Below are 112,966 nucleotides of genomic sequence, written 5' to 3'. Positions count from 1 at the left end.
AAGTCGAGATTGTCGGCCGAGGTGTGATATTCGGAAAAGGTCCCGAAAGAGCTTCTCTGCAGCAGTCCGACCGGCAGATTGAAGCCCGGCGAACAGAATTGACGCTCGTCATAGCCATAGGGAATGAAGTCGGCGATTGCCAGAGGTTTGCGATCCTCGCCGCAGCGGGTGCAGGCGGCGATCCGGTCGATCACTGCGTCTCCCCGGCGGCTACGCTTGTAGTTCGGCCCGCCGCCGTCGCCAATGCAGGAAACCACAAGACCATGCGCAATGTTCGATATCCCGTCTTCGTTCCGTGCAAGCCATGACAGGGAGCCGATGGTTCCGGGCGCAAAGACGAACCTGTAGCTGTAATATGTGTTTCTGCCTTTTAGGCCGGCAGCAAGACATGTGAGCAGTGCGAGGCCGGAACAATTGTCGTTTGCGAGCGATGGATGACAGATATGCGCGAAGAGAAGCACTTCCTTGGTGCTTTGTCCGACATGCCGATATTCGCCGTAATACAGATTGCCTGACGTCTTTTCGGTGTCGATGACGACTTCATAGTCGCCTACCTCGAGCTTGAGGAAGTCATTATGCGACATGCAAAAGCCCCAGGCATCCGTGTAATATGCTGTTTTGTAGGGAATGAGGTCGGGCTTTTCCGGAAGGGTATAAATATGTGCTCGCAGTTCGGCGAGCGGCATCACGCGGCGTTGAGGGATACTGTAGTTCATGAGATGCAGGTTCGACATTTGGAAATCGATCACCTTGCGTCCCGTCGCGTTTTTCACATAGGCGTCCCGGACGACCCACTCCGGCGGCACCGTCCAGTCGAAAACCCGCGTCCCGCTCGGAACAGCGTGCTGCTCGATATCGATATAGTCTTTAAGGATATCGATCGTCTCGCAAACACCTTTGCCCGTGATGCTGCGACAGATCGGAAAGAGGCGGGAGGCGAGATCGTGAATAGTCTGGCCAATACTTGTTTCCCGGATTGCATCGGCTGTCAGTTCGGCACCAGGCTCCATCCTGCCCATCGCCTCCTCCCCTTCACACCGATGCTGCGATACCCACGCTTTGGCGCGGCGCGGCCATGGGGCGGCGCAGGTTGCTGTCGATATCCTTATCGCCGATCAGCTTCTGGAGTTGGCCGATCCGCTGATAGTGCGGGCCCTCGAATTCGACCATTGTCAGGCCGGAGCTCTTGTAGGCCCGGTAGAGTTGCTCGGCACCTGCAGCGGCCGTCCACGTCGGTTTGAACGCCGGAAGCGCACGGGCGATCTTGCCGAAATCGACACGGTAGGAGCGGGTATCAGGGCTCGCGTCGCTGGCATATTGCAGCCGGCATCCAGGGACCGTGAGGGCGACGATTTCGGCGATCTCTCTGATCTGATAGTTGTGCGCATCCTGTCCGACGTTGAACGCCTGATTGTGGATGACATCCGTTGGGGCTTCAAGCGCTGCCAGAAAGGCTAAGGAAATATCCTCGATGTGAACGATTGGACGCCATGGCGATCCGTCGGATTTCAGGAAGATCAGTCCTTCCGTCACCGCCCAGGCCGTCAGGTTGTTGAGTACGATATCGAAACGGAGCATGGGCGAAAGGCCATATGCCGTTGCCGGGCGCATATAGACGGGCGAGAAGCCGGGGCTCGCGAGGCTGGCAATTTCCCGCTCCGCCAAGACCTTGGAGGTGCCATAAGCCGTTACAGGTTTGAGCTCTGCCGATTCATTGACCAGCCCTTCGCCAGCGGCACCGTAGTTGCTGCACGACGAGGCGAAGATGAAACGCTTGACGCCTGCCTGCTTTGCGGCTCTCGCTGCCCGAACGCTACCGCGATAATTGATCTCATAGGTGATTTCCGGATTGAGATTGCTCAGCGGGTCGTTTGACAGGGCAGCAAGATGAATGACAGCGTCGAAACCTTCCATATCCGCAGGCGTAATATCGCGGATATCCTTGCACACGCCGGGCACCTGCGGCAAAGGTCCGCCTGGGGCATAAGCGCAGCGGTGGTAGAACTCGGTGTCATAGCCGTAAACTTTGTGGCCCGCCTTGCGCAGGATGGGTACCATGACGGAGCCGATATATCCGCGATGCCCGGTGACGAGAACGTGCATGAAACTTCCCCTCAAGATCCATTGTCGATTACAACGAGCGTATCTGGTCAGGCGAGATCGATGCACCGCGCAAAGCGGCTGTAGCGATAATGCGAACCGCTTAGGTGCCCCGACCGGTTAAGGCTTTCGGATGCTTTCCGATAACTCGGCCATGTCGGCCATCTTCAGCCCATGGCTGGCCTGATGCTGCGATCCGCCGTTGAAACGTCGAAATACAACATCCGACGGGCGTCCCGTCAGGAATTTGTCAACGCCATATTCCAGCGCTTTTCGGTAGACCCCTAGCGCCCCGTCTATGGCGTCAAGTGTTCTGGCTATATCCTCGTCCCCATGCGTATAGCTTACAACGAGAGACGGTGCGAGAATGCCGCGTCGGATGGTTTCCTGCAGAAAGAGCGAGCGGAACGCCTGAGACGGCTTGCCAGTCTGATCGAGCGTGAAGTAGCTGAGACAGGCGGAGTGGCCCTGAATACCGAAGTAGGAATCGAGCCCGTGCGCGATTGCGATCTGGCTGATGGCGGCACGCAACGCGTTTCCCTGTCGGACCAGATGTGGGACCACGGGTTCCCGGGTGTAAACCTGCATGGTTGCGATGGCCGCCGCCATCGCGTGCGTTTCCGCGCCATGCGTCGTGGAAAGCAAGAAGACACGGGGGGCATCGGTTTGATCGATACCGCCTCGTTCCATGAACTCACGCTTGCCAGCAAGCGCTGAAATCGAAAAGCCATTCCCCAGCGCTTTGCCGAAACAGGACAGGTCTGGGACGATATCGTATGTCTTTTGCGCTCCCCCCGCGTCCCAGCGGAACCCCGTGATCATTTCGTCGAGAATGAAAAGCGCGCCGTTTTCGTGACATAGCTCCTGGAGTTGGTGAAGAAACCGGTCCCGAGGCGGTTCACCGCGCGACGGCTCCAGAATGAAGGCGGCTATTCGGCCTGGAAAGCGGTCAAGCAGACTGCGCGCACTCGTAAGATCATTGTAAGTGAAGCCAAGGACCAGATTCTGGATCGCCTGAGGAATGCCTGCATTCATCTCCGTTGTTCCGATAAACCAGTCGTCGGTGGAGAAAAACGGGTGGTCGCTGCAACGCGCGATCAGGTCGCGGCCTGTAACAGCCCGTGCAAGTCGTATCGCGGCGGATGTCGCATCAGAACCGTTCTTGCAGAATTTAACCATTTCGGCTGTCTGGATCGTGTCGAGAAAGGTTGAAGCGCAGTCCACCTCGATCTTTGACGGGCGCGTAAAGTTGCAACCGCGGTATAGTTCCGCGCGCGCCGCCTCAACGACGTCGCCATAAGCATGGCCTAGGCCGACGGCCCGGTTGCCCATGCCGTATTCGATATATTCATTTCCATCGACATCCCAGACATGACAGCCATAGCCCCTTTCAATGAAGCCGGGAGACAGGACAGGGTACTGGTCGTCACCCTTGGCGTAGGTATGTGCACCGCCCGGTATGAGGTTGCGGGAGCGCTGGCGCAGTCGATCCGAGTTTTCGAAATTGTCGACGAAAGAGTGCATGGCGCAGTCCCGGGTCCAGATATCCGATGACTGGAGATTACCGCATCTGGCTCGGTGGCCGTTACGCCGTCTTTTAGTTGGGAACGCTAGCCGAAAGGCTTAGAAGAGACGGGCAAACTTCTCGTCGCAACCCATCCGATGCGTCTGCTTCGTGCAGGTTGCGATACCCGCAGGCAGTGACGGAGCGACAACATTGAGTTACACGACACCGGACATTAATTTTTGAAAAGATCAGAAACTTTAAAGATCACTTCGGTGCGGTTTTTAGCGCCCACTTTCTTCATGATATTGCGGATATGCACCTTGACGGTGCTTTCGCGAAGATTGAGCTCGTAGGCGATGATCTTGTTCGGCTTGCCTTGCGTCAAAGCGTTGATAACATCGACCTCGCGCTGGGTGAACATGGCCGTGCGTTGACGTTCCTTGCCTTCCGCAACGACAAGCAACTGCCTGAGATCGCTGAGATTTTCAGCCGATACGAAAGCGCCGCCCGCCAGTGCCAGCGAGATGGCGCCCACGCACACTGCCAATCCTATCGCGGAGGAAATGTATCCCCGCACTCCGACATCAAACGCCCTCATGACCTGGCGCAGATCACGGTTTTCCGCGAGAATGACGACCGGAAGGTAAGGGAAATCCGCGATGAATTCCCTCAACTCATGAAGGGATACCTCATCGCAAAGATCGCTGCGACCGACGTTGACCAGGATGCCGTTATGATGGCCGTTCGGAGCATGTCGCCACTCATCGAGTGATGAAAACAGCTCGACTTCCATATCAAGCCCATAGGCGATCAGGCTCTGGGCCAGACACTCACGGTCGAGCGCGCGGTCGTCGATGATCGCCAGCTTTTTGACCGTGGTTTCCACGGGTTTCGAATGCGCAACCATATGGAAATTTGATGAGAATTGGCTGCGCCCGTTGTTGGGAACTGAGGTCAGCATGTTAAGTCCTATCCGCTCTAAAAAGAACTTTGCGGGTCTGTCAGGCTCGACAGCGGCGCAACCGAGGGTTTATTTCCAGAACTTTGCACAACGGACGTCGCAGGGAATTCAACCCGGAAACGTCTTCATCAACCAGAACTTCGGAAGAGCCTTTATTGCGGTCTCGATTTTTCTTGGAATTCAAAACCCGCCAGAAATCAACAGACGCGGCACTATCCAAATTTCTACTCCAGGCATCCTACATTGGAGTATCGCAACTCGAAAAGATTCGGAAATTACTCACTTTTGATTGAGAGCTCGAAGTGACGTTCAATCTGTCATGATGTTCGCAGGCAATCAGACACGCGAGAACTGTGGAAATATAATTCTTTCAGGCCATCATCATGTTTCGCGTGGCGCTACTAACTATAATGGATGAATTATAATTGCTGAGGGATTGATCTATCATCCTTCGTTCAGGCACTGGTTGGGGATGGGACAACCTGTGCGTGCTGATCGAATTGGGAGAATGCACCTTTTTGACCATCGGACTCACTGCGTCCCTGCCGATGATGGGATTTGGTGGCTGTAGCCAGGACGAGGCGTTCCAAGGCCTCGATGACTGCTTTCAAGGCATCGTTGATGCCCCGAACCTGACGCTTGAAAAAGTCGATCTCTATTGGATGGGCATCAGTTTTAACGAGAACGACTATGGCGGGACGCAGCAAGGATGGTGACAAGGCTCATTCTACTGTCGCGGTGGAGACCGCTTCCTTGTCCGGATCAGAGACGTGGGCGGAACTCTCTACTTCGAGGAAGAGACTGGAATCCCTCAATGAACATCTGACAGTCCGCAATAATCAATTGCAAGAAGCCCTGGAGCGTCAGCGGGCGATTTCCAACGATCTGCTAAATCTCCTTCATAACACCGATGTACCAACGCTTTTTTTGGATTCCCGTCTTCGTATACGGTTCTTCACACCGGCTATCCTTTCCCTTTTCGACATCCTCTCGTCCGATGTCGGCCGCCCCCTGTCGGACCTTCGCGGGTTTGACGGCGACGTCACGCTTCACGCCGATGCGACGGCGACGCTCCTCGAAGGCACCCCAATCGAGAGCGAGGTGGAAGGACCCGATGGGCGCTGGTATGTCCGCCGCGTCAAACCCTGTCAGGGCGCGGGTGAAACGATTGATGGAGTGGTCATCACCTTCATCGATATAAGCGCGCAGAAACGGATTGCCGAGAGCAGGGAGGCTGCCAAGAAATCCGCTGAACGGGCGACCGAGGCAAAGTCGCGATTCCTGTCTGCAGCAAGCCACGATCTTCGGCAGCCGCTGCAGAACTTGAAGCTGTTGCATGGGCTTTTGGAAAGAAGCGTGGGCGAAGGACAATCACGCATTTTCGTGCAGAGGATGGGCGAAACGCTGTCTTCGATGCTGGGAATACTCAACACTGTTCTTGATATCAACCAGATCGAAGCAGGGATGGCGGAACCGAAGATGGTGAGCTTTCCGATAGGCGATCTCCTAGGAAAGCTTTTCAGGGAGTTCTATTATCCCGCTCAGGCGGCGGGGCTGCAACTCCGTGTCGTCCCGTCCAGTGTGGCCGTTCGCACCGATCCCCGTCTGTTCGAGCAGGTCGTTCGCAATCTTCTGTCCAACGCATTGAAGTACACGCCGAGTGGCACGATCCTGGTTGGCTGTCGCCGCCGCGGTGCAAAGGTTCGGTTCGACGTGTGGGACACCGGAATAGGCATTCCCGAAGATCGCATCGAGGACGTCTTTCAGGAATATCTGCAACTCAATGTACCTGATGTTGCGGAAGACGGTGGGTTGGGACTGGGATTGTCGATCGTCAAGCGGCTTGGCGACCTTCTTGGACTAAAGATTGCGGTGCGGTCGCAATTGCATAAAGGTTCCGCATTCATGATCGAGATGGAGCGGGCGCCGGCAGGGGAGCCGCTTGCGCAAATGCGCACGACCGTTAATGGCCGGTCGCGTCAAGCCAGCACCCTTTCGTCCGCATCGGTTTTGATCATCGAAGACGATAACGGGATGCGCGATCTGCTCAAGATGGGATTGGAGCAAGCTGGATACGTCGTCGCTGCGACCTCTGGGGCTGCCGAAGCAATCGCTATTGTTCGGGGGTTGAAGTTCATCCCCGACGCTATTCTAGCAGACTACAATCTTCCTTCCGGTGGCAATGGCATCGCTGTGATTGAAGAAATCCGGCAGGTACTCTTCCGCAATGTTCCGGCGCTCATTCTCACAGGCGATATTTCAGGCAAGACGCTGAGCGATTTTGCTCAGCACGAAATTCCCTATCTGCACAAGCCGGCGAAACTCAAGGACGTGGTGCAGGCGGTTGAGACTTTGGTCGTTCGCCAAACCGGCGAGAGAGCAGCGCAGGTAAGCGAAGCTGAATTCATGGAGCCGATGAGGGGCAGGCTCATCGAAGTCATCGACGACCAGCAAGACATCAGGGACAATTTGCGCGCTCTTTTCGAAGGTGAGGGCTGGGTGGTCGCAACGTATGTTTCGGCAGAAGAATATCTTGCCGACTATAAGCCGGACAGATCAGGTTGTCTGCTTGTCGACGCCTATTTGCCCGGCATGGTCGGCATGGAATTGCTGCGTTTGCTGAAAGAAAGACACCATCGGTTTCCGGTGATTGTTATCACGGGTCGCAGCGATGTCCGTATGGCAATAAATGCGATGCGTTATGGTGCGGCCGATTTCATCGAGAAGCCTTTTTCTTACCAGGACATATATCGCAGCGTACTCTTGGCCTTCGAGCGATCGCGCGATGCGAACGAGCGCGAAGAGCGGCGCGAAACGGCGCGCGCCACGCTGGCGATGCTTACCCGCAAACAACGGCAGATCCTCGACCGGATTGTTCAGGGACAGGCCAACAAGGTGATTGCTGCCGATTTGAAGCTCAGTCAGCGCACTGTCGAAAATCATCGCGCCTCCATCATGCGGCGAACGAAATCCGCTTCGCTGCCGGCCCTGCTGCGCCTTGTGCTGAATGCCGAAGAATAGGCTCAATAACACCAACTGGCGGGCGATTGCTATCGGCGGGCGATTGCCGCGCGAATGCGATGAAACGCGTCTGGTCGACGCATAAGATAGCCTACCGGTGGCAGAAATGCTGAAGCGGGTCTGAGGCGAACAGCCTGTGCGAGAAGGGCACGCGCGCCGGGCCGGCGCCGCAGCAGATTGGAAAGGGCACACCAATAGGCGCGGTCGCTCAGGCTCGCGCGACCGCGTTTTAGCAGCGTTTCTGCATTCTCAAGGAAAGCCCCTTCATTGCCAAAGAAGCTTTCGAGCGCCGCCTCCATTTCGGTGTTCCAGCCGAGCACGTTGTCAAGAGTGGCCGATTGGTTGGCACCGTGGATGCGCGTGAAATTCTGCACGGCATCCAGCTCGACGATATCACCCAGCACCGCGAGCCGCATCCACATCTCAACATCGTCGGTATGGCGCAGTGCTGGCCGGTAATGACCGGCTTGGTGCTGAATATGCGTTCTGGTGACGGCGAGTGGACCCGGCACCGGGCTGCGTCCCGTCGCGCAAATTCTGGCGATGAAGTCGATGCCGCAATGAAGCTGCATACCATCGGCATCGCTGCAAATGCTTGAGGTTATCTCGGCGTCGTCACGGAAGAAGGCGGTCCGGCCGTACGCCATATGCGCGCCGGGATTGTCGTCGAGCGCCTCTATTGCGCGCGCGAGTGCTTCAGGCGACAGCATATCGTCAGCGCAGACGATGGCGAAATAGTCCGCCCGAGCCCAATCGATTCCTTCGTTGAAAGACGCGTGACCGCCGAGGTTGATGGGGTGCAGGCTCGTCTCGATGAGGGGATTCGCGGTAGCGAGGGACCGGGCGATCGCAACACTGTCGTCCGTGGAGGCGTTGTCGATAATAAGGATACGCATTTCCGATATGTTCTGGCCAAGGACACTTTGTACGCATCCCTCGAGGAAGCGACCGTAATTGTAATTGGGAATGACGATATCGATGCTGCTCATGGTTCGGCCGCTGCGGAAACGACGGTGTCTGAAATGGAAGCTGGCGCAGGCGGTCTGCTGTTCCTGCGTGGACGTCCGGCGAAGGCATGGAGCGTCGAACGTATCTCGCTGACGAGTGGGTGACGCAGAAGAAGCAGGCAGGCCGCCCAACCGGCCACCGAAAGAAGGATGGCGCTGCCAGCCTGGCCGAGGGAATAATCGAAGCGGAATCTGATCGAAGCGGATATGGCGAGCGGTCCCGCAATCGCGGCAAGGGTCACGGCTGCACTCGGCCCGATGGCCGCAAAGAGTTCGGGCAATTTGAAGTGCGCATGGCGTCTTACCAGATAGAAGGCGACAAGCATCTGGAAGGGCAGGGTGACGAACTGGCTCAGCGCTACCGCGGTCAGGCCGAAAAAGCTGGCAGAACAGAGCACGATTGCCGAGACGCTGCGGCAGACGAAATTGCCGAGAAAAGCCTCCCGGTTGGCGTTGAGAGCGATCAGCAACGGCGTTGTCAAAACCATTGGAAACCAGAAGATCGACGCAAGTGCGAGAATGCGTGTGATCGCGACGGCGGCGAGCCACTGGTCTCCAAGTGCGAGGCGCACGATGGGATCGGCGAGAATGGCGACCATGATCAGCGATGGCCAATACAGCACGGTGATGTAGCTGAGGGCGCGCAGATAGGACCTGCGGACATCTCCACCTTCGCGAACTTCGGCGGCGAGCGCCGGAAACGCGAAGGAGAAGATTGCCGAGAGGAAGATGCGGTCGGGAATGGAGCAGACGGTGTTGGCGCGATTGTAGATGGCGACCGCTGTCGGGGTCATGGCAAACCCGAGGACGAGCTGCGGCAGGGATTCGTATAGCTTGTCAACGATGGTGGAGGCGCCCCTGAAGCGGCCGAATTCGGCCATGCGGCGCCACGATTTGAGTGAAAGGCGCGCTTTGCGCTGGGCCGGATCGGCATAGGCGGCAAGGGCGCTCGCAACGCTGTTGCCGACGAGCAGGCCGAGAGCGAAACTGACGAAGCCCCCTCCCTTGCTGGCAGTGAAGATTGTTACGACCGCCATAACGACGAGGCCGATGGTTCGGACGCGTGCGATGGTGCCGAAGGCCAGCCGCCGACGCAGCATCGAGAACGCCGGCATGCCCAGGCTTTCGGCCATGACGGCGGCAATTGCGACGATAAGATAGTGCTGGAGACCGGGCTGGTGGTAAAAATTCGCCAGATACGGTCCGCACAGATAAAGAATGATCCCGAGAAAGCCGCTGACCAGGAGTAGCAATGTGAGCGACGTGTTAATGTCGTCGCGTTCAACGACATCGAGCTGGATGAGGAAATCGGAAGAAACGAATTCGCGAAAGGCGAAGATCACCGAGGTCACCCCGTAACCGATGACGGCAAAGCCAACTTCCGCCGGCGAGAGCAATCTCGATACGATCGCTATCAAAGCGAAATTGATCGCGATTCCGAGGTGTTGTTCCAGCATTGCCATGAAAAAGGCGCGGCGGACTTTGTGCATCGATGGGCTCCGACAGCGTCGCCGATAATCGACGGTCGCGTCAAATTAGAGTGGAACCTGGACCTTGGACATCTGACCGTTGGGATGGCTGCCGGATCCCTGGGGGTAAACAGTTTGAAGACTGTATGCTGAGGGCCGTCCGAAAAAGTGCGGTCTACTCCCTTCGGATAATGAAGAGCTCGGCTGTGACGTCGACAGCATCATGTTGCGAGACGCTGCGTCTAAGTCGTAACGCGCTGCGGTGTTGCGACGGCGTCTATTGAGAGAAATTCCCGACCGAGGAGCGCTTCTTGCTCGGAGAGCTGGCGCTTGAAGCGATCATTGGCGCGGGCAATCCGCTGCCGCACAGCTCCTGCTCCAGCGAGTATCTCCTTCACCAGCTCGATGACCTCTTCGACTTCGAACGTGTCGATATGCCGGGAGAATCTCTCCTGGTCGAAATCAGTCATCAAATCATCGAACTTGCGGGCATAACCTATGGATATTGTCGGATTTCCGAGTTTCAGGGAGCAGACCGCTCCATGATATCTCGACACGACGGCAAGGTCGATTGCCGCCATCTGTTGCATGATATCGCGCAGCGTTGCGGCCGAGCTGATGTCGATCTGGGCCAGCTCGTCCTCGGAGAGCATATCCGTCAGCAGAAACATTAGATCCGCGCAGGCGACCCTGTCAGTAATGTCCCCCATCAAAAGGGTGATGCGGTGTCCTTCACCGATCAACCAGCTCACGAGCCGTGAGAGCTTGTGGATGTAGGTCGTGTAGATCCTGACGGAGTCGGGATCATTGTGGCGCCAGCCGCGATAGTCCATCACCCCGACGCCTATGTTCATAGCGCCGTTGGCCTGGTTTTGCCGGTGGGGCACGGGAACGGGAAGATCAAAGGCGATATCGGGGTAACGGTGGTCTCGCGACACATCGACACCGATCATTTTCATGTAGTTGAGCGAGAAATCGTCCCGATAGGATCGATAGGAGGCCATCTGTGCGGCCGAGCGCAGGAACCAGCGGCTGAGACGGCTTTTCATTGGACCGGCGCCGATGCTGACGAAGGCGATGCGCGTGTTACGAAGGCGGGCGACGAGACACCAGCAAAATACGACAAAGGGCCAGCCGAACCACCTTTCCTGAAAATCATCGAGGATGCCGGTCCCCGGAATGATCATCAGGTCAGCCTTGTCGAAACTCAAGAGGGCGCTGACCAAGAGCATGAGCCGTCGAGGCACCTTGCCGAGTAGTTTGTCCAATTGCCTCATCCAGGCATTGGTCAGAGGAGGCCCCCCCGCACCCATCGCGCGAATGTTGAACTTCGCGCTTACGACGGTCGGACTTGCGCAGATGCATAGGAGATCGGCATCGGGCCTCATCCTGCGCAGATAAAGGAGCATGGCTTCCAGCGACCCGTCATTGCCCGAATTGCCCGAGCCAAATTGTCCAAGGAGAGTGATCCTCATTTATTTTCCCATCGCAGCCCGGCGCCGACACGCTCGATATGGCATTGATATCCCTTGGATCAGCACGACCCCACACCGTCCTTCGGGTCGCCTCTTACGCCAAACGTATAGTTTCAGCCAAGCAAACCTCCCAAAAGAAGAAACAGCTAAGCCTAAGATGCAACTGACTGTCATTCCGTGGCTTCTTAGTATGTCGCACTAGCCGCCACTCGAACCATCCGCCTTTGATCGTAGCGGCATGGCTGTGGATGAATGAGCGAGGGTGCGCCATGAAGCTTGCCTATTTTGTCCTTCCCCATATCGGCGGCACCTATTCCGTCTTCAAACATCTTCGCAAAGGCCTCGCCGACTATGGCATGGACGTGCGATGGCTCGGCGTATGCAAGGAAACATACGGGCTGCCACTCGACCTGCAGGGTGAGAGGGCATTCGGGCAACTGCTGCGCATGCCCGTCAATCTCAGCGAACGCGAATGTGCATCGCGCATGGCGACCGCCATCGAAGAAGGCGGGTTCGACGGTGTGATCGTCAATGTTCTCGGCGATCAGTTGCAGACAAACATCGCGCGCTATCTGCCCGAGGGTATCCTGCGTATCCTCGTCGTCCATAATATCTCGCCTGGAACATATGCAGCCGCCCGCGCGGTGCGGGACTACGCCCATGTCACGATCGGCGTATCGGAGCGGTGCTGCGCCGATCTCATCGCGCGCAACGGATTTTCGAAGGATCGCACTTACGCAATCCCGAATGCAGTGGACAGCGATGCGTTTCGTCGCCAGGCGGTTCGGGGCGTCAACCGGGGGCCGGAACTCAAGGCTCTTTTCGTCGGCCGTATTGAAGATGCATCGAAAGGCGTGATGTGGTTGCGGGAAATATTGGACGGGTCGCCAGAGGCGGTGCGCCTGACGATCGTCGGAGATGGGCCGGATATGGGCAAGCTCAGACGGAGGCTGGACCGCCATGATGGTCGCGTCAGTTACGCAGGATCCGTGCAGCTTTCAGACATACCAGTCATCATGGCGAGCCATGATGTTCTCATCATGCCGTCCCGCTTCGAGGGGCTTGGCATGACGATGATCGAGGCAATGGCCGGCGGCTGCGTCCCGGTCGTGTCTCATATTCGCGGCGTGACCGATACGATTGTCGTGCCGGGCCAAAACGGCTTCCTGTTCCCGATCGGCAATTATACGGCAGCGGCCAATGCGATCGCGCGCTTGCACGCCGATCGCGACCTTCTCGAGCGGATGTCGATCGCGGGAAAGGAAATGGTCCTGAACCGCTTCAGCATCGAGCGGATAGCTGCTCGCTATCACGACGTCATTTCCATGACGCTGAACGATCGTCCCGGCCTGTCGAAAGTGCTCAAAATGGAGGACTGGTCCATTCCCGCGGGGTTGCGACCCGGCCTTAGAACCTATCTGCCGTTGCCTTTGAAAAACTGGCTGCGTGTCGTTCGTGAACGACTCTGAAGCGATGATCAGCTATCATGGCCGACTTGGACATTTGCGCGCCTTCCTCCTTCTTTGGCTATGCATGTCCTCGGCCTGTATCGCACAGGACAGCGTTTTTCCGCTGAGGAGGGCGCAGGACGAGCGTTATCTCGAAGACAGCAAGGGTTTGCCATTCCTGATCGTCGGGGACAGTGCGTGGTCGCTCATCGGCGATACGTCTATCTCCGATACGGAATTTTATCTGGAAACCCGAAAGAGGCAGGGGTTTAACACCGTCCTTGTTTCGTTGATCGAGCACCAGTTCTCCCGCAAGGCGCCAGCAAACTTCTACGGCGAAAGACCCTTCGAAGGCGATGCCTTCGGGCAACCGAACGAGGCCTATTTCGACAGGGCGGAAGAAGTCATAAAGGCAGCCGCTCGTCGCAACATGCTGGTGCTTCTCTGTCCGGCCTATAGCGGCGCACGCGGTGGCCCGGAAGGATGGTATCAGGAAATGGTCGCGGCCGGGCCTGAAAAGCTTCGGGAATATGGACGATATGTTGGACAACGTTTTGCGAAGTACCCGAACATCATCTGGGTCCAGGGCGGCGATTATGATCCGCCCGATCGTGCTCTGGTGACGGCTGTCGCCATGGGCATCAGAGAAACTGACCCCTCCGCATTACAGACCGTGCATGGCAATCCCGATACGGTGACGAATGATTTTTGGCGCGACGCTTCCTGGCTCGATATCGATTCGGTTTATACGTACGGCGATGTCGCGGAGGCGGTGCTCAATCGGTACCGACCTGGACCGAGACGCCCTTTTTTCCTCATCGAAAGCGCCTATGAGGGCGAGAACAATGTCAAGGAACGGCAGGTTCGTCTCATTGCCTATGGTGCGCTGCTTTCGGGAGCGGGCGGCCAGGTCTTCGGTAACAATCCGGTATGGCATTTCTCCGCCGCCGGGCTCTATGAAGCGAAGGACAGCTGGCAACGCTCGTTAAGCAGCCGTGGTGCGCAAAGCATCACGCATCTGTCAACGCTTTTCAGGCAACTCGCATGGTGGAAGCTCGTGCCCGATCAGGGCAGCCTGCTGAAAGGCGATGCGGGCGCATTTGCGGCGCGTGACAGGGATGGCTCTTTCGCCGTGATCTATCTCGACACGCCTTCCGTTGCGATTGATCTCGACAGTTTGGCGGCAGGCGAGAAGGTGCTTCAATGGTACGATCCGTCGAACGGAATTTATATCGAACCGATCGTTCGCCTTGGCCGCAGCGGTCTTCGCAACATAACGGTGCCGGCATCGGCCAATGCTTTTGGCTTCCAGGACTGGATCGCCGTTCTCTCAGCTCAGGAATGATCGCCCGCAACAGCTCCACTCGCCGCCGAGTCGGCCCTTTCTGGCCTCTTGTCGCCAAGGTCTCAAACCTAGCTCTTTCGATGGTCGATCCGGTTCGGGGGTAGGGAGGGTAGACATTGATGTCGACACCCCCTCCCTTTGATGGATTTCACACGCCTTTTGCCCGCATACCCCTCAGGGCCGGTGTTTTTTAGGATCGGCAGGAGGCGGGTCTTGCGGATGCTCCGCCGAGGTTCATCGGGGGGATCAGACATGTCGGGGATATTCTTCAACACCATCGCTACTTTCGTCCTGTGCGTGTCCCTCATCGTCGTTCTCAGGCGCCTGACCGTCGCCTATCAGCTCGTGGATCGCCCCGATCTAATTCGTAAACGCCACACCGGCGCCGTTCCGCTTTGCGGTGGCATAGCGATCTTTTCCGCTTTTGCTGTTTCCGCCTTCGTCGGCGGGTGGAGCGCCGCTCTCGGCATGAACTTCTGGCTCGGACTGGCCGTCATCCTGCTGATGGGTGTCGTCGATGATCGCCGGCCGTTGCCCGCAGCAGGACGCCTTGTCATGCAACTGGCAATGGCAATTGCTCTCGTAGGCGGCGCCAATATTGGCTCTCTCTCCGTCGGCGTTCTCTTCACGCAGCATTCGGATCTGTTCCTGCCTTTGTTTTTCGTCATTGGCGTTCTCTTCGTGACCGGGCTGGTGAATTCGTGGAACATGCTCGACGGCGTCGACGGGCTTGCTGGCGGCACGGCAGGTGTCTCGCTGATCTGGCTGATGATCGTGGCGATATTCGCCGGTGTCGGCGACATCATCGCGCCGCTTCAGGCACTCTGCGTATGCCTCTGTGCTTTTCTGGTTTTCAACATGCGCGGTCCATGGCGTGCACGGGCGAGCATCTTCCTCGGTGATGCGGGCAGTACTGCGCTGGGTGCGACGATTGCCTATGTGATCGTCCTGTTGGCGACCAAGAGCAGTGCCGTCTCGTTTCCGGCTTTGTTGTGGATCGTTATTCTGCCGATCACCGATACGCTCAGCCTGATTGTCCGTCGTATCATGCACGGGCGCAGTCCAATGTCAGCCGATCGCTGGCACTTTCATCATCTGCTCCTGGATTACGGTTTTACGCCGGCAGCGGCAACGAACACGCTGGTCGTTATTTCCTTCATCTGCGGCGGAATCGGTTTTGCCGGAATAAAAGCCGGTGTTCCGGCGGAAATGATGGCAGCTGGCCTTCTGATACCGATTGCTCTTCATACCGCGTTCGTCCTTGCCGCGACGGGTTATTTCTCAAAAACCTGGCTTCACAGGGGCAGCAACTTCGATCTCTACCGCGAGGCAGCACGTCTCCCGGTCGCTGCCACCGCCGCGACGGAGCCAAGGGCGATACAAACGCCGAGTGAAGAGTAATGGCATCATGAAATCGCCGTGGCCCGGAACGCGAAGTCCCTCAAAGCCCGTTTCGAAACAACGGACCTGGCATTGGCGCATGTCGCGCAACATCGAAAAAAACTGGCTGCCTAAACGCAACTGGTACTGCCTCGGCATCATCATCTTCAGTGCGGTCGGCCTGTACGGGCTGTCCCTGGTTTCCGCAGGATCTCTTCTCGTCGTGGAGGATCCGCCCGCCCAAGCCGATGTCATCGTGGTTCTCGGCGGTGACGGGCCTCCTCGAGCTACTCAGGCGGCGAAACTCTGGCATGACGGACTAGCGCCCCTCGTTCTGGTGACAGGCTATGGGGATTGCGACTTCATCCGTGACATGCTGGTGCGGTTGGGGGTCAATGTCGAAGCCATATCGAAAGAATGTCTTTCGCTCAGCACATGGGAAAACGCGACCTTCTCAGAGCCGATACTGATTGAAATGCGAGCAAGGCGCGCGATCCTCGTCACGAGCTGGTTTCATTCACGCCGCGCGGTGAAGCGCTTTCGGTTTGTGATGCCTCAAATCGAGTGGATTTCGCTTCCTGCGCACAGTGCCGTGCCGCTGTGGCGGCTTGCCTTCAGCGCCGACGGTGTGCAGGTTTTCAAAGAATACGCCAAAACAGTCTTTTACGACCTCAGGAGCAGTTTCGTGCGGGATTTGCCGCCGGTTCAAGCGGGACTCGCCTCATGAACACGCTTCTGGTTTTTTGCCTCTTCGGTGGTGTTGTCCTGCTCATCTGTTGGGGAATGATGCGCCGGGAACGAATTTACGAGTTCCCTTTCCTGACGGGCGTCATCACGTTCAGTTTCATCTTGCCCCAGGTTCCCGGCCTTGCGTCTGAAAGGTTCCTGCCGGAAGGCGCGTTTGCCAGAACCGCCATCTTCATGATGCTGTGCCTCTTCATGTGCTGGTGGGGATGGAGCAGAAAGGCAAGACCCTTTGCATTCTTCCGGATCGATTTCGATGAGACACGTTTGCTCCTCGTCGCAGCCGTTCTTTCAGTCGCCGGTGCCTATTTCTATTTCATGCTTAGCCGACTGCCGGGAGAGCTGACCATCGCAGTGCAGATGACCGGTGTCCCTGTCATGTACATCTTCTTTTCGCGGCTGTTGAGCTATGGTCTCGCCATTGCCGTGCTTTGCCTTGCGCGACGATTTTCCTGGCTGGCGGTGGCCGTCCTTGCGTTTGATCTGGTCTTTTATCTGGATCGCATCGTCATCACCGGAAAGCGCGCCGAGGCCGTGGAACTCATCATGATGTTCGCGCTGGCATGGTGGTTTTACAAGGGATGGGCCATCCCGCGGATCTTCGTCATCATTGCGCTTGTTCTCGGCACGCTCACGATGAACAGCATGGGCGATTACCGCGCCATCACCAAGGCCAACGACGCGCCCGTCTGGGATGACATCAAGAAAATAGATGTCATCGGCAATCTTCAAAAAGTCTTCCGGGATGGCGGGGACGAGATGCGCAATGCGATCATGCGGATCGACAATACCGCAAACACGCTGCAATTCGATTACGGCAAGTTCCACTGGAACAGGCTGGTGTTCAACTTCGTGCCCGCGCAACTCGTGGGCGTTGAGGTCAAGCAATCCTTCATGCTGCCGGTACCGGTACAATCGCGCGACTACAATCCGGTCCTCGGCACGACGGAGACCGGGATGGCGGACGCCTTCGGATCGTTCTGGTATCTGGGAGCGTTCAAGTTTTTCCTGCTCGCCTATCTGGTGCGCCGGATCTGGGTGACCGCCAACACGGGCGAGTTTGCCGCGCAATTCACCTATCTCCTGTCTATCATACCTTCCATGCACGCCATATCGCACCAGACCGACTGGGTTCTCATGGTCTGGGTGCATATGCTGATGTTCGCAGCGCCGGCGCTGGCATTTGCCGTCATACCCGCGCGCGTACAGCAGCGCCGGTACGAAATACCATCTTTGACGTCTCAGGCCGGAGGATAGGCGATGCGTTCACGATACGACGATCCCGGTTTTCAGCATGCGACGACGCCCCTGCCGCGCTTCGGGGGTCCGACCTTTGCATTGCATTTCCGATTGAAACGACTGGTCTGGATGATCGTCTGGCGGCTTCTTGCCTCCTGGACGCCGCCGCCTATGCGCCGCTGGCGCAATTTTCTCCTGCGCAGTTTTGGCGCGCGCCTGGACGCCACGGCAATGGTGTATTCCAGCGTGATTGTGTGGTGGCCGGGGCATCTCGTCATGGAACGCCATGCATCTCTCGGGCCTGGCGTGATCTGTTACAACGTCGACATGATCACCATCGGCCCCTATGCCTCGGTTTCACAACGTGCCCATCTGTGCACCGGATCGCATGATGTTCAGGATAGCGCGTTTCCCCTTGTGAAGCGGCCTGTGGTGATCGAGGAGGACGCCTGGGTGGCTGCGGAAGCCTTCGTCGGTCCCGGTGTCGTCGTCGGGAAGGGGGCAGTGCTCGGCGCACGCTCCGTCACGGCGAAGTCTCTGGAGCCGTGGACGATCTATGTCGGCAACCCGGCAAGACCCGTCGGCTCCCGCCGTCAAGACGCGGCGGCCTCCAACGCGCTCAGCCGATAGCCCTCCAGCGTCGCTTGGGCGATAGACGGCCAGGTGAATTTTTCCAGCACAAGCCGGCGACCGTTTTCACCCATCGTTCTCGCCTTGGCGGGGTTGCTGAGCACGGTTGCCAAGCCCTTGGCAACTTCGGCTGCGTCAACCGCGACGATGACCCCGGCATCGGCAGAACCCACCTCGGGAAAGTGGCACTGGTCGGTGATCACCACAGGTGTGGCACAGGCAAGCGCTTCGGTGATCGCCATGCTGAAACCCTCCTGCCGGCTTGGCAGACAGAAGCAGTCTGCATCGACCATGGCTTGGAGCTTTGCTTCACCGTAAATGGCCCCGACCATAAAGACGCGGTTGCGAATATTCAGCTTGTTGACCAGATGCATGAACTGGCCCTCGGCTCCACCCGGTGGGCCTGCCACGACGAGATCGACATCGACATAGGTTTCACAGATAGCCGCAAAGGCCGAGGCAAGAATATCGATACCCTTTTTGACGTGGAGGCGGGACAGAAACAGAATGTAACGCCTGCCATGCGCCAGGGCAATTTTCCGCTTGAAATGCCCCCGGGCGGGAAGAGGATCGAACTCCTCGGCAAAAACGCCGTTCGGTATGATCAGATTGCGTGCGTGGAATTTCAGCGGCGCAACAGCTGCCATTTCATCGATGTTCAGCAGATGCAGAAACGCCGCCTCGTTCAGCATCTTGCGATAGCAGAGCATCAAGGCAATCTTCTTCTTCCACGATCTCTGCCCGAGGCTCCAGTGATCCAGCATGCCGGCAGGGCAAATGCAGTAGGGTACGCCAGCGGCGCGGGCGAGCTTGGAAGCATAGAGCAGAAAGGGCTCCCAGACGCCGTGAATATGCATGAAAGAGGCATCTTTCAGCAGGGCTTTCAGTACACGTCGGCCACTGAAGCAGAACAGCGTCTCCATGCTCCCGGCCGGCGGCAGCAGGTGCCAGTGGACATGCTCGAAATGTGGTATGCTGCGGCCGATTTCCTTGACCTGTGCCTCAATCGCGGCGTCGCCATGGCTGACGATATGTACATCAAGGCCGAGGCCCGCCTGTGCGGCGGCAAGGCGCATGGCAACGGCTTGTAACCCGCCGTATTTGGGATCGATCGCAGCGATGACGTGGATGATCTTCATATGTCTTTGCTCCCCAACTATCGCGCTTCATCCGCCAGGCAAAGACCCGCAGGCTTCGACAGATGTGGCCCGGAAAGCGCAGCGAGAAGCCGTTCCCCATAAGACTCCACGGTATGTTCGGCCGCGCGCAGAAGGGCATTGGCGGACATGGTCCGCCTCAGCTCGGGATTGTCGGCGAGCGCACGCACGGCAGTTGCGATAGCTTCTGCATCGCAGACAGGAAGGATGAAACCTTCGATGCCATCGCGCACGACAGTGCCGGTGTTCTCCGTTGTTATCACTGGCAGGCCGGCTGCCAGCGCCTCATAGACGGCGGTCGCAGACCCTTCGCAAAGCGACGGCAGCAGGAAGACATCCGCCCACCGAAACTCCTCGATGATCTGCGCGCGCGGCACGATCCCTCTCAGTTCAACCCACTGCGATATCTGTTGCTTGACGTCATCGTGTGCGCGAACGCGGCCCGCCATCCGGAAGCGGGCACGATCCTCCATCAGTCGGGCGGCTTCCACGACATAGGGCGACCCCTTGCGCAATCCGACTTCGCCCACGGTCAGAACCCTGATCGGTCCTGGCATGCGTGCTTGTCTGTCGATCGCAGCGGCAGCATTGACTCCATAGGGAACGACCACACACCTGGCTTGCGGCCCACCGCACGCGACAACGTGCTTGCGAACAAATTCCGACGGGCAGACAATGACATCCGCAAGCTGCCACTCCGCTTTCTCCCGGTCGGCGAATAGGCGCGCGTGCGGATTATCCTGCGCCGGGCCGGTCCATTCGGGAAACCGCGCCATCTCCTGTGCCAAAAGCATTTCGACAACGTCACGGGGCGCGATCATCTGCTCGACTGCGGTCCAGAGGCCCTGTTGCTTTGCTGCCCTCATCTGTTCAAGTGCGTCGCCGCTGAAGGCATAGAGCCCAGCCGCGCCATGGAAGCCGCGCCGGGCCACCATCTCTGAAAAAACTGATCCGGCCCAGATCGCGTGAGAGGTCTCTTCCACAACGTCTCTGGCGCGCATGTGGCGCAGCACGGAACGGAGGCCAAAGCCGGAAAACACGGTCGTCAGCGCCGTCGGCACGCCTTTGGGCAGCCGACCCGCCAAACGTCTGACCGGTGGCGGGTAAAACGTCGCCGGAAACGAATTGACGATTCTCGGCCAGCCTTTGGTCGCGCATATGTCGGTATAAAAATGTGCCAACCTGCCAGCGGATGCAAATATTCTCGGTACGGCATAATGCATGCGGGCGCCGAGCTGACTGACGACGACTTTGTCTTTCATGGCGAGATACCTTGAGCGAGAGGGGCCCCGGAAGGCGCGACAGTCCGCAGCCTGGCGATCAGTCCTTCCCAGGCGTCTGCCGCCCTTTCTCGGGAGTAGTCGGTACAAAGCAGCCGCCTTGCCGCATCCCCCATTTCTGCCGCGGTGTTCGGGTTGTCGCAGAGCTTTTCGATGATGCTGCAGAGCTTATCGGTCTCGCCGATCTCGACGTTGCTGCCGCACCCTTTGGCTCTTAGAACGCGTGGTACCTCTCCATCATGATCGCCAACGAAGATTGTCGGCCTCCCGGCCGCCAGGATGCCATAGAATTTGCTTGGAATGATGCAATGTTCCAGTTCCGGCAGCAGTGAGACGAGATGTACATCAGCAACGCTGAGGCTTTCAGCCAGTTTCTCAACGGGCTGCAGCGGCTTGAAGATGACGTTCTGAAGACCGAGATCCCGAACGGCGGTTTTCACAGCCGCGTGCTGGTGTCCGCCGCCAATGAGAAGGAACCGAATATCTGCCCGGTGCTCCAGACGTTTTGCCGCTGCCAGCATAGTGCCGAACTCATGCGCCCGCCCGAAGTTTCCTGAATAACCCACGACAAACACATCCTGCAGTCCCCACGCTTTCCGCAGGCTGTTATCCTGGGGCGAGACGGGATAGATTTCCTCCCCATCCGACCAGTGATGCAGGACGCTGACGTGGTCTTTTGAGATGCCTTGCGTGAAAATGAATTCGGCCATCTTGTCGGTCGGGCAGACGACCATGCCGGGGGATCGCAGAGACCAGTTGCGCGCCTGCGTCAGCCATGGCCCAACCCACCGTGCGCGTTTCCTGAAAAATCCAAGCTCCGTTGCTGTCTCCGGAAAAAGGTCCATGATCCAGTTCACCATGAGCGCCCCCTTGAGGCGGATCGCAACGCTGCTCATGACGGAAAGGAGCGGAGGATCGGTGCAGACAACCACCGTATCCGTCGCCCGAACGTTGCGCAGGAGCCAAACGAATGCCAGCACCTGAAAGAGAAGATAATCAATGCTGCGGCGCATGAGGCTGTGCCGACCGAAACGGCCGCTCGCAAGCCGTACGATAGCAATCCCTCGAACTGTGTCTGTTGCGGGCAGGACGCTGCCCGGGTGATCATGGATTTCGCGACTTGCAACGACAATCACATCCAGTCCGCGCTGGGCCATTGAAAAGGCGAGCGATGATATCATGCGGCTCGTTGCCGACTGGTCGGGAAAGCCGTATCTGTTCAGGAAGATCATCCTCACGCTTTTTTCTCCCCAAATATTCCGTTTGAAGGAGCATTCTTGGCGACGCGAAAACGGGCGGCAAGCTGGTCGTAAGGACTAGTGAACTCACGATACGGAGAGGCCCATACTCCAAAGTTGGCGCCTTCCTATCCTTTTGGTAGCGGAATGCGGGATGACGCCCTTATGGGTTATCGAATCCAAAAAAATGCTAGCGATTTGAAAGGCAGAGGCTCGGTCTCCTTTGCACGCTGCTTTCGGGCCGTTGCCGGGTGCAGCCGCCATTAGCCGGCATGGCAGGCCCACGCTAGACCAGATTGACCGCGGGTTCAGCATTGCCATCGACGTCAGCTTTTTGTTTCTCGATGCAAGCAAACCCGCTGACATCACCAGCATCGCTTGGGTGGCGCGATCTGGCTCGCCTGCCAATCGAACCTCAACTTAAACTGCGGCTGAGGTTCGTACTCTCCCGCGCTCGGCGTCCTCCAGCCCAATCAGGCCGCAAGCCGTTGCTCGGCAAGTTTGACCCAATAGGAGATGCCGTAAGCGATCGCGTCGTCGTTGAAATCATAGCCGGGATTGTGGAGGCCTGCTGAGTCGCCGTTGCCGATGAAGATGAAGCAACCGGGGCGTTCTTTCAGCATGAAGGAAAAATCTTCGCCTGCCATGGACGGATCGACATCGGGATCGACGTTGCGCTCACCGGCTACGTCCCGCGCGACGGCGATGGCGTGATCTGTCTCTTCGGAATGGTTGAAGGTCACCGGGCAATAGCGCTCATAGAGGACGTCCGCTTCCGCGCCATTGGCAAGCGCAATGCCTTCCGCCATCTGCTTGATGCGCTCCTGCGCCAGATCGCGCACCGTTTCGTCAAGACTGCGGACCGTGCCGGCAATCACCGCCTCGTTGGGAATGATGTTATGGCTGGAGCCCGCGTGAAACCGGGTGACGGAGACGACAACCGAGCGGATGGGGTCGGCGTTGCGTGAGGCAATCATTTGCAGGTTGCCGACGATCTGTGCGCCGATGGTGATTGGATCGATGGTCCGGTGAGGCTGGGCAGCATGGCCGCCGCGGCCCTTGACGGTGATCGAAAACTTATCAGGTGCGGCCATGATGCCGCCCTTGCGGATGGCGAAGGCACCCAGCGGAATGCCCGGCATATTGTGCATGCCATACACTTCGTTGATGCCGAAACGGTCCATCAGGCCATCTTCGACCATGGCGAGCGCGCCGGCGCCGCCTTCTTCCGCCGGCTGAAAAATGACAGCGATCGAGCCGGCAAAATTGCGGGTCTCGGTGAGGTATTTCGCTGCGCCGAGAAGCATCGCGGTGTGGCCGTCGTGGCCGCAGGCGTGCATGGCGCCGGGCGTTTTCGATGCCCAGGCTTTGCCGGTTTCTTCGACGATGGGCAGCGCGTCCATATCTGCCCGAAAGCCGATCGTGCGGTTGCCTGGAAGATTGCCCCTGATGATTCCGACCACACCTGTGCGCCCGATCCCGGTCACGATTTCGTCAACGCCAAAGGACTTCAGCTTCTCCGCAACAAAGGCCGCGGTGTTGTCGACGTCATACAAAATCTCGGGATTTTCATGCAGGTGATGCCGCCATTCGCTGACTTCCTGCTGGAGTTCGGCGGCTCTGTTCAAAATCGGCATTCGTTCATTCCTGGGTTCATCGGTACGGCGTGTCGTAAAACTCCATCCTCCGTGGTGGATAGTGCGCCGCATAATTGACGTAATCAATGTACTTTGCCATTGCTAGGACATATATGGTGAATATTGCCATTCCCCGACTGAAGACGGGAATTCGAGGACTAGCCTTGCCACAGACTTTCAAATCGCCAACCGCCGCCCGCCGGCTTTCCGCAGCCATTGCCATCATCACCGCAGGCGTCGTCGCTGCTGCCCCTGTGGCCAATGCCAATCCGAAAATGGTGATCGATGTCAAAACCGGTAAGGTGATCTCGCATCAGGAAGCCTTCCGCAAATGGTATCCTGCGTCGCTGACCAAGTTGATGACCGCCTATATCGCATTCTCGCAGATGAAGGCCGGCAAGATCAGCCCGCAGACCGAAGTGGTGATGAGCAAGAAGGCCGCCGACCAGCCCGCCTCCAAGATGTATTTCAAGCCTGGCCAGAAGCTGACGATGGACAGCGCGCTCAAGCTGCTGCTGATCAAGTCTGCCAACGACATTGCGGTTGCGATTGCCGAGACCATCGGCGGCACCACGGATAATTTCGTAGCGCAGATGAATGCGCAGGCGCAGCGCCTCGGCATGAATTCCACGCATTACGTGAACCCCAACGGCCTGCCAGGCAAAGGCCAGTACACGACGGCCCGCGACCTGGCGCTGCTGGCCCTGATCATCAAACGCGAATTCCCCGAATATGCCCATTATTTCTCGCTTGAGGGCGTTACCACGGGCAAGAAGAATTACGCCAATTTCAACATGCTCGTCGGTCGCTTCGATGGTGCCGATGGCATGAAGACCGGCTTTATCTGCGCTTCCGGGTTCAACCAGGTGGCATCGGCCGTGCGCAACGGCCGCTCCATCATCACCGTGGTGCTGGGGGCCGATAGTCTGGCGGGTCGAACCGATCAGTCGGCCGATCTTTTGCAGATGGGCCTGACGTCTCCTTCCGGTCAGGGTGTTTCGCTTGCCTCGCTTGCCCCCTATGGTGATACCGCCGAGGTCAACGATATCAGCGCCGAAATCTGCAACCCGAAGGCGGCCAAAATCCGCAGTGAGGGACGCGACGAAGCAGGCCGCATGGTCATCCATTCGCCCTATGTGCAGGAAATGACCCGCCCGCCGGAATATTCCTTCGCCGGTCTTATACCGGGCAGCGAGACGGTCGCGGTTAATGCGCCCAAAGGCGCGGCCGCAAAGGGGCAGTTGGCGAACGTCCCGATCCCGATCCCACGGCCCACATTCTGACGGACGGGCGAAGGTGCCGGCACAGGTCTGTCGGCTGCCATGCCGTTTGGGTATTCGCAGGTCGATCATGTTATGATATTACAGTGTTGCTCGCGGTTGCCAGCCTCGGGCGATTTGTTTTAGCTTTACGCCGTTGCGGGTTTTGCTTCCTGAACTGACTTCCCCAAAGCGGCAATCAACATATAGGCCAGACATGTCTCGCGATCGTATCCCGGTCTCCATTATCACCGGATTTCTCGGCGCCGGAAAATCGACTCTGCTCAATCGGCTCCTCAAGGACCCTGACATGAGCGACGCGGCGATCATCATCAATGAATTCGGCGATGTCAGCATCGATCACATGCTGGTCGAGAGCGCGGGCGAGGGCATCATAGAACTGGCGGAAGGATGCCTTTGCTGCACCGTGCGCGGTGAGCTGGTGGACACGCTGGCGGAACTGATGGACGGTATCCAGACCGGCAAGCTGAAACCGGTGAAGCGTGTGGTCATCGAAACGACCGGCCTTGCCGATCCTGCTCCCGTCATGCAGTCGGTCATGGGTAACCCGGTCATTGCGCAAAATTTCGTGCTTGTCGGCATGGTCACTGTGGTGGATGCCGTGAATGGCCTCTCCACGCTCGACAATCATCAGGAAGCTGTAAAACAGGTGGCTGTGGCCGACCGTCTCGTGGTGACCAAACGAGCGCTGGCCGGTGACGCCGCGATTGCGGCATTGACGACCCGCCTACAGGCGCTCAATCCGCGCGCGATAATCGAGGACGGCGACAAAACCGACTGGAGCGCAGCTGGTCTGCTCGATAATGGCCTTTACGATGCCGGCAGCAAGACCGCCGATGTTAGCCGTTGGCTAGGCGAAGAGGCGCTGCACGATCACCACCACCATGATCATGCCCACGATCATCATCATCATCATCATGACCACGATGATCACCATCATGGCCACGACGTGAACCGCCACGATGCATCCATTCGTTCCTTTTCCATCATTCACGACGAGCCGATAAGCCCAATGGCCATCGACATGTTCGTGGATTTGCTGCGCTCGGCGCATGGTGAAAAGCTTCTGCGCATGAAGGCGATTGTGAAGCTCACGGACAATCCGGGCAGGCCATTGGTGCTCCATGGCGTGCAGACGATTTTTCACGCGCCGGAGCGTCTTTCCGCCTGGCCGGACCCCGCCGATCAGCGCACGCGCATGGTGCTGATTACGAAGGATTTGCCGGAGGCTTTCGTCAAGGACCTCTTCGCTGCCTTTGCCAGCGCTCCGGGTATCGATCGCCCCGACGGGCAGGCGCTGACGGATAATCCTTTGGCGATATCGGGCTTCCGGTTTTAGGTCGCGCGACCGCGTCAAAAGGCGTCCTGCCCGCCCTTCACAATCCGAAACCGATGGCCCTTATCCAGCGCCGTCGTCTCCACCAGACGATGCCCATCCTCATTGCACATATGCGCAATATCGATCACCGCCAAAGGATCGGTCGTCTCGACGGTGAGAACATCCCCCGTTTTCAGCGTTGCGAGCTTCTTGCGGCTTCTCAAAACCGGAAGGGGGCATTTAAGCCCCCTCAAATCATAGACGATATCGTTCGTCGCGGTCATTCCTTGGCCCAGAACTTCCAGAACGGCTTCTTTTCGGGTGCTTCCGGCGCCGGGGCACCGGAATAGGCAAGTGGGTTCATGGCTGGCACCGGAACGCTCTGGGCAGAAGCGCCAGTCTGGCCGGCTGCTGCAGGCGTAGCCGAGGCAACCATTGTCGGGGTAGCTGGGGCGGGATTCGATTGCGGCGCCGTGGCCGGTTGGGTAGCGGAAGGACGAGGGCCACGCAGCGCCGAGGCGGTTGCGGTGGTCGCTGGCGAAGACGACGTCACCTGCTGCGCCTTCTTCTCCATCAGCGCGGCATATTCCGTTTCCTTCATCAACTTGCCGGCCTTCAGCGCCGAGCCGGTCGGGGCATAGGCGGGTTCGCGGCCTTTGCGCTTTTCCGCCACCAGCGCCTTGCGCTCGGCTTCGCTCGGGTCGTACCAAGCCATGCCTTCATATTTCTTCATCGCCTTTTCATAGGCGAGATCGTAGGTCTTCTCATAGCTCGAAAGCGCGCTCACGAGCGCGGGCGGTGTGCTCATTGGCGGGCACTGGGCCGATGCGTTGAAGCTGCCGCCTTCGGTTTGCTGGTTGAAGACGTATTTCTTCTCGCAGACATTCACTTCGGGCGGACGTTTGGTGACTTCGAAATTGTCGTAGCCGACCTTCAGCATCTTCCAGAATTCGAGGTGCTCGCTCTTGCGATGACGGGCCATGTTTTCCGCCGTCATGCGGAAAGGAAATGCCTGCAGCTGAACCGTCTTCTGGCCGCCCTTGAAGGCATCGCGGGCAAAACCGTAGATTTCCAGAATCTGCGCATCCGTCATCGAATAGCAGCCTGACGATGAGCAGGCGCCGTGGATCATCAAATTGGTGCCGTTGCGGCCATTGGCAGCGTCGTAGCGGTTCGGGAAGCCGGTATTGATGGCGAGATAATATTTCGAATTCGGGTTCAGATGCGCGGGGGTGAGGTTGTAGAAACCTTCGGGCGCCTGCCGGTCGCCTTCTTTTACCTTGGGGCCGAGTTTTCCAGACCATGCACAGATTTGGTATTCGGCAATCTTGTCAAAACGGTTGTCGCGCTTGGCCTTCCAGATTTCGAGCGCACCTTCTTCCTTGAAGATGCGGATCATGATCGGCGATGTGCGGTCCATGCCCTTCTTGTCGATCTCGGCCAGAATGGACGGAGACAGTGGGTAATCGACCTTGTTCTTGATGTGCGACACATCCCGCTCGACGGTTTCGAGCGTGTCGTTGCATCCGGCAAGAACGAGCGCGGTACAGGCAAGAAGTGCAAAATGTGTCAAACGCATGATCTGATCCGAAAGACGATGGCACGAATTGACGGCAGTTCTATACCGTTCCGTGTGCAATTTAAATACGGTATTAACCGTTTACATCTTCTTAACTGAAATCGGATCCGCCCCCGCGGCGACCGATCCATCTTTTGATGTGACCGGACTATGGCCGAGTTGGGGCGATAGCGGCGGAAATTAAGGCCGGAGTCAAATTGTTCTGGCTTTCCTTCGAGCCGCCAAAACAATCTGACTCTTTCTTTAGACGCTTTTTCCGGACGTAAAACCGCTGTGCGCTTTTACTGGAAATGGTCTAGAGGTTACGGCCGATATCCAGGAATTTCTGGCGGCGTTCGGCCCGCAGCTGCGTGCCCGAGCGCTGGGAAAGGTCGGCCAGAGCCCTGGCGATAACGTCACCCGTCGCGTTGATGACGGTTTCGGGAGCCCGGTGCGCGCCACCGATCGGTTCCGGAATGATCCCGTCGATGACGCCCAGCGATTTCAGATCTTCCGAGGTGATCTTCATGTTGGTCGCGGCTTCCTTGGCGCGGGTCGAATCGCGCCAGAGGATGGAAGCGGCGCCTTCCGGCGAGATCACCGAATAGATCGCATGTTCAAGCATGTAGACGCGGTTGCCTGTAGCGATCGCGATCGCGCCGCCCGAGCCGCCTTCACCGATGACGACGGAGACGATCGGCACCTTCACGTTCAGGCACATTTCCGTCGAGCGGGCGATGGCTTCGGCCTGACCGCGCTCTTCAGCGCCGACGCCGGGATAAGCGCCGGCCGTATCGATGAGCGTGACGACCGGCAGCGAGAAGCGGTCGGCCAGTTCGAGAACGCGGATCGCCTTGCGGTAACCTTCCGGGCGCGGGCTGCCGAAATTGTGCTTCAGGCGGCTCTTGGTGTCATTGCCCTTTTCCTGGCCGATGATGGCGACGGGCTGTCCGTTGAAACGGGCAAGACCGGCCTGAATGGCGGCGTCTTCGGAAAATTTGCGGTCGCCGGCAAGTGGCGTGAAATCCGTGAACAGCGCCTTGGCGTAATCGACGAAATGCGGGCGCTGCGGATGGCGCGCGACCTGCGTTTTCTGCCAGGCGTTCAGCTTGGAATAGATGTCCTGCATCGCGTCGTTGACGCGCGATTCCAGGCGGTTGATCTCCTCCGAGGTGTCTATGCTCTCGTCTTCATCGGCAAGCTTCTTCAGCTCGATGATCTTGCCTTCAAGGTCCGAGATAGGTTTTTCGAAGTCGAGATAATTGTGCATGAGATCCGTTTCCGATCGTTTTGCGCAAGGTTTGACCGGGTTATCCGGCGGTTCCGGTCGCTCTAATCAAGGTTTTTGCCCTGTTTGGCAAGGGGGTGATGTGTTTGTACCAGCTCTTGCAGCCGTTCTTCCAATACATGTGTATAGATTTGTGTCGTGGAAATGTCGGAATGGCCGAGCAGTTCCTGCACCGCACGCAGATCCGCACCGTTCTGCAAGAGGTGGCTTGCAAAGGCATGACGCAACACGTGCGGCGACACTGCAGAAGGAGAAAGGCCGGCCCGCATGGCGATCTCCTTGAGGTCACGGGCGAAGACTTGGCGGGGCAAGTGGCCTTCTTTGCTGTTGGACGGGAAGAGCCACGGGCTGTCCGCAACGTCCGCCTTTTTCGGCGCCTTGCCGTTTTCGCGTAACAGCGCCTTTCGGGCAGCCTCGTATTTTTCCATCGCCTCGATCGCCGCTCGGGAAAGAAGAACCATCCTGTCCTTGTTGCCCTTGCCGCGGATCATCAGGAAACGCCCTTCCTGACGCAGCACCTTGACCGGCAGAGAAACCAGTTCGCTGACACGCATGCCGGTTGCATAAAGCAGTTCGAGAAGCAGATGCATGCGGATGCGGGCGAGCTGGCCGGGACCCTCCGTTGCTGCCTCTTGCGCCGCAAGGCCCAGAAGCCTGTTCACGTCTGCGACGCTCATCGTCTTCGGCAGGGCAAGGCCCCTCTTGGGCGCATCGATGATCCCGGTCGGGTCGTCGCTGCGCAGTCCTTCCGAATAGAGGAAGCGATAGAATTGCCGCATGGATGACAAGCGGCGCGCCTGGGAGGTCGCGGCAAAACCTTGGGCGGACAGGTGGGTCAGATAAGCGGAGAGATCAGGCGTCTGGGCCTCTGTCAGAGATTGGCCGCGACCACCAAGAAATTCCCGAAGATCCGTCAAGTCACGCTCGTAGGATGCGAGCGTGTTGGTGGCGGCACCCCGCTCGGCGCTCATCATTTCCAGAAAGCTTTCAAGCCGCGCGCCGTCGCGCCCTGCCAACTGGCGTTCGCTCATGGGGTGCGCCGCGCCGGTTCTGTCGCCGGCGGGTTCAGCCGCTCGGAGGGAATACGCACGGTCACTTCGCGGTCGCGGGGCTGAACGACCATGACAAGCAGCACCATGCCGCCATAGATCAGCCCCGCGATGGTCGCCAGTATCATCGTGAAGCGGAAGAGGGTGGGCATGGCGGCTCCGTGCAGGTGGCGATCAAACGTATATGCGGTGCGGCGAAAGCGGCGACAAGATCAAATTGCAAGCTCCGTCCACGCCGCATGCGGCGATCATTGTGATTCACCGCCATTCAGGCAGCAATTTGGCTTGACGCTTCGTAAACATTTGCAGATATCCATGCCAAACGGGCTTTCAAATTTATGAATGAAACGAATTTATCCGTCCCGGCCACACTCGGGGAGCAAGCGCGGGCAAGGCTCGGACGGCGAAACATCGTCTTCGTCGGGCTGATGGGGGCTGGAAAATCGGCAGTGGGCCGCATGGTCGCCCAGCAGCTCAGGGTTCCTTTCATTGATACGGATGTCGAGATCGAGCGCGTGTCGCGCATGACGATTTCGGAGCTTTTTGCCACCTATGGGGAAGAGGAATTCCGGGCGCTGGAAACGCGGGTCATCAAGCGCCTGCTGCGTGGCGGTCCCAAGGTCGTCTCGACGGGCGGCGGCGCCTTCATCAACGACAATACCCGCGCTCATATCAGGCGGGGCGGCATTTCGCTGTGGCTGAAAGCCGATCTTGAGGTTCTGTGGGAGAGGGTCAACAAGCGTGACCATCGCCCGTTACTGAAGACGGAAAACCCCAAGGCTACGCTCGCTGCCCTGATGGAGAAGCGCTATCCGATCTATGCGGAGGCCGACATCACCATTGAATCTCGTGATGTTCGCAAGGAAATCATCGCTACCGAAGTGCTGACGGCTATTGCCGGCTTTAAACAGAAAGACTGACCACCATGACGCCTTCCGAAATCCATGCCGATGAACGTCTCGTCCACGTGCCGCTTGGCGAGCGCGCGTATGACATTCTGATCGGGGCGGGATTGATCGGCAGGGCAGGCGGTGAAATCTCGGCACGGCTTAAGGGTAAACGCGCGGCGATCGTCACGGACGAGCATGTCGCGCCGCTTTATCTCGAAGGTCTCATGGACGGATTGCAGACGGATGGCATCGAGGCCGTCTCGCTGACCCTGCCGGCAGGTGAAAAGACCAAGAGCTTCGAGCATCTCATGACGGTCTGCGATGCAGTTCTCGCTGCACGCGTGGAGCGCAACGATGCGGTGATCGCGCTGGGCGGCGGCGTGATCGGCGATCTCGCTGGTTTTGCGGCAGGCATTGTGCGCCGCGGCGTCCGCTTCGTGCAGATACCGACCTCGCTTCTGTCGCAGGTCGATTCCTCCGTCGGTGGCAAGACCGGCATCAACAGCCGCCACGGCAAGAACCTTCTCGGTGTTTTTCACCAGCCTGATCTGGTCCTGGCCGATACGGCGGTGCTCGATACGCTCAGTCCGCGCGAGTTCCGCGCCGGCTACGCCGAAGTCGTCAAGTACGGTCTGATCGACAAGCCGGATTTCTTCTTCTGGCTGGAAAAGAACTGGGACGAAATCCGCACCGGCGGCCCCGCTCGCATTCAGGCGATTGCGACGAGTTGCCAGGCGAAGGCAGATGTTGTCGTGGCCGACGAGAAGGAAAATGGCGTGCGCGCCCTTCTGAATCTCGGCCATACCTTCGGTCACGCGCTGGAAGCGGCAACCAATTACGATAGCACGCGGCTGGTGCACGGCGAAGGCGTCGCCATCGGCATGGTGCTGGCCCACCAGTTCTCCGCTCGCCTCAACCTCGCCAGCCCTGACGATGCCGCGCGCGTCGAGGCGCATCTGAAGGCTGTCGGGTTGCCAACGACAATGAAGGATATTCCCGGCGAATTGCCGCCGGTCGAGACGCTGATGGCGGCGATCGCGCAGGATAAAAAGGTCAAGGGCGGCAAGCTCACCTTCATCCTCACCCACGGCATTGGCCAGTCCTTCGTGGCGGATGATGTGGCGGCGTCCGAGGTGCAGTCATTCCTGTCGGAGAAGCATCCGGGGTGAACTAACACGAAGGGGCTTGCTCCCGGCTCTGGTGACAACCTTAGCCTAGAACCTCACCGCTTCCCCGGGCGCAGCTGCCTCGATCGCGAGCGCATGCAGCCCAGCGTCGAGTTCCGGCTTCAAAAGCGCGTTGATTGCCCGGTGCCGTTCGATGCGGGACTTGCCGGAAAAGCTCTCCGACACTATCTGGACACGCATATGCGTTTCGCCGGTACCTGTGATATCGGGCTGGTGGCCCGCATGCATCTGGCTTTCATCGACGACCCTCAGGCGCTCCGGTGAAAAGCTTTCCCGAAGCTTGGTTTCTATGCGCTCTCGCAGAGACATTCGAAGGGCTCCAATTCTGTTTGCCGGTCTTTGAAGGGGGCTCCCTAAAAGCCTGTAACATTCCTTTTTGTCAATTCTTGTTGTGCGGCTTTTCGCACCCCATAATCAGGGCATCATGAAACTGGATTCGAAATATTTCGATCGCATCCGCACGCGCCGGAAAAGGGAGCGGGAACCTGAGGTTCAGGCCCCTGTCTGCCAGTGGGACGGATGCGACAAGCCGGGCGTTCACCGGGCACCCGTCGGCCGCAATGCCGAGGGGCAATTCTTCCTGTTCTGTTTTGAACACGTGAAGGAATATAATAAAGGCTATAACTATTTTTCGGGCCTTTCCGACAGCGAGATCGCTCGTTACCAGAAGGAAGCGATCACAGGCCATCGCCCCACCTGGACGGTGGGCGTCAACAAGACTGCGCGTGACAGCCCGCTGCATTCCACGCTGCGCTCCGGTTCGGCCAGCGGCAATGCGCGTATTCGCGATCCTTTCGGCTTTACCGGCGGTTTTGCCGGCGGCGGGCGGGCAGGCGGCACCCGCATGCAGCAGGACCGCAAGCTCAAGACGCTGGAGGCAAAAGCCTTCGATACCCTCGGCCTTGCGGCCAGCGCAAAGCAGGAAGACATAAAAAGGCGCTATAAGGAGCTTGTCAAAAAGCACCATCCTGATGCTAATGGTGGCGATCGTGGTTCGGAAGAGCGTTTTCGGGCTGTTGTTCAAGCATATCAATTGTTAAAGCAGTCAGGTTTCTGCTAAGCCAACTTACGTGTTTACCGCCTGATTGATGATGTGGCCGGGTGGCTGCCGCCCGCCTTGGAGACGTGATGAGCAAAATCGACCTTGATATTTCCAACCTGCCCGACACGACAGTGTCCGTGCGGGAGGTTTTCGGCATTGATACGGATCTGCGGGTTCCCGCCTATTCCCAGGGCGACGCCTATGTACCGGACCTCGATCCCGACTATCTTTTCGACCGCGACACGACGCTCGCGATCCTTGCCGGTTTTGCTCACAACCGACGTGTCATGGTCTCCGGCTTCCACGGCACGGGTAAATCCACCCATATCGAGCAGGTGGCTGCGCGCCTCAACTGGCCCTGCGTTCGCGTCAACCTCGACAGCCATGTCAGCCGTATCGATCTCGTCGGCAAGGACGCCATCGTGCTTAAAGACGGCAAGCAGGTCACCGAATTCAAGGACGGCATCCTGCCCTGGGCCTACCAGCACAATGTCGCGCTCGTCTTCGATGAATACGACGCTGGTCGCCCGGACGTGATGTTCGTTATCCAGCGCGTGCTGGAATCTTCCGGCCGCCTGACCCTGCTCGACCAGAGCCGCGTTATCCGTCCTCACCCCGCCTTCCGCATCTTCGCGACCGCCAACACGGTGGGCCTTGGTGATACGACCGGCCTTTACCACGGCACGCAGCAGATCAACCAGGCGCAGATGGACCGCTGGTCCATCGTCACCACGCTGAACTACCTGCCGCATGAGCAGGAAGTGAACATCATCGCCGCCAAGGTGAAGAGCTTCGACAATCCAAAGGGGCGCGAAACCGTATCCAAGATGGTGCGCGTCGCCGATCTAACCCGTTCTGCCTTCATCAATGGCGACCTTTCCACCGTCATGAGCCCGCGTACCGTCATCACCTGGGCTGAGAATGCGGAAATCTTCGGCGATCTCGCCTTTGCCTTCCGCGTGACCTTCCTCAACAAGTGTGACGAGCTGGAGCGCACGCTGGTGGCCGAACAGTATCAGCGCGCTTTCGGCGTCGAGCTTAAGGAAAGCGCCGCGAACATCGTTCTGAGCGCCTGATCGTCCCCGGCTTGTCCGGAGATGATTTCGATGACTTGAAGACGTCGCGTGGCCGCGTATCGATTGATGGGCGGTCACGGTGCGTCGACAATTGACAGGAAAGACAATGGCAGCGCGTGGCGACAATTCCAGACCGAAACCGGGTACGGCTGTTGATACCGAGCCGTTGCGTCAGGCAATTGCCGGATGCGTGCGATCAGTCGCCGGTGATGCTGAAGTCGAGGTCGTTTTCGCCAATGAACGGCCAGGTCTTGCCGGCGAGCGCATGCGCCTGCCGGAAATCTCCAAGAAGCCGACCGCGCAGGAAATCGCGATAACCCGTGGCCTCGGTGATTCCATGGCGCTGCGTTTGGCCTGCCACGATGCCGACACGCACGCGGTGATGTCGCCGCAGGGCGCTGAAGCGCGGCTGATTTTCGATGCTGTCGAGCAGGCGCGCGTCGAATCCATCGGCGCACTGCGCATGCCGGGCATGGCTTCCAACATTCACGCCATGAACACGGAAAAATATGCCAAGGCGAATTTCGCCGGCATTACGAAACAGGATGACGCCCCTCTTGCCGAAGCAGTTTCACTGCTGGTGCGCGAGAAGCTGACAGGCGAAAAGCCGCCGGAAAGTGCCGGCAAGGTCCTAGACCTCTGGCGGGATTTCATCGAAGACAAGGCTGCCGGCGACCTTAACGATCTTTCCAAGGTGATCGGCGACCAGAAGGCGTTTTCGCGTCTGGTGCGCAAGATGCTGACCTCGATGCAGATGGCGGAGGATTTCGGCGACGAGGATAACGAGCCGGAAAGCCAGGAAGCGGAGTCCAACGAGGACCAGCCGCGCACCAACGAGACCGAGGAAGAGCAGGTCGAGGAAGAGGCCGGCTCCGACGCGACGCCCGCCGATGAAAACGAGGCCTCGCAGGAGGAAATGGAAGAAGGCGAGATGGACGGCGCCGAGATGTCGGATGAGGAAATGTCCGACGATCTCGACGAGGATTCCGAAACGCCCGGCGAGACCCGCCGTCCCAACAGCCCCTTCGACGACTTCAACGAGAAGGTCGACTACCGTATCTTCAGCCAGGAATTCGACGAGGAAATCCATGCCGAGGAACTGTGCGACGACGCGGAGTTGGACCGCCTGCGCGCTTTCCTCGATAAGCAGCTTGCTCATCTCCAGGGTGCCGTCGGACGATTGGCGAACCGTCTCCAGCGCCGCCTGATGGCGCAGCAGAACCGTTCCTGGGATTTCGATCTGGAAGAGGGGTACCTCGATCCGGCCCGTCTCGTGCGGCTTATCATCGACCCGATGCAGCCGCTTTCCTTCAAGAAGGAACGCGACACCAAATTCCGCGACACCGTGGTTTCGCTGGTCATCGACAATTCCGGTTCGATGCGCGGCCGTCCGATCACGGTTGCCGCCACCTGCGCCGATATTCTGGCGCGTACGCTGGAGCGCTCGGGTGTGAAGGTGGAAATCCTCGGCTTTACCACCAAGGCGTGGAAGGGTGGACAATCGCGCGAGCAATGGCTTGCCAGTGGCAAGCCAGCTTCCCCTGGCCGCCTTAACGATCTGCGCCACATCATCTACAAGTCGGCGGATGCGCCGTGGCGGCGCGCACGGCGCAATCTCGGCCTGATGATGCGCGAAGGTCTGCTCAAGGAAAACATCGATGGCGAAGCGTTGATGTGGGCGCATAACCGTCTGATCGGCCGTCCCGAGCAGCGCAAGATCATGATGATGATCTCGGACGGTGCGCCGGTCGATGATTCGACCCTGTCGGTCAATCCGGGCAATTATCTGGAACGGCATCTGCGCGCTGTGATCGAGCAGATCGAGACACGGTCGCCGGTTGAGTTGCTGGCAATCGGTATCGGCCACGACGTGACACGTTATTATCGCCGCGCCGTCACCATTGTTGACGCAGATGAACTGGCTGGCGCGATGACCGAGCAGTTGGCAGCTCTCTTCGAGGATACGAGCAGCGCTTCCGGTTCGTCGCGCAGGCTCCGCCGTGCGGGATAAGCAAGGCCGGACTTCCACCCCTCGCGGGATTCTGTCGATGGCCGCTGTCATGGCGGTCACGCTGTTTCCGGTGTCGATCGGCGCTTCTACTATCGATGTGCCGGTCAGCGTTCGCCAGTTCTCCGGCTTCGAGGTCGGCACGAGCGCGAAACGCTTCGGCAAACTGGAATTCATCGGCGGCATGGTGATGAGCTCGCCGGAGAAATTGTTCGGTGCGATATCCTCCATTCGGTTCCGCCCCAACGGTGAGGACTTTGTTGCGGTGCTGGACACCGGTCATTGGTTGACGGGCCGGGTCACCCGCGATGCGGTGGGTGCGCTGTCTGGCGTTGCCGAGACCCGTATCGCGCCGATGCTGGACATGAGCGGTCGCGAACCGCCACGCAAGATGGACATGGATGCCGAGGGCCTCGCGTTGCGTGACGGCAAGGTTTTCGTGAGTTACGAGCAACGCCACAGGATCGATATTTATGCCGATCCGGGATTTCTCTCTGCAAAACCGGTTGGGCGATTGCCTCACCTCATCCCCAATGACGAGTTGCGCCACAATGGCGGCTTGGAAACGCTGGCGGTATCGCCGAGCGCGTCGCCACTCGGTGGCGCTCTCGTTGTCGTTGCGGAAAAAAGCATCGATGCGGATGGCAATCTTCTCGCGGCAATCCTGGAGGGACCGCTGAAAGGCGCCTTCGCCGTTACCCACCATCCCTCGTTCGATGTCACAGACGGCGCGTTCCTGCCCAATGGCGACCTCTTGCTGCTCGAACGCCGCTTCAATTTTGCCGAAGGTGTGGGCATGCGCATCCGCCGCCTGCGTGGCGCTGATATCCGGCCCGGCGCGGTCGTGGACGGCGAAATCCTGCTCGAGGCAGGCATGGCCTACCAGATCGATAACATGGAAGGCATGGACATCGTGAAGGATGCGGACGGCTCTACGCGCCTCATCATCGTGTCCGACGACAACCACTCATTCCTCCAGCGCAACCTGATGCTGGAGTTCAAGCTGGTTGAGTGAGTATCAAGCTTGCTCTTTAGCCGCTTTGTAAGCAGCCAGGAGATCCTCGACAGGAATGCCGTCGATCTTCATGCCTGTCATTCGGCAGGCCGATATGTGGGCGCCGGATAGATTTGAATTGGTGAGCTTAAGACCCGTCAAATTGACGTCATCAATCGACCAGCCGGACATGTTGCTGTCGGTGAACGAGGCACCCGAAAGGTTGATATTGTTGAAGCGTGTACCGGCCAAATTGACGTTATTGAATGCTGTTCCCGACAAATTGACATCGTCGAAGGTGGAACCGGAAAGGGTGGCGCTGGTTGCGTTCAAAACGTCGATCCGGTCCTTGATCTGCATGCTGAACGCCTCCAAACTTCACCACGAATGGGAGATTGCACAGCCATCCGTGGATTTGCAAGCGTGATTTGGTCCAGGGTTCTTGGTCGCAAATCCGCTGACGGAAAATGTCAGCTTTCTTTAACGGGTCCAGGCATCGGCTTCAGCGTGTTCATCAGCGCGCCGTAAGGCAGGAGCATGACGAGGCCGACGAGAACCTTAACCGAAAGGTCGCCCATTGCCCAGGAAATCCAGCGGGGGGCTTCCGTGGCGAAGACGCCGAGCACGGGCGCGTTTTCAATGGCGAAGGCGTCATTCGGGCCGACAAAGGAGAAGCTTGCCGCAAAGGCGATCGAGAAGAACAGCGCCGTGTCCAGCACCGAGCCCAGCATGGAGCCCGCAAGTGGCGCATGCCACCAGCGCTGACGGCGCAGGCGATTGAACACGGAAATATCCAGCAATTGGCCGATCAGATAGGCGGTTCCGGAAGCGACAGCGATTCGCGGAATGGAGGTCCAGAAGGAGAGCGTGACGCCGACGATGAAGCCGGCAAATACGACGCGGCGTGCGATGGATGGTCCAAACTGGCGATTCGTGAGATCGGTGACAAGGAAGGCAACCGGATAGGTGAAGGCGCCCCAAGTCAGAAGATCACCGAGGTTGATACCAAACAGCGAGCCCGACAGCGGGTACTGCACCAGAATATTGGACGCCACGACGACGAGCGTCATCAGCAGCACATAGATCAGCGTGTAGCGAAGATAGGGCATTTTTTTATCCTGGGTGATGCCACCAGTTGGAGCCAAACATTGCGCCGACATCCAAAGCGGTTGTCGCAAAACGCGATGCACGTGAAATCTTGAATAAACAAAAGGCTTGAGCGGCAAAAGCCATTCAAGCCCTCTGAATATCAGATAATGTCGAAGCCGCTATTAAGCAGCTTCAGCCGTCTTCTTGGCGATCTGGCGGCGCAGGAGACGAGCGCGCATGCTCAGTTCGTTTTCGCCGGACTTCAGAAGGAAGGCATCGAGACCGCCACGGTGTTCAACCGAGCGCAGAGCGGCTGCGGAAACACGCAGACGGAAGCGCTGGCCGAGAGCATCGGAGATCAACGTGACCTGGCAGAGGTTCGGAAGGAACCGGCGCTTGGTCTTGTTGTTGGCGTGGCTGACGTTGTTGCCCGTCTGGACGCCCTTGCCGGTCAATTCGCATACACGGGACATGGGTACACCTATTTCGTTTCGTCTGTTTCACCACTGGCTCACCACCGGCAAAACCGGGCTGGCGATCCAACTGGCCATGATTGGAAAGTTGCGGTTCTATAGTCAGACGAGACCAAACAGTCAAGCCGCTCGCGATCAAATCAAAGGAAATTCCGGCGTTTTCAACCGTCGTCCGCTTTTTTATTGCCACAAGTCAGCGTATATGATCGCCCGATAAGGCCGCTTCCGCGCCTCTTGTAAGGTGATATCAAAATGATTGCCAGAGGAAAAAGCATTTTCATGGCCGCTACCATGGCGCTCGCAGGCGTTTCGCCTTTGTTCGCCGCCGAAGCGCGCCACACGAGCGAATATAGTATCAATCTCGGCATTTTGCCGATCGCAAGGGCGAGCTTTTCGACTCGCATGGATGGACCGAATTACTCGATCTCAGGCTCCTTCAGCGCCGCGGGCCTTGCCAGCGTTCTGAAGGACATTTCCGGAAAAACGACCGTTTCCGGCGCCAAGCGCGGCCATCGCCTGCAGGCCAACGAATATTCGCTGGTCTACAAGGACGGCAAGCGGGTGCGCACCTATGACGTCGTCTATCGTAACGGTAATGTCACATCGACGACGGTAAAACCGGAGCCGAAGCCCCGGCCGGACAACTGGGTCGAAGTGAAGGATCGCGACCTTCGCTCGGTTCTCGATCCGATCTCCGGGCTGATCATTCCAGCCGGCGGCCGCATCTGCCCGACTCGCCTGCCAATCTATGACGGCGAGTCGCGACTCGATCTCGTGTTGAGCTCGAGCGGCACGAAACCATTCAAGACGAACGGCTTCAGCGGCGACGCAATCGTCTGCAAGGCGAGATACGTGCCGAAGTCGGGTTACCGGCAGGGTCGCAAGGACATCGAGTACCTGAAATCAATCTCCATGGAGATCTGGTTCGCCAAGTCGAACAATATGGATGTCTACGCGCCCGTCTACGCCGTCATTCCGACACGGGTGGGACAGGTGTACATCACCGCTACGAAGTATGGTGGCTGACGAAAGCTGATGGTGGCGTAAAAAACAGATGCTGCCGTGTATTTCTTCTCCCCGCTGGGAAAAGAAGCGAGTGGCATCCGCTCATTTGACGGGCAATGCGCTGAGAATCACAGCGCATCTCCCGGCGACCAGTCGGGATCGGCCATGACGAAGCTCGAGAAGACAAAGCCCGGCGAGACGGTGCAGCCGACGAGCGTAAAGTCGCCGAGACTTTCAGCCGATTGCCAGCAATCGGCTGGTACGATGACCTGCGGGCGCTCGCCGGCCAGGATGTCCGCACCGAGCGTGAAGGTCTGCACTTCCCGGCCGTCCTGCGAAAGATGAAGCGCGATTGGCGCCCCGGCATAATAGTGCCAAACCTCCACCGCATCCGTCACCCGATGCCAGTGAGAGCGGTCGCCTTTTTCGAGGAGATAATAGATCGCGGTGGAGTGGCCGCGCTCACTGCCGGCCTTGTCGCGGAAAGTCTGGTGGTAGAAGCCGCCCTCGGGATGTGGCTCCAGCCCAAGTTCACGAATGATGGCCTGGGCTGACAAATCGCTCGTCATCAGAAGTTGTCCTTGCGCGTGCGGATTTCCGCAAAGACGTCGGCATCGCTGACGCCCTCAAGCCCCAGATGTTTGCGAATACCAGCATCCGCGACCCGCATATAAGGGTTGGTCTGTTTCTCAAGCGCTATGGTCGTCGGGATCGTGAACTCGTTTGCCTGCCGCGCCTTTTCCACGTGCTCCGCACGGTCGCGCAGCGCAGCATTGTCAGGATCGACCGTCAGGGCAAAACGGGCATTGCTCAGCGTGTATTCGTGGCCAAAATAGACCTTGGTGTCGTCAGGAAGGACCATGAGCTTCTGGAAGGAATGCCACATATCCGCAGCCGGGCGTTCAAACAGGCGGCCGCAGCCCATGGCGAAAAGCGTGTCGGCCGCAAATAGCAGGCCGTCGTCCGGCAGGTAATAACAGATGTGCCCGGCGGTGTGGCCGGGTGTCGAAATGACCTGAACCCGACGTCCGGCAAATTCGAATTCGTCGCCATCGGCCTGAGAGCGGTCGAGGCCGGGTATGGCCACCGCCTCATCATAAGGGCCGTGAATTTCGCACTGGAATCGGTCCTTCAATGCAAGATTAGCCTCGACGTGATCCTGATGATGGTGGGTGGTAAAAATATGGGTGAGCTTCCAGCCGTGGCCGTCGAGCGCTTGCAGAATCGGGCCTTCTTCCGGCGCGTCGATTGCGGCGGTCGCCCCGCTTACCGGGTCGTGGAGCAGAACGCCGAAATTATCGCTGCGGCACAGAAAGACGTCTATTTCCAAAGCTTTCATCATATCCTCTCCATTTGCCGGCAAGAACCGGCGCATTCGTCCGCCTGTCCTTCTATGTAGGGCCAGACGCCTTGAAGTCCAACTGCCTGATGCTACATTCTCGCCATGAATACCGATATCGTCGATCTGCGCGAATTCTACCATTCTTCGCTTGGCCGCTCTGCCGAGCAGGCGATCACCATGGCGCTTTCGACGCTGTGGCCGCCTTTGCCGGAGGAACGGTTGGTCGGTCTTGGATACGCCGTGCCTTTTCTGGACCGTTTTCGACACGATACGGAACGCACCTTTGCATTCATGCCGGCGGGGCAGGGTGCTGTGAACTGGCCAGCGAGTGAGCTTTCCTCCACGGCACTGGTGTTCGATGAGGAACTGCCGTTGCCCGATTCGTCGATCGATCGGGTGTTAATGGTTCATGCGCTTGAATTTGCCGAAAATCCTCGCGAGAGCCTGAAGGAGATATGGCGGGTGCTGGCGCCCGGTGGCCGTCTTGTCATCGTGGTGCCGAACCGGCGTGGTGTCTGGGCACGGATGGAGCATACGCCCTTTGGCTCCGGCCGGCCTTATTCCCGCGGGCAGCTGACCGCCCTGCTGCGCGAGACGAATTTCACGCCCGGCGCCACCGCCGAGGCGCTGTTTTTCCCACCGACGACCAGTCGGCCGGTGTTGAAATTCCGCCGATACCTCGAACATACCGGCCGGCGTCTCTGGCCACTATTTTCCGGTGTCATCGTGGTGGAAGCGCAAAAACGCCTCTATCAGGGATTGCCCGTCACACAGCGCGCGTCCCGGCGGGTTTTCGTGCCCGTGCTTGCGCCACAGGGCGTGCCCACAACACGCACGGCGGCAAGCCAGGGAAAGCCGCGCTGACCCTCGACAAAGCGCCCATTCCGGTCTAATGCCTCCGGCATTGTTGTTGCCGGGTTCTCCGGCGTTTTTCCAAAGGTCGATCAAATGAGTGCAGAGCTTAGCCAACCTGTTCCGCGTCCGGGTATTCTGGATATCGCCGCTTATGTTCCCGGCAAGGAACATGTGGACGGCGTTGCGAAGGTTTATAAGCTCTCTTCCAACGAAACGCCGCTTGGGCCGAGCCCGAAGGCGATCGAAGCTTTCGGGACGGCCGCGAGCCATCTGGAAATTTATCCTGACGGGCAGGCGGTCGCGTTGCGTCAGGCAATTGCCGATGTCCATGGTCTCAACATCGCGAATATCATGTGCGGCAATGGTTCGGACGAACTGCTTGGCCTGCTGTGCCACGTCTATCTGGGCACGGGCGATGAGGCGATCATCACCGAGCACGGCTTCCTCGTCTACAAGATCCAGATCATGGGCGCCGGTGCAACCCCGGTCTCGGTGAAGGAAAAGGATTGCGCTGTCGATGTCGATGCGATCCTTGGCGCCGTCACGCCAAAGACCAAGATGGTGTTCATCGCCAACCCAGGCAACCCCACCGGAACCTATGTTCCCGTGACCGAAATTCGCCGTCTTCAGGCCAACCTGCCGAAGCACGTTCTGCTGGTGCTGGATGCGGCTTATGCCGAATATGTGCGCAAGAACGATTATGAGGCTGGTCTTGAGCTTGTCTCCGGCAACCACAATGTGGTGATGACCCGCACCTTCTCGAAGGTCTACGGTCTCGCGGCCCTGCGCGTTGGCTGGATGTACGGCCCGGCCGCCATCATCGATGCGCTGAACCGGGTGCGCGGCCCGTTCAACATGAGCGCGCCGGCTATCGCTGCCGGTGCTGCTGCGATCCGCGACCAGTCCTTTGTCGAAAAGGCTGTCGCGCACAATGCACTGTGGATGGAAAAGCTGGTGACGACCTTCACAGGCCTTGGCCTCACCGTCACACCCTCCGTCACCAACTTCATCCTCATCCACTTCCCGGATCAGGACGGCAAGCGGGCAGCGGACGCCGATGAATTCCTGAGCCGTCGCGGTTACATCCTGCGGGCTGTCCGCGGTTACGGCTTCCCGAACGCGCTCAGGATGACCATAGGTTCCGAAGAGGCCAATCTTGGCGTCATTGCAGCGCTGACCGAGTTTATGGGGCAGGCGTAATGGCTGATTTCATGTTCCAGCGCATCGCGCTGATCGGGATTGGGCTCATCGGCTCGTCTATTGCCCGCGATATCAAGGAATCGGCGCTTGCTCGCGAAGTGACGATTTCCACCCGCAGTGAGGACACGCTGAAACGGGCTGAAGAACTGGCGCTCGGCACGGATTACACCGTTTCGGCGGCAGAAGCGGCTGATGATGCCGACCTGGTCATCGTCTCGGTCCCGGTCGGTGCGTCGGAAATGGTCGCAAAGCAGATCGCGCCGCACCTCAAGCCGGGCGCGATCGTCACCGATGTCGGCTCCACCAAAGCCTCGGTCATCGCGCAGATGGCCCCGCACATGCCTGATCACGTGCATTTCATTCCAGGCCATCCGCTGGCCGGCACGGAAAAGTCCGGTCCGGACGCAGGCTTTGCCGGCCTGTTCCGCGATCGCTGGTGCATCTTTACGCCGCTGCCGGGAACGGACGCTGAAGCGCTGGAAAAGCTGAAGGATTTCTGGCGGGCGCTGGGGTCGCGGGTTGATGAAATGGATGCCGAACACCACGACAAGGTTCTGGCAATCGTTTCGCATCTGCCGCATATCATCGCCTACAACATCGTGGGCACGGCGGATGATCTTGAAACGGTGACGGAATCGGAAGTAATCAAATATTCCGCCTCTGGCTTCCGTGACTTCACCCGCCTCGCGGCCTCCGACCCAACGATGTGGCGCGATGTCTGCCTGCACAACAAGGATGCCATCCTTGAGATGCTGGCCCGATTCTCCGAAGACCTCGCCTCCCTGCAGAGAGCGATTCGCTGGGGTGAGGGCGACAAGCTGTTCGAACTCTTCTCCCGCACCCGCGCCATCCGCCGCTCCATCGTGCAAGCGGGCCAGGACGTCGACGCCCCAGACTTCGGTCGTCACGCGCTGGATCAGAAGAAGTAGTGTCAAATCGGCCGCTTTGGGTGTGATATTCAGCTTGCTGGGACGCCGGGGCGAATCCGCACCGGCACACACCTTTTGCTATAAACAATCAAGTGATTGACGAGCGGCAATGTAAACTGTCGAACTTTTTTAAGCGGCGCAACATGCTTGGGCCCTTCGGCCCAGAAACGCAGAAAAATCAATGTGATTTTCAGGTAATGGTACCCCAAGCCGGGATCGAACCAGCACTCCTTTCGGAACCGCATTTTGAGTGCGGCGCGTCTACCAATTCCGCCATTGGGGCAACGGTGGTAATGCCACGGCGTCTATCATGGTCGAGGCCATGCGTGCAACCCCAAAAGCTGGAAATCTGATGCTCATGAAAATGGTTGGGTAGGTCGGGCGCGCTCTCGGTTTGGCCAACGCCCCGCGCAAATCGGCGAGCCCCTTAACCCTGCTTTGCTAGGCGATGCGGCGTTCAGAGATCCGCGATTTGGAGGGTTCGTGGCGCGCTCTGTTTCAAAATGAAACACCTTTGATTGCGGAATTTCGATAATTTTAGAGATCTCTAATAAATTAGTATATACGCAATTGCTAATTGAACTTATACTGGTGTTGTGGGTTTTCCACGCGGGGAGGGAGCGGCTAACTCATATGGAGGAAATTATGAGGGCTTTTTCGCGTAACCTATTATTGTCTGCCTGCCTGATCTTGCCGGTCAACGCCCATGCGCTGGATATCGGGATCGGTGGCGAGAACGGAGTTAATGCCAGTGTGGGTGGTAATGGTACTGGTGGCCTGGGGGTCGGTGCCTCCGTTGGCGGCAGCGGCGGCATCAATGCCAACGCCGATGTCGGCGGCAGGAGCGGCGGCGGTCTAGGCGCTAATGTCAACGCCTCTGTCGGCGGCAGTAACGGCATCAATACAGACGTGAATGCATCGGTGGGTGGTTCGAGCGGTATCAATGCTGGCGTGAACGCATCGGTCGGTGGTTCCAACGGTATCAATGCGAATGTCGGCGCTGGCGTTGGCGGATCGCGTGGAATAGGCGTTGATGTCGGGCTGGGAATTGGCGGCTCAGGCTCGTCGGGCAATCCGGGTAACCCCGGCAATCCCGGTAACCCGGGCAATCCTGGGAATCCCGGAAACCCGGGGATCGGAAACCCGAACAACCCCGGCAGGCCGGGCACGATGACGCCGCGCGCCATGCGTCAGGTTATCCAGTCTTACAACGACATGTCACGGACCGAGCGGATCAAGCTCGCCCGCCGTTGTGTCGATATTCTGGGTGGCGGATACGATGCGGCTCTGACGCAACTCTGCAAGATGATCCGGACTGCATCGCGGTAAGCGGTCGCTGGATCCGTCGCTAATCCGAAGGGCGCTCTGGCGTCCTTCGGCTCAATTGCCCTTACGACCGAAAGACAGGATCTTTTGCCGGAGGCTACGCGCCAGATTGCGGGTGTTGCGGTACATGTCCACCTGGGCGGAGACCTGTCGCACATCGCGGTCGCTATTCTGCGTCAGCCCGACAACGAGCGTGCCCATTTCCTGACGTTCCTGCCAGAAGCGGCTCATAATGGGGTGATCTGGCACCGCGCAGCTGTCACTGCGTAGGATATTGGCGTCGTCCAGATGCCAGTCGGTCAGTTTCTCCACCAGCAGCTTGCCGGGAGAGAACTGGGAATAGGTTTCGTCGAAGGCGGTCTTCCAGGTATAGGCCTCGCCGGCGGCGATGAAGACCACCATGGATGCGATGGCGCTTCCATTGAGGTCGATGGTGTGGATGCGCACTGCATCCGCTTCGGCCAGATTGGTGATCGCTTCGCGCGCGAAGGCGGCGCGATATCGGTCGTTGACGAGCGCGGTGCGCTTGCGTCCTTTCCAACCACTGGCCTCCAGCGCCAGGAACTCTTCCATCCGATAACGGACATCTTTTGGCTGCCGTGTGACGGTATAGGCGAGGGCGCCAAGTTTTTCGAGCTGGCGCCATTGCCGGTTCATCTCGCGCAGATGGTGCGGCGCCAGGGCGTTTCGCAGATAGGTTTTGCCATCCAGCAGGCTTTCCAGCATCGGCCTGTGATAGTTTCCCGTCGTCGTTACGGGCAGGTTGCGGCTAAGTGCGATGGCCCTGAACATGCGGGCAAAAGGCCCTTCCAACCGAACATCCGGTAAAACCAGCACGTTGGGCAGACGCATATTGGTGTCGGAGAGTGCATCGAAAAGATTGTCGAGGGTTTCCGCGGCCCCTTCGGTATCGACGAGCGGCGTGCCAAGCGGCCCGAACGGATTGGCCCAGACGCGAATAATGGAGGGCCCAATGGAAAAGCCCGGCTTCTCCAAGGTGAAGGGCATGAGAAACCGCATTCGGCTTCTGGCGCCATTCTCGTCGCGAATGAGGGCAAAACGAACGGACTTGTCCTCAATCCGAGGCATGGCAGGGGCGAGCAGGCGGCCGGTGAAGAAGACATTCGCTTCCATGACGCGGTTCGACAGAAAGTCGAGCTCTTCCTGCATTTCGTAGCCGAGTTGACCCGGATAGATACAGAACTCCCGTCCTTCGCGGCCAACGCGCCGGCTGCTGTCAGCCACGGGACGGTCACGCTCTGCAGACGCCATCAGTGCCGCGATGCGGGTGTCGCCAAAATCCGGATTGTTTGGATCACTGGACATGCTTGTCGTTACACCGTCTTCTGCGTGTTTTGACCCGCCCGGATATCGTTAAAGGCAAAAAGAACGATCCCGAGTGTGCGGCGGATGGCAATATGCAATAGCACAGCTTCGATGCACATGGCTATCGCCACCGCTGCCGCGGCCCCTGCGAGACCATAGACCGGAATGAGCGCCATGTTGAGTGCAATATTGCAACCGAAGATAATAATATAAAGAACAACGCACAATTTTTGTTTGCCGGCCATGTTCAACAATGTTTCTCCGGGCCCGATCAACGCCTTGGCGAGAAAGCCGGCAAAAAGGAAAAACATCAACGTGTAGCCTTGGACGAAGCCAGGACCAAAGAGCGACAGCAGGAAGGGACCGGCCAGAAGCACGACGCTGCCGACCGCAAGTGACGGCCAGAAGGCCCATCGTGCCGCCTGGCTGGAGAAAGCGGCAAGGCCAGGCCGGTCGTCAGCGGACATCAGGGCTGCCAGACGCGGAGCAGCGGCCGCCTGCACCGAGAAGAACACGAATTGCATCAGCACGATGGTCTTTGCCGCGGCGAAATAGATGCCGACCTGATCCGGCGGCAGATAAAGCCCGACGATCACGACATCCGAGTTGGTCATCAGGAAGCCGATGCCGTCGATCAGGAACATGGGAAAGGCGAACCTTATCCAGTGCCGGAAATAGACCCTGCGCATCGTGCTGCGGAAGTGGCTGTTGAGCCGCCGGTTCATGAAGAGAAAATGTGAAAGCGTGGTGACGTAGGTGGCAAGAAGGGCCGTAAGCATGGCGGTCGTTGCGGTTTTTTCCGCGCCGACACCGATCGCCACCATCATGAACAGCAGGATTAGCAGCGGACGAACGATATAGGTTGGGCTTAGCGCGGAAATTGCCCATCCGTTGGCCCGCGCCGTCCCGTTCAGCACATCGCCCAGCGCGACCATCGGCAGGGTAAACAGGGCCAGCGAAACGGGAATGAGATAATAAGCGGCGATCCTTTCGCCGAAGAGGTAAAGAAAAATGAAGCCGATGATCGCAACCACGCTGGCCGAGAGCATGGCGAAGACACGGGCGGTCGAGGTTAGACCCATGATCTTGTCATGCGCCCCTTCCAGACGGTAACCGGGTAAAAAGCGGATGACGGTGGTGTGGAAACCGAGGCAGGAAAGGTTGCCGAAGAGGATCACCAGCACCCAGACAAAGGCGAAAATGCCATACTCAAACTCTCCCATCACGCGGGCGAGGATGATCTGGGAGATGAAGGCGATGCCAGCGCTGACGATGCGCACCGCAAACGCCACCAGAGCCATGCGTTGCGCCCTGGACACCTCATCTGAACCGGAAAGCAGGATAGCCAGTTTTCCTAGCAGCGGCGATAGCGTCGCTCGCACGCCTGCGGGTAAGGCTTTTTCCGCCGCGCTGAGGAGAGCCATGATCCACACGCCATCATTTCCAGTTGAAAAGGCGTCTTGATCGTAAGCCGCTCATCCTTAACGAAGGGTTGGGAGCGGCTGGGTCATGTGCCAATATCTGCGCGATGACCGGTTAGCAAGCAAGGTCTTTGTACCCTTCAAGCGCCGGAGGGCGTAGGCGGCGCCTTCTTCTTGGGAAGGAGGTCCAGCACGAGGGCGCAGCCGAAAATAATAATGCCGGCACCGAAAAGCTGGGGGAGCGAAAGCGGTTCATCCAGCACCAGCGCACCGACAAGAACGGCAACGACGGTGACGGCAAATTCCACGCTGATCGCCTTTGTTGCGCCGATCGATGAGACGAGCTTGAAGTAGGTGATGTAGGTGAGGCCACTCATGACGACCGCCTGCACCAGCAGATAACCGTAATCGACAAGGGCAGGTGTTTTCGGCAGAGGGACGGCTAAGAGAAGCGGCAGGGTCATCAGGCCGCCGGCGAGGAAGGAGCCTATGGTGATTTCCCAGGACCCCACACCCTTCAGGTGGCGGCTGGCGAAATTGCTGCCATAGGCGGCACAGATGCACGCAGCGACCGCGGCGGCGCAACCGATGATAAAGCCGGTCGTTACGGGAACGGCGGGAAAACCAACGAGCAGAACGATGCCGGCAAAACCGATGACAAGACCCGCCATGCCTTGACGCGTCAGGCGTTCCAGCCCCCAGAGCTGCGAAATGAGCATGGAAAAGAGCGGAATGGTCGCGACCAGGATCGCCGCCATGGCAGTGCCGATCTGCGGCGTGGCGTAGGACAATCCAATCAACTGCCCTGCGACGGTTGTCGCACCGACGACCGTAAACCCGAGCCAGCCAGCGGAGAATGTCAGCTTACGGCGCACGGTCTTTGCGATCAGGAAGAGCGCCGCAGCGGTCATGAGTGATCGAAGCGTCACTGCACCGATCCAGCCGAAAGCCGCAACGACATGCAAGAGCAGCAGAAATGATGCTCCCCACGCAAGCGCGAGAAAGATATAGGCGGCGAGATCGCGAGGGGCCATGGAAGCTTTGTCCAGAAGATGATCAGGCTCACTTATGGAAAGTGCAGTGGCCAGTCAACAGCCCGCTCGCTGGCGATGACCAGCTCGAAACAAAATCGCCCGTAACGAAGGTTACGGGCGATCAATTGTCATGCGGCCGAGTGCGGACTTACGCCTGCTCGTAAACGCCGTGGCAGTGCTTGTACTTCTTGCCGGAGCCACAGGGGCACATTTCGTTGCGGCCGATGCGCCCCCAGGTGGCGGGGTTGTTAGGATCGCGTTCCTCGGCCGGCACAAAAGCAGCCTGCGTGCTCTGCGCCATTTCATCTTCGCCCGTGACGGGGTCGAGATGATGCGCCGTCATTTCCGGCAGTTCTGGCTGCTGCGGTTCCTGCTGCACGAGCTCAACGCGCATCAGCTGGGCGGTAACGGCCTCGCGCAGATTGGCGAGCAGCGCCTGGAACAGTTCGAAAGCTTCCGCCTTGTATTCCTGCAGCGGGTCTCGCTGAGCGTAACCGCGGAAACCGACGACGGAGCGCAGGTGGTCGAGGTTGACGATGTGCTCGCGCCACAGATGGTCGATCGTCTGCAGAATGACCGAGCGTTCGACGTAAGTCATGATCTCGGGGCCGAAACGTTCGGCGCGCTCGGCGGCGTATTTGTCGGCGGCCTCGGTCACGCGCTGAAGAATATCGTCTTCGGCGATGCCTTCTTCCTTCGCCCACTCCTCAACCGGCAGGTCAAGGTTGAGGAACTGCTCGATACCGGCTTTCAGACCGGCGATATCCCACTGTTCGGCATAGGCATTTTCGGGGATATGCTTGGTCACGAGCATTTCGATGACTTCGTGGCGCATGTCAGCTGCGGTTTCGCCGATATTGTCGGCTTCCATCAGCTCGAGACGCTGGTCGAAGATGACCTTACGCTGATCGTTCAGAACGTCATCATATTTCAGAAGGTTTTTACGCGTCTCGAAGTTGCGGGCTTCGACCTTCTTCTGGGCGCGTTCCAGCGCCTTGTTGATCCACGGATGGACGATGGCCTCGCCGTCCTTCAGGCCGAGCTTCTGCAGCATCGAGTCCATGCGCTCGGAGCCGAAGATGCGCATCAGGTCATCCTGAAGCGACAGGTAGAATTTCGAACGGCCTGGGTCACCCTGACGGCCGGAACGACCGCGCAGCTGGTTGTCGATACGGCGGCTTTCGTGGCGTTCCGTGGCGATGACGTAAAGACCGCCGGCCGCGAGTGCCTTTTCCTTCAGCACCTTTATCTCGGCGCGGATTTCCTGTTCCTTCGCGTCGCGCTCCGGACCAGGCTCCATGCCTTCCAGTTCACGCTCCAGACGCATCTCGACGTTGCCGCCGAGCTGGATGTCGGTACCGCGGCCGGCCATGTTGGTGGCGATGGTGACGGCACCGGGAACACCGGCCTGCGAGACGATATAGGCCTCCTGCTCGTGATAACGGGCGTTCAGAACCTGGAAGTCGGTGAAACCGGACTGTCGCAGCATGGTTGCCAGAAGCTCGGATTTTTCGATGGAGGTGGTGCCGACGAGAACCGGCTGGCCACGCTCGTGCGCTGCCTTGATCTCGCTTATGATCGCCAGGAACTTCTCTTCGCCGGTACGATAAACTTCGTCATCCTCATCGATACGCTGGATCGGCAGGTTGGTCGGCACTTCGATGACGTCGAGACCGTAAATGTTGCCGAACTCTTCCGCTTCCGTCGACGCCGTACCGGTCATACCGGCGAGCTTCGTGTACATGCGGAAATAGTTCTGGAACGTGACGGAAGACAGCGTCTGGTTTTCCGGCTGGATCTGCACCTTTTCCTTGGCTTCGAGAGCCTGGTGTTGACCTTCGGAATAACGGCGACCGGGCATCATGCGGCCGGTGAACTCGTCGATGATGACGATTTCGCCGTTGCGAACGATGTAGTCCTTGTCGCGGGTGAAGAGCTTGTGGGCCTTCAGCGCATTGTTGATGTGGTGAACGATTGCGACATTCTCGACGTCGTATAGCGATTCGCCCTTCAGCAGCCCTGCCTGTCGCAGCAGGTTCTCCAGCTTCTCGGTGCCTTCTTCGGAAAAGTTGGCCGAACGCTGTTTCTCGTCGATTTCGTAATCTTCCGGTGTCAAGAGCGGAATGAAAGCGTCGATGGTGTTGTAGAGATCGGAACGGTCGTCCAGCGGGCCGGAAATGATGAGCGGTGTGCGCGCCTCGTCGACCAGGATCGAATCGACTTCGTCGACGATCGCGTAGTTGTGGCCGCGCTGCACCATCTGGGCGCGGTCGTATTTCATGTTGTCGCGCAGATAATCGAAGCCAAGTTCGTTATTCGTCGCGTAAGTGATATCGCAGGCGTAAGCCTCGCGGCGCTGGTCGTCGTCGAGACCGTGGACGATGACGCCTGTCGTCAACCCGAGGAAGCGATAGAGCCGGCTCATCGTGGCCGCGTCGCGCTGGGCAAGGTAGTCGTTGACGGTAACGACGTGGACGCCCTTGCCGGCGAGCGCGTTGAGGTAAACCGCGAGTGTCGCCACCAGCGTCTTGCCTTCACCCGTCTTCATCTCCGCGATGGCGCCGCCATGCAGGATCATACCGCCGGTCAGCTGGACATCGAAGGGACGCATGCCGAGAACGCGGCGCGATGCTTCGCGGGCCACGGCAAAAGCCGGGATCAGCAGATCGTCGAGCGTTTTGCCGTCTGCCAGCTGCTGGCGGAATTCGGCGGTCTTGGCCGCCAGCGCTTCGTCGGAGAGCGCCTTCGTGGCCTCTTCAAGCGCATTGATGGCTGCGATCTTGCTTTTATAGGAGCGGACGCGGCGATCATTTGCCGAACCGAACAACTTGCGGGCTATTCCGCCGAGACTGACCATCTTACTGGCCCTTTCTGAAATTCCGTTTTGCCGGGCGCTTTGCTCCGTCACGCTGTTTTCAGCACAAATGACGGACTTCGCCCTTCAACGTATCTGGACGCGAGGTTGCGTGACAGATAAGAGGGGGGGCAAATGATGTCAACGGTTCTGCCCGTTACAGAATGGCCACATTCCGGTGTTTGGAAGTTTTTTCAGAGCCGGAAACCATGTCTGGAGCCGGCATTGTCCCCGAAAGGTTCAAAATGTTGCGCTATAATAAAATTGCGGCTGCGGTGATTGTGGCCACGCTCGGCCTCCAGCTTCCGGCTTTCGCACAGGAAGACAAGGTTGTCGCCAAGGTCGGCGATCTGGAAATCCACCAGTCCGAACTCGACCTTGCCATGAGCAACCTCGACCCCCAGCTCGCGCAGCTTCCCGATGAACAGAAGAAGGTCGCAGCCCTTTCCGGCGCGATCGACGTCAAGCTTCTCGTCAAGAACGCGACTGCCGAAGGCCTTGAAAAGACCGACGATTTCAAAAAGCGCATGGACTTCATCAAGGACCGTGAGCTGCACAACGCCTACTTCCGGAAGCATGTGGTCGATGCCGTCACCAATGACGAAGTAAAGGCGCGCTACGACAAGGAAGTCGCAGCCCTGCCCCAGGAAGAAGAAATCAAGGCCGCGCACATTCTCGTTGCCAGCGAGGACGAAGCCAAGGACATCATCAAGCAGCTTGATTCGGGCAAGGATTTCGCAGCGCTCGCCAAGGAAAAGTCCACCGATTCCAACAAGGATGACGGCGGTGATCTCGGCTGGTTCGGCAAGGGCCGCATGGTGCCTGAATTCGAAGAAGCCGCTTTTGGCCTCGAAAAGGGTGCCTACACCAAGACGCCCGTGAAGACCCAGTTTGGCTTCCATGTCATCAAGCTTGAAGACAAGCGTGTTGCTCCGCCGCCGGCATTCGAGCAGGTAGAGCCGCAGGTTCGTCAGCTTGTCATGCGCGACAAGTATGTTGCCCTCATCGAGAAGGCCAAGGCCGACCAGAAGATCGACATCATGGATGAGGCGCTGAAGAAGGGCTACGACGAAGCCTCGAAGGAACAGCAGGCTCAGCCGCAGCAGTAAAAATTGAGGTTACGGGGCGGCTCAAGGGCCGCCCCGTTTCATCTAAAGCCCCATCCAGACCCCATTCCAGAATTTCAGGCGCTTCCCATGTCCGTTGCCGTTTCCCCGCTCGCTCCGAAATCTTATCCTGATATGCCTGCGTTGCGTGGTGTTCGCATGGCGACGGCCGCCGCCGGCATCAAGTACAAGAACCGCACCGACGTCCTCCTGATGGTGTTCGACAAGCCGGCAAGCGTTGCAGGCGTTTTCACCAAATCCAAATGCCCTTCGGCTCCCGTTGATTTCTGCCGCGCCAATCTTGGCGGCGGCGCGGCGCGTGCGGTGGTGGTGAATTCTGGCAATGCCAACGCCTTCACCGGCCTTAAGGGCAGGGCCGCGACCGAACTGACGGCGAAATCCGCCGCCGCGGCTGTCGGCTGCTCTGAAGGCGAGGTTTTCCTCGCGTCGACCGGCGTGATCGGCGAGCCGCTGGACGCCTCGAAATTTGCCGGCGTTCTCGGCGACATGCACGGCAAGGCCGTTGCGGATTTCTGGCAGGAAGCGGCCAAGGCCATCATGACGACGGACACCTATCCGAAGGTCGCAACCCGCACCGCCGAGATCGGCGGCGTCAGGGTCACCATCAACGGTATCGCCAAGGGCGCTGGCATGATCGCCCCTGACATGGCAACGATGCTCTCCTTCGTGGTGACGGATGCGGATATCGATCCCGCCGCCCTGCAGTCGCTGCTCTCTGCCGGTGCCGGCCCGACCTTCAACTCCGTGACTGTTGATAGCGACACGTCCACGTCGGACACGCTGATGCTGTTTGCGACGGGTGCTGCCGCTGAAGATGGCCAGGCCAAGGTAACGAGCGCCGATGACGAGCGCCTGTCTTCCTTCCGCGCCGCGCTTAACGATCTCCTCAAGGATCTCGCCTTGCAGGTGGTTCGCGATGGCGAAGGCGCGCGAAAGATGGTGGAAGTCACGGTGACCGGCGCAGAAAGCGATGTCGCCGCCAAGAAGATCGCCCTTTCCATCGCCAATTCGCCGCTGGTCAAGACGGCCATTGCCGGCGAAGACGCCAACTGGGGCCGCGTCGTCATGGCGGTCGGCAAGTCCGGTGAGATGGCCGATCGTGATCGTCTCGCCATCTGGTTCGGCGGCGTGCGCGTGGCTGTTAATGGCGAGCGCGACCCTGATTACTCGGAAGCAGAAACCAGCGCCGTCATGAAGCTGGAAGACATCACGGTGAAGGTGGATATCGGTCTCGGCCAGGGGACGGCCACGGTCTGGACCTGCGACCTGACCAAGGAATATGTTGCGATCAACGGCGACTACCGGAGCTGACCGTTGGAGCCGAAGAGAATGCAGGACAACAAGGCCGTTAATCTGCCGCTGGTTCGCCGTCTGGAAGCCGTGAGCTTTCGGGCGTGGCCTGCCTCGTCGGTTATTTACGACGGTAGCTGGCAGGTACGTTTAACAGGCTCTCATCCCTCCAAGCGTATCAACTGCGTTGTGCCGCTTGATCCTTCAGACTACGGTAATAGCGCCGTGCGGCTGGAAAAGGCGCGTAAGCGTTTCGAAGATTTCGGGCGTGCGCTGGTTGTTCGCGAGACGACACTGATGCCGCCGCAGCTCACCGAATTTCTGGTGCGGGATGGCTGGTCGGTTTTCGAAGAGGTCATGGTCATGACCGCGGATCTGTCAGATATGGAGCTGCCGGAAACGCTTGTCAGTCTGCCCAGCCACGATGTCGGCCGTTTTGTGGAGGCGAGCCTCAAGGTCAGTGATGGCGACCCGGCGCTACGTCCGGCGATTGCGGAAATCGTCAGTTCCATCAAGCCGAATCTCGGGCTGTTCATCAATGAGGAAGTGGAAGGCCATCCCCTCGCCACCGTCATCTGCGTGCAGGACAATGATCTTGCTGGCATCCTCTCCCTCGATGTCGCGAAATCGCAACGTCGAAAGGGGCTTGGCACGCAAATCCTGTCGTCGGCTCTCCGCTGGGCGCGGATAAGCGGTGCAAAGAGTGCGTGGCTGCAGGTGGAGCGCAACAACACGCAGGCAATCGCGCTTTATGAGAAATTCGGTTTTGCCGAAGCCTACCGTTACCGCTATTGGCGCAAGGGAGCTGCCGCATGAGCGAGGTGGGCAAGAAAATTCTGCTGGTCGCTGCCTGTGCGCTTCTCGATCAGGATGGCCGCATTCTTCTGGCCCAGCGACCCGAAGGCAAGTCACTGGCGGGTCTGTGGGAATTTCCGGGCGGGAAAGTTGAGCAGGGCGAGACCCCGGAAGAAACCCTGGTGCGTGAGTTGGACGAGGAACTGGGCGTCACGACCAAGGTCGCCTGCCTGGCTCCTTTGACATTTGCGAGCCACACTTATGAGACTTTCCACCTGTTGATGCCGCTGTACGTCTGCCGCCGTTATGAAGGTATTGCGCATGGCCGCGAAGGGCAGGCAATCAAGTGGGTAAAACCGCAGGCATTGCGCGACTATCCGATGCCACCGGCCGATGAACCGCTCATCCCCTTCCTGCAGGACCTGCTGTAAAGGCAGCGCTTCGCGCAACCGCTGATTTTCCCGCCGTCACAGCTTCGTGAAAATGCTGTTCCTGCAGCATTTTGCCGTCCCAAAACGGGGCTTCGTTAAGAGATCGTTCAGCACCCTCTGGCAGATTGTTAAGCTAAAGAAGCGGTAAACTGCGCGAGACGAGGTTGGTCATGAACGAGGATTTCTGGAAGACGGTGGAAGGTCGTCATTCTTATTCCAACAAAACTCGTCGTACCGGCGTTTTGAATGTCGCATTGCTTTTCGGTACGGCCGTTATAGCGCTCTCCCTGATCGTCACTCCCATGCTTGCCGGTAAATCTTCCACGCGCGTGGCGCAGTTTCCCGACAGTTTCGATATGATCAGCACGGGCTCGATCAAGAAGCCGGATGTCGGCAGCACCTATTCCATTCGCCGCAGCATCACCCAGCCTATGCCGGAAATGCCATGCGTTGTAACCGGTTACAGCAACGAGACCGGTTGCTGATAGTTTACCAACTTTCGTAACGGATTGCTCAAGCCGCGGGTCTATGGTGGACGCGGTTTGAAGATTTTGCGTCCGTTGCCGTGCGGCTCGCTAAAGATAGGTACGCTGCTTTGCTGCATTCGCTTGTTCACTTCTGGAAAAATGAAAACGGTGCCACCGCAATCGAATACGGCCTTATTGTCGGGATCATTTCGGCGGCGCTGATCGGTGGAGCGACGCAACTCAGCAGCAATATCAACGGCGTATTTCAGTTCATCGTCGATACGTTCAACAGTATCAGTATCTAGAGCAACATAGAGGTGGCCTCACGAGAGCTTCACCTCCGTTGTCTTCAACGCGTCCGCGAGCCGTACCTTGGCCGAGCCGGGTTTGAGCGGTTTCTGCTGGCTTTCGTGGGGCGCCCAGCCTGAGACGTAAATGATCGAGAATGTTGCCCTTATCCGCCCGTCCGCATCGGAATACCGCTCGGCGTAAAGTTCTGCCGCACGCATGAAAAAGGCACGGTTCGGCGGTTTTCTGCTGCGGCTCGCCAGTGGGTTGGCCATGCCCATGGCACGGAGGTCGCGCATCAGCGGGAAAATCGAATCGTACCTGACGGTATAGCTTTCCGCATCTGTCACGGGCAGTGCAAACCCGGCACGCTGCAACAAGGCCCCCACGTCACGGACATCGGCGAAGGGGATGACCCGCGGGCTCGCGCCGCCGGTCAATTCCGCCTCTGCCGTCAGCAGCACGTCGCGGAGTTCTTGTAGCGTCCCGCTGCCGGGGATCGCGCCGAGAAACAGGCCGTCCGGCTTCAACGCCCGCCGAATCTGGATCAGCGCACCGGGTGTGTCGTTTGTCAGATGCAGCGCGAGTGGTGAAACGATGAGATTGGCGGAGGCCTCCTCAAGCGGCAGATGCTCCATTGAAGCAGCCTCGGGGAAATTACCGTCAGCGGCAAAATAGCGCTCCGTCTCGATTCGATGGATAGTATCGACCTTGCCGGTCTCGGCCAGGCGCCGCGCCGTAACGCCGGTTCCTCCGTGAAGTTCGATGGCGGTGTCAAACTGACGCTCGACGATGGCAAGCCGGTCGGCCAGTTCCTCCGCTGCCATATCGAGAAGAAAAAGCGCCTTGTCATCACGTCTTGCCCACGCCCGGCGGCGGTTTTGTTCGATCAGGGCCTGGTCAAAAAGAATATCCATCGTTTTGCCTGCTCGGCCTCAAACGCCTTAGGATCGGCGGGCCGTCTCGTTGTTCCCGTCCCACTTGGGGTGTCGTTATCCGCAGGGGCGGGGTGAACTATCGCTCTCGCAAAGGCACCCGTTCGGCGCTAAAGTCAACCTCATGGGTATCGGTGACAGCCTATTTTCGGGATTGTTATCGGCGTCCGCGATCATGTCGGACGCGGGGCGCGCTGCGTTTCGCATGATTTACCCACCGACCTGTGCTGGCTGCAACTGCATGACCGGCCGGGAAGCCGCTCTATGCGCGGATTGCTGGCGGGATGTGGCCTTTATCGATCGCCCTTTTTGCGAAGTTCTCGGCATACCCTTTGCGCGGGATCACGGACACGGTTTTGTCAGCGCTAAGGCAATTGCCGAGCCGCCTCCCTTTGATCGCCTGCGCAGCGTTGCAAGCCATGATGGTACGGCTCGAAAGCTCGTACACCGGCTGAAGTACCAGGATCGCATCGATCTTGCTCACGTGATGGCGACGTGGGTGCTGCGGGCGAGCGACGGAACCGTTGCCGACTGCGATTGCATCATTCCCGTGCCGTTGCATCGCGGCCGCTTCCTTCGTCGCCGCTTCAACCAATCGGCAGAGCTGGCTCGCCATCTGGCCAAGTTATCTGGCAAACCAATGCTCGCGGGCACACTGCTGCGTGTAAAGCCAACCGAGCGTCAGGTCGGGCTTTCGGCGAACGCCCGGCGAGACAATGTTCGCGGCGCTTTTTCTCTTACGACGGGCAGTGAGACGGATGTCCATGGCAAGCGGGTGGTGCTGGTGGACGATGTCTACACCACCGGGGCGACGGTGGGTGCAGCAAGCCGGGTTCTACGCAAGGCCGGTGCGGCGGATGTGACTGTTTTGACCTTTGCAATGGCCATTTCGGAGCCTATATGAAAGCTGAAAGACATGACTTTATCGTGCGGCTTGCCGCGCGTTTGCGAGGGCGTTTAAAACATGGCACCGGTAACGATCTATACGCGGGATTTTTGTGGGTATTGCGCACGCGCCAAGGCACTGCTGGACAGCAAGGGCGTGGATTATGCCGAATATAACGCCACGACCACGCCGGAATACCGGCAGGAGATGATCGAGAAATCCGGCGGCACAACCTTCCCGCAAATCTTCATCAATGGCCAGCATGTGGGTGGCTGCGATGATCTGCACGCACTGGAGCGCGCCGGCAAACTGGACGCGCTGCTGGCCGCCTGATCGGCATCATTTGCGGGCATGGAGGATAGGATGACTTTCAAGGCTGCGGCCATTCAGATGAGTTCGGGTGTGGACACGGCAAAAAATGCTGCGGATATGGAGCGCCTTGTACGGGCGGCCGCGGCGGGGGGTGCCGTCTATGTGCAAACCCCGGAGATGACCGGGGCCATCCAGAAGGACAGGCAGGCGTTGCGCGCGCAGCTACGCGATGACGACGGTGACATCATCGTCGCGACGGCCGCTCGGCTTGCCCGCGAGCTCAGGATCCACGTTCATGTCGGCTCGACCGCCATTGCCCGACCCGATGGAAAAATTGCCAATCGCGGATTTTTCTTCGCGCCGGATGGCTCGCGTATCTGCAGCTACGACAAAATCCACATGTTCGATGTTGATCTCGATAATGGTGAGAGCTGGCGCGAAAGCGCTGCTTACGAACCGGGTGAAGTGGCGCGCGTTGCTGATGTACCGCTCGCGAAATTTGGCTTTGCGATTTGCTACGATGTCCGATTTCCGCAGCTTTTCCGGGCGGAAGCGCTTGCGGGCGCAGAAATTCTAACGGTTCCGGCAGCGTTCACCCGACAGACGGGCGAAGCGCATTGGGAGATATTGCTGCGCGCCCGCGCCATCGAGAACGGTGCCTTTGTCATCGCTGCGGCTCAGGCCGGCGTGCACGAGGATGGACGAGTGACTTACGGACACTCAATCATCATAGACCCGTGGGGCAGGGTGCTTTCGATTGCAGGCGGGAGCGGCGAAGAAATCATATTCGCCGAGATCGACACGTCGCTGGTCGCCGCCGCTCGCGGCAAGATACCCAATCTGCGTAATAGCCGCGAGTTCGGGGTCGATACGGTTATTCCCCTGACGCCCTCTGGAGGTCAAGCGGCGTGATACGGTATGCGCTGGCCTGTGAAAAAGGTCATGAGTTTGAGGGCTGGTTTGCGGGTAGCGACGATTTCGACAATCAGTTGCAGCGCGGTTTTCTGTCCTGTCCCATCTGCAATTCGCTCCAGGTCTCCAAGACATTAATGGCGCCGTCGGTCTCCACGGCCCGCAGGAAGGAAGAACGCCAGACGCTTGCAATGGACGCTGCCCGGAAAGAAGCGCTCGCAAAGATCCGCGAGGCTGTGGCCACCATTCGCGCCAGCGCAGAGGATGTCGGTGACAAGTTTGCCGAAGAGGCGCGAAAAATCCATTACGGCGAGGCGGATGAACGCGGTATCATCGGCAATGCCTCTGTTCAGGAAGCGAATGCCCTGTTGGAGGAAGGCATCGATATCGCGCCGTTGCCGCTGCTGCCCGACGACGTGAATTGAGTTTGTTGATGCGGCTCGCGATTTATAATTTCGGAATACAGATCGCGCCCTATAACAATCCACGCGTTGCAGGGTTCGCTCGCCGCGAACCGCTCAACTTTCAGTCGGCAGAACGGTCAGAGGGGTTTATCGCAAGATCTGGCTATGATGGCGAGCCCGGCCCTCCAAGCTGGGGTGAGCAGGTCTTTCCGCGATTTCTGAAAGAGAACGGTGCCGCGAGCGGCGTCTCGTCCTTGTCACTCTGGCGCGATATTGAATCGGTGATGGCCTATTCCTACTCGGGAGTACATGCCGAGGCGCTGAAACACGGCAGACACTGGAACATTCCGCAGCAGTGGCCGCCGCTGGTGCTCTGGTGGGTTGACGCCACCCACCAACCGGTATGGTCGCAGGCCGTTGAACGGCTGGAGCATCTGCACGACCAAGGCCCGTCGCCGCGCGCCTTTCACTTCAAGATGCCCTTTGACGCGGATGGTGCTCCAGCTGCGATCAACCGCGGAAGGGTGAAAGACATTTCCGAACGCAACGCTGCCGGGCAGCGGGAACTGCTTGCGCAGGTGCAGGCCATCCCCGTCTGACAGCTCGTTATGCTGGCCGTTTTGCCAGCATCATATAATTGACATCCATATCCGGCGACAGGTTCCAGCGATCCTGCAGGACGTTATAAAAGACACCGGTGCGGTGGATGATATCCATGCCGCTTGCTACCAGCGGTCGCTCGAGTTCATCGGGGCGCACAAGCTTTTCATACTGGTGCGTGCCGCGTGGTAACCAACGAAGAACGTTTTCTGCCGCGAAAATTGCCAGTGCGCGGGCTTTGAGCGTGCGGTTGATGGTGGCCGCGAACATGAGGCCGCCGGGGCGTACCATCTTTGCGCAGGTGGTGACAAAGAGGTCGACATTGGCAACGTGCTCGACCACCTCCATGTTGAGAATGACGTCGAAAGATTCGCCCGCTGCCTGCAACTGCTCTGCAGTCACAGCGCGGTAATCGACGCTGACGCCGCTCTCCCGGGCATGAGTCGAGGCAATGCCAATATTTTTCTCGGACGGATCGGCGCCGACAACGTCCGCCCCCATGCGCGCGATCGGCTCGGAAAGAAGACCGCCGCCGCAGCCGATATCGAGAACCCGCAGCCCCTCCAGAGGCCGGTGCCCCCTCGGATCGCGACCAAAATTGTCGCAGACACGGTTGCGGATATATTCGAGCCTCACCGGATTGAACTTGTGCAATGGCCGGAACTTGCCCGTCGGGCTCCACCATTCCGCAGCCATCGCGGAAAAACGATCCACCTCGCTCTGATCGACGGTCGTCTGTGCGGTTTCGCTCATGGGTGCTGCTCCATATTGCCGTTTTATTGGAAGTCGGATGATTGGTCTTCGAAGTCAAGACCGGCGGGTTTATTCCCTTGGCATTTTATCGGCGCGGTTTGCCGCAGGTGGAACTGATCAGGTACCTCGTTTGTTTCATGCTGCGTTCATGCAGCAACGCGTATTTTCTGATCGTGGCAGTATGCGAAACGCATGCTCGTCCATCGAAAATGGTGGATGCCGACAAGGGCAAAGCGGGCCTTTGCTTGAGGAGAAAGAAGTGAAGAAAAAACTGTTTGGCGCAATTGCGCTGGTGGCCATGCTCGCCGCGCCGGCTCTTGCCGAGGCTGCGACGCGCGGTTTCGCCACCGCAAATGTAAACATGCGCTCCGGCCCAAGTACGGCTTATCCGGCCGTCGTTGTGATTCCCGTTGGTGCACCATTGACCGTTCACGGCTGCCTGTCAGACACGCCGTGGTGCGACGTCTCTTTTGTCAATGGTCGTGGCTGGGTTGCCGGTCGTTATATCCAGACGACGTTCCGGCAAAACCGGGTCTACGTCGAGCCCCGTTATTATCGCGATCTCGGCGTTCCGATCATCACCTTCGAAGCCGGCCGCTACTGGGATCGCTACTATCGTGACCGCGATTTCTACCGCGAGCGTGACCGCTGGCGTCGTCCGCCGCCGTCTGGTGGTTATTGGAACGCACCGCCTCCGAGCGCCGGCTGGGACCGCCCACGTCCGCGCGACGAATGGCGGGACGGCCGTCGTGATGACTGGCGTGACGGTCGCCGTGACGAGTGGCGAGATGGCCGTCGCGACGACTGGCGGGATGGCCGCCGGGGTGATTGGCGCGACAACCGCCGCGACGAGCCAAGGGACCCGCGTCAGGGCGGCCCGAATGACGGTCGCTGGGAACGTCGCCACGGTGAATGGGATCAGGGCAATCGCAATCCTGAACCGCCCCGCGGAGACGCTGGTGGAAACCCCAGCAACGACAACCGCGAGCAGCTCATGAAATGGCGGCGCGATCTGGGGCTCGATAAGCAAGACCAGCAATAAGGATGGTCAGCGATACGATATCTTGTTCGAAGTGAAACTTGAGATATCGAGGAATAATGGCCCGGCAAATAATTGCCGGGTTTTTTATTGTCATTGTTGCTTTGCGGCAGCCTTGCGGGCACGGCTCTTCGGCTTTGCAGCAATTTCCGCATCAGGCGCGACTTCTGCAACGGCGGCCTTGGGAGCAGCCTTCTTGCGCGTTGCCGGTTTGGTCGCTTCCGACGATTTCAAAAGTGCGAACTCGTGCTTGGCCTGTTCCCAATGGTAGGCGTCACGGCCATGCGGATGGCCTTCCTTTTCCCAAAGTGTGTAGGCCCTTTTGCTGATCCATTCCTGTTCCGAAACCTGCATGCTCGTCTCCAGTTGCTGTTCACAGCGCCTTTGGGAAGGCGACAATCTGCTTGGTCCGGCACGCTCGACAGGAATCAATGCCGGCATTATCAGACCTCATTACACGCCATGACTTTGCGGGCGTCAAGCAAACATGCTGCATCGCAAAATTGGAATTCTGGCATTTCTTACCCGTCAAAGCGGTTTGGGCGAAAGACGTTCCTTAAGGACGAGATCAACGTTGCGTGATTGCATCAAGGCCGCCAGAATGGCTCGATAAATGGCAGCGGAGGAGGCGGTCTTGGAAGAGAGAATGAAGGCGCATGCGGAGGTGATCGTCGAGAAGCGAGGAAGGGCCGGAGTCATCAGGCTTAACCGCCCCCAAGCCATCAACAGCCTCACACTCCCGATGGTGGGCGCGCTCTCGCGGGCCTTGCAGCGTTTCGAGGAGGACCCTGACATTTCATGCGCGGTGCTGACCGGGGAGGGGGAGCGGGGCCTCTGCGCCGGTGGCGACGTCCGCATCATTCACGATCTCGGCAAGGCCGGCGACCCGCAGGTGCTGGAGTTTTGGCAGGAAGAGTTTCCGCTCAACTATCGTATCGCCCATTTCAGTAAGCCCTATGTCGCCTTGATGGACGGTATCGTCATGGGCGGCGGCGTCGGCATTTCGGCCCACGGCAGCCACCGCATCGCGACCGAACGCACCAAACTCGCCATGCCGGAAACCGGGATCGGGTATTTCCCCGACGTCGGTGGGTCATGGCTGCTTCCGAAAGCGCCCGGGGAATGTGGCACATGGTTGGGATTGACGGGAAATGCCATCGGAGCCGCCGATGCCCTTTATGCCGGCTTTGCGGATTATCTTGTTCCTTCACACCGGCTCGATGACTTGGTCCAGGACCTCTCGCAGGCCACGGACCGCGAAGATATCGAGGCGACGATCGGCGCTCACGTTGCGCAGGCTGGTGAAAGCATCTTGCAGGCAAATCAGAATACCATCGACGCGACATTTGGCTTCGACACCATCGAGGAGATTGTCGCTGCGCTGTCGGCACGACAGGATGCATTTTCGCGCGAAACGCTGGAGGTCCTCCAAAAGCGATCCCCGACGAGCCTGAAACTGACGCTGAAGCTACTGCGCCTTGGGCGGGAGAGCATGAGCCTCATCGAATGTCTGGAACGGGAATTCGCCGCCGGTACGGAAATATTGCGGCAGCACGATTTTTATGAGGGCGTACGCGCCGCGCTGATCGACAAGGACCGTAACCCCCGCTGGCGACCTGCACGGCTGGAGGAAGTGCGGGAGGTGGATTTGGAACCCTATCTTGCCGGGCATTCCGGCAATCTGTTTCCCGATCATCGCCTCTGAGCGGTGCAAAACAAATCCCACTTCCTGATCTAAATGAAATGGCCGCCTGCCGGACCTCGATTCTTTAGGCGATATTTCCGATTAAGTCATCGGCCGGGAATTTCTGTTTCTCGCTGATGTTGAGGCTCGCCGCTATTGTGGGCGCCATTCGAATTGCCGGGGGTATTCATGAAACGTCTTCTCATTATCGGGACTGCCATCGCCGCACTATTTGCAGGTGCAGCGCAGGCGCAGGCTCCGACCACCATTCTTAATGCGTCTTATGATGTCGCCCGTGAAGTGTTCGCAGCCGAGAACGAGGCGTTCATCAAGCAGCACCCCGGTGTTACCGTCGATCAGTCGCATGCCGGCACCTCCAAGCAGGCCCGCGCTATCGTTGAGGGCCTGGAGGCGGATGTGGTCACCTTCAATCAGGTGACGGATGTCGACTTTCTGGTGAAGCAGGGTTTCGTTTCCGCCGACTGGAAAAAGGATTTTCCGAACGACGCCTCGCCGTTCTATTCTTTTCCCTCTTTCCTCGTGCGCGCCGGTAACCCCAAGGGCATCAAGGACTGGGACGATCTTGCCCGCGACGATGTGAAAGTGGTTTTCCCCAATCCTAAAACCTCTGGTAACGCCCGCTATACCTATCTTGCCGCCACAGCTTACGCCAAGGAGAAGTTCAACGGCGATGAGAAGAAGGTGCAGGAGTTCGTCAAGAAAATCTTCGACAACACGCCGGTGTTCGACACTGGAGGCCGCGCCGCCACCACGACCTTCGTTGAACGTGAAATCGGTGATGTGCTGATCACGTTCGAGGCCGAGACACGCGGCATTGCCAAGCAATATGGAGCCGACAAGGTGGAAGGCGTTGTGCCCTCCGTCAGCCTGCTCGCCGAATTCCCTGTCGCCGTGGTGGACAAGGTGGTCGACAAGCGCGGTTCGCGTGAGCTGGCGAAAAGCTATCTCGACTTCCTCTATACCGAAGAAGGCCAGCGTATCGCTGCCGAGTTCGGCCATCGTGTCCACGACGAAAAAGTCGTCGGCGAATTCAAGGACAAGTTCCCTGCCATTCGCCTCGTCAACGTCAACGATGTCTTCGGCGGCTGGGACAAAATCCAGAAAGAGCATTTTGCATCCGGCGCGACGCTTGATACGCTTTACGGCAGCCGCTAATCACAGCGACAAGCAACAAGTACAAGACCCGGCGGGACACTGCCGGGTCGTTTTATGATTAATGGGGGCGCGGTTTGAAGCGGAATGTTCTGCCGGGACTTAAATTGTCCCTTGGCGTAACTCTCACCTACGTCGCCATTATCGTGCTTCTGCCTCTCTCGGCGCTGGTCTTCAAGGCGGCAAGCCTCGGACCTGCCGAGTATTGGTCGATCATCTCGTCGCCGCGCGCTGTTGCAAGCTATCGTGTTACGGTTGTCTGCGCTCTCGCTGCCACCCTCTTCAATGTCGTGTTTGGCCTTGCCCTTGCCTGGGTGCTCACGCGCTATCGCTTTCCGGGGTGGCGTCTCGTCGACGCCATTGTCGATCTGCCCTTTGCGCTTCCCACGGCCGTCGCCGGTATTGCGCTGACGACGTTGTTTGCGGGCAATGGCTGGTTTGGCTCGGTTCTGTCCCAATTCGGCATCAAGGTCGCCTATACGCCGCTCGGCATTATGGTGGCCATGGCCTTCACCAGCCTCCCCTTCATTGTGCGCACCGTTCAGCCGGTGCTGGAAGACCTCGACCCGGCACTGGAGGAAGCAGCACAATCGCTTGGCGGCTCGGATATGGAGATTTTCCGCAAGGTCATTTTGCCATTGCTCACGCCGGCGCTGCTTGCCGGTCTCTCGCTCTCCTTTGCCCGTAGCCTTGGTGAATTCGGCGCGATCATCTTCATCGCGGGCAACCAGCCCTTGTCGACGGAGATCACGGCGCTGCTGATCTTTATCCGGCTGGAGGAATATGATTATCAGGCAGCCGCCGCGATCGCGTCAGTTCTGCTCATCACCGCATTCGTCATGCTGGCTTTGACCAACTTTCTACAGTCGCGCGCCTTGCGTTACACGGTGAGGAGCTAAGCCATGAGCACCGTTTCTTCGCACCGCAAACCGCCGCGCGTTGGTGATGCCCCATGGGTGCGCCGCAGCCTCGTCGCCTTCGTGCTCATCATTGGCGCTGTGCTGGTGGTGGCGCCGCTTGTCATCATCGGCGTCGAAGCGTTTTCGCAGGGCTGGAAAGCCTATTCGGCCACCATCACACATCCCGATACCCGCCATGCCATCATGTTGACAGTTCTGACGGCGCTGATCGCGGTGCCCGTCAACACCGCCTTCGGCATTGCGGCGGCCTGGTCCATTACGAAGTTTGATTTCCCCGGCAGACGCTTTTTGCTGGTATTGATCGAGATACCTTTCTCCATTTCCCCCATCGTTGCGGGTGTCGCCTATCTCTTCGTGTATGGCCTGCAGGGCCTTTTCGGCGCGTTCCTCGATGCCCATGATATCAAGATACTGTTTGCGCTGCCCGGCATCGTCATCGCCTCGATGTTCGTGACCGCACCCTTTGTGGCGCGAGAACTTATCCCGCTAATGCAGGCGCAGGGCCGCGATCTCGAAGAGGCGGCGACTTCGCTTGGTGCCTCCGGGTGGCGCACCTTCTTTTCGGTGACCTTGCCGAACATCAAATGGGCGCTGCTTTATGGCGTCGTGTTGTGCAATGCCCGCGTCATGGGCGAATTCGGCGCGGTGTCTGTGGTCTCGGGCAATATTCGCGGCCAGACAAACACGCTGCCGCTGCATATCGAGCTGCTGTATCACGATTACCAGACGGCCGGCGCCTTTGCGTCAGCCTCCATCCTTGCCTTGCTCGCCGTGGTCACCATCATTGCAAAAGTGGCGCTGGAGCAACGCGGTGCCGGCCGCGGGCGTAAAAAGACCAACGGCGATGCCGCCATCGCTACGGAGACCTGATTTCAATGAAAATCCGCCTCGAAAATGTAGTGAAGACCTTCGATACCTTCCGCGCCGTGCGCGATGTTTCGCTGGATATCGAAAGTGGCGAGCTTCTCGCCCTGCTCGGTCCCTCCGGCTCCGGCAAGACGACGATTTTGCGCATGGTGGCCGGCCTCGAATATAGCGATGGCGGTCGCATCCTTTTTGGGGACGAGGACGCCACCAATATTCCGGTGCGCGACCGCGGTGTCGGCTTCGTGTTCCAACATTATGCGTTGTTTCCGCATATGACGCTGAATGAAAACATCGCCTTCGGCATGAAGGTCTCGAAGGTAAAGCGCGACCGTGCGGCGATCGATGCCCGCGTGCAGGAGCTGCTGCGCCTTGTGAAGCTTGAGGGTCTTGGCGACCGTTTTCCGGCGCAGATATCCGGCGGGCAGCGACAGCGGGTTGCTTTAGCGCGCGCTCTTTCGGTCGATCCGAAGGTGCTGCTGCTGGACGAACCCTTCGGGGCGCTGGATGCCAATGTGCGTCGCGACCTGCGGCGCTGGCTTCGTGAGATCCATTCCGAACTTGGCATTACCACGATTTTCGTGACCCACGATCAGGAAGAGGCGCTCGATCTTGCCGACCGCGTGGTCATTCTTAACCAGGGGGAGATTGTGCAGCAGGGCACGCCGAAAGAGGTTTGCCGCCAACCCAACAGCTCTTTCGTCATGCGTTTCCTCGGCGATGCCAACCGCGTGCCCGGTGTGGCGCGGGGCGGAAAAATCTATGTCGGCGATAACGAGCTGCCTTTCTCTTATGGCCAGGGCGACGGTGCCGTTGATATCTACGCCCGACCGGGTGATCTCGAATGGGAGGATCTCCATGAGGGCATTCCCGCCTCCGTGGAGCGTGTTCTCGACCGCGCCGGGGAAAGACGGGTGATTGTCAGCACCGATGGCGGAGACATTCTCGAGTTCGACGTGCCGCCGGAAAACGACGTCACGGCGGGTGATCGCGGTTCCGTCATCATCCGCCGGGCAAAGATTTTCCCGGCGGCGTAAAAGGTAAAAGACCGGCTTCAGACCAGAAGCTCGAAAGCACGGTCTGCGGCGAGCCTGCCATTGATCATAAGGTCGACCCTGTGGGTGCCGGCATAATGTTTGCGGGTGGTGAAATCCCTGGTGGCGCGGCTGATCGACAGCGCGCAGGTTTCGCCGGGCTGAAGCTCGACTTCCTTCCATTTGAAGACCTTGGCGGACGTGCCGCCGCTCTTCTTCACGTAGTGGACGGCGTAGTCGATCACCAGTTTCTGCGGGCTCTTCGCCGTCGACGTGAAAGAGGTTGCAATCCGCACCGGATTGCCAAGAACAACCTTGTCCGGCGATACCTGAAAAGACGCGAGCGCAATCTGCGCCTCACCATGCGCACCCAGATGGGCGAGTGCTGCGGCATCGCCTTTCTTGATAAGGGTGCGAAGGGCCTGCCGCATGATCCAGCGCGTATTCGGGTCGTCTTTCGGCCAGGTGTCGATCAGCGCCAGTACGAAGTCGGGATTGTCCTTGGTAATATCGTTCAGGTGATTGGCGACGGATTTACGCACATAAAGCGCCTCGTCCGCTTTCAGGGCGTCCAGGATAGCGGTGACGGGAGAGGGATCGACAACGAGCGATTTAAGCTGGAACGACCAGGGAAGCCGAGGCCGACAACCTTCGCTCGCCAGCCGCCTGACATGCTCGTTATCATGTTGCGTCCATGTTTCCATCACAGCGATAGTACGCGCGATATCCTTCTGCAGAAAATGCCGTATGGCGAATTCCGAAGAGCCGAAACGCGTGAAATATTGCAGTGCCTCCATGGAGAGATCAAAATCATTTAGGCCGTACAGTGCGACATATTCCGGCAGCGAAATGGAGGCAAAACCATTGCCGATGCCAGGAGCTGCAGCGCTGAGAATCTCAATATTGCGAGCATAGTCCCCGGGAAGAGTTGCATGCAGGCTGGTCGCCACCTGGCGCATGCGCTGCATGATCCCAAGCGCCTCGAGATTCGCCGTCGCAAGCGCCATGAAGGCGGACACGTCGAAGGGCGGATAAACAGCTTTGGTCTGATCAGCGATATGCTGCAGTTTTTCGCGGTTGAAGATTTCCTTCAGTGCGGGCGCCGCCGTGTCGCTCATAAGACCTCCGGTAGTTCACTTTTTGTTCTTTTAGCCTTGCGAAAGTTTGAAGGCAAGTTGCGAAACCGGAGAGCAACAGAATATTGAGATTTGTGGTGGGAGCGCGCGCGGAGTTCCCATGAGACATGATCAGGAAGCGTTCGAGCGGCGGCTCACGCCACCGCTCTTTCGCACATCAAGCAGAAACGGCGAGCTCGCGGCGCTCCCGATCGGCGATGATCGACAGATCGAGCACCTTTTGCAGGTTTGCGGCGTGGCGGAAGTCTGGATCAGCGACGCCGCCTTCCATAACGGCCTTGGCGAACTTTTCGTAGTTGGTGGGCACGGGATCGACATCGATCGTCTTCCAGATCGCTTTTTCGACGTCTTCGCCGATGCACGCACGCAGGCTGGAATAATCAGGCGTGTGGATCACCTCGAGCGCGCCCTTGTCGCCGTGGATGCGCAGGCGAAGCTCGTTCAGGTGGCCGGTTGCCCAGCGGCTGGCATGGATGACGCCCATCGCCCCGTTTTCCAGTTCGGCGGTCATGGTGAAGCTGTCGTTGGCGTCGAGATCGTAAGCGCCGATTTTGTTGCCTTCATATTTGTCGAAGGTCTTCAGGCGCGTGAAGATGCGCTCCACATCGCTGCCAGCACCATAGGAGGCGAAGTCGAGGATGTGGATGCCAACGTCGCCGAGCACGCCGTTCGAGCCATGCTTGGTGGAAAGCCGCCAAAGCCACTTACTTTCCGTCATCCAGTCGCCCCAGGCCTTGGAAACGAGCCAGCTTTGGAGGTATGACGCCTCGAGATGGCGCACCTTTCCGATCTTGCCCGAAAGCACCATCTCGCGTGCCGCCTGAAGTGGGGCGACATTGCGATAGGTGAGGTTGACCATGGCCACGAGCCCAGCCTTTTCGGCAGCATCGGCCATTTCCGCAGCGTTGGCATAGTTTTCCGCAAGCGGTTTCTCGCAGAAGACGTGCTTGCCCGCGGCAAGGAGTTTCAAACTCGTGGGATGATGAATGGCGTCCGGCGTGACATTGGCCGCCGCATCGAATTCGCCCCAGGCGATCGCATCATCGAGAGAAGTGAATGACAGCGGTATGTTATGGCGCAGCGCGAATGCTCGCACTACCACATCGTCCACATCCACCGCCGCGACAAGTTCAACGCCAGCGATTTGCGAGAAGTAGGTGGCGTGATTGTTCGCCATGCCACCGGTTCCAAGAATGAGAAGTCTCATGGCCAGTTATCTCCAAGCCCTTATCTATAACCTGCTTCGCCCGCCTTGTGCAGCTTCGGACCGCGTTCTTCGATCGGCTCCAGCGCCTGATCGACGGGGACGTTGGGAGCGGTGTGAATGCTCTTCAGGGCGCCGGCCGGGTTATAGGCCCATTTGACCGAGTTGCTGATGACCTTCTGAACGTTGGCGTCATGATAGGTCGGATAGGTTTCATGCCCAGGACGGAAATAGAAAATGTTGCCAGCCCCACGCCTCCAGGTCAGACCGGAACGGAAGACCTCGCCGCCCTGGAACCAAGAGATAAAGACGGTTTCCAATGGTTCCGGTACGGAGAACTGCTCGCCATACATTTCTTCGTTCTCAAGCTCGAAATGTTCAGGCAGACCAGCGGCAATCGGGTGGCGCGGATTGATCGTCCACAGGCGCTCGCGTTCACCTGCCTCACGCCATTTCAGCGCGCAGGGCGTGCCCATCAGCCGCTTGAAGGGCTTGGAGAAGTGGCCGGAATGCAGGACGATGAGACCCATGCCTTCCCAGACCCGCTTGGCAACGCGCTCGACGATCTCATCCTGTACGGCGCCATGGTCCTTGTGGCCCCACCAGACCAGAACGTCGGTGTTGTCGAGACGCTCCTGCGAAAGCCCGTGTTCCGGCTCTTGCAGTGTGGCAGTGGTGGCGTTGATCTCCGCGTCCTGGTTCAGAGCGTCGGCAATTGTGTTGTGCATGCCGTTTGGATAGATCGAACGCACCGTCTCATTGATGTGTTCGTGAATATTTTCGCCCCATACAACGGTGTTGATGGCCATTCTCATGCTCCTTGGTGAAAGCCGGCTCCTTGGGGTGACCGGCAAAAGTGAAATATCAGGCAGCACCCCGAGCGGGGTTGCGGGAAAGCGCCCTGCCTTCAGCGTCAAAACGGTGGATTTGCGCCGCATCCGGCACGAGAGTGATGCGTTCGCCTGCCTTTCGGCCTGTCACGCCCTCTTCGCGAACGACGACCGGCTCGCCAGAGCCGATCTCGACATAGATGTAGCTGTCAGATCCCAACATCTCCGAATGAACGATCTCGCCGTTCCAACCGTTCCCGTCCGTTGTGATGGCAATGTGTTCAGGGCGGATGCCAATGGTCTTTGCGCCCTCGGTTTCGGCATATTTGCCTGCCAGAAAGTTCATCTTCGGCGAGCCGATGAAGCCCGCGACGAAGGTGTTGACGGGGCTCTCGTAAAGCTCGAGCGGCGTGCCGATCTGCTCGACACGGCCATCGCGCAACACGCAGATGCGGTCGGCGAGCGTCATGGCCTCCACCTGATCATGCGTGACATAGATCATCGTCGTATCATGCATTTCGCGGTGCAGCTTGGCGATCTCCAGGCGGGTTGCGACGCGCAGCGCTGCATCGAGGTTGGAGAGCGGTTCATCGAAGAGGAAGACCTTGGGATCGCGCACGATGGCGCGGCCGATGGCGACACGCTGACGCTGGCCGCCGGAGAGCTGCTTTGGCAGACGCTCCAGATAAGGCGTGAGTTGCAGCATCTCGGCCGCCGCCTCCACGCGCTTGCGCCGCTGCTCCTTGTCTGCACCGGATAGTTTCATGCCGAAGGCCATGTTTTCGAATACGGTCATATGCGGATAAAGTGCATAGGACTGGAAGACCATGGCGACGCCGCGCTTGGCCGGTGGCAGGCGGTTTACCGTCTCGCCGTCGAAGGACAGCGTACCGCCGGTGATTTCTTCCAGGCCGCAAATGAGGCGCAGAAGGGTGGACTTGCCGCAGCCGGAGGGACCGACAAAGACCATGAACTCGCCGGAGCGAATATCCATGTCGATGCCCTTGATGACATCGAAGGCGCCGAAGGATTTGCGAAGATCGCGCAGTTGAATGGTGGTCATGAAATTTCTCCTAGCCTTTGACGCCGCCGGCGGTGAGGCCGGAGATGATGCGTCGCTGGAAGATCAGAACGAGGACAACGAGCGGAGCGGTGACGATGACGGACGCTGCCATAATCGTTCCCCACGGGATTTCGAACTGCGAGCCGCCAGACAGAAGAGCAATGGCGACGGGCACGGTGCGCTGCTCGTTGGATGAAGTGAAGGTGAGCGCGAAGAGGAATTCGTTCCACGCCGCAATGAAGGCGAGAAGCCCTGTCGTAACGAGTGCGGGCCACATCAGTGGCATGAAGACCTGGGTGATGATGACCCATGGTGTCGCGCCATCCACGATCGCCGCTTCCTCGATCTCGATCGGCAGGTCGCGCATGAAGGTCGTCAAGACCCAGACCGTGAAAGGCAGGGTGAAGATCATGTAGGAAAAGATCAGCGCGAGCGGCGTGTTGAAGATGCCGGCCCAGCGGATCAATTCGAACAGGCCGGCGAGAACGGCGATCTGCGGGAACATCGAAACCGACAGGATGGTGAGCAGCAGTAGCGCTCGGCCGCGGAAGCGGACACGAGCCAGCGCATAGGATGCGGTAACCGCCAGAAACAGCGACAGGATAACCACGGATGACGCAACCAGCAACGAATTGCCGAGATTGCGCAGGAAGGTGCCATTGCCGATGACGAAGTTGTAGTTGGTAAGCGAAAATTCGCGCGGCCAGTAATTGACTTGGAACAGGGCTGAACCGGATTTCAGACTGGTCAGGATCGCGTAATAGAAGGGGAATACCGAGATCACCATGATAACGGCGACCAGCGCATAAAAAGCGGTGGTTTTCAGGATGTTTGGCATTGTCATCGCTGGGCTCCATCCGTGTTAACGCGCCCGAGCCACATATAGATGACCGTGATCGAGGCGATGATGAGGAACAGCATGGTGGAGGCGGCCGCGCCATAGGCGAACTTGTCGAAATCGAACAGGTTCTCGCGTGCGAGCACGGACATGGTGCGCGTCTGGGCGTTATTCGGCGTCAAGATGTAGATCAGGTCGAACACGCGCATCGCATCCAGCATGCGGAAGATCACGGCGACCATCAGCGCCGGACGGATCATTGGCAGGGTGACACGGAAGAACACCTTGACGGGATGAATCCCATCCACCTTCGCTGCCTCATACATATCCTTCGGCACCATCTGAAGACCGGCGAGAATGAGAAGCGCCATGAAGGGCGTGGTCTTCCAGATGTCGACGATCAAGACGGCGACCATCGCGGTTTCGGGATTGGCCGTCCAGGCGATCTTGTTGGAGATCAGCCCCAGATTGAGGAACAGGTCGTTCAATATGCCGAACTGGTCGTTCAGCATCCATGCCCACATCTGCGCGGAGACAATGGTGGGGATTGCCCAGGGAACGAGAATGGCTGCACGCACGAGACCACGGCCCTTGAATTCCGCGTTCAGCACCAATGCGACGATTAGTCCGAGCACTGTTTCGAGGCTGACGGAGACGACAGTGAATTTCAGCGTATTGACAACCGCACCCCACCAGGCGGGGTCGGCAAGCAGGCCGCGATAGATCGTGCGGCCGCTGCTGAGCGTGATCCAGGTGAGGTAGTTCTTGAGGCCGACAAATTGCGCGCCTTCGAGATTGGTCAGCGACGCATCGGTAAGACTGAACCAGACGGTGCGCACGAGCGGCCAACCGGCCACCAGCGCCAGAACCAGAAATGTGGGGGCCAGAAACAGCCAGGCGGATTTCAGTCGTTCCGACTGCAGGTCGGAGCCGGTGCCGGAAGCCGCGACCGGCCTTTGAAGGGCGATGTCGTTCATGAAGATATCTCGCGGTTTGGGCACGGGAGATGATCAGGCGTGACCGCCTCCCGTGCGGGCGGGTTACCAGCCGTTGCCTTTGAGATCGGTCAGTTCGACCTCGAGAAGCTCGAGATTTTCCGCCGCCGTACCGTTGCCGGAGAGCGTGTTGTGCACGGCGCCCCAGAACTTGGCCGAAACCTCATTGTATTTTACCTTGGCGGAGGCGGAAGGGCGGGGAACAGCGGTCTCGAAGATCGGCTTCCACGTGGGCATGAAGGGCTGCGCCGCCGCAACATCCTTGTCGTCGTAGAGCGAGGCGATCGTCGGCATGTTGGAAAGCTGCACGGCGCGCATCTTCTGGGTGTCCTTGGACGCCATGAATTTCACCAGCTGGATGGCCGCTTCCTGGTTGGCAGAGTATTTCGAGACCGCGAGGTTCCAGCCGCCGAGCGTCGAGGCCGGTGCTTCGCCTTCTGCGCCAGCCGGCAGCGGGGTGACGCCGAACTTGCCCTTGATGGCGCTATCGTCGCCATTGCCAAGCGCGTAGGCGTATGGCCAGTTGCGCATGAAGACGGAATTGCCGGTCTGCCAGACGCCGCGCGCTTCCTCTTCCTTGTAGGCAAGCACGCCCTGGGGCGCGATGGTGCCGACCCAGCCTTTGGCGGTTTCGATGGCCGCGGCGGCCTTTTCATTGTTGACGGAGATATCGCCATTTGTTTCTACGATGTGCCCGCCGCCGGCGGATGCGATCCATTCCAGCGCGTTGCAGGTCAGACCCTCATAGGCGCTGCCCTGGAAAACAAAACCCCAGAGGTCCTTCTGGCCGGCCGCGCGCTCCTTCTCCTGAATTTCCTTGGCGGTTTCGCTGAGTTCCTTCCAGGTCTTCGGTGGCTGCTTGCCGTATTTTTCAAGAAGGTCCTTGCGATAGAACAGTGCCGGCGCGTCGGTAAACATCGGCATGGCAACGAGTTTGCCGTCCACCGTCTGAGAGGCGACGATCGAGGGGAAATGATCTCCGATGACGTCCTTGGTCGCTGCCGTCAGATCCACGAACTGGTCTGCCAATTGCGGCGCCCAGATAACGTCCGTCTGGTAGACGTCGACGTCCTTGTTGCCGGCGGCAAGCCAAAGCCGGTACTGGCTGAATTGTTCGCTCGAAGAAGAAGGCATGGTCACCAGATTGACCTTGTGCCCGCTTTCCTTTTCGAAGGCGGCAATACGTTCGCGGAAAAACGCGACGTTCTTTCCGGTGGAATTCGCAGCGATGGAAATCTCCGCCGCCTGCACCGAAACAGCAGCGGAAAGTACGCTGCCGCACAGGAACAAAGTCTTGATTGAAATATTCATTGTCAAACTCCTCCGTTGACGCTCCCGATTGTCCTCAAAATTGAAAGCGCTTTTGACTGGCGCGAGGCTCTCAAAAGCCAAGCAATCTGTCAATACTCTTTCTAGCGCACTGGAAATCGGGCGATTTCGTTCGCGATTTTCGAGGTTTGCCTTTCAGGGAGATCAACTGTAAGGTTTCAGGTGGAGGAAAATTGAAATCGTTTTCAATTTTTGTCGGCTTGAAAAATCCGCGGCGGCGACGCATGCAGGGGCAAATTGGCAAAAAATATGAAGCTCAAGGAATTTGCAGAAAAGGTCGGGCTCTCTCCGACCACAGTCAGCCGCGCGCTTGGCGGTTACCCCGAGGTGCGCGAGGAGACGCGGCAGCGGGTGATGGATGCTGCCTTGAAATACGGCTATCGGCCAAATGCCAACGCCGTCAGGCTGGCGACGGGCAGGGCAGGCGCGATTGGGGTCGTGATGGGCCGGTCGGGTGGCGGGCATTTCTTTTCCGAATTCATGGGCGGCATGGCGACGCGGCTCGAACGGGAAGAGACTGATATTCTTGTCAGCGTCACCGTAGACAATAATCTTGATGAGGAGCTGGCGATCTTCAGCCGGCTTGCCGCGAGCGGCCGCGTGGACGGCATCATCGTGCATTCACCGCGGCCTGACGATGAACGTATTGCACTGCTGAACCGCTTGGGTATTCCCTTCATCGTTCACGGACGCTCGAGGACAGCGTTCGAACATGCCTGGCTCGATATCGACAACCAAGATGTCACCTACCGCCCGACGATCCATTTTCTGGAACGTGGACATCGAAGCATCGCCCTGATCAACGGTCCCGTTGGCCGCACATTCGTGCAGGACCGCGAACGGGGCTTTCGCGAAGCACTGGCGACCCACGGGATCACGCCGGAGCCGCGTTTCATGATGAATGAGCATTTCAGCGAGGAAACGGCGTTTCGTTTCGCCCGCTCGCTTCTCGAGCAGACACCGCGCCCCACGGCCTTCGTTGCCGGTGCAATGATGACGGCTCAGGGCGTCTACCGCGCCGCAACGCAGATGGGGCTCACCATCGGCAAGGACGTCTCCGTCATCGCTCACGACGACGTGTTTCCGTACCTGACGCCGGAGAGCATGATGCCGCCCCTTTCCACCACGCGCTCGCCGATGCGCATGGCGGGGATGCGGGTAACGGACCTGCTTTTGCAGATTATCGGCGGTCGTCCGGTGCAGGAGGTCCAGGAACTCTGGCCGGTCGAGTTGATCCTGCGGGAATCGGTCGGCGCGGTCTGAGCTTGTCAGCATAGAATGCTGATTCCATTCCATTTTGTGAACAGCGTGTGATGGCTGTTCGTCTTTGGCCGTCTACACGGCTGCCTCATCTTCTGTATAATCGGAAATGCAGCGGGCTTGATGGAACAGGACCCGTGCCGGCGCGTTGAGGGGACGTGTTGAGGGAGGATGATAGATGTTTGAATTTCTAAAACCGCAACAGCAGCCCGTCATCGATGACGTTGAAGCAACCGGGACTTATGCGGACGCATTTCTCAACGTTTCGAGCCCGGAACTGACAGTTTCTACAGCGCGGGAACATGGGCACGAAGCCCATTCCAGAGATTATTGCGATGATCGCAATGTCTCCCGCAGCGCGCTTGGCTTCGCCTGAGCAAAGTCAGAAACTTCCCTATCACACGGAACGGAGCTGTCGTTCCGACGTTTCCTGTTAGACCCCTGGGCGGCGCAACAGAACCCAAGGGACCTTACCGGCTGTGACCGGTGGGCAAATTGGAGGTTGTGCCGCCCGATTGGAGATGGCAACTGCCGCCTCCCGAAAACCAAACCGCAATTCGCTTCAAGGGGCATTGCGTTTGTTAGGAGACCGCGATGATCACCATTCCCGTTGAGCCCTATCCGGATCAGCCAGTGCCGGTACCGCCGCAGCCGGACATTCCTCCGGTCAAGGAGCCCGAGCCGGACAGGCTGCCGGATGAACTGCCCAATCCAAATCCTGACGAAAATGACGAGCCGCCGAAAGTCTTTTCGTCTGTCACCCGGTGACATCGTCAAATTTCTTGCTGACGAAGGCAGAACCCCTAAGGCCGAAGCGCCAAGGATAGTCGACTGCGCGGCTGATGCCGATGCGTCTGCCACTTGAGACCGCGGCGGCTTCCTTCGCGAGGCGCAGCGAAAACGGTGGCGCTTGAAGTGGCATCCCGTCCATATCCCCCGTAATCGCCAATGCCTGGCAAAGTCTGCCGGGGCCCGAACAGAGGAGCTTGAGCTTGTCTGTTCCGCGCCTGACTTTCATCATTTCCATACCCGCTGTTGGCTCGATGGCACGCAGAAGCACCGCAGATCCGGGGGCGCATACGAAGTTGGCGCACCAATGGATGCCGTAGGAGCGATACACATAGAGATGCCCAGCCGGGCCGAACATTGCCTTGTTTCGCGGTGTTTGACCGTTAAAGCTGTGCGAGGCCGGGTCATCCGGGTGATAGGCTTCCGTTTCAACGATCAGGCCGCCGACATTGCCGACGCGAAACTCTGCGCCGACGAGGTCGCGCGCCACTTCTACGGCATCGCGCTCAAAAAAACGCTCCTGCAATTCCGCACCGAAGGCATCATTCATCGGGAACCCCTGCCGCCCTGAATTGTTCTGAAATCATATATTTATCGTTTCCAGCATCGACTTTCGTTGCTGATCGCCAACCGGAGGGCACTTCATGCAACTATCCACGACCCATGTAAAACGCAATAACGGTGCCACCTCCGTCGAGTTCGTCGGTAGCGATGGCGATCATGTGTCCGTGCGTCTTGCCGATGGTCTGCATGATATCGATGACGTGGAAGCGATGCGGCGCGCAAGTGCAGTGCTGGTTCAGCTCACGGCTTTCGGAACGCGTCACGGAACGGACGCTCCCTCTCAGTTCTCCGCGTTGAGCGCTGTACAGGGCGAGGCCCCAGAAGCTCAGGAAAGCGTGTGCGAACCGAAAGATCGCGGGATTGTGGAGGAAGGAGCCAGTCTCCCAGTGGGCAAGCCAGCTTCGGCAACCGTCACGTCCATCGCATCGGCAAAGGGAGGATATTGATCGTGGCTGACCGCAAAGTTGCTCTCGTCACAGGTGCCGGCTCCGGGATCGGGCGCGCCGCCGCCATTCAACTATCTGCCGCGGGGTTTGCGCTCGGCCTTCTCGGGCGCACCGAAAGTGAGCTGCAGGATGTCGCGACGGAGATGGGGGACGCGCCGGCCAAAATACTCGTCGCTGATGTGTCCGATGAGGAGGCGATGCGGGTTGCTATCGAATCGCTGGTCGGAGAGTTCGGCCGAATAGACGTCGTCGTCGCCAACGCGGGTGTGAACGGTGTCTGGGCGCCGATCGATGAATTGAAGCCTTCCGAATGGGACGATACGATCCGCATCAATCTGCGCGGCACTTACCTGACGATCCATGCCAGCGTGCCGCATCTGAAGGCCGCAGGTGGAGGCTCGATCATCATCGTTTCATCCATCAATGGTACGCGCACCTTCACCTCGCCGGGGGCAACCGCATATTCCGTCACCAAGGCCGGGCAGGTGGCCATGACGCAGCAACTGGCGCTGGAGCTTGGGCGACACCGGATACGCGTCAATGCCGTATGTCCGGGCGCTATCAAGACCTCGATCGACGAAAATACCGATATCCGCGCGCGCGAAAAGACCGAGGTGCCGGTCCGCTTCCCGGAAGGGGACATTCCGGTGACGGGTGGTGTCGCGGGGACGAGCGAGAATGTTGCCGACCTGATCGAATTTCTGGCGTCCGATGCATCGTGCCATATTACCGGCACGCCGGTCTGGATCGATGGCGGGCAGGGTCTCCTGAGGTGATCCCGACTGCTGCTTGCGCCCTTGGAACCTACCCTCACGGCCTTGTGTGCCCATGATTAACGAATGGGTAACGTCTCTTCACGAGACTTTGTCCATTGCGAGGTTGCCGTGTTGTGGCCACCTTCGGTAGTTAAGCTTCTGCCGCAAAGGCGGGCAAATCAGGCGGGTAGAGAGATCCATGAGCATCCAGACGTTGCTGAATTTCGCAGCTGCGGGGTTACGGCAAAAGGTGAGGGCGGGAGCACGAATGGCTGCGGTCGTTGCGATCGGGGGCAGCCTTGCCGCATGCACCTCGATGGGACTCGACAGCGTCAAAAAAGATCCGCCTAAGCTGTCTTCAAAAATGATGGCGCAGATGTCTGCCAAGAGCATGCGCCCGGAAAGCCCTGTCCTCGTTCGCATTTTCAAGCAGGAAAGCGAACTCGAAGTCTGGAAGGTGGACAAGACGGGCAACTATGCGCTGCTGAAGACCTACCCCATGTGCCGCTGGTCCGGCAAACTTGGCCCCAAAACGAAAACTGGCGACCGGCAGGCACCTGAAGGTTTCTATCACGTTTCCGCGGGCATGCTCAATCCGAACTCCCAATACTACGTCTCGTTTAACCTGGGTTACCCGAACCGGCTGGAATCGGCCCTCGGCTACACGGGCGAGGCTTTGATGGTCCACGGCGCCTGCTCATCTTCCGGCTGCTACGCCATGACGGACAGCCAAGTAGGCGAGATTTACGCCATCGTGGCGCGGGCGCTTCAGGGCGGACAGGATCGCTTCCAGGTTCAGGCCTATCCCTTCCGGATGACAGCACGGAACATGGTGGCGCATCGGGACGACCCAAATATGTCTTTCTGGAAGACGCTCAAAGAGGGCTACGACTATTTCGAGGTCACGCGCCGCCAGCCTAAGGTGTCCGTGTGCGCACGCCGTTATGTCTATAACAGCGAATTTGCGGGAGGTGAGCCTGCCGATCCGCTCGCTGCCTGCCCACCTGTCGTCAATCAGCCGGAGCCGGAAGTGGCCTCGAAACTGGCGCAGGAGCAACAAAAACTTGCCGCGGCGATGAGCGAGGGAACTTCCGCCCCCCTCAGCGCGTATGTAGACGGCGGCATGCATCCAAGCTTCCGGGCAATCTTGAAATCCAATGGCGCCAAAGCCATGGCGTCTCAGGTTTCCGGCACGAAGTACCCAATCAGCCGCCCAGAGGCGGCGCTGGCAGACCCCTTTGCCAGCGTGAGATGACGTTAATGAGGTTTTTCAATTGAACGAGACGACGACGACCCGGCGGGGCTTCCTGCTTGGAGCCGGTGGATTGGCCCTTGCCGGCCTTGCCGGTTGCAACACCACGGCGCGCGAAGTAGCAAAGCCTGCCGCTCCCGCCGATGATCCCATGTATGCGCTGATGTATGGTCCGAAGCCGGATGAGCAGTTTCCTCTTCCGGAAATCCCCTACAAGCGCATTCCACGACAGTTTCTGCGCCAGATGGTTGCAAACCCGACAGGCGAGCGTCCCGGCGTGATCGTTGTCGATACCGCCAACCACTTCCTTTACCTGACCTATGAAAACGGACAGGCGATGCGATACGGCGTTGGTCTTGGTCGTGCCGGCTTTGAATGGTCTGGCCGCGGCGTGATCCAGTACAAGCGCGAATGGCCCCGCTGGACCCCGCCGGATGAGATGGTTGCACGCCAGCCGGAGCTCGAACCCTATAGCAGCCGCAACGGCGGTATGGAGCCGGGGCTGAAGAACCCGCTCGGCGCGCGTGCGCTTTATATTTTCAAGGATGGCAAGGATACGATCTACCGCCTGCACGGCTCGCCCGAATGGTGGACCATCGGCAAGTCGGTGTCATCGGGCTGCGTCCGCCTGCTGAACCAGGATATCGTCGATCTCTACAACCGCGTTCCCGCCGGCACGCCGATTGTCGTGACATCTCTCGGCCCGGCCCAGCAGGGCGTTCCAATCGGCCAGGAAGGCGTACCCGTGGCGCAGTACGGTAACGGCGTCATCGGCGACGGGTTGTCGCAGCCGGTACAGGCTTATTGATCTTCAGAACGTCAACTCACGGCGCGGATACGCCGTGAGTTGCGCCCGGTATCGGATATCGAAAAGTCTGCCGCGCCACTTTCGCCATTAAGCGACCCGGCGGGCACGGGTATTGTCCTTTTCCATTTCCAGACGGAAGCGAGAGACCAGGGAGCGCAGCTTCGCCGTTTCAGCCGCGAGCGTCGCTGAAGCAGCCGTGGACTGTTCGACCATAGCCGCATTCTGCTGCGTCGCGTGGTCCATCGAATTCACCGCCGCGTTGATTTCCGCAAGACCGGTCGTTTGCTCGCTGGCCGATGTAGCGATGGCGTTCATGTGGCGGTCAATGCCCGCGATGCGCTCACCGATATCCTTCAGGGCGGTGCCGGTATTGAGAACGAGCTCCACGCCGTTTTCAACCTCGGCCGAGGACTGGCGGATATGGTCACGGATTTCGTTTGCAGCCTTTGCCGACCGCTGCGCGAGATCGCGCACTTCTTGCGCGACGACCGCAAAACCCTTGCCGCTCTCGCCAGCGCGGGCGGCTTCCACCCCCGCGTTCAACGCCAGTAGATTGGTCTGGAAAGCGATTTCATCGACAACGGAAATGATGCCGGTTATCTGCTGAGACGAGGCTTCGATGCGTCGCATTGCTTCTTCGGCATGGCTTACCACTTCGACCGATTTCAGCGCGCTCTCATTGGCGTCGGTTGCAGCCAGGCGCGCCTCGATGGCGCGTTTGTTTGCGTTCGAGACGTTGACGGTGATCTCATCCAACGCAGCCGCAGTCTGCTCGAGGGAAGCCGCCTGACTTTCCGTGCGGCGCGAAAGATCGCCGGCGCCGGCTGCAATTTCGCGGCTGCTACCGTCTATCGTGCCGACGCCATTCGATATGGCGGTAAGTGTTTCCGCCAGTTGCCTGACAGAGCTGTTGAAATCATGGCGCAGCGCCTCGAACTGCGGCGCGAAGGCGTCATCGAGCTGAAACGCCAGATCTCCCGAAGCCAGCCGTTTCAAGCCAGCCGCAAGACCGGACGTAGCGATACGCAGTCTTTCCGAGGCGTCTTCTTCAGCCTGCCGGCGGGCGGCTTCCTGATCAGCTTCCGCCTGTAGACGCGCTGCTGCAGCCTGTTCCTCGAGGGCGCGATTTGTGATCGCCGACTGCCGGAAGATTTCGACCGCACCGGACATTGAGCCAATCTCATCCTTGCGATCAATGCCGGACGGCGGCTGTGACGTATCGCCGCCCGCCAGGCGCTCCATGTTCTTCGCCAATTGCAGGATCGGACGGATAACCGATTTGCGGGTGAGAAGGAAAAGCGCGCCACAGAACATGGCTGCAGCGACCAAAAGCCCTTTCAGGACGAGATCGATCGTCGCCTTTGTCTTTTCGCTTTTGGCCGAGGCGGCGTCGGAAAGAGCCTGAATCTGGTCGCCTGCGGTTTCCATCGCTTTTTCCAGCGCGGAGAATTGCCGCATGAATTCGGGCACCAGTTTGATGGCCCCTTCCTGATCGGTACCCGCGAGCGCCACGACTGCATCGGCTGCATCCATATAAGCGAGAAGCGGTTTTTCGACGCTGTCGATAACGGCTTTGACATCGGTGCCTGATGATAACGACTTATTGGCTTCGATCGCCTCGCGGAAGCTGGCTTCATGCTCGTCAAGATCGGCCTTGACGTCCTTGAGGTCGAGATTCATCCGGGCATCGGAGGAAAGGATGGCGGCAAGTACATCAGAGCGCAGCGCGTCATGCATCATGTCTGCCTGCATGTGGTTGCGCAGGACATCGGCGGAAAGGGCGACATATTCGCTGTTACTGTTCAGCTTAGCCGCTGACCATATGCCGATACCGGCGGCGCTGCCGGTGATGGAGAATATTGCAATGCTCGCCAATATGATTTTGCTTTGAATCGAAGCCATAAGAGTATTCCCACGCAGTTGTTATACTGCGAGACGATAATAGAATATGTTTAATGAATGTTCTATTTGTTCCACGCTTGATGGAAGTCAAAAAAGGCTGCAATATATATTGCAGCCTTTTATTTATTAGTGATTAGTAATTTCACTGCGCCCGTTTGAGCGCTTCACTCAGGATGGAGACAATATCGTCGAAATGGGATTTTTCGGCGATGAGCGGCGGCGACAGAGCGATGATGTCGCCGGTCACGCGGATCAGCAGGCCACGCTCGAAGCAATCCACAAAGACATCATAGGCACGCGCGCCCGCAGCACCGTCACGTGGCTGCAACTCGATGCCGGCGATGAAGCCGATGGTGCGAATGTCGATCACATTGGGCAGGTCCTTCAGCGAATGGATGGCGTCATGCCAAGCATCCTGCAGTTCGGCAGCGCGGGTGAAGAGACCTCCGTCGCGATAGATATCAAGTGTGGCGATGCCGGCGGCGCAGGCCACCGGGTGACCGGAGTAGGTGTAGCCATGGAAAAGCTCGATCTGGTTTTCCGGCCCATGCATCAAGGCGTCATGCACCTTGCGGCTGGTAAAGACCGCACCCATCGGGATCGCGCCATTGGTCAGGCCTTTGGCCGTGGTGACGATATCGGGGGTAACGCCGAAATAGTTCGTGGCGAAGGTCGAGCCCATGCGGCCGAATCCGGTAATGACTTCATCGAAAATCAGAAGGATGCCGTGCTTGTCGCAGATGGCCCGCAGGCGTTCGAGGTAACCCTTCGGTGGCACAAGCACGCCGGTCGAGCCGGCCACGGGCTCAACGATGCAGGCAGCGATCGTTTCGGCCCCATGCAGGGCGACCAACCGTTCCAGATCGTCCGCAAGCTCTGCGCCGTGCTCGGGTTGACCTTTGACGAAGCTGTTCTTCGCGAGATCGTGGGTGTGTCGCAGATGGTCGGCGGGGATCTGCGGGAAGACGCGACGGTTGTTAACGAGGCCACCCACCGAGATGCCGCCAAAACCGACGCCGTGGTAACCTCGCTCCCGACCAATGAGACGCGTCCGCGTGCCCTGTCCGATAGCGCGCTGATAGGCGATGGCGATCTTCAGGGCTGTATCGACGGATTCCGATCCAGAGCCGGTGTAGAAGACACGGTCCAGTTTCGCCCCTTCCGGCCCGGGCGCGATTTCCGCCAGCCGTTCGGCAAATTCAAAGGCGATCGGGTGGCCCATCTGGAAAGATGGCGCATAATCCATCGTCGAAAGCTGATGCTTGACGGCGGATGCTATCTGGTGACGACCGTGGCCGGCATTGACGCACCACAGACCAGCGGTGCCGTCCAGAACCTGACGGCCGTCGTTGCTGGTGTAATACATGCCTTCGGCGCTGGTCAGCAGGCGAGGATTTGCCTTGAACTGCCGGTTGGCAGTGAAAGGCATCCAGTAGCTGTCGAGAGAGGTGGAATTGGATCGGCTCGGGTTGTCCATGATAGTCTCCTGTTCGTGGCCGCGATTGAAAGCTATTTTGGCGACTGAACAAGCCCTTTTCTATTCGTGACCAAGCTATTGATATTGCTCTTCGCCTAAAGGCATGTTTTCGATATTTCGAACAAGGGCAACGGGAGAGCAGGCATGTCGGTGGATATCGGTGGACGTTTGCGTCATTTGAGGCTTCGCCACAATATCTCTCAGAGGGAGCTCGCAAGACGCGCCGGGGTCACAAATTCAACTATTTCGCTGATCGAATCCAACACCTCCAACCCATCTGTCGGAGCGTTGAAGCGCATCCTAGATGGAATACCGATCGGCCTTGCCGAGTTTTTCGCCTTCGAGCCCGAGACAAGCCGCAAGGCGTTCTACCGGGCGGATGAGCTCGTCGAAATCGGCAAGGGTCCGATTTCCTTCCGGCAGGTGGGTGATAATGTCTTCGGCCGAAGCCTGCAAATACTGAAGGAATGTTATCAGCCCGGCGCCGATACCGGCAAGGTGCCTTTGGTTCATGATGGCGAAGAGGGCGGTATCATCCTCTCCGGGCGGCTGGAGGTGACTGTCGATAAGGAAAGGCGCGTGCTCGGGCCGGGCGATGCCTATTATTTCGAAAGCCGAAGGCCTCACCGCTTTCGCTGTGTCGGTCCGGTTCCATGCGAAGTCATCAGCGCGTGCACGCCTCCGACCTTCTGATTCCCGCGGACTTTTGCCCCGAAATCTGCGAATGGCAGGCCGCGCGGCCCCGCCGCGGTAAAAAAAGCGCCTTGAGCTATGCGATTAGTGCGCGGCTGCTATGAGGAAACTGCGGTATTTCGCCTCGGTTCTGCCGCGTTTGCCGCGCTTTAGCGATTTTTCCATCGCTTTTTCTTGTTCAAGGCACGGTATCGTACAAAAAACAGCGGGGCGATATGTCAAATTTTATATGCATTGCCACAATCTTGCTGCGGCGCAAAAAAATTTAATAGTCCACCAGATCCTTGGCTGTTCTTATCGTTTCTGTCCCGTCGCGCCAAGTCATAAGAAACACATAAGAACAGACCGCTGACCGCACAAAATCCAATACATGTTCAGGCGGCACCCATGCTCTGAACACATGGCCGTCGACACATTTGTTTCTTTTTTATGCAACCGTTAATATTGCCCGAACGTTGATCGGCCGCTTGCGCAAGAAATCGCATAGACGGTGATGGCCAATGTGCCTTACAAAAAATCCATTAGCATCAAATTCCGAACACACACTTGTTATCTCCTTAAGACGGAAAGACGCGCCTCCGGGCACCGACCAATCGCAAAACATAAATGGAGTTCTCTCTATGAAGTCCGCGACCCAATCGGCTGAACAGACACTCAGCAGCTCCGAAGATTTCGATGTCAGTTTCCCTATCGGAGGCATCGCAAAACGCAGCTTCGATGTGACGTCTGCTGCACTTGCGCTGCTTATCTTCAGCCCGATATTCCTGTTGATCGCAGTGCTGGTGAAATTGTCTGATCCTGGCCCGATCTTTTATGGCCACCGTCGTGTAGGCCATAATGGCCGTTATTTCCATTGCCTGAAATTCAGGACGATGGCGATGAACGGTGATGAGATCCTGCGGCAATATCTTGCCGCCAATCCGGAAGCCGCCGAGGAATGGCGTGCGACCCGAAAACTCAAGAACGATCCGCGTGTTACGGCCGTCGGTGCCGTTCTGCGCAAGCTCTCGCTCGACGAACTGCCGCAGCTCCTGAACATCATTCGTGGGGAAATGAGTGTCGTCGGTCCGCGTCCTGTCGTGGATGAGGAACTTAGCTATTACGAAAATGCTGCCGCCTATTACCTGAGCACCCGTCCGGGTCTCACCGGCCTGTGGCAGATCAGCGGCCGCAACGACGTGTCCTACAAGACCCGCGTCGCCTTCGATACGCAGTATGTACAGAACTGGTCCATGCGCCAGGATGTGTTCATTATCGTTAAGACGATCCCCGCCGTGTGCCTGTCACGCGGAAGCTACTGAATACCGATATTGAGTTCGGCTTTATCGATCTTCGTTTCGACACGCACCCTGACCGGGATCCCAAGTCCGGTCCTTGGGTGCGTTATTGGTGCTAATCGTATCGGCCGCTTTTGCGGCGCGGCCCGCGGGTCGCGCGACGGCCTGATCGCCGGTAAGGCGATCCGCTAACAGGGAGTTTCCCGATGAACGGCTTTTCTGCCGCCCGCCGCCCCGCCCATCGCTCGTTTGTGGCTCTCCTTCTCGCGGCCTCCGTTGCCTTTTCCGCGCCGCTTTCCGCCTCGGCTGCGGACGGCGCCCAATATAAACTCGGCACCGCCGACAAGCTGCGCATCCGTGTCGCCGAATGGCAACCGGCGGATGGCAGTATCCGCAACTGGGATGTGATCAACGGTGATTATTCCGTTGGTCCATCCGGCTCACTGTCGTTGCCCTTCATCGGTCAACTCGACGTCGCAGGCAAAACGCCGTCCGAGGTCAGCGAAGAGATCGGCGCCCAGCTTCAAAGCAAGTTTGCCTTGCGCAACCTGCCTTCCGCCTCCGTCGAGATCGCGCAGTTCCGGCCGATCTTTTTGAGCGGTGACGTGCAGACGCCGGGTGAGTACCCCTATGCACCGAATATCACCGTTCTCAAGGCCGTCAGCCTGGCTGGCGGGTTGCGACGGTCCGATGCGGGGCAGCGCTTCGCACGCGATTTCATCAATGCGCGCGGTGATGCCGCCGTTTATGACAACCAGCGGGCAAGGTTGCTGGCGCGTCAGGCGCGCTTGATTGCCGAGGTCAAGGGCGATCAGTCGATCACCAAGACGCCGGAGATGGAGAAAATTGCCGAGATCGATACTCTCCTTGCCAGCGAAAGCGCACTGATGAAGTCTCGAACCGAGCGTTACACCCTGCAGCTCAAGGCCCTGACCGACCTGCATGCGCTGTTGCAGAGCGAGGTCGAATCCCTGAAGAAAAAATCCGAAACCCAGAACCGCCAGCTTCAGCTTGCCAACGAGGACCGCGATCGCGTTAACCGGCTGAACGAGCAGGGTTTGGCACTGTCGCAGCGCCGTATTTCCGCGGAAGAGCGCGCGGCCGAGGTCGAATCCACGCTGCTTGATATCGACACGCAGTCGCTGCGCGCCAAGCAGGATATCAACAAGGCGACTCAGGATGAGATCAACCTGCGCAATGACTGGGTGGCGCAGCGCTCCAAGGAATTGCAGGACACGGAAGCCGAACTCGACAAGCTCAATCTGCAGCTTACCACCAGCCGGGAATTGATGTCGGAGGCGCTCGCGCAGTCGGCGGAAGCGATCCGTTTCGACCCGTCGGGCAAGTCCGCAACCATCTCTTACGTCGTCGTTCGTGAGGAAAACGGCACGCCGAAAGAGCTGAAAGTGGATGAAAACGCCTTGCTTCAGCCCGGGGATGTCATCAAGGTTTCGTCTGAAATCCTGATGCAGTGAGGTCTTCATGCGGATTGCCAAATCGGCCCTGATCGACCCTGAACGCAACGAGATCTACGGAATGGCGGCCATCGCGCTGTCATTCTTCGTTTTCGCTTATTCGTCGCGCTTCGGAATGGTTTCGGTTCTGGCCTATTATGGCCTGTGGCTGCCGCTTGTGCTCGTAGATTACCGGCGGGTGCTTGGCAATTATCCGCGCTACTTATGGATATTCGCTTTCGGCATCCTCACCGTCCTGTCGAGCTTCTGGTCAGAGGCGGTCTCCGTGACCATGCGCGCTTCAATCCAATATATGACGCATATTGTCTGCGCGCTCATCGCCATGCGGGTAATTTCCATACGGACGATGACACGGGGTGCGCTCATCGGCATCGCCCTTGTGCTGCTTTATTCGCTTCTCTTCGGCATCTATCTCTTCGACGCGCTTGATGGCACCTATAGTTTCGTTGGTGCTTTCTCCTCTAAGAACCAGCTCGGCTTTTATGCGTCGCTTGGCGTCATCTTCGCCGCATCCTCCGTGTTGGTTCTGAAGCAGCGAGGCATTTGGTTACCGATTGCCGGCGTTACGGGCCTGTTGTCTGCCTATAGTTTGCTGGCGTCGCAGTCTGCGACATCAGCCATCACCACGGCGGCTGCGGTTGCCCTCATCGTCGGTTTCATTCCGATGGGCATGCTGTCCCCTGCCAACCGCAAGATCACGTTTTTTGCGCTCGGCGGTCTCGGCGCTCTCTTGGCTGTGGCGTCCCTGCAGTTTGGCCTGCTAGACGCCATCCTCGGCATTTTCGGCAAGGACTCGACGCTGACCGGCCGCACCTATCTATGGCAGCAGGGTATCGAGGCGGCAAAACAGAATCCCATCCTGGGTGTCGGGTACCAAGGTTTCTGGGTGGTGGGTTTTGCGGATGCAGAAAGGCTGTGGAATGATTTCTTCATTACCGGCCGCAGCGGCTTCCATTTCCATAATACCTATATCGAAACGGTTGTCGAAAACGGCTTCGTCGGCATGGTTTTGCTTGCGATCGTGCTCTACGGTACCCTGCTCGGGCATCTTCGCTCGGTTCTGATGCGCAGGAGCGATCCGCAGGGCGTCATCCTATTTGCGATCTGCGCACTGTTTGTCGTCCGGTCATTCGTCGAGATCGACATCATCTTCCCGTACCAGATAGGCTCATTCCTGCTCTATTTCGCGGCGGGCAAGCTGTGTCTTCCGGCAAGGGCAGCGCGGGGTAGCGAGCTTCATCCGGCGATCGGCATGCGACTACAGACAAAAGCCTAGAGATAATCCGCTGAGACATGCGGGCTGGCGTGGATGAAACTCCACATGTCCTTACTGACCGCAACGATGTCGGCAATGGATTTTTCGAGGTGCTCGATTTCCTTCTCGTCCATCTTTTCCACCTTGCCGTAGCGCACCTGCCTGTCATCTTCCACCAACCGCATCAACTGCGTGCTGGCGATTTCGCCCTTCTCGTCGAACGAATAAATGCAGTGATTATATTTGTTGCGCGTTTTCGCTTCCTTCTTCAGGCGTGCCATGATGGACAGGATCGTCTTGCGATCCTTTGCATCGGAGGTGGGAAGCTTTGCCAGTCGCTCAATCAGGTCCATGCGCGCGCGCGTGGTATTGAGGGTGAGGAACACGACGATGGCGGCCTCCTTGTCCACTTTCAGGAGATGGACGATCAGATAGATCATCAGGCTTTCGGTGTTGGTCCACACGTAATTCAACCTGCCGACCAGCAGCAATACGTCCGACATTACCGCCATTTTGCTTCTCCCGAGCCCGGCACCGAGGAGGTCATTATAGGTCGACGCACCACCGAAAGACAGTCTACACTGCTGTAATTTATTCATCTTTCCTTGAAGGCGCGCGACATGCTGTCGGCGATCGGCTTCGTCAGATATTCGAAGAAGGTACGCTCTGACGTCTGGATCAGGACATCGGCCGGCATGCCGGGCACGGGGTGGAAATTATGGACCTTGGCGATTTCTTCGTCAGGGATCTGCACACGAACGATATAGACATCCTTTACCTGGAGACCGGCATTTTCTTCGATGCTGTCCGCCGACACGTAGAAGACCTTGCCGTTGAGAACCGGCGTGGTGCGGCGGTTCAGCGCCGAGAGGCGGATTGCTGCCGTCTGGCCTTCATGCAGCTGGTCGATGGAGGTTCGGAGCACCTGCGCTTCGAGGATCAGCGGAACATGCGCCGGCAGGATTTCCATGATCGGCTTGCCCGTCGTGATGACGCCGCCGGGTGTATGGTAATAAGCGCGCACGACCGTGCCGTTGACGGGGGAGCGGATGACGGTGCGTTCCAGCACTTCGGCGGCGCCGCGTACCTGTTCGCGCACGCTGTCGAGATCGGCTTCCGCAGTCTCAAGAGCATCCAGCGCCGCCTGCTTGTTGGCGTTGACGGCGATGATGGCTTCCTGCTTGAATTTGGCGATCTCCGCTTCGCTCTGGTTCATCTCACCCGTCAGACGGGCGATATCGCCCATGGCATCGGCGATTGCGCGCTCGAGCGCCAGCATGTCCGTCTTGCGAATGACGCCGTCCTTGGCTAGTCGCTCCTTGGAATCGCGTTCCTGGGTGAGAAGCGCCAGCTGCCGGTCGAAGGACTGCTTCTGCCCATCATACCCTGCATACCGAAACTCAAGTGACTTTATGTTCTTGTTGATGAGGTTCAGCTGCTCTTCCAGCTTTACGAGCTTGCTGTGAAAGACGATGTTCTGGCTTTGGATGATGGATTTGATATCGGGATCGCCCGCCTCCTTCATCACGATCTCGGGAACCTTGAAGTTCTTTTCCCCCTGTGCTTCGGCGCGCAGTCGCGTGACGATGGTTTCGAGGCGCAGACGGCGCAATTGCAGCATGCGCTCATTGGCAAGGGCGGTCGTCTTGTCGAGTGTGAGAAGCACATCGCCGACCTTCACAGTGTCGCCTTCGCTCACCATCATTTCCTTGATGATGCCGCCTTCCAGATGCTGAACAACCTTGTTGTTGCCCGTGGCGACGAAGCTGCCCTGTGCGATGATGGCGGAGGACAGCGGAGCTGTGCCCGCCCAGTAGCCAAAGCCGCCAAAGGAGGCGAGCAAAACGGCAAGGCCAATCGAACTGTGCAGGCGAATGGAGCGGGGAACCTCGCTGTACCATTCCAGCTGACCCTGCGGTTTGACCTCTGCGACGGCATTTTTCTTCTTGAACATGACGATCCTCAACCCTCGATCTGCGGGGACTGGCTGCCCGGACGGCCGTTGCCGGACAGCGCTTTCAGCACATCCAATCTTTCACCGAACATGGCGACGGACCCGTCCTTCAGCACCATGATCTTGTCGACGCATTGCAGAAGCGCCGGACGTTGGGTGATGGTGACGGTCGTAATGCCCTGCTTCTTGGCGTGCAGCAGGGCTTTTGCCAGAGCCTGTTCGCCAGCCGTATCCAGATTGGAGTTCGGCTCGTCAAGCACAACGAATTTCGGATCGCCGAAGAAGGCGCGGGCAAGCGCGATGCGCTGCTTCTGGCCACCGGAGAGCGGTGCGCCATCGGCGGCAACCACGGTCTCGTACCCTTGAGGAAAGCCAGCGATCAGCTCGTGTACGTCGGCCAGCACGGCGGCTTCATAAATCTGTCGGTCCTCGACGTCGTCACGCATGCGGCAGATATTGGCCTTGATGGTGCCGGGGAAAAGCTGCACGTCCTGCGGCAGGTAACCGATGCTTTCGCCGAACTGCCGCTGGTCCCAGTTGCGCAGATCCATGAGGTCAAGGCGCACATTGCCGGATGTCGGCAGGATGGAGCCCACGAGCATTTTGCCGAGCGTCGTCTTGCCGGAGCCGGAGTTGCCGATAATTGCCAGCGACTCGCCTTTTTTCAGCGAAAAAGAAATGCCGTTCAAGATCACCTTTTTCTGTGGCGGCGGCACGAAGAGGATGCGCTCCACATCGAGCCGCCCTTCGGGATTGGGGAGGCGAAGGCGAGGAAAGTTCAGCGGCGAGTTGACGAGAAGCTGCTTGATGCGACCGTAGGAGGCTGCGGATTTGTTGAACTGGTGCCAGCCTTCGATTGCGCCTTCGATGGGCGCAAGCGCGCGGCCGGAAATGATCGAAGCCGCGATCACCATACCGCCCGTCAACTCACCCGACAGCGACAGATGCGCGCCCCAGCCAAGCAGCGCCACCTGGGTGATCATGCGGGCAGCCTTGGAGACGCCCGAGAACATGATGTTGCGATCCTGCGCCGCCACATGCGACTTGAGGGAGCCTGCGGTTTCGCGGCCCCACATCTTCACCGCCTCGGGGATCATGGCGAGCGCATTGATGATCTGCGAATTGCGCGACATAGAGTCGAGGTGGAAGTTGGCGCGGCTGGCATAACCGGATGCCTCGGCAAATTGCCGTGCGGTAAAACGCTGGTTGAGCCAGGCAATGCCAAAAAGGACGGCGCAGCAGACCATGATGATGATGCCGAGGTGCGGATGGACGAGATAGACCACCACGATGAAGAGCGGCATCAGCGGTGCATCTAGAAACGCAATCAGCGTGCCCGATGTCAGAAAGCCGCGCAGTTGCTGAAGATCCTGGAGGATCTGATAATCCTTGCCGCTGCCGTGCAGTGAGGCGCGGGCAGCGGCCGATAGAATGGGTGCCCCAAGCTGGACTTCCAGTTCAACGGCAGTGCGCATCAGAATGAAGCGGCGGATGGCATCCATGAAGGCCTGCAACAGAACAGCGCCGAGGACCGCGACCGTCAGCATGACGAGCGTATCCATGGAGCGGCTGGTCAGCACGCGGTCGGAAATCTGGAACAGATAAAGAGGAATGGCGAGCAGCAGGATGTTGATGGCGATGGTGAACAGCATCACCACCACCATGTTGCGCCGGACCGCGGCGATGCCTTTGGCAAGGCTTGCGGCGAAGTTGATCGGCTCGCTGCGCTTGTGAAAGCCACTCTGGCTTCCACCGCCGCCACCACCACCTCCGTTGCCATTCTCTATTGGCTCTTTGCCGCCACCACCTGTTGCCGCACGGCGTTCATTTTCACGAATTGGACCGACATTATTGTCGATGGTCTTGACGAAAGGCAGGTCGGGACTGTCGACCTTGGCCTGCGGTTGTGGTGGGGAGGCGGGTTGCCGGTCTGGCTGCGGGGCTGGTTTTGCCGAGGGAATATCCCGCAATTGCTCCGCCTGGGACGCTTTTATCTGCGGCTGGTAAAGAGCCTGTGAGGGAGGGGACTGAGTGGGCGCTGATGTCACTCTTGATTCCTGGTCTGAACCGGAGAGATGGCGCAGGTTTTCCACGGCTTCGTTGATGGCTGAAATGCAGGCGGCTGTCAGTTTGCTGTCTTCCACGTCCTGATCAAGCGGCAGGTCCAGCGATTGCCCATCGGCAATGGTTTTTCTTGATATATGATCCATTTTTATCCGTCCCCTCGGTGTTCTCACGGTGTCTGCGGTTCGACTTCGCAGGGCGCATGCCGCCCCGCCAGTCAGAGCTACGCGGTCACCGTCTGCATGACGTCGGCGGAATGCGCGTTCGACCAGGACAGGTCATGGCCGGCATTGATGACGCCATCGGATTCGTTTTCGATTGTGGCCGGATCGTCGTGAAGAAAGGCGATGACCTCGTTTGCAAGCTGGCCGTGCTGGGGTTGCGACATGTCATTTTCGATAATGCCGCCCTGGATGAGTATCGCGTCGGAATAGACGCCGCCGGCGACATATGTCGTTGATCCGAAGCTGTCGTAATCGATGATCTGTGCGAGATTGACGACGGCGTTGCTGCCGGTGTCGATATGGACGGTCGCATCCTCGTTGTTCTCGATAACCCTGGCCGCGGCCTGCGTCACATCGTCGGAATCGCCGAGCACACTGACCTGCTTGATGATGCTGACATCGTAGAGATTGCCGGTGATGTAGAGGACGTTGAGCCCCTGATAACCGGCGAAATTAGCATCATGGGCCAAGCCGTCCGGCATGTTGGGGTCGCGCTCGTTGATCGCGGTCACTGTCTGATTCATGTAGTCGGGCATCGTCTCGAAACGTTCGTTGCTGCCGACATTGTGGATTGTGGCGTCGTTCCAGAGCAGGTTGTTGCTTGACTGGACGGTGGCACCCTCAGGGGCATCCGGATTGGCCCGAACCCAGTCATTGTCGTAAAGCACGGCGACCTGGCTGATGATGTTCATGTCGAGCACATGACCGCCGACGATGACGAGATCGTACTGCATGCCGATGCCGAGGAAATTGGCGACGTTGAGTGTCGCATTACCGCCCGTCAGCAGGCTGACGCTGGCGCCCGAGGTCGTTACCGTCATCGTGTCGTTGTCGCTGACGAATTGATATTGTTCGATCCAGTGAACGAAGGAGACGTCGCCTTCCAGGACACTCACGCGCCACGCTGTGGGAAATGTCGGCGGTTCGCCATTGTCGTCGCCGCCCGCATCCTTCTCGGCACCCGGAAAAACGGTCCGCTCGAAACTGGCGATGTTATAGGCGGCGGTGGCCGCCTGATCACCGGACCGCGTGAAGACAGAGTCGATCTCGTCCCGGTCGCTATAGACATAGGACTGAGTGATCGCGTCGATCTGGTGATAATCGCCCATAACAGCCGTTACGGAGGTCATGACGCCGGTATTGATCAGCGTGGCGATGTTGGCGACGACATTGGCGCCCGCGGCAACATCAAGGCTGTTGCCGGCAGGGCTGTCTTCGTGCAGCGAAACCTCGCTTTTTTCAGGCGCCTCGGCGGGCTTGGCGATGCCCCGATCCGGCATGAGTTCGTCAAGCGTCGGCTTGGCCTGGGCCAATTCTCCGTTGATGTAAAGGCCGTTGATATCATGGCCGGCCAGAACGAAATCCTGATCCGCGCCGGTGCCGAGGGAGGTTACGCCGCTTTCGCGGGCATGATCGATATAGTCGTGCGCGGATTTGGCCAGCGCCTGCAGGGCATCGTAACCATCGACGCGCTGGAAGGTGGAAAACGGCGTAAAGACGGACGCCTCGTTATAGAATTCCACGGTCCGTTGCGTCACGAAAGAGGTGTCGCGTGCCACATTCGGACCATCCGTCATGTTCAGATAGTCATCGTCCTGAAGAATATTGACCTGGGAAAGATGACCGATGACGGAGCCTGGACCGGTGTGAACCACCAACTCGCGCTCTTCTTCAAATGAAGTGCGGCCGGGGAAGCGGAAATTGCTGACAGACATGTCAGCGGGAACATTGTTCGCGAGGTGCTGGCTGTCGTGTTCGACGCCGCGAGCGAAGTGCGGTCGGACATAGTCGAAATCGTAATAGCCGGCCCGGTAGTTGACGCCGGGTTCGTAGTCCTGAAGCGGAACGTCATAATTCTTGTCGGGCAGCCCCGCTGCTTCATCCGCCGCTAATCTGTCCGGAGCGGAACGAACGTGCCCTTCGGTCAGATTGGCTCTGAGACGCGCTTCATCGATAACCGTATCAAACAGTCCGATGAAATGTGCGATCATGTCGGAAATCTTGTCGATATGCATTGATGATCCCTCCCTGATCATTGCGGCAGGGACGGGGAGAGGCTGTCGCACCTGTCTCAAGGACGGTGTGTCATTTGCCTGACCTGGTCGATCAACCGCAAACTGCACCGGCGCGTGCCGGTGCAGTTCGTTTCACGAAGGGTGGATATCAGGAGTGATCTTCACCAACGTCCGAAACGCTGGAGTTGCCGCCTGTGATCGTGACGTCAACAGCGTTGGAGAGCATGTTGGCGCCCTGCACCAGTTCCAGATGGAAGCCGGAGTTTGCCAGGATTGCCGATGCATCTGCCGTGCTCGAACCTGCTGCGTCGTCGCCGGCGTTGAGGTCCCAGCAATTGCCGTCCATGCCTTCAGCACCATAGGCGTCGCCGGCATTGGCGCTGAGGTGGTTTTGAGCGCCACCGTTCTGCATGTCGACGTCCCAGGCCTGATCCTGGTCCGCCAGGTGGTTGGCCTGCACCATGCTGAAGCCGGTGTCGTTGCCTTCGCCATTGAGCGAGCTGTTGAGGATGTTGTCGACATCAAGAGTGAAGGAGAAGTCGTCACCCAGGTTGAAGGTGAGGTCCCCGCCGGCGATGCCGAGATTGCCGACATCCGCTACACCCCCAACGTTGCCGAAGTCGTCATCGGACGTGTAGTAGCTGTCTGACGAGTTGAAGCTGCCGGTGGTGGTGGTCGTCGCCACTGACGTGTCGTTGTCGGAGTAGGAGAACGTCTTGGTATCCGTTTCCGTAATCGTCTGCACAGTGGTGTCGTTGTCGCTGTAGGACTTGGAGCTGTAGCTCCAGTCATAGTCGGTGTCGTTGTCGTTGATGGTGGTCGTCTTGGTGATGGTGTCGTTGTCGCTGTACGACTTGCTTTCGTAGCTCCAGTCGTAGTCGTTGTCGCGATTGTCACCGTTGCCAACAGCCACATCGACCGTAGCGTCGAGATCAACATGCGAGCTGTTGTCCGTGCTGTTGTCGCTGTAATCGTTGTTGCGGTTTTCGCCGTTCGCGGTACCAACATTGCTGTCGTCGACATCGGCGTCGTTGGTCGAGGTGTTAGCAAAACCCTCGGAAAGTGCGCCGATCTTGGTGATGTCGTCGCCAGCAGGCTGTGGCTTGTAACCCATTTCGATTTCCTCCGAAAAAGCTCGGAGCAGCTTTCGAAATCCCTCTCATCTCAAATGGGATTTTATCGCGCCTGCCCCGAATAGTATGAAGATTGATGTTTGCAGATGGACTCATGACGCATCATCTGCGGCTTGGTATCGGCCCGTAGCCGGGCTCTTGTCATTCAGCCCTTGTGCGCTACTCGTTAAAACGGCGCACAAATCCGTTCCTCGCTCCGATGGGGAGCGCGGTGGCCTCGTCTTTTTCACTTGCTTGTTTCTTGAAGAGAGACCGGTGCCTTCAAACACACGTCAGGACCGGAAGCATCTTTTCGTCAGCCGCCGTTCAGCGACGGTCAGACTGTGCCGCAGAAAAATTTTGCTTCCTAGTTATCAATTTGGGTTAGACACCATGGCGCTTGTTGCGAAAGTATAGTCTTTCGGGTGCCTTTCAGCGGTCAAGTTCGCTGAAAATTCGAGCCGTAGCCAGAAATATCCGGGTTTTCCGGAAACATGGTTTATTTTGGATGGAAGGCGTCTTCATCCCAGAATCGCACAGCCCGCGCATCTTGCGCATCAGGGCTATGCGGCCGAATATCAACCTAAAGTTCCGCTCTTCGAGATAGTGAAACCAAAGGGAAAGTTTTTTCGCGGTGCTTGTTTCAGGGGTAGAATGAGGATGAACGATTCTATCCCGCCGTAACCTATTTTGTATGTCAATTGTAAAAAATAACCCGTTTGGGCCATTTATTTACACAGCTTTTCGTATTAGCGTGTCTGAATTAACGGGTGATTAATAATAGTTGACATGGCATGACGCGGAAAATCGTCCCTGGCTATCCGGGGAGGAGGGGTACTCTGCGGGCAAGAGACTGTACAACCAAAAGATAGTAACGCGTAAGCCCTTGAGGGAGGCGTCAATGTTCATGGGAACGTCAGATTATACGGCTAAACAAAAAACCGCCGGGATTCCTATAAATGGTACAGTATTGGTGATAGCGGACCCGGACCTTTTTTCCGAGTGTCTCATGGAGGCGCTGGGCAAAAAGTTCCCATCGTTCGCTGTGGTGAGTATTCCCTCGTCAGGCGAGGTCGAGGAGGATTACGGCAACGATGTGCGGTTGGTTCTGCCTTACCGTATGGCAGGAGAGCGCCTGCAGGCTGTTCTTTCTGATGTTCGTGAAAAGCACCCGGATGCCCCGATCGCGCTTGTTGTGGAAACAATCGACAAGTTCGAGGAGTCGCTGAAGACGCTGGTGGGAATGCGTGTCATTGATGGCGTGCTACCGCTCAACCTGAGGCTCGATGTGTTCATGGCGGCGGTGGATCTGCTCATGAAGGGCGGGGAGCATTTTCCGGCAGCTCTTCTCGGCAGGCTTACGCCCCATACCTCTTCCGTCAGCACCAAGAGCGTGCAGGACGACCGTGTGATCGCCAACCGCGCCGATGCCTTGGCCGCGTCCAAGAGCGAGATGGCGGCGCTAACGACGCGCGAAGTGCAAATTCTTGACCTGCTTTGCAAGGGTACGCAAAACAAGATCATCGCCGATCGGCTTCGTCTGTCCGAGAACACCGTCAAGGTTCACGTTCGCAATATTTATAAGAAAATGAACGTGCGCAACCGCACGGAGGCCGCGTCGCGCTTCTTCAGTAAAGATGAAGACGCGACGGTCTCCGGCGGCTGGAAGAACTGAGCGTCAGGGCGACCATCAGCCCCGACGCCAGCTCCCCGGTTTTTCCGAAGGCTCAGGGTCTCAGGAAGCAGCGGGATTTCTGCCCGAATCCGCTCGGCGAGCAGATGTATGGAGATGAGCCCCAGGAAGGCTGCCGTGATACCGCTGGCGTGTCTGCGGCATCGGCGACAAGAGTAACGGCCGCGTTGCCGGTTTTTTGATAGCCATAGGATGCCTTCGACTGAGCAACCCGGGTCTTGACGGTTGCGCTGTCGGCAGACGCGGCCTTGATCAGAACAGCGTCTTCGACAACGGAACATGATGCCGTTGCGAAAGTCAAAGTTGCGAGTGCTGCGGCAACAAGCGCCAGGCGAAAATGGCGTGTTTTGCCGCTATGGGAATAAGGCATTTCATTCATGGTTTATGTCCCCTGAAACCGACTGTCTGTCGCATCTCGCCGGGCGGTTTTTCCCGGTGGACCGAGCCTTACAAAACCAACATAGACCCGACGGGTTGAGCGAAGCTTGCGCTAATGCTCAATAAGATAGGCATAATAGAGGCATAATTAAAAAGGATTAAACTGACGGGTTATTTCGAGAAATCTAGGGTAATCAATTGTAATATTTCGATAAAATAGAGTTGACCTGTCTTTCACTGTGCCTATCATGGAAGTTGAAAAGTTTCGAATGTGAATATTAATTCCTCCAGAAGAAGTAAAAACCGGAGGGCGATATTCAAAATGCCGTGCAATCTGAAGTTTGATCAAAGGTAGTTGGATCAGCTGTGCTGATTCCTCATGGGGAGACGTGTGTCATGCGTAATTTCGTTCCCAACGATCACGACAATGGCGTAACCATTTATTCGGAATGGAAACCTGGTCAACGTGTCCTCGTTAATGGTGGGGCCGGTTTTTTGGGCTCCCATCTTTGCGAGCGCCTGCTGAGCAGCGGCCACGAGGTGATTTGCCTCGACGATCTTTCCACCGGACGCACGGCAAATGTTGCCCATTTGCGGGAAAATAAGCGGTTTTCGCTGGTCGAGCACGATGTTCGCAAGCCCTATGATATCGATGTATCGCTGATCTTCAATTTCGCTTCACCAGCGTCGCCGCCCGACTACCAGCGCGACCCTGTCGGCACGCTGCTGACGAATGTGCTTGGCGCGGTCAACGTGCTTGAGGTGGCGCGCAAGTGCGGTGCAACTGTCGTACAGTCTTCGACCTCGGAGGTTTATGGCGATCCTCATGTCAATCCGCAGCCCGAAACCTATTTCGGCAATGTAAATACAATCGGGCCGCGAGCTTGCTACGATGAAGGCAAGCGCAGCGCCGAAACGCTGTTTTTCGATTATCACCGAACTTTTGGCGTCGACATCAAGGTGGGGCGTATCTTCAACACCTATGGGCCGCGTATGCGCCCTGATGACGGCCGCGTCGTTTCGAATTTCATCGTCCAGGCGCTGAAGGGCGACGACATTACCATTTACGGCGATGGCAGCCAGACGCGGTCCTTCTGCTATGTCGATGACCTCATCGACGGCTTCCTGCGCTTCTCGGCGAAGTCGAAAGACTGCACCGGGCCGATCAACCTTGGTAACCCCACGGAAATTCCGGTGCGGCAACTGGCCGATATCGTCATCCGCATGACGGGCTCACGGTCGCGCATCGTGCATCTGGCTGCGGCGGTCGACGACCCCCAGCAACGTCGCCCCGATATCTCACGGGCAAACGAGTTGCTGAGATGGCAGCCGCGCGTACCGCTTGAAATTGGCCTGGAGAGAACCATCGCTTATTTCGATGCGATGCTGGCAGGCAAGGCCGTGGCGGAGGTCGCATGACATGCCACGCACAATCCTCGTCACGGGCGGGGCCGGCTTCATAGGCAGCCACATCTGCAAGGCGCTTGCTCGATCCGGCTTCAGGCCCATCGCATACGACAATCTTTCGACCGGCCATGCGGATTCGGTTCGATGGGGTCCCTTTGTCGAGGGCGACATTCTCGACAACCGCCCCCTGAGAGCAACGCTCCGGGAATTCGCGCCATCCTTCGTCATCCATTGTGCGGCCAATGCCTATGTCGGTGAATCCGTGGAGGATCCGCGCAAATATTACCGCAACAATGTTGCCGGGAGCCTGGCGCTGCTGGATGCCTGCCTCGACGAAAATATCGGCGGTCTGGTGTTTTCTTCCAGCTGCGCAACCTATGGCGTGCCGCCGCAATTGCCGATCCGCGAGGAAACTGCGCAGATGCCGGTCAACCCTTACGGGCGAACCAAGCTGATTTTCGAGATGGCGCTGGAAGACTATGCCGCTGCCTATGGCCTGCGGTTCGTGGCATTGCGCTACTTCAATGCGGCGGGAGCCGATCCGGATGGCGAGCTTTATGAACGGCACGAGCCTGAAACCCATCTGATCCCGCGTGCGCTGATGGCTGCCGCTGCCAAGCTGCCGCAACTGGACGTTTTCGGTGCGGATTATGACACCACCGATGGCACGTGCGTTCGTGATTACATCCACGTCAGCGATCTTGCCGATGCGCACGTCGCCGCTGTCAAATATCTCATAGATGGCGGGGAGACGCTGCGGGTCAATCTGGGGTCCGGCCGCGGTACCTCGGTGGGGGATATCATTCGCGCCATCCACCGTGTCACGGGGCAGGAGGTGCCAGTCCATTTCCGCGCCCGGCGTGCCGGCGACCCGCCCGCGCTGTTTGCGGATATCAAACGTGCGGAAGAAACCCTCGGTTTCACTCCCACGCGCTCCGATATAGACACCATCATCCGCACAGCTGGCCCCGGTTTCGGGCTGGAGGTGCGGTCATGAAGGGACACGCCATTCCTTCGGTGCCCAAAGCCGCCGCCGCTGCAGGGGCCGTCCACTTGCGGATGCTGCCTGTCTTTGCCGGCTGGAACCGTATCGCCTATCTGCTCGGCATCGGTGGCTGGCTGGTAACGCTTGCTTACTTCTGGATCTGGTGGCTCGACCGCGACCGGGTGGTCGACTGGCCCTATTACACGATCGTCACGGTCACGCTCGCGTGGATCACGCTTCTGCCCTCCTATTTCATCTTCATCTTTCTGAACGCGAAGGTCGTCGACCGGCGTTCGCCGCTGCCGCACGGCCGGATGGCGATGGTCGTCACCAAGGCGCCCTCGGAACCTTTTGCGGTCGTGGAAAAGACGCTGCTTGCCATGCTCGAGCAAAAGGGTCTTGAGTTCGATGTCTGGCTGGCCGATGAAGCGCCGGATGCCCAGACGCTGAAATGGTGCGGCGCGCACGGGGTTTTCGTTTCAACCCGGCAGGGCGTCGCCGACTATCATCGCAAGACCTGGCCGCGGCGCACACGCTGCAAGGAAGGCAATCTTGCCTATTTCTACGATCATTACGGTTATGAACGTTATGATTTCGTCGCGCAGTTCGATGCCGACCATGTGCCTCAACCCGATTATCTCCGTGAGATCATGCGTCCCTTTGCCGATCCGGCGGTTGGATATGTTTCGGCTCCGAGCATCTGCGACGCTAACGCCGGTGAAAGTTGGGCCGCCCGCGGCAGGCTCTATGCCGAGGCGAGCCTGCATGGCGCGCTGCAGCTGGGTTATAATAATGGCTGGGCGCCGCTCTGCATCGGTTCGCACTATGCCGTGCGCACGAAAGCCCTGCGCGAGGTTGGCGGCCTCGGGCCGGAGCTTGCCGAGGACCACTCCACGACGCTTCTGATGAATGCCGGCGGCTGGCGCGGCGTCCACGCCGTCAACGCCATCGCCCATGGCGACGGGCCGACGACCTTCGCAGATCTCATCGTCCAGGAATTTCAGTGGTCGCGCAGCCTGATGACCATTCTGCTGCAATATTCGCGGCGCTACGTGCCGAAGCTGCCCCCGAGGCTGAGGTTCCAATTCCTGTTTTCGCAGCTCTGGTACCCGCTGTTTTCCAGCTTCATGGCGCTGATGTTCGTGCTCCCGGCGGTTGCGTTGCTCAGGGGGAATGTGCTGGTCAATGCATCCTATCCGGCGTTTCTGGCGCATTTCCTGCCCGCGTCACTGATCATGATCGTGTTCGCCTTCTTCTGGCGCGGCACGGGCTCTTTTCGCCCGCATGATGCCAAGCTCTTCAGCTGGGAAGCGATGGTGTTTCTGTTCCTGCGGTGGCCCTGGTCGCTGATGGGCGTGCTGGCGGCGATACGTGACACGGTCCGCGGCAATTTCGTTGATTTCCGCATCACGCCGAAGGGCACGCAGGCAAAGCCGCCGCTGCCTCTCAGAGTCGTCGCCCCTTACATCGTTCTCGCAGCGCTCAGCCTTCTCGCCATGGTGCTGGCGCCACGGGAAAACGGGGCCGAAGGATTCTTCGTTTTCGCTGCCGTTAACGTGGCGATCTATGCCGGGCTGTCGGTATTTCTACTCATCCGCCACGCCATGGAAAACGGTGTTCCGAAGCTTCCCGCCCTGCGCGGCGGTGCGTCCGCCGCTGCCTGTTCGCTGCTGCTGGTGACGGGGAGCGCCGTCCAACTCAGTCACCACGCGATCGGCGGCCTGGAGGCCCTGTCGCATGGGCAGCCCTATGTGAGTTTTACCGAAACGCGGTTCACGGTCGCCGGTGCGGGCGTGGAAGGTGCGAGATCGGTGCGCCTAAAACTGCGCATCTCCGTGCCTGGATTGGGCGGCCCGCCGGAGATGCAGGCGGAACCGATGATGCCGCCACCACCCGCGGTGGCGACTGGAGAGATCATGCTGGCCGACAATAGGGTCGGACAATGAAGGAGGAGGCTGTGATGAAAACAACAATAAGCACATGCGGATTCTCCGCTTTCGTACTGTGTCTTGCGGTGGCAGCGCCTAGCGTCGTCCATGCTGCAGGCGGCACGAAGACGCCGAAGCCACTAAGAACCAGCGAGGTCGTAGAGATGTATTTCGACAAGACCTGGAAATGGGATACGGGCGGCGGCCGGTTCATTGCCGACGGCCGCAAATTCATCGCCGCAACGGAAGAAAAGGGCAAAAAGTCCATCGGTGAAGGCCGCTGGACCGTCGATGCCAACGGTACCCTGTGCATGCGCGCGACCTGGAAGGCTGCGACCGGAAGCGGCAAGGCCGATACCTGCTTCGACCATGGCCGCATCGGCAACGTGCTCTACCAGCGCAAGCAGGGCGGGCAATGGTACGTGTTCCGGCATAACCCGCCACGGCCCGGTGATGAGTTCCTCAAACTCGTCCGTAAGGACGATGTCACGCCGCAGATCGCCGCTTACGACAAGGCGATGATGGCAACAAGGTAAGGAGTAAGGTGTCATGCAGATAACAAGACGAACACTTCTGTTCGCGAGTGGCGCCGCCGCAGCCTTTACCGCCGGAATGTCTCCGGTGTTCAAGCTCGACGCGCAAGGGGTCGCCCCCATGACCTCCACGGGCATGAAGACACTTGCAGACAAACGCCCGACGTTGCATGCAGATGGCATTCGTTTCGGCGCCTACGATCCGCATGGGGATTTTACCGGTCAGGCCGGGGTGGCGACGGAACATCTGTTCCTGCCCTGGGAAGACGTCGATCTCGACAGCCTGGCGCTTGCGGATGCCTACGCGCTGGAGCGCAAACGCAAGGTTATGATCACGGTCGAACCCTGGTCATGGGACGTGAACTGGCGGCTGAGTTCCGACGAACTGCGGCGCAAGGTTCTGAGCGGAGACTACGACAAGAACATGCAGGCGATCGCCGCACGCATGTCCGCGATGAAGAGCCCGCTGATCCTGCGCTGGGGACAGGAAATGGAAGACACGACTGGCCGCTTCTCGTGGTCGGGCTGGAACCCGCGGGATTACATCACCGCCTATAAACGCGTCGTGGATATGACCCGCAAGGCTGTCCCTGGTGTCAAAGTGATGTGGTCACCCAAGGGTCTGGACGGTCTTCGGGCCTACTACCCCGGTGACGGCTACGCGGATCTGGTTGGTCTCTCGGTTTTCGGTCTCGAGGACTACGACAAGATCGAATATGGCGCGCCACAGACCTTCACCGATCTCCTGCGCAAGGGGTACGGACTCGTCGAAACCTTCAATAAGCCAGTTTGGGTCGCTGAACTTGGTTATGAAGGCAGCGATTCTTATGTCCGGCCATGGATGAACGACGTGACGCTGAAGCAGGCGGATTTTCCAAGGCTGGAAGAAGTCGTCTATTTCAACGACAAGGATGTCCATCCCTGGCCGCATAATCTCGGTCGACCTGACTGGCGCGTGGTGCGCCCGGCCAAGGTGTGACCGGCATCAAGCAGACGAGCGGCGATGCCGCTCGTTAGTGGCTTGCTGTTATAGGTCAACTGCCAACACTGCCTCAGCCTCATAGATGGCGCAGACGATGTGGTAGAAGCTGCTTGCTGGTGCGGGTTCATCGATCATCGGCTTGTCCGCCGGCCATTTGTCGAACCAGAGACCCTTGACCGGCGTGTCGAGGAACGGTTGCAATGCACCGATGGCGCTGAGGGCGGAGGCAAGGTAACGCTGTCGCTCCTCGCCGCCGGTGACGCTTGCCAGTCGCACTGCGGCCTTCAGCCATTCCGTCTGCGGCCACAGCCGCGCCAGCCCGTCATGCACCGAAAAATCGTCGTAAAGGCTCATCACCGCAACCTTGCGGCGCGGGCAGATGCCATATTTCTCGCCGATCTCGAACAGCCTTCCAGCTTTCTGGATGGCCTCGGCATTTCCCCGCAGGCTACCCCAGCGCACCAGCAGCCAGGCCCATTCGAACTGGTGGCCCGGCTCCATGATCCGGCCTTTCTCGCTGTGATGCGGCGTCCAGTCGTGCTCGAAGAACTCCCGCAATCCGCCATTGCCACTGTCGATGAACCGGGTGAGCGCCAGTCCCGCAATCTCGTCTGCAAAAGCCGACCATGGACCGGTCGGGTCCTCCTGCTCCCAGGCCAGCATGGCCTCGAAGAGGTGCATATGCGGATTGGAGCAAAGCGGCGTGCGCGGCGGATTTTCTTCCTCGAAGCCTGCAACCGGGTGTCTATAGTCGCGCTCAAGCACGGCAAGGATTTCGAGCGCGCGGGCACGCATCTCTTCCCGTCGCTCTGGAAGCGTAGATGCTGCCTGTGCTGCAGCAAAAAGTGCAAAGGCCTGATTGTAGAGATCGAACGATGGGTCGATCAGCTTGCCGGTCTGGTCTGCGAGGTTGCCGTAAAGGCCGTTTTCAAGGCGATAGACCTTCTCGAACCACGAGAGGCCGTGGACCACCGCGTCTTTCCACGGTCCCTGCCAGCCATGCTGGCCCGCGGCGGCGAAGCAATAGGCCTGCCGCGGCTGCACGCGGGCGCGGCGATTATCGGCAAAAACCGGCTTCGCATTCTGGTCGAGACGCTCGTGGAAGCCGCCGTCCGGACGGGCCGACCCCGCCTCCCACCACAACGGCAGTGCGTCGTCATGCAGCCACTTGCGGAGTGTTCCGGTCTCTTCGGCAAGCTTCTGCGAAACGCTCGGAAATTGCACTGTCATAAGGTAACTCTCTGTTTTTACGCTTGGATCATGGTCGTCAATACAACAGGGCGTGGCAATGAGCGCAGATAGACAATGGCACTCCAGCGATACAACCGCGCAATTACAGCCCTGTCGAAAAGCGAACCCTTCAGGGAACCGAATGGTTCCACGATCTTTTTAAGACAGATAGGGGTTGAGTGCGGCGATTCGCTATCCATAAAGTATCAGAAATTACAACGTAAATTTGCGATTGCTTATTCTTGGTCCTCACGTATTTCGTAGGAATGGTCTGGTCGTTAGTGATTCGGTCTCTTTCTAACCTTGGCGGCGGTGGGGACATAAAGGGGCGCAAGGCAGTGAAATTTTCTGCCTATACTTCATTGCTGTTTTCTATTGCAGTGCTTTCCGGCTGCAATACTCCTGCGGGCGTTCGGTCGTTCGGAGGCGCGCAGATGGCGTCGCCTTCCGAGGCGCTGATTTTTCCGCCACCCGGTGGCCCGGAAATCGTCACTGTGGTCAATCGTACCTATTCCAACGCCATTGCGCAGCAGGTCATCTTGCGCTCGGAGGCTGCGACGCCCGGTCAGAATTATCTGAAGGCGGAGTTTTTTGGTCCGCAGCAGGCGGGTGACACGGGCGGCGATACTCTTTCCTTTAGCGGATTTCGCGCCGCTTCCGTCGCGCGCGAAATCCGCGCGGAGTTTCCGGGCCAGAACATCGCCATGACGGCAAATTATTTCCAGAACGCTTACGGTGCCTTCTCCTATGCCGCCGGCCAGGGAAGGGGTGATGATACCTGCCTTTATGGCTGGCAGGATATTCGGTCCCCGGAAAGCATGCGGCAGGACTTCCGCAATCTCGGTCGCATCAAGGTACGGCTGCGGCTGTGCCAGTCCGGCGCGAGCATGGAGCGTCTGCTCGCCGTCATGTATAATTACACCATCACCGGCACCTATGCGTCGCCCAGCTGGAACCCCTACGGCACGCCGCGTGCCGTTGACCCGAATCTTGGCCGTCCCGGGAAACCGGTCTATCCGATCAAGTCAGAGGATGTGCCGATGCGGCCGGGCGGCGAAGTGACCGCCAGTGTGCCGGTCCGGCCAATCCGCCGCGTTGCGGTTGCAGCGCCCTCGCAACCGGAACCACAACCCCTGCCGCCCGTTGCAGCAGTCGCCATTCCGTCGCCGACCTCGGTGGGCGCGCCGGTCCAGCCCGCGAGACGTTCAGAGACGGGCGCAGCGCAGGTCAACAGTGCCCGTCCAGCCAATGCTTCGCAGGTTCAGCAGGTGGTCATTCCGTCGCCAGCGTGCCTGTCCGGTTCGGGAGCGACCTCAGGATGCAGGTGAGCGCCGGACCCAACGAGAAAGCCGAGACGCGAAAAGCAGGAACGCCGGTCGAAAAGTCCGGATGGGGAACACAACGGAAAGTTTCTGGATGAGCAAGGCCATAACAATCATCGTCTGGTTACTTGTATCGCTTTGCGTGCTGGCCATCATCACGATGCCGATCAGCCTGCAGACGCATCTGGTGGCGACCGCGATTTCGCTCATCCTTCTGGCGACGATCAAGAGCTTCAACGGGCAGGGCGCTTGGCGCCTCATCGCGCTCGGATTCGGTACGGCGATTGTTCTACGTTACGTTTACTGGCGCACCACGAGTACGCTGCCGCCGGTCAACCAGCTCGAAAACTTCATTCCGGGATTTCTGCTTTATCTCGCGGAAATGTACAGCGTCGTCATGCTGGGCCTCAGCCTTGTCATCGTGTCCATGCCGTTGCCGTCGCGCAAGACGAGACCCGGCGCGCCTGACTACCGGCCGACGGTCGATGTTTTCGTCCCGACCTATAACGAGGATTCCGAGCTTCTGGCCAATACGCTGGCGGCTGCGAAGAACATGGATTATCCGGCAGATCGTTTCACCGTATGGCTGCTGGATGATGGCGGCTCGGTACAGAAGCGCAATGCCAGCAACATCGTCGAGGCACAGGCGGCGCAGCGCCGCCATGAAGAACTGAAGAAGCTCTGCGAAGACCTCGATGTGCGATACCTCACGCGCGAGCGCAACGTGCATGCCAAGGCCGGAAACCTCAATAACGGTCTTGCTCATTCGACCGGGGAACTCGTGACGGTATTTGACGCCGACCACGCACCCGCGCGCGACTTTCTGCTCGAGACAGTGGGTTACTTCCAGGAAGATCCACGTCTCTTTCTCGTCCAGACGCCGCATTTCTTCGTCAATCCCGATCCTATCGAGCGCAATCTGCGCACCTTTGAGACGATGCCGAGCGAAAACGAGATGTTTTACGGCATCATCCAGCGCGGTCTCGATAAATGGAACGGCGCCTTCTTTTGTGGTTCAGCCGCCGTGCTGCGGCGCGAGGCGCTTCTGGAGACGGACGGCTTCAGCGGCGTCAGCATCACGGAGGATTGCGAAACGGCGCTGGCGCTGCATTCCCGCGGCTGGAACAGCATTTATGTCGACAAGCCGCTGATCGCCGGTTTGCAGCCAGCGACCTTTGCGAGCTTCATCGGCCAGCGCAGCCGCTGGGCGCAGGGCATGATGCAGATCCTGATCTTCCGTCAGCCGCTGTTCAAGCGGGGCCTCTCGGTGACGCAACGTCTCTGCTACATGTCGTCGACGCTGTTCTGGTTGTTTCCGTTCCCGCGCACGATCTTTCTGTTCGCGCCGCTCTTCTACCTGTTCTTCGATCTGCAGATTTTCGTCGCGTCGGGCGGCGAGTTTCTGGCATACACGGCGGCCTACATGCTCGTGAACCTGATGATGCAGAACTATCTCTATGGCAGCTTCCGCTGGCCGTGGATTTCGGAACTTTATGAGTATGTGCAGACGGTTCACCTGCTGCCGGCCGTCGTTTCCGTGATCTTCAATCCCGGCAAACCGACCTTCAAGGTAACGGCCAAGGATGAATCGATCGCAGAGGCGCGCCTTTCGGAAATCAGCCGACCGTTCTTCGTCATTTTCGGTCTGTTGCTGGTGGCGATGGCCTTTGCCGCGTGGCGAATTTACAGCGAACCCTACAAGGCGGATGTGACGCTCGTGGTCGGTGGGTGGAACCTGCTCAACCTCATCTTTGCGGGCTGCGCGCTCGGTGTCGTCTCCGAACGCGGCGACAAATCGGCTTCGCGACGCATCACCGTCAAGCGGCGTTGCGAAGTCAAGCTAGAGGGCAGCGATACGTGGGTACCGGCGTCGATCGACAATGTTTCGGTGCATGGTCTGCTCATCAACCTGTACGAAGGTGCCGCCGGCATCGAAAAAGGCTCGACCGCCATCGTCAAGGTGAAGCCACATAGCGAGGGCGTGCCGGAATCCATGCCTGTCAAAGTGGTGCGCACGGCGAAAGGCGATGGCTTCCTTTCGATCGGTTGCACCTTCTCGCCGCAGCGCGCCGTCGATCATCGCCTGATCGCGGATCTCATTTTTGCCAATTCGGAGCAGTGGAGCGAATTCCAGCGCGTTCGCCGCAAAAACCCCGGCCTCATCCGCGGCACGGCAATTTTTCTCGCGATAGCGCTCTTCCAGACGCAACGTGGCCTTTATTACCTCGGCAAGGCGCTTCGGCCGGGGGCGAAAGAGGTCAAGCCTGCGGGAGCCGTGAAATGACCGGCCACAAACCCGTTCGGGATTCTCTTGCACTGCTCCTATTGACTGTCACGGCAACGGGCGCGATGGCGCAATCGCCCTTCGACATGTCTCCGGAACGGCCTGCCCAGACTGCGCCCATCCAGCGCCCGCCCGCGACGCCACCGCCGCCGCGGGCGCTGCCCCCTGCCCAGATGCCGGCGACAGCGCCGTCCCAGCCATCCAGCCCGCCACCCGTCTCGGCGCAGCCAGCCCCACAACAGCGACCGGCCGTTCCAGCGCCCCCACCGGTTTCTGCTCCGCAGCGGCAGGATGCCACGAGGCCGGTTACGGAGCCCGCGTCGACAACCAGCGCCGACAGCCGCCGCCGTTATATCCTCCCCTATGAGAAACTCAGCCTTTCCGGCGAGATAGACCGCCGGCAATGGAGCGTCTACCTGACGCCTGAGCAGGTGAATGCGGCAGTTACGCTCAATATTGGCTACCAGAACGCGATCGTGGTTGCGCCGGAAAGCTCGAATTTGAAGGTCAGCCTCAACAACGTGCCGCTTGAGCCGGCGCGCATCGAAGCGCCTGAGACCGAAGGCAATGTTTCCCTGAAAATACCGCCTGGCGTTTTGCAGGTTGGCTCGAATGTCGTGAGACTGGGTGTGGAGCAACGACACAGAACCGACTGCACAATCCAGTCCACCTACGATCTGTGGACGGAAATCGACCCCGCAAGTACCTATATTGGCTTCAATGCGGACGTCGCCGGAAGCTTTGCCAATATCGACGACATTCAGTCTACCGGACCGGATGGCAAGGCGATGACCTCAATCGAGATTGTCGCGCCGGCGCTCGGCAATCCGGCATTCGCAGATTCTCTTCTGCGGCTTTCGCAGGCGCTCGCGCTCAGAACGCAGATGCCCAATCAGACCATCCGTTTCGTGACGGCTCCCTCCGCCGAGCGAAAGGCCGGCACGTTGACGGTCTTTGCGGGTACAGCCCGCGAAATTGCTGGTATGGCCGGCACTCTGCCGCCAGAGGCATCGGCGGGCGCCTTTGCCGGATTTGGTGCGACGGCGCCGGGCGGTTTTTCGCCTCTTTTTGTGAGCGGCCCCACGCCGCAGGCGGTTCAGGCGGCGATAGAGACGCTGTTTTCAACGATCTCGCGTACGCCGGGTGCGCAGCGAACCACCTTCTCGACCCGCGGCTGGCATGCGCCCGACGTGCCGCTCGTCATGTCGGATCGGCGGATCGCGCTTTCCGAACTTGGCATTGAAAGCGCCGAATTCGGCGGACGGCGATTCCGCAACGAATTCTACGTCGGCATGCCGGCCGATTTTTACGCCTCCGCCTATGGCGAGGCATCGCTTCTCCTCGATGCCGCCTATTCGTCACAGGTCTTGCCAGGGAGCCATGTGGATATCTACGTCAATGACGAGATCGCCTCCACTGTGCCGATCTCCAATAATGGCGGCGGGATTTTCCGGCATCTGCCGATCAAGGTGACGATGCGCCACTTCAAGCCCGGGCCGAACAAGGTGAGCATCGAGGCCGTGTTGATGACGGCACAGGATCAGGCCTGCGCTCCCGGTGCGCCCGCCAGCACCACCCCGCGCTTTGCCCTGTTCGATACCTCGGAACTTCATATCCCCGATTACGCCCAGATCGGCCTCAAGCCGGATTTGGCGGCGATGGCAGGCGCCGGACAACCTTACCGGACCGGCGGAACGCCGGTTGCGCTTTCGCTCGATCGCTTCGACACGGACACCATGTCTGCCGCCGCCACGCTGGTCAGCCGGCTGGCGAGCGTGGCGGGCCATCCCATCGACATCGAGACCGTAGCGTCCCCGCTGGTGATCGGCGATCGTGACGCGTTGTTCGTCGGAACGATCTCGCAATTCCCGCAGGCCCTGATCGGTCAGTTCAACCTTGTGCCTTCCAGTCAGATCTCGTGGAAGATGGGTGCAGGTGTCCAGGCGCCGACGCAGGGTAGCGAAACTCTTTTCAACGACTGGCGCGAGAGGGTGGACGGCGGCGTCTGGGAGGGGCAGGTGTCGTCCCTCGAGGAGTGGATGAAGCGGAATTTCGACCTCAGCTCGGAAACGCTGCGCTTCCTGCCAGCGGCCGAACAGGCTTATGCGCCACCCGGCAATGTGTCTTTCATGCTGGCGCAGGGCCTCAGCCCGTCCGGCAATGGAGTGTGGACGCTGGCGACCGCCCCGTCTTCGGCCGAGCTGTTTGACGGCATGGCGGCAATGACGCGGGAAGACCGCTGGCGCAGCGTAACGGGGCGTGTGGCAGCTTACGATGCCGCTGCCGAAAAGGTTGAAACGGTTGAGGTGGAGCGGCCGCATTTTTACATCACGCGGGCGTTTTCCTTCTCCAACTGGCGGCTGGTCGCGGCGAACTGGTTGTCGTCCAATGTTCTGTCTTATTCACTGGCGTTTATCGGTTTCGTGTCACTTCTTGGCCTTGCCACGTTTACGATGCTGCGGATGATGGGGCGGCACAGATGAAGAGCGCGATTTCAAAACTGGCAATCCTCACCCTTCTGTCCGTCATGGCAATTTTCACCAACATATCTGCCACACACGCCGCCTCGGTCTCGCCCGAGGCTTGGGCTGCCTATAAGGACGCCTTCCTGGATTCTGGCGGCCGTATCATCGATACCGGCAATGGCAACATCAGTCACAGCGAGGGACAGGGCTATGGCATGTGGCTTGCCGTGCTTGCAGATGATCTTTCCGACTTCGAACTGATCTGGAGTTTCACGCGCACGGAGCTTTTGGTCCGTGATGACGGACTTTCTGCTTGGAAATGGGACCCACGCACCAAGCCGCATGTCACCGATATCAACAACGCCACGGATGGCGATATCCTGATTGCTTACGCGCTGGCGCTTGCTGCCGGTCAATGGAACCGTCAGGACTATGCCGAAGCAGCCGCTGCCATTGCCTCCGCCGTCCTTAAAAAGACCGTTGTGCAGCGTGGTGGGCGCACGTTGCTTTTGCCGGCCGCCAGCGGTTTCGACGAGGCTGACCGGACCGATGGCCCTGTCGTCAATCCCTCCTATCTGATTTTCGAGGCGTTTCCCGTTCTCGATCTCCTCGTGCCGTCGCCGCTCTGGAAAACGGTGGCTGATGACGGTGTGGCGCAGATCGCAGCGTTTGCATTCAGTGACAAAAAACTGCCGGCGGACTGGGTATCCGTGAAAACAAAGCCGCAGCCAGCATCCGGTTTTCCGCCGGAGTTCGGTTATAATGCCATTCGGATCCCGCTTTATCTCGCCAGAGCGAAGATGGGCTCACCTGAACTGCTATCCCGGCTGAAAGGCGGCATGACGCTGGAGAGCGGTGCTGCCGGAACCTTCGATTTGAAGACCGGTGCCGTGAAAGACGTTTTATCGGATCCAGGCTACCGTATTATTCCGGCGCTTGCGGCCTG

The 112,966-nt window shown here is 58.6% G+C and carries 107 protein-coding genes and 1 tRNA gene (2 of these 108 only partly in view); 61 read left to right on the top strand and 47 right to left on the bottom strand.

Features of this window, described 5'->3' with window-relative positions; translation table 11 throughout:
* From AT6N2_RS15980 to AT6N2_RS15965, 4 genes are all read right to left on the bottom strand, one after another.
* Positions 1 to 1,019: the 5' portion of a DUF4910 domain-containing protein gene (locus AT6N2_RS15980; RefSeq protein WP_209090169.1), read on the bottom strand. It extends 325 nt beyond the left edge of the window; 1,019 of the gene's 1,344 nt are visible here — the first part of the coding sequence; it begins with the start codon at positions 1,017 to 1,019; its stop codon lies beyond the left edge, outside the window.
* Positions 1,020 to 1,032: 13 nt separating this feature from the next.
* Complete coding sequence (locus tag AT6N2_RS15975; RefSeq protein ID WP_209090168.1) at positions 1,033 to 2,103, bottom strand: NAD-dependent epimerase/dehydratase family protein; 1,071 nt, start codon at positions 2,101 to 2,103, stop codon at positions 1,033 to 1,035.
* Between the two features lie 117 nt (positions 2,104 to 2,220).
* Positions 2,221 to 3,624, bottom strand: coding sequence for a glutamate-1-semialdehyde 2,1-aminomutase (locus tag AT6N2_RS15970; RefSeq protein WP_209090166.1), 1,404 nt, complete (start codon positions 3,622 to 3,624; stop codon positions 2,221 to 2,223).
* Between the two features lie 215 nt (positions 3,625 to 3,839).
* Positions 3,840 to 4,568, bottom strand: a complete 729-nt coding sequence (locus AT6N2_RS15965; RefSeq protein WP_063950123.1) for a LuxR C-terminal-related transcriptional regulator — start codon at positions 4,566 to 4,568, stop codon at positions 3,840 to 3,842.
* 488 nt (positions 4,569 to 5,056) lie between these two features.
* Here AT6N2_RS15965 and AT6N2_RS15960 point away from each other — a divergent pair, with 488 nt between their 5' ends.
* Positions 5,057 to 5,284, top strand: a complete 228-nt coding sequence (locus AT6N2_RS15960) for a hypothetical protein (protein WP_155737544.1) — start codon at positions 5,057 to 5,059, stop codon at positions 5,282 to 5,284.
* Positions 5,259 to 7,589, top strand: coding sequence for a response regulator (locus AT6N2_RS15955; protein WP_077224919.1), 2,331 nt, complete (start codon positions 5,259 to 5,261; stop codon positions 7,587 to 7,589). Before AT6N2_RS15960 ends, AT6N2_RS15955 begins: the two co-directional genes overlap by 26 nt.
* 29 nt (positions 7,590 to 7,618) lie before the next feature.
* On the opposite strand, the gene AT6N2_RS15950 is transcribed toward AT6N2_RS15955, so the two are convergent.
* The 3 genes from AT6N2_RS15950 to AT6N2_RS15940 form a co-directional block, all read right to left on the bottom strand.
* Positions 7,619 to 8,578 carry a glycosyltransferase family A protein gene (locus AT6N2_RS15950; RefSeq protein ID WP_063950121.1) on the bottom strand — a complete coding sequence of 320 codons (960 nt, stop codon included), beginning with the start codon at positions 8,576 to 8,578 and terminating at the stop codon, positions 7,619 to 7,621.
* Positions 8,575 to 10,086, bottom strand: coding sequence for an oligosaccharide flippase family protein (locus AT6N2_RS15945; protein ID WP_063950120.1), 1,512 nt, complete (start codon positions 10,084 to 10,086; stop codon positions 8,575 to 8,577). The genes AT6N2_RS15950 and AT6N2_RS15945 overlap by 4 nt, the downstream gene beginning before the upstream one ends.
* A gap of 221 nt (positions 10,087 to 10,307) precedes the next feature.
* On the bottom strand, positions 10,308 to 11,540 hold the full coding sequence (locus AT6N2_RS15940) for a polysaccharide pyruvyl transferase family protein (protein WP_063950119.1): 1,233 nt from the start codon (positions 11,538 to 11,540) through the stop codon (positions 10,308 to 10,310).
* Between the two features lie 269 nt (positions 11,541 to 11,809).
* Here AT6N2_RS15940 and AT6N2_RS15935 point away from each other — a divergent pair, with 269 nt between their 5' ends.
* The 6 genes from AT6N2_RS15935 to AT6N2_RS15910 all read left to right on the top strand — a co-directional run bounded on the left by AT6N2_RS15935 (position 11,810) and on the right by AT6N2_RS15910 (position 18,326).
* Entirely contained in the window at positions 11,810 to 13,009 is a 1,200-nt protein-coding gene (locus AT6N2_RS15935; RefSeq protein WP_063950118.1) for a glycosyltransferase family 4 protein, read from the top strand.
* A 64-nt stretch (positions 13,010 to 13,073) separates the two neighbouring features.
* Complete coding sequence (locus AT6N2_RS15930; protein ID WP_233282515.1) at positions 13,074 to 14,333, top strand: DUF4038 domain-containing protein; 1,260 nt, start codon at positions 13,074 to 13,076, stop codon at positions 14,331 to 14,333.
* 252 nt (positions 14,334 to 14,585) lie between these two features.
* Complete coding sequence (locus AT6N2_RS15925; protein ID WP_063950117.1) at positions 14,586 to 15,734, top strand: MraY family glycosyltransferase; 1,149 nt, start codon at positions 14,586 to 14,588, stop codon at positions 15,732 to 15,734.
* Positions 15,735 to 15,813: 79 nt separating this feature from the next.
* Positions 15,814 to 16,440 carry a YdcF family protein gene (locus tag AT6N2_RS15920; RefSeq protein WP_233282514.1) on the top strand — a complete coding sequence of 209 codons (627 nt, stop codon included), beginning with the start codon at positions 15,814 to 15,816 and terminating at the stop codon, positions 16,438 to 16,440.
* On the top strand, positions 16,437 to 17,714 hold the full coding sequence (locus tag AT6N2_RS15915) for a hypothetical protein (protein WP_063950115.1): 1,278 nt from the start codon (positions 16,437 to 16,439) through the stop codon (positions 17,712 to 17,714). The genes AT6N2_RS15920 and AT6N2_RS15915 overlap by 4 nt, the downstream gene beginning before the upstream one ends.
* Positions 17,715 to 17,717: 3 nt before the next feature.
* On the top strand, positions 17,718 to 18,326 hold the full coding sequence (locus AT6N2_RS15910) for an acetyltransferase (protein WP_063950114.1): 609 nt from the start codon (positions 17,718 to 17,720) through the stop codon (positions 18,324 to 18,326).
* On the opposite strand, the gene AT6N2_RS15905 is transcribed toward AT6N2_RS15910, so the two are convergent.
* The 4 genes from AT6N2_RS15905 to AT6N2_RS15890 all read right to left on the bottom strand — a co-directional run bounded on the left by AT6N2_RS15905 (position 18,290) and on the right by AT6N2_RS15890 (position 23,638).
* On the bottom strand, positions 18,290 to 19,465 hold the full coding sequence (locus AT6N2_RS15905; protein ID WP_063950113.1) for a glycosyltransferase: 1,176 nt from the start codon (positions 19,463 to 19,465) through the stop codon (positions 18,290 to 18,292). The genes AT6N2_RS15910 and AT6N2_RS15905 overlap by 37 nt on opposite strands.
* Before the next feature lie 17 nt (positions 19,466 to 19,482).
* The gene (locus tag AT6N2_RS15900; RefSeq protein ID WP_209090164.1) at positions 19,483 to 20,745 is read right to left on the bottom strand and encodes a glycosyltransferase family 4 protein; all 1,263 of its coding nucleotides are present in this window, start codon (positions 20,743 to 20,745) and stop codon (positions 19,483 to 19,485) included.
* On the bottom strand, positions 20,742 to 21,995 hold the full coding sequence (locus AT6N2_RS15895; protein ID WP_063950111.1) for a glycosyltransferase family 4 protein: 1,254 nt from the start codon (positions 21,993 to 21,995) through the stop codon (positions 20,742 to 20,744). Before AT6N2_RS15895 ends, AT6N2_RS15900 begins: the two co-directional genes overlap by 4 nt.
* 479 nt (positions 21,996 to 22,474) lie before the next feature.
* Entirely contained in the window at positions 22,475 to 23,638 is a 1,164-nt protein-coding gene (locus AT6N2_RS15890; protein WP_063950110.1) for a M20 aminoacylase family protein, read from the bottom strand.
* 164 nt (positions 23,639 to 23,802) lie between these two features.
* On the opposite strand from AT6N2_RS15890, the gene AT6N2_RS15885 reads away from it, so the two are divergent.
* Positions 23,803 to 24,921, top strand: coding sequence for a D-alanyl-D-alanine carboxypeptidase family protein (locus AT6N2_RS15885; protein ID WP_063950109.1), 1,119 nt, complete (start codon positions 23,803 to 23,805; stop codon positions 24,919 to 24,921).
* A gap of 193 nt (positions 24,922 to 25,114) precedes the next feature.
* Positions 25,115 to 26,257, top strand: coding sequence for a CobW family GTP-binding protein (locus tag AT6N2_RS15880; protein ID WP_063950108.1), 1,143 nt, complete (start codon positions 25,115 to 25,117; stop codon positions 26,255 to 26,257).
* A gap of 14 nt (positions 26,258 to 26,271) precedes the next feature.
* Here the strand turns inward: AT6N2_RS15880 and AT6N2_RS15875 are convergent, their stop codons facing one another.
* The 5 genes from AT6N2_RS15875 to AT6N2_RS15855 all read right to left on the bottom strand — a co-directional run bounded on the left by AT6N2_RS15875 (position 26,272) and on the right by AT6N2_RS15855 (position 30,283).
* Positions 26,272 to 26,520, bottom strand: coding sequence for a sulfurtransferase TusA family protein (locus AT6N2_RS15875; RefSeq protein WP_063950107.1), 249 nt, complete (start codon positions 26,518 to 26,520; stop codon positions 26,272 to 26,274).
* Entirely contained in the window at positions 26,517 to 27,815 is a 1,299-nt protein-coding gene (locus AT6N2_RS15870) for a L,D-transpeptidase family protein (RefSeq protein WP_063950106.1), read from the bottom strand. Before AT6N2_RS15870 ends, AT6N2_RS15875 begins: the two co-directional genes overlap by 4 nt.
* A gap of 295 nt (positions 27,816 to 28,110) precedes the next feature.
* Entirely contained in the window at positions 28,111 to 29,064 is a 954-nt protein-coding gene (locus tag AT6N2_RS15865) for an acetyl-CoA carboxylase carboxyltransferase subunit alpha (protein ID WP_209090162.1), read from the bottom strand.
* 62 nt (positions 29,065 to 29,126) lie between these two features.
* Positions 29,127 to 30,113: a site-specific tyrosine recombinase XerD gene (gene xerD / locus AT6N2_RS15860; RefSeq protein ID WP_063950104.1), complete on the bottom strand. Its 987-nt coding sequence runs from the start codon at positions 30,111 to 30,113 to the stop codon at positions 29,127 to 29,129.
* A complete protein-coding gene (locus AT6N2_RS15855) occupies positions 30,110 to 30,283 on the bottom strand; it encodes a hypothetical protein (RefSeq protein WP_063950103.1) in 174 nt (57 codons plus the stop codon). The genes xerD and AT6N2_RS15855 overlap by 4 nt, the downstream gene beginning before the upstream one ends.
* Positions 30,284 to 30,469: 186 nt before the next feature.
* On the opposite strand from AT6N2_RS15855, the gene AT6N2_RS15850 reads away from it, so the two are divergent.
* The gene (locus AT6N2_RS15850) at positions 30,470 to 31,051 is read left to right on the top strand and encodes a shikimate kinase (protein WP_063950102.1); all 582 of its coding nucleotides are present in this window, start codon (positions 30,470 to 30,472) and stop codon (positions 31,049 to 31,051) included.
* 5 nt (positions 31,052 to 31,056) lie between these two features.
* Complete coding sequence (gene aroB / locus AT6N2_RS15845; protein WP_063950101.1) at positions 31,057 to 32,190, top strand: 3-dehydroquinate synthase; 1,134 nt, start codon at positions 31,057 to 31,059, stop codon at positions 32,188 to 32,190.
* Positions 32,191 to 32,235: 45 nt separating this feature from the next.
* Here aroB and AT6N2_RS15840 read toward each other — a convergent pair whose 3' ends face one another.
* Positions 32,236 to 32,517 carry a BolA family protein gene (locus AT6N2_RS15840; RefSeq protein WP_004445674.1) on the bottom strand — a complete coding sequence of 94 codons (282 nt, stop codon included), beginning with the start codon at positions 32,515 to 32,517 and terminating at the stop codon, positions 32,236 to 32,238.
* A 115-nt stretch (positions 32,518 to 32,632) separates the two neighbouring features.
* Here AT6N2_RS15840 and AT6N2_RS15835 point away from each other — a divergent pair, with 115 nt between their 5' ends.
* The 4 genes from AT6N2_RS15835 to AT6N2_RS15820 all read left to right on the top strand — a co-directional run bounded on the left by AT6N2_RS15835 (position 32,633) and on the right by AT6N2_RS15820 (position 37,349).
* Positions 32,633 to 33,268 carry a J domain-containing protein gene (locus AT6N2_RS15835; protein WP_063950175.1) on the top strand — a complete coding sequence of 212 codons (636 nt, stop codon included), beginning with the start codon at positions 32,633 to 32,635 and terminating at the stop codon, positions 33,266 to 33,268.
* Positions 33,269 to 33,336: 68 nt separating this feature from the next.
* Entirely contained in the window at positions 33,337 to 34,326 is a 990-nt protein-coding gene (gene cobS / locus AT6N2_RS15830) for a cobaltochelatase subunit CobS (protein WP_003523293.1), read from the top strand.
* Positions 34,327 to 34,432: 106 nt separating this feature from the next.
* Entirely contained in the window at positions 34,433 to 36,337 is a 1,905-nt protein-coding gene (cobT, locus tag AT6N2_RS15825) for a cobaltochelatase subunit CobT (protein WP_063950100.1), read from the top strand.
* Positions 36,338 to 36,374: 37 nt separating this feature from the next.
* The gene (locus AT6N2_RS15820) at positions 36,375 to 37,349 is read left to right on the top strand and encodes an esterase-like activity of phytase family protein (RefSeq protein ID WP_063950099.1); all 975 of its coding nucleotides are present in this window, start codon (positions 36,375 to 36,377) and stop codon (positions 37,347 to 37,349) included.
* A gap of 3 nt (positions 37,350 to 37,352) precedes the next feature.
* Here the strand turns inward: AT6N2_RS15820 and AT6N2_RS15815 are convergent, their stop codons facing one another.
* The 3 genes from AT6N2_RS15815 to rpmB all read right to left on the bottom strand — a co-directional run bounded on the left by AT6N2_RS15815 (position 37,353) and on the right by rpmB (position 38,890).
* Entirely contained in the window at positions 37,353 to 37,688 is a 336-nt protein-coding gene (locus AT6N2_RS15815) for a pentapeptide repeat-containing protein (protein WP_063950098.1), read from the bottom strand.
* A 110-nt stretch (positions 37,689 to 37,798) separates the two neighbouring features.
* The gene (locus AT6N2_RS15810) at positions 37,799 to 38,437 is read right to left on the bottom strand and encodes a queuosine precursor transporter (RefSeq protein WP_063950097.1); all 639 of its coding nucleotides are present in this window, start codon (positions 38,435 to 38,437) and stop codon (positions 37,799 to 37,801) included.
* A 162-nt stretch (positions 38,438 to 38,599) separates the two neighbouring features.
* Positions 38,600 to 38,890, bottom strand: a complete 291-nt coding sequence (rpmB, locus tag AT6N2_RS15805) for a 50S ribosomal protein L28 (protein ID WP_003509888.1) — start codon at positions 38,888 to 38,890, stop codon at positions 38,600 to 38,602.
* Between rpmB and AT6N2_RS15800 the strand changes: the two genes are divergently transcribed.
* Entirely contained in the window at positions 38,889 to 39,107 is a 219-nt protein-coding gene (locus AT6N2_RS15800; protein WP_144577628.1) for a hypothetical protein, read from the top strand. The two genes, rpmB and AT6N2_RS15800, sit on opposite strands and share 2 nt — an antisense overlap.
* A 35-nt stretch (positions 39,108 to 39,142) precedes the next feature.
* Positions 39,143 to 39,916 carry a DUF3108 domain-containing protein gene (locus AT6N2_RS15795; RefSeq protein ID WP_063950096.1) on the top strand — a complete coding sequence of 258 codons (774 nt, stop codon included), beginning with the start codon at positions 39,143 to 39,145 and terminating at the stop codon, positions 39,914 to 39,916.
* A gap of 107 nt (positions 39,917 to 40,023) precedes the next feature.
* On the opposite strand, the gene AT6N2_RS15790 is transcribed toward AT6N2_RS15795, so the two are convergent.
* Both AT6N2_RS15790 and gloB read right to left on the bottom strand, forming a co-directional pair.
* On the bottom strand, positions 40,024 to 40,464 hold the full coding sequence (locus AT6N2_RS15790; RefSeq protein ID WP_063950095.1) for a cupin domain-containing protein: 441 nt from the start codon (positions 40,462 to 40,464) through the stop codon (positions 40,024 to 40,026).
* Positions 40,464 to 41,234, bottom strand: a complete 771-nt coding sequence (gloB, locus tag AT6N2_RS15785; RefSeq protein ID WP_063950174.1) for a hydroxyacylglutathione hydrolase — start codon at positions 41,232 to 41,234, stop codon at positions 40,464 to 40,466. The genes AT6N2_RS15790 and gloB overlap by 1 nt, the downstream gene beginning before the upstream one ends.
* Positions 41,235 to 41,339: 105 nt before the next feature.
* Here gloB and AT6N2_RS15780 point away from each other — a divergent pair, with 105 nt between their 5' ends.
* The 3 genes from AT6N2_RS15780 to AT6N2_RS15770 all read left to right on the top strand — a co-directional run bounded on the left by AT6N2_RS15780 (position 41,340) and on the right by AT6N2_RS15770 (position 44,221).
* A complete protein-coding gene (locus AT6N2_RS15780) occupies positions 41,340 to 42,101 on the top strand; it encodes a class I SAM-dependent methyltransferase (RefSeq protein WP_063950094.1) in 762 nt (253 codons plus the stop codon).
* An 84-nt stretch (positions 42,102 to 42,185) separates the two neighbouring features.
* A complete protein-coding gene (gene hisC, locus AT6N2_RS15775) occupies positions 42,186 to 43,292 on the top strand; it encodes a histidinol-phosphate transaminase (protein ID WP_063950093.1) in 1,107 nt (368 codons plus the stop codon).
* The gene (locus AT6N2_RS15770) at positions 43,292 to 44,221 is read left to right on the top strand and encodes a prephenate/arogenate dehydrogenase family protein (protein ID WP_063950092.1); all 930 of its coding nucleotides are present in this window, start codon (positions 43,292 to 43,294) and stop codon (positions 44,219 to 44,221) included. The genes hisC and AT6N2_RS15770 overlap by 1 nt, the downstream gene beginning before the upstream one ends.
* Positions 44,222 to 44,419: 198 nt before the next feature.
* Here the strand turns inward: AT6N2_RS15770 and AT6N2_RS15765 are convergent.
* Positions 44,420 to 44,504, bottom strand: a tRNA-Leu gene (locus AT6N2_RS15765).
* Positions 44,505 to 44,866: 362 nt separating this feature from the next.
* Here AT6N2_RS15765 and uppQ point away from each other — a divergent pair.
* Positions 44,867 to 45,550 carry a polysaccharide biosynthesis GNAT family N-acetyltransferase UppQ gene (gene uppQ, locus AT6N2_RS15760; protein WP_063950091.1) on the top strand — a complete coding sequence of 228 codons (684 nt, stop codon included), beginning with the start codon at positions 44,867 to 44,869 and terminating at the stop codon, positions 45,548 to 45,550.
* A gap of 51 nt (positions 45,551 to 45,601) precedes the next feature.
* Here uppQ and AT6N2_RS15755 read toward each other — a convergent pair whose 3' ends face one another.
* The 4 genes from AT6N2_RS15755 to secA form a co-directional block, all read right to left on the bottom strand.
* On the bottom strand, positions 45,602 to 46,873 hold the full coding sequence (locus AT6N2_RS15755; RefSeq protein WP_063950090.1) for a GNAT family N-acetyltransferase: 1,272 nt from the start codon (positions 46,871 to 46,873) through the stop codon (positions 45,602 to 45,604).
* An 8-nt stretch (positions 46,874 to 46,881) separates the two neighbouring features.
* Positions 46,882 to 48,297, bottom strand: a complete 1,416-nt coding sequence (gene uppV / locus AT6N2_RS15750) for a Wzx-type polysaccharide biosynthesis protein UppV (protein WP_063950089.1) — start codon at positions 48,295 to 48,297, stop codon at positions 46,882 to 46,884.
* Positions 48,298 to 48,434: 137 nt separating this feature from the next.
* On the bottom strand, positions 48,435 to 49,328 hold the full coding sequence (locus AT6N2_RS15745) for a DMT family transporter (RefSeq protein ID WP_063950088.1): 894 nt from the start codon (positions 49,326 to 49,328) through the stop codon (positions 48,435 to 48,437).
* A gap of 148 nt (positions 49,329 to 49,476) precedes the next feature.
* The gene (secA, locus tag AT6N2_RS15740; protein ID WP_063950087.1) at positions 49,477 to 52,185 is read right to left on the bottom strand and encodes a preprotein translocase subunit SecA; all 2,709 of its coding nucleotides are present in this window, start codon (positions 52,183 to 52,185) and stop codon (positions 49,477 to 49,479) included.
* Positions 52,186 to 52,427: 242 nt separating this feature from the next.
* Here secA and AT6N2_RS15735 point away from each other — a divergent pair, with 242 nt between their 5' ends.
* From AT6N2_RS15735 to AT6N2_RS15710, 6 genes are all read left to right on the top strand, one after another.
* A complete protein-coding gene (locus AT6N2_RS15735; protein WP_063950173.1) occupies positions 52,428 to 53,291 on the top strand; it encodes a peptidylprolyl isomerase in 864 nt (287 codons plus the stop codon).
* A gap of 87 nt (positions 53,292 to 53,378) precedes the next feature.
* Positions 53,379 to 54,620: a bifunctional glutamate N-acetyltransferase/amino-acid acetyltransferase ArgJ gene (gene argJ / locus AT6N2_RS15730; RefSeq protein ID WP_209090159.1), complete on the top strand. Its 1,242-nt coding sequence runs from the start codon at positions 53,379 to 53,381 to the stop codon at positions 54,618 to 54,620.
* A gap of 18 nt (positions 54,621 to 54,638) precedes the next feature.
* Positions 54,639 to 55,415 (top strand): GNAT family N-acetyltransferase, encoded by a 777-nt coding sequence (locus tag AT6N2_RS15725; protein ID WP_063950085.1) that lies wholly within the window; start codon positions 54,639 to 54,641, stop codon positions 55,413 to 55,415.
* Entirely contained in the window at positions 55,412 to 55,825 is a 414-nt protein-coding gene (gene mutT, locus AT6N2_RS15720; protein WP_063950084.1) for an 8-oxo-dGTP diphosphatase MutT, read from the top strand. Before AT6N2_RS15725 ends, mutT begins: the two co-directional genes overlap by 4 nt.
* A gap of 170 nt (positions 55,826 to 55,995) precedes the next feature.
* Complete coding sequence (locus AT6N2_RS15715; protein WP_209090157.1) at positions 55,996 to 56,310, top strand: hypothetical protein; 315 nt, start codon at positions 55,996 to 55,998, stop codon at positions 56,308 to 56,310.
* 110 nt (positions 56,311 to 56,420) lie between these two features.
* Positions 56,421 to 56,597, top strand: coding sequence for a Flp family type IVb pilin (locus AT6N2_RS15710; RefSeq protein WP_063950082.1), 177 nt, complete (start codon positions 56,421 to 56,423; stop codon positions 56,595 to 56,597).
* A gap of 18 nt (positions 56,598 to 56,615) precedes the next feature.
* On the opposite strand, the gene AT6N2_RS15705 is transcribed toward AT6N2_RS15710, so the two are convergent.
* Positions 56,616 to 57,497 (bottom strand): methyltransferase domain-containing protein, encoded by an 882-nt coding sequence (locus AT6N2_RS15705; protein ID WP_063950081.1) that lies wholly within the window; start codon positions 57,495 to 57,497, stop codon positions 56,616 to 56,618.
* Positions 57,498 to 57,639: 142 nt separating this feature from the next.
* Between AT6N2_RS15705 and AT6N2_RS15700 the strand changes: the two genes are divergently transcribed.
* Genes AT6N2_RS15700 through AT6N2_RS15680 form a run of 5 tightly spaced genes read left to right on the top strand, consistent with a single transcriptional unit; the run spans position 57,640 to position 60,628 of the window.
* Positions 57,640 to 58,419, top strand: coding sequence for a ComF family protein (locus AT6N2_RS15700; protein ID WP_209090155.1), 780 nt, complete (start codon positions 57,640 to 57,642; stop codon positions 58,417 to 58,419).
* A 60-nt stretch (positions 58,420 to 58,479) separates the two neighbouring features.
* Positions 58,480 to 58,734 (top strand): glutaredoxin 3, encoded by a 255-nt coding sequence (gene grxC, locus AT6N2_RS15695; RefSeq protein WP_003522552.1) that lies wholly within the window; start codon positions 58,480 to 58,482, stop codon positions 58,732 to 58,734.
* A 30-nt stretch (positions 58,735 to 58,764) separates the two neighbouring features.
* Positions 58,765 to 59,625, top strand: a complete 861-nt coding sequence (locus AT6N2_RS15690) for a carbon-nitrogen hydrolase family protein (RefSeq protein ID WP_063950079.1) — start codon at positions 58,765 to 58,767, stop codon at positions 59,623 to 59,625.
* Complete coding sequence (locus AT6N2_RS15685) at positions 59,622 to 60,050, top strand: DUF1178 family protein (RefSeq protein ID WP_063950078.1); 429 nt, start codon at positions 59,622 to 59,624, stop codon at positions 60,048 to 60,050. Before AT6N2_RS15690 ends, AT6N2_RS15685 begins: the two co-directional genes overlap by 4 nt.
* A gap of 8 nt (positions 60,051 to 60,058) precedes the next feature.
* Positions 60,059 to 60,628 carry a DUF3291 domain-containing protein gene (locus AT6N2_RS15680; RefSeq protein WP_063950077.1) on the top strand — a complete coding sequence of 190 codons (570 nt, stop codon included), beginning with the start codon at positions 60,059 to 60,061 and terminating at the stop codon, positions 60,626 to 60,628.
* 7 nt (positions 60,629 to 60,635) lie between these two features.
* Here the strand turns inward: AT6N2_RS15680 and ubiG are convergent, their stop codons facing one another.
* A complete protein-coding gene (gene ubiG, locus AT6N2_RS15675; protein ID WP_063950076.1) occupies positions 60,636 to 61,382 on the bottom strand; it encodes a bifunctional 2-polyprenyl-6-hydroxyphenol methylase/3-demethylubiquinol 3-O-methyltransferase UbiG in 747 nt (248 codons plus the stop codon).
* Positions 61,383 to 61,423: 41 nt separating this feature from the next.
* Here ubiG and AT6N2_RS15670 point away from each other — a divergent pair, with 41 nt between their 5' ends.
* Together AT6N2_RS15670 and AT6N2_RS15665 are read left to right on the top strand one after the other, a co-directional pair.
* On the top strand, positions 61,424 to 61,645 hold the full coding sequence (locus AT6N2_RS15670) for a hypothetical protein (RefSeq protein WP_063950075.1): 222 nt from the start codon (positions 61,424 to 61,426) through the stop codon (positions 61,643 to 61,645).
* Positions 61,642 to 62,424 carry an SH3 domain-containing protein gene (locus AT6N2_RS15665; RefSeq protein ID WP_233282513.1) on the top strand — a complete coding sequence of 261 codons (783 nt, stop codon included), beginning with the start codon at positions 61,642 to 61,644 and terminating at the stop codon, positions 62,422 to 62,424. Before AT6N2_RS15670 ends, AT6N2_RS15665 begins: the two co-directional genes overlap by 4 nt.
* 90 nt (positions 62,425 to 62,514) lie before the next feature.
* Here the strand turns inward: AT6N2_RS15665 and AT6N2_RS15660 are convergent, their stop codons facing one another.
* Entirely contained in the window at positions 62,515 to 62,775 is a 261-nt protein-coding gene (locus tag AT6N2_RS15660; RefSeq protein ID WP_063950074.1) for a DUF2934 domain-containing protein, read from the bottom strand.
* Between the two features lie 292 nt (positions 62,776 to 63,067).
* Here AT6N2_RS15660 and AT6N2_RS15655 point away from each other — a divergent pair, with 292 nt between their 5' ends.
* From AT6N2_RS15655 to AT6N2_RS15635, 5 genes are all read left to right on the top strand, one after another.
* The gene (locus AT6N2_RS15655) at positions 63,068 to 64,126 is read left to right on the top strand and encodes an enoyl-CoA hydratase/isomerase family protein (RefSeq protein WP_077224915.1); all 1,059 of its coding nucleotides are present in this window, start codon (positions 63,068 to 63,070) and stop codon (positions 64,124 to 64,126) included.
* Positions 64,127 to 64,294: 168 nt separating this feature from the next.
* The gene (gene cysP / locus AT6N2_RS15650; protein WP_144577671.1) at positions 64,295 to 65,281 is read left to right on the top strand and encodes a thiosulfate ABC transporter substrate-binding protein CysP; all 987 of its coding nucleotides are present in this window, start codon (positions 64,295 to 64,297) and stop codon (positions 65,279 to 65,281) included.
* 74 nt (positions 65,282 to 65,355) lie between these two features.
* Entirely contained in the window at positions 65,356 to 66,177 is an 822-nt protein-coding gene (gene cysT, locus AT6N2_RS15645; RefSeq protein ID WP_063950072.1) for a sulfate ABC transporter permease subunit CysT, read from the top strand.
* Positions 66,178 to 66,180: 3 nt separating this feature from the next.
* Positions 66,181 to 67,068, top strand: a complete 888-nt coding sequence (gene cysW / locus AT6N2_RS15640; protein ID WP_063950071.1) for a sulfate ABC transporter permease subunit CysW — start codon at positions 66,181 to 66,183, stop codon at positions 67,066 to 67,068.
* 5 nt (positions 67,069 to 67,073) lie between these two features.
* Complete coding sequence (locus AT6N2_RS15635) at positions 67,074 to 68,099, top strand: sulfate/molybdate ABC transporter ATP-binding protein (protein ID WP_063950070.1); 1,026 nt, start codon at positions 67,074 to 67,076, stop codon at positions 68,097 to 68,099.
* 17 nt (positions 68,100 to 68,116) lie between these two features.
* On the opposite strand, the gene AT6N2_RS15630 is transcribed toward AT6N2_RS15635, so the two are convergent.
* The 7 genes from AT6N2_RS15630 to AT6N2_RS15600 form a co-directional block, all read right to left on the bottom strand.
* Entirely contained in the window at positions 68,117 to 69,214 is a 1,098-nt protein-coding gene (locus tag AT6N2_RS15630; RefSeq protein WP_063950069.1) for a DNA alkylation repair protein, read from the bottom strand.
* Positions 69,215 to 69,389: 175 nt separating this feature from the next.
* The gene (locus AT6N2_RS15625) at positions 69,390 to 70,439 is read right to left on the bottom strand and encodes a Gfo/Idh/MocA family protein (RefSeq protein ID WP_063950068.1); all 1,050 of its coding nucleotides are present in this window, start codon (positions 70,437 to 70,439) and stop codon (positions 69,390 to 69,392) included.
* Between the two features lie 20 nt (positions 70,440 to 70,459).
* Positions 70,460 to 71,245: a ThuA domain-containing protein gene (locus tag AT6N2_RS15620; protein WP_063950067.1), complete on the bottom strand. Its 786-nt coding sequence runs from the start codon at positions 71,243 to 71,245 to the stop codon at positions 70,460 to 70,462.
* A 55-nt stretch (positions 71,246 to 71,300) separates the two neighbouring features.
* On the bottom strand, positions 71,301 to 72,329 hold the full coding sequence (locus AT6N2_RS15615) for an ABC transporter ATP-binding protein (RefSeq protein WP_063950066.1): 1,029 nt from the start codon (positions 72,327 to 72,329) through the stop codon (positions 71,301 to 71,303).
* 10 nt (positions 72,330 to 72,339) lie between these two features.
* Complete coding sequence (locus AT6N2_RS15610) at positions 72,340 to 73,173, bottom strand: carbohydrate ABC transporter permease (RefSeq protein WP_063950065.1); 834 nt, start codon at positions 73,171 to 73,173, stop codon at positions 72,340 to 72,342.
* Positions 73,170 to 74,144 carry a carbohydrate ABC transporter permease gene (locus AT6N2_RS15605; protein WP_063950064.1) on the bottom strand — a complete coding sequence of 325 codons (975 nt, stop codon included), beginning with the start codon at positions 74,142 to 74,144 and terminating at the stop codon, positions 73,170 to 73,172. Before AT6N2_RS15605 ends, AT6N2_RS15610 begins: the two co-directional genes overlap by 4 nt.
* Before the next feature lie 63 nt (positions 74,145 to 74,207).
* Positions 74,208 to 75,473, bottom strand: coding sequence for an ABC transporter substrate-binding protein (locus AT6N2_RS15600; protein WP_063950063.1), 1,266 nt, complete (start codon positions 75,471 to 75,473; stop codon positions 74,208 to 74,210).
* A gap of 267 nt (positions 75,474 to 75,740) precedes the next feature.
* On the opposite strand from AT6N2_RS15600, the gene AT6N2_RS15595 reads away from it, so the two are divergent.
* From AT6N2_RS15595 to AT6N2_RS15585, 3 genes are all read left to right on the top strand, one after another.
* Positions 75,741 to 76,754 (top strand): substrate-binding domain-containing protein, encoded by a 1,014-nt coding sequence (locus AT6N2_RS15595; protein WP_063950062.1) that lies wholly within the window; start codon positions 75,741 to 75,743, stop codon positions 76,752 to 76,754.
* Positions 76,755 to 76,929: 175 nt separating this feature from the next.
* On the top strand, positions 76,930 to 77,127 hold the full coding sequence (locus AT6N2_RS15590) for a hypothetical protein (protein ID WP_144577686.1): 198 nt from the start codon (positions 76,930 to 76,932) through the stop codon (positions 77,125 to 77,127).
* 218 nt (positions 77,128 to 77,345) lie between these two features.
* Complete coding sequence (locus tag AT6N2_RS15585) at positions 77,346 to 77,519, top strand: hypothetical protein (protein ID WP_209090154.1); 174 nt, start codon at positions 77,346 to 77,348, stop codon at positions 77,517 to 77,519.
* Here AT6N2_RS15585 and AT6N2_RS15580 read toward each other — a convergent pair.
* A complete protein-coding gene (locus tag AT6N2_RS15580) occupies positions 77,509 to 78,090 on the bottom strand; it encodes a DNA-3-methyladenine glycosylase (protein ID WP_209090152.1) in 582 nt (193 codons plus the stop codon). The genes AT6N2_RS15585 and AT6N2_RS15580 overlap by 11 nt on opposite strands.
* Positions 78,091 to 78,184: 94 nt before the next feature.
* On the opposite strand from AT6N2_RS15580, the gene AT6N2_RS15575 reads away from it, so the two are divergent.
* From AT6N2_RS15575 to AT6N2_RS15560, 4 genes are all read left to right on the top strand, one after another.
* Positions 78,185 to 78,550: a hypothetical protein gene (locus tag AT6N2_RS15575; protein WP_209090150.1), complete on the top strand. Its 366-nt coding sequence runs from the start codon at positions 78,185 to 78,187 to the stop codon at positions 78,548 to 78,550.
* A gap of 2 nt (positions 78,551 to 78,552) precedes the next feature.
* On the top strand, positions 78,553 to 79,326 hold the full coding sequence (locus tag AT6N2_RS15570; RefSeq protein ID WP_425292744.1) for an SDR family oxidoreductase: 774 nt from the start codon (positions 78,553 to 78,555) through the stop codon (positions 79,324 to 79,326).
* A gap of 178 nt (positions 79,327 to 79,504) precedes the next feature.
* Positions 79,505 to 80,560, top strand: coding sequence for a L,D-transpeptidase family protein (locus AT6N2_RS15565; RefSeq protein WP_209090146.1), 1,056 nt, complete (start codon positions 79,505 to 79,507; stop codon positions 80,558 to 80,560).
* Positions 80,561 to 80,579: 19 nt separating this feature from the next.
* The gene (locus AT6N2_RS15560; RefSeq protein ID WP_063950057.1) at positions 80,580 to 81,365 is read left to right on the top strand and encodes a L,D-transpeptidase; all 786 of its coding nucleotides are present in this window, start codon (positions 80,580 to 80,582) and stop codon (positions 81,363 to 81,365) included.
* A gap of 87 nt (positions 81,366 to 81,452) precedes the next feature.
* On the opposite strand, the gene AT6N2_RS15555 is transcribed toward AT6N2_RS15560, so the two are convergent.
* Both AT6N2_RS15555 and AT6N2_RS15550 read right to left on the bottom strand, forming a co-directional pair.
* Positions 81,453 to 83,267, bottom strand: a complete 1,815-nt coding sequence (locus AT6N2_RS15555) for a methyl-accepting chemotaxis protein (RefSeq protein ID WP_209090145.1) — start codon at positions 83,265 to 83,267, stop codon at positions 81,453 to 81,455.
* 142 nt (positions 83,268 to 83,409) lie between these two features.
* Entirely contained in the window at positions 83,410 to 84,744 is a 1,335-nt protein-coding gene (locus tag AT6N2_RS15550; RefSeq protein ID WP_209090144.1) for an aspartate aminotransferase family protein, read from the bottom strand.
* A gap of 144 nt (positions 84,745 to 84,888) precedes the next feature.
* Between AT6N2_RS15550 and AT6N2_RS15545 the strand changes: the two genes are divergently transcribed.
* From AT6N2_RS15545 to AT6N2_RS15530, 4 genes are all read left to right on the top strand, one after another.
* Complete coding sequence (locus AT6N2_RS15545) at positions 84,889 to 85,437, top strand: cupin domain-containing protein (RefSeq protein WP_209090143.1); 549 nt, start codon at positions 84,889 to 84,891, stop codon at positions 85,435 to 85,437.
* Between the two features lie 620 nt (positions 85,438 to 86,057).
* On the top strand, positions 86,058 to 86,738 hold the full coding sequence (locus tag AT6N2_RS15540; RefSeq protein ID WP_063950054.1) for a sugar transferase: 681 nt from the start codon (positions 86,058 to 86,060) through the stop codon (positions 86,736 to 86,738).
* A gap of 182 nt (positions 86,739 to 86,920) precedes the next feature.
* Positions 86,921 to 88,189, top strand: a complete 1,269-nt coding sequence (locus AT6N2_RS15535) for a polysaccharide biosynthesis/export family protein (protein ID WP_063950053.1) — start codon at positions 86,921 to 86,923, stop codon at positions 88,187 to 88,189.
* A 7-nt stretch (positions 88,190 to 88,196) separates the two neighbouring features.
* A complete protein-coding gene (locus tag AT6N2_RS15530; RefSeq protein ID WP_209090142.1) occupies positions 88,197 to 89,465 on the top strand; it encodes an O-antigen ligase family protein in 1,269 nt (422 codons plus the stop codon).
* On the opposite strand, the gene AT6N2_RS15525 is transcribed toward AT6N2_RS15530, so the two are convergent.
* From AT6N2_RS15525 to AT6N2_RS15505, 5 genes are all read right to left on the bottom strand, one after another.
* Positions 89,462 to 89,956 (bottom strand): hypothetical protein, encoded by a 495-nt coding sequence (locus AT6N2_RS15525; RefSeq protein ID WP_144577696.1) that lies wholly within the window; start codon positions 89,954 to 89,956, stop codon positions 89,462 to 89,464. The two genes, AT6N2_RS15530 and AT6N2_RS15525, sit on opposite strands and share 4 nt — an antisense overlap.
* Before the next feature lie 83 nt (positions 89,957 to 90,039).
* The gene (locus tag AT6N2_RS15520) at positions 90,040 to 91,398 is read right to left on the bottom strand and encodes an HlyD family type I secretion periplasmic adaptor subunit (RefSeq protein ID WP_063950050.1); all 1,359 of its coding nucleotides are present in this window, start codon (positions 91,396 to 91,398) and stop codon (positions 90,040 to 90,042) included.
* 8 nt (positions 91,399 to 91,406) lie between these two features.
* A complete protein-coding gene (locus AT6N2_RS15515; RefSeq protein ID WP_144577698.1) occupies positions 91,407 to 93,608 on the bottom strand; it encodes a type I secretion system permease/ATPase in 2,202 nt (733 codons plus the stop codon).
* A 77-nt stretch (positions 93,609 to 93,685) separates the two neighbouring features.
* A complete protein-coding gene (locus AT6N2_RS15510) occupies positions 93,686 to 95,701 on the bottom strand; it encodes a hypothetical protein (RefSeq protein WP_209090141.1) in 2,016 nt (671 codons plus the stop codon).
* A 148-nt stretch (positions 95,702 to 95,849) separates the two neighbouring features.
* Positions 95,850 to 96,815, bottom strand: a complete 966-nt coding sequence (locus tag AT6N2_RS15505; protein ID WP_063950047.1) for a hypothetical protein — start codon at positions 96,813 to 96,815, stop codon at positions 95,850 to 95,852.
* Positions 96,816 to 97,714: 899 nt separating this feature from the next.
* Here AT6N2_RS15505 and AT6N2_RS15500 point away from each other — a divergent pair.
* Positions 97,715 to 98,488, top strand: a complete 774-nt coding sequence (locus AT6N2_RS15500; protein ID WP_209090140.1) for a helix-turn-helix transcriptional regulator — start codon at positions 97,715 to 97,717, stop codon at positions 98,486 to 98,488.
* A gap of 52 nt (positions 98,489 to 98,540) precedes the next feature.
* On the opposite strand, the gene AT6N2_RS15495 is transcribed toward AT6N2_RS15500, so the two are convergent.
* Positions 98,541 to 98,885: a hypothetical protein gene (locus AT6N2_RS15495; RefSeq protein WP_063950045.1), complete on the bottom strand. Its 345-nt coding sequence runs from the start codon at positions 98,883 to 98,885 to the stop codon at positions 98,541 to 98,543.
* 395 nt (positions 98,886 to 99,280) lie between these two features.
* Between AT6N2_RS15495 and AT6N2_RS15490 the strand changes: the two genes are divergently transcribed.
* From AT6N2_RS15490 to AT6N2_RS15470, 5 genes are read left to right on the top strand one after another with little or no spacing between them, the layout of a single operon-like run.
* Positions 99,281 to 100,303 (top strand): UDP-glucuronic acid decarboxylase family protein, encoded by a 1,023-nt coding sequence (locus AT6N2_RS15490; protein WP_063950044.1) that lies wholly within the window; start codon positions 99,281 to 99,283, stop codon positions 100,301 to 100,303.
* Position 100,304: 1 nt separating this feature from the next.
* Entirely contained in the window at positions 100,305 to 101,288 is a 984-nt protein-coding gene (gene galE / locus AT6N2_RS15485) for a UDP-glucose 4-epimerase GalE (protein WP_209090139.1), read from the top strand.
* A complete protein-coding gene (locus AT6N2_RS15480) occupies positions 101,285 to 103,222 on the top strand; it encodes a glycosyltransferase family 2 protein (RefSeq protein ID WP_209090137.1) in 1,938 nt (645 codons plus the stop codon). Before galE ends, AT6N2_RS15480 begins: the two co-directional genes overlap by 4 nt.
* Before the next feature lie 14 nt (positions 103,223 to 103,236).
* Positions 103,237 to 103,740, top strand: coding sequence for a DUF995 domain-containing protein (locus tag AT6N2_RS15475; protein ID WP_063950171.1), 504 nt, complete (start codon positions 103,237 to 103,239; stop codon positions 103,738 to 103,740).
* A 13-nt stretch (positions 103,741 to 103,753) separates the two neighbouring features.
* Positions 103,754 to 104,716: a glycoside hydrolase family 26 protein gene (locus AT6N2_RS15470; protein WP_209090135.1), complete on the top strand. Its 963-nt coding sequence runs from the start codon at positions 103,754 to 103,756 to the stop codon at positions 104,714 to 104,716.
* 48 nt (positions 104,717 to 104,764) lie between these two features.
* On the opposite strand, the gene AT6N2_RS15465 is transcribed toward AT6N2_RS15470, so the two are convergent.
* Positions 104,765 to 105,949 (bottom strand): AGE family epimerase/isomerase, encoded by a 1,185-nt coding sequence (locus AT6N2_RS15465; RefSeq protein ID WP_209090134.1) that lies wholly within the window; start codon positions 105,947 to 105,949, stop codon positions 104,765 to 104,767.
* A gap of 434 nt (positions 105,950 to 106,383) precedes the next feature.
* Between AT6N2_RS15465 and bcsN the strand changes: the two genes are divergently transcribed.
* From bcsN to AT6N2_RS15445, 4 genes are all read left to right on the top strand, one after another.
* A complete protein-coding gene (bcsN, locus tag AT6N2_RS15460; protein WP_233282512.1) occupies positions 106,384 to 107,277 on the top strand; it encodes a cellulose biosynthesis protein BcsN in 894 nt (297 codons plus the stop codon).
* 88 nt (positions 107,278 to 107,365) lie between these two features.
* Positions 107,366 to 109,555 (top strand): UDP-forming cellulose synthase catalytic subunit, encoded by a 2,190-nt coding sequence (gene bcsA, locus AT6N2_RS15455; RefSeq protein WP_063950038.1) that lies wholly within the window; start codon positions 107,366 to 107,368, stop codon positions 109,553 to 109,555.
* A complete protein-coding gene (locus AT6N2_RS15450; RefSeq protein WP_209090132.1) occupies positions 109,552 to 112,038 on the top strand; it encodes a cellulose biosynthesis cyclic di-GMP-binding regulatory protein BcsB in 2,487 nt (828 codons plus the stop codon). Before bcsA ends, AT6N2_RS15450 begins: the two co-directional genes overlap by 4 nt.
* On the top strand, positions 112,035 to 112,966 hold the 5' portion of the coding sequence (locus AT6N2_RS15445; protein WP_209090131.1) for a glycosyl hydrolase family 8. It continues 124 nt past the right edge of the window; 932 of the gene's 1,056 nt are visible here — the first part of the coding sequence; it begins with the start codon at positions 112,035 to 112,037; the stop codon falls past the right edge of the window. Before AT6N2_RS15450 ends, AT6N2_RS15445 begins: the two co-directional genes overlap by 4 nt.

Origin of the sequence: Agrobacterium tumefaciens (genome assembly GCF_017726655.1) — a bacterium.
In the GTDB taxonomy this organism is placed as follows: Bacteria; Pseudomonadota; Alphaproteobacteria; order Rhizobiales; family Rhizobiaceae; genus Agrobacterium; species Agrobacterium tumefaciens_B.
The sequence above is the reverse complement of the archived record's forward strand: the minus strand, read 5'-3'. Positions and strand labels throughout refer to the sequence as shown.

Bases quoted from the DNA above. Each gene is read 5' to 3' on its own strand.
- AT6N2_RS15520 (WP_063950050.1), bottom strand. From the start codon at position 91,398: ATGTTCAAGAAGAAAAATGCCGTCGCAGAGGTCAAACCGCAGGGTCAG.
- AT6N2_RS15620 (WP_063950067.1), bottom strand. From the start codon at position 71,245: ATGGCCATCAACACCGTTGTATGGGGCGAAAATATTCACGAACACATC.
- bcsA (WP_063950038.1), top strand. From the start codon at position 107,366: ATGAGCAAGGCCATAACAATCATCGTCTGGTTACTTGTATCGCTTTGC.
- AT6N2_RS15725 (WP_063950085.1), top strand. From the start codon at position 54,639: ATGCAGGACAACAAGGCCGTTAATCTGCCGCTGGTTCGCCGTCTGGAA.
- AT6N2_RS15855 (WP_063950103.1), bottom strand. From the start codon at position 30,283: ATGCCCACCCTCTTCCGCTTCACGATGATACTGGCGACCATCGCGGGG.
- AT6N2_RS15595 (WP_063950062.1), top strand. From the start codon at position 75,741: ATGAAGCTCAAGGAATTTGCAGAAAAGGTCGGGCTCTCTCCGACCACA.
- AT6N2_RS15900 (WP_209090164.1), bottom strand. From the start codon at position 20,745: ATGAAAGACAAAGTCGTCGTCAGTCAGCTCGGCGCCCGCATGCATTAT.
- AT6N2_RS15835 (WP_063950175.1), top strand. From the start codon at position 32,633: ATGAAACTGGATTCGAAATATTTCGATCGCATCCGCACGCGCCGGAAA.
- AT6N2_RS15630 (WP_063950069.1), bottom strand. From the start codon at position 69,214: ATGAGCGACACGGCGGCGCCCGCACTGAAGGAAATCTTCAACCGCGAA.
- galE (WP_209090139.1), top strand. From the start codon at position 100,305: ATGCCACGCACAATCCTCGTCACGGGCGGGGCCGGCTTCATAGGCAGC.
- AT6N2_RS15480 (WP_209090137.1), top strand. From the start codon at position 101,285: ATGAAGGGACACGCCATTCCTTCGGTGCCCAAAGCCGCCGCCGCTGCA.
- AT6N2_RS15870 (WP_063950106.1), bottom strand. From the start codon at position 27,815: ATGCGTTTGACACATTTTGCACTTCTTGCCTGTACCGCGCTCGTTCTT.
- aroB (WP_063950101.1), top strand. From the start codon at position 31,057: ATGACGCCTTCCGAAATCCATGCCGATGAACGTCTCGTCCACGTGCCG.
- AT6N2_RS15615 (WP_063950066.1), bottom strand. From the start codon at position 72,329: ATGACCACCATTCAACTGCGCGATCTTCGCAAATCCTTCGGCGCCTTC.
- AT6N2_RS15680 (WP_063950077.1), top strand. From the start codon at position 60,059: ATGCGGCTCGCGATTTATAATTTCGGAATACAGATCGCGCCCTATAAC.
- AT6N2_RS15500 (WP_209090140.1), top strand. From the start codon at position 97,715: ATGTTCATGGGAACGTCAGATTATACGGCTAAACAAAAAACCGCCGGG.
- uppQ (WP_063950091.1), top strand. From the start codon at position 44,867: ATGAGGGCTTTTTCGCGTAACCTATTATTGTCTGCCTGCCTGATCTTG.
- AT6N2_RS15475 (WP_063950171.1), top strand. From the start codon at position 103,237: ATGAAAACAACAATAAGCACATGCGGATTCTCCGCTTTCGTACTGTGT.
- bcsN (WP_233282512.1), top strand. From the start codon at position 106,384: ATGGCGTCGCCTTCCGAGGCGCTGATTTTTCCGCCACCCGGTGGCCCG.
- AT6N2_RS15735 (WP_063950173.1), top strand. From the start codon at position 52,428: ATGTTGCGCTATAATAAAATTGCGGCTGCGGTGATTGTGGCCACGCTC.
- AT6N2_RS15795 (WP_063950096.1), top strand. From the start codon at position 39,143: ATGATTGCCAGAGGAAAAAGCATTTTCATGGCCGCTACCATGGCGCTC.
- AT6N2_RS15800 (WP_144577628.1), top strand. From the start codon at position 38,889: ATGGGTACACCTATTTCGTTTCGTCTGTTTCACCACTGGCTCACCACC.
- AT6N2_RS15510 (WP_209090141.1), bottom strand. From the start codon at position 95,701: ATGCATATCGACAAGATTTCCGACATGATCGCACATTTCATCGGACTG.
- AT6N2_RS15575 (WP_209090150.1), top strand. From the start codon at position 78,185: ATGCAACTATCCACGACCCATGTAAAACGCAATAACGGTGCCACCTCC.
- AT6N2_RS15690 (WP_063950079.1), top strand. From the start codon at position 58,765: ATGACTTTCAAGGCTGCGGCCATTCAGATGAGTTCGGGTGTGGACACG.
- AT6N2_RS15515 (WP_144577698.1), bottom strand. From the start codon at position 93,608: ATGGATCATATATCAAGAAAAACCATTGCCGATGGGCAATCGCTGGAC.
- AT6N2_RS15810 (WP_063950097.1), bottom strand. From the start codon at position 38,437: ATGCCCTATCTTCGCTACACGCTGATCTATGTGCTGCTGATGACGCTC.
- AT6N2_RS15970 (WP_209090166.1), bottom strand. From the start codon at position 3,624: ATGCACTCTTTCGTCGACAATTTCGAAAACTCGGATCGACTGCGCCAG.
- AT6N2_RS15955 (WP_077224919.1), top strand. From the start codon at position 5,259: ATGGCGGGACGCAGCAAGGATGGTGACAAGGCTCATTCTACTGTCGCG.
- AT6N2_RS15470 (WP_209090135.1), top strand. From the start codon at position 103,754: ATGCAGATAACAAGACGAACACTTCTGTTCGCGAGTGGCGCCGCCGCA.
- AT6N2_RS15490 (WP_063950044.1), top strand. From the start codon at position 99,281: ATGCGTAATTTCGTTCCCAACGATCACGACAATGGCGTAACCATTTAT.
- AT6N2_RS15655 (WP_077224915.1), top strand. From the start codon at position 63,068: ATGAAGGCGCATGCGGAGGTGATCGTCGAGAAGCGAGGAAGGGCCGGA.
- AT6N2_RS15660 (WP_063950074.1), bottom strand. From the start codon at position 62,775: ATGCAGGTTTCGGAACAGGAATGGATCAGCAAAAGGGCCTACACACTT.
- mutT (WP_063950084.1), top strand. From the start codon at position 55,412: ATGAGCGAGGTGGGCAAGAAAATTCTGCTGGTCGCTGCCTGTGCGCTT.
- AT6N2_RS15525 (WP_144577696.1), bottom strand. From the start codon at position 89,956: ATGGCGGTAATGTCGGACGTATTGCTGCTGGTCGGCAGGTTGAATTAC.
- AT6N2_RS15850 (WP_063950102.1), top strand. From the start codon at position 30,470: ATGAATGAAACGAATTTATCCGTCCCGGCCACACTCGGGGAGCAAGCG.
- AT6N2_RS15565 (WP_209090146.1), top strand. From the start codon at position 79,505: ATGAGCATCCAGACGTTGCTGAATTTCGCAGCTGCGGGGTTACGGCAA.
- gloB (WP_063950174.1), bottom strand. From the start codon at position 41,234: ATGAAAGCTTTGGAAATAGACGTCTTTCTGTGCCGCAGCGATAATTTC.
- AT6N2_RS15930 (WP_233282515.1), top strand. From the start codon at position 13,074: ATGTCCTCGGCCTGTATCGCACAGGACAGCGTTTTTCCGCTGAGGAGG.
- AT6N2_RS15875 (WP_063950107.1), bottom strand. From the start codon at position 26,520: ATGACCGCGACGAACGATATCGTCTATGATTTGAGGGGGCTTAAATGC.
- cysW (WP_063950071.1), top strand. From the start codon at position 66,181: ATGAGCACCGTTTCTTCGCACCGCAAACCGCCGCGCGTTGGTGATGCC.
- uppV (WP_063950089.1), bottom strand. From the start codon at position 48,297: ATGGCTCTCCTCAGCGCGGCGGAAAAAGCCTTACCCGCAGGCGTGCGA.
- AT6N2_RS15895 (WP_063950111.1), bottom strand. From the start codon at position 21,995: ATGATCTTCCTGAACAGATACGGCTTTCCCGACCAGTCGGCAACGAGC.
- AT6N2_RS15915 (WP_063950115.1), top strand. From the start codon at position 16,437: ATGAACACGCTTCTGGTTTTTTGCCTCTTCGGTGGTGTTGTCCTGCTC.
- grxC (WP_003522552.1), top strand. From the start codon at position 58,480: ATGGCACCGGTAACGATCTATACGCGGGATTTTTGTGGGTATTGCGCA.
- AT6N2_RS15840 (WP_004445674.1), bottom strand. From the start codon at position 32,517: ATGTCTCTGCGAGAGCGCATAGAAACCAAGCTTCGGGAAAGCTTTTCA.
- cysP (WP_144577671.1), top strand. From the start codon at position 64,295: ATGAAACGTCTTCTCATTATCGGGACTGCCATCGCCGCACTATTTGCA.
- AT6N2_RS15700 (WP_209090155.1), top strand. From the start codon at position 57,640: ATGGGTATCGGTGACAGCCTATTTTCGGGATTGTTATCGGCGTCCGCG.
- AT6N2_RS15600 (WP_063950063.1), bottom strand. From the start codon at position 75,473: ATGAATATTTCAATCAAGACTTTGTTCCTGTGCGGCAGCGTACTTTCC.
- AT6N2_RS15910 (WP_063950114.1), top strand. From the start codon at position 17,718: ATGCGTTCACGATACGACGATCCCGGTTTTCAGCATGCGACGACGCCC.
- AT6N2_RS15605 (WP_063950064.1), bottom strand. From the start codon at position 74,144: ATGAACGACATCGCCCTTCAAAGGCCGGTCGCGGCTTCCGGCACCGGC.
- AT6N2_RS15625 (WP_063950068.1), bottom strand. From the start codon at position 70,439: ATGAGACTTCTCATTCTTGGAACCGGTGGCATGGCGAACAATCACGCC.
- AT6N2_RS15940 (WP_063950119.1), bottom strand. From the start codon at position 11,540: ATGAGGATCACTCTCCTTGGACAATTTGGCTCGGGCAATTCGGGCAAT.
- AT6N2_RS15880 (WP_063950108.1), top strand. From the start codon at position 25,115: ATGTCTCGCGATCGTATCCCGGTCTCCATTATCACCGGATTTCTCGGC.
- AT6N2_RS15790 (WP_063950095.1), bottom strand. From the start codon at position 40,464: ATGACGAGCGATTTGTCAGCCCAGGCCATCATTCGTGAACTTGGGCTG.
- AT6N2_RS15965 (WP_063950123.1), bottom strand. From the start codon at position 4,568: ATGCTGACCTCAGTTCCCAACAACGGGCGCAGCCAATTCTCATCAAAT.
- AT6N2_RS15755 (WP_063950090.1), bottom strand. From the start codon at position 46,873: ATGTCCAGTGATCCAAACAATCCGGATTTTGGCGACACCCGCATCGCG.
- AT6N2_RS15975 (WP_209090168.1), bottom strand. From the start codon at position 2,103: ATGCACGTTCTCGTCACCGGGCATCGCGGATATATCGGCTCCGTCATG.
- AT6N2_RS15635 (WP_063950070.1), top strand. From the start codon at position 67,074: ATGAAAATCCGCCTCGAAAATGTAGTGAAGACCTTCGATACCTTCCGC.
- AT6N2_RS15540 (WP_063950054.1), top strand. From the start codon at position 86,058: ATGAAGTCCGCGACCCAATCGGCTGAACAGACACTCAGCAGCTCCGAA.
- AT6N2_RS15550 (WP_209090144.1), bottom strand. From the start codon at position 84,744: ATGGACAACCCGAGCCGATCCAATTCCACCTCTCTCGACAGCTACTGG.
- AT6N2_RS15780 (WP_063950094.1), top strand. From the start codon at position 41,340: ATGAATACCGATATCGTCGATCTGCGCGAATTCTACCATTCTTCGCTT.
- AT6N2_RS15715 (WP_209090157.1), top strand. From the start codon at position 55,996: ATGAACGAGGATTTCTGGAAGACGGTGGAAGGTCGTCATTCTTATTCC.
- AT6N2_RS15590 (WP_144577686.1), top strand. From the start codon at position 76,930: ATGTTTGAATTTCTAAAACCGCAACAGCAGCCCGTCATCGATGACGTT.
- AT6N2_RS15530 (WP_209090142.1), top strand. From the start codon at position 88,197: ATGCGGATTGCCAAATCGGCCCTGATCGACCCTGAACGCAACGAGATC.
- ubiG (WP_063950076.1), bottom strand. From the start codon at position 61,382: ATGAGCGAAACCGCACAGACGACCGTCGATCAGAGCGAGGTGGATCGT.
- AT6N2_RS15465 (WP_209090134.1), bottom strand. From the start codon at position 105,949: ATGACAGTGCAATTTCCGAGCGTTTCGCAGAAGCTTGCCGAAGAGACC.
- rpmB (WP_003509888.1), bottom strand. From the start codon at position 38,890: ATGTCCCGTGTATGCGAATTGACCGGCAAGGGCGTCCAGACGGGCAAC.
- AT6N2_RS15920 (WP_233282514.1), top strand. From the start codon at position 15,814: ATGTCGCGCAACATCGAAAAAAACTGGCTGCCTAAACGCAACTGGTAC.
- AT6N2_RS15535 (WP_063950053.1), top strand. From the start codon at position 86,921: ATGAACGGCTTTTCTGCCGCCCGCCGCCCCGCCCATCGCTCGTTTGTG.
- cobT (WP_063950100.1), top strand. From the start codon at position 34,433: ATGGCAGCGCGTGGCGACAATTCCAGACCGAAACCGGGTACGGCTGTT.
- AT6N2_RS15770 (WP_063950092.1), top strand. From the start codon at position 43,292: ATGGCTGATTTCATGTTCCAGCGCATCGCGCTGATCGGGATTGGGCTC.
- AT6N2_RS15580 (WP_209090152.1), bottom strand. From the start codon at position 78,090: ATGAATGATGCCTTCGGTGCGGAATTGCAGGAGCGTTTTTTTGAGCGC.
- AT6N2_RS15865 (WP_209090162.1), bottom strand. From the start codon at position 29,064: ATGCACAATTATCTCGACTTCGAAAAACCTATCTCGGACCTTGAAGGC.
- AT6N2_RS15495 (WP_063950045.1), bottom strand. From the start codon at position 98,885: ATGAATGAAATGCCTTATTCCCATAGCGGCAAAACACGCCATTTTCGC.
- AT6N2_RS15555 (WP_209090145.1), bottom strand. From the start codon at position 83,267: ATGGCTTCGATTCAAAGCAAAATCATATTGGCGAGCATTGCAATATTC.
- AT6N2_RS15505 (WP_063950047.1), bottom strand. From the start codon at position 96,815: ATGGGTTACAAGCCACAGCCTGCTGGCGACGACATCACCAAGATCGGC.
- AT6N2_RS15705 (WP_063950081.1), bottom strand. From the start codon at position 57,497: ATGGATATTCTTTTTGACCAGGCCCTGATCGAACAAAACCGCCGCCGG.
- AT6N2_RS15945 (WP_063950120.1), bottom strand. From the start codon at position 10,086: ATGCACAAAGTCCGCCGCGCCTTTTTCATGGCAATGCTGGAACAACAC.
- AT6N2_RS15545 (WP_209090143.1), top strand. From the start codon at position 84,889: ATGTCGGTGGATATCGGTGGACGTTTGCGTCATTTGAGGCTTCGCCAC.
- secA (WP_063950087.1), bottom strand. From the start codon at position 52,185: ATGGTCAGTCTCGGCGGAATAGCCCGCAAGTTGTTCGGTTCGGCAAAT.
- argJ (WP_209090159.1), top strand. From the start codon at position 53,379: ATGTCCGTTGCCGTTTCCCCGCTCGCTCCGAAATCTTATCCTGATATG.
- hisC (WP_063950093.1), top strand. From the start codon at position 42,186: ATGAGTGCAGAGCTTAGCCAACCTGTTCCGCGTCCGGGTATTCTGGAT.
- AT6N2_RS15450 (WP_209090132.1), top strand. From the start codon at position 109,552: ATGACCGGCCACAAACCCGTTCGGGATTCTCTTGCACTGCTCCTATTG.
- AT6N2_RS15925 (WP_063950117.1), top strand. From the start codon at position 14,586: ATGTCGGGGATATTCTTCAACACCATCGCTACTTTCGTCCTGTGCGTG.
- cobS (WP_003523293.1), top strand. From the start codon at position 33,337: ATGAGCAAAATCGACCTTGATATTTCCAACCTGCCCGACACGACAGTG.
- AT6N2_RS15950 (WP_063950121.1), bottom strand. From the start codon at position 8,578: ATGAGCAGCATCGATATCGTCATTCCCAATTACAATTACGGTCGCTTC.
- AT6N2_RS15585 (WP_209090154.1), top strand. From the start codon at position 77,346: ATGATCACCATTCCCGTTGAGCCCTATCCGGATCAGCCAGTGCCGGTA.
- AT6N2_RS15610 (WP_063950065.1), bottom strand. From the start codon at position 73,173: ATGACAATGCCAAACATCCTGAAAACCACCGCTTTTTATGCGCTGGTC.
- AT6N2_RS15905 (WP_063950113.1), bottom strand. From the start codon at position 19,465: ATGAAGATCATCCACGTCATCGCTGCGATCGATCCCAAATACGGCGGG.
- AT6N2_RS15745 (WP_063950088.1), bottom strand. From the start codon at position 49,328: ATGGCCCCTCGCGATCTCGCCGCCTATATCTTTCTCGCGCTTGCGTGG.
- AT6N2_RS15820 (WP_063950099.1), top strand. From the start codon at position 36,375: ATGGCCGCTGTCATGGCGGTCACGCTGTTTCCGGTGTCGATCGGCGCT.
- xerD (WP_063950104.1), bottom strand. From the start codon at position 30,113: ATGAGCGAACGCCAGTTGGCAGGGCGCGACGGCGCGCGGCTTGAAAGC.
- AT6N2_RS15890 (WP_063950110.1), bottom strand. From the start codon at position 23,638: ATGCCGATTTTGAACAGAGCCGCCGAACTCCAGCAGGAAGTCAGCGAA.
- AT6N2_RS15935 (WP_063950118.1), top strand. From the start codon at position 11,810: ATGAAGCTTGCCTATTTTGTCCTTCCCCATATCGGCGGCACCTATTCC.
- AT6N2_RS15815 (WP_063950098.1), bottom strand. From the start codon at position 37,688: ATGCAGATCAAGGACCGGATCGACGTTTTGAACGCAACCAGCGCCACC.